Here is a 115,343-nt window from a genome sequence, read left to right as displayed (position 1 = left end):
GCGGGGCTCTGCGTTGCCTCGACTGCGACCCCTACCGTTCCGATGACTGCAACTTCGGCCTCTGAGCGTTCCCGCGACGGCGCCGCTACCCGGGCTGGTCGCAGGGAGTCCCACAGGCTGCTTCCGGTCCCTCATCGCGTGCGTGCTCGGTGGAGAGCAAGATGGAGGGCATGGCGAAGCCGACGATCCTGACCGTCGATGACGATCCGGGCGTGTCCCGAGCCATCGCCCGCGACCTGCGGCGCCGGTACGGCGACCGGTATCGGGTGCTCCGCGCACCCTCCGGTGCAGAGGCTCTGGAGGCGCTGCGGGAGGTCAAGCTGCGGGGCGATCCGCTTGCCGTGATGATCGCCGACTACCGCATGCCGACGATGAACGGAGTGCAGTTCCTCGAGGAGGCCATGGACCTCTTCCCGCTGGCCAGGCGTGTGCTCCTGACCGCCTACGCCGACACGGGCGCGGCCATCGACGCCATCAACCTCGTCGACCTCGATCACTATCTGCTCAAGCCCTGGAGTCCGCCCGAGGAGAACCTCTACCCGGTCCTGGACGGGCTGCTGGAGCTGTGGGCGGCAGCGCCCCATGAGGAAGCCGGCGAGACGCGGATCGTGGGCCACCGTTGGTCGGCACCGTCCTTCGCCGTAAGGGAGTTCCTCGCCCGCAACCTCGTCCCCTATCGCTGGCTCGCCGCGGACGAGCCCGAGGGCATGAGGCTGCTGGAAGCAGCCGGGCTCACCGCGGGCGACGTGCCTGTGGTGATCACTGCCGACGGCGAGACACTGCAGGCGCCGAGCGAACCCGAACTCGCCGCGCACGTGGGACTCACCACCACCCCCGCCGCCGCCTTCTACGACGTCGTCGTGATCGGTGCGGGCCCCGCCGGGCTCGGTGCCGCCGTCTACGCGGCTTCCGAGGGACTGCGCACTGTACTGGTGGAACGCAGCGCGACGGGTGGGCAGGCCGGCCAGAGCAGCCGGATCGAGAACTATCTCGGGTTTCCCGATGGAGTGTCGGGTGCGCAGCTGGCGGACCGCGCCCGCCGCCAGGCCATGCGTTTCGGCGCCGAGATCCTCACCGCACGTGAGGTGGTGTCCCTTGAGGCCGCGGGAGCCGGGCGCGTACTGCGGTTCAGCGACGGGACATCGATCGGGGCCCACACCGTCGTGCTGGCCACCGGCGTTTCCTACCGGCGGCTGGACGGTCCGGGACTGGAGGATTTCACCGGGGCGGGCGTCTACTACGGCGCCGCTTCCTTCGAGGCGGCCAGTTGCCAGGACCAGGACGTCTACATCGTGGGCGGAGCGAACTCCGCGGGCCAGGCAGCGGTGTACTTCTCCCGCTACGCGAAGCAGGTCCATCTCCTGATCCGGGGATCCGGCCTGACCCAGTCCATGTCCCACTACTTGGTGCAGCAGCTCGAGGCCCTCGCCAACATCGAGATCCACTCGCACACCGAAGTTGCGGGCAGTGAGGGCGAAAAGCACCTGCAACGCCTGATCCTGCGTGACAACAGGACGGACGCCCTCACCACGGTCCACGCGTCGTACCTTTTTGTCTTCATCGGAGCCGAACCGCCCACCCAATGGCTGGACGGCGTCATCTGCCGCGACGCGCGGGGATTTGTCCTGACCGGCCCCGACCTGATGTCCGACGGCGCCCGTCCCGCCGGGTGGCCGCTGTCCCGGGATCCGTACCACCTCGAAACCAGCGTGCCCGGCGTTTTCGCCGCCGGAGACGTACGCGCCGAGTCGGTCAAACGTGTGGCCTCCGCCGTGGGGGAGGGTGCCATGGCCGTCTCCTTGGTACACCGCTACCTGGAGGCGCAATGAACACTCAGAGCGAGCGCACCAAGCTCACCCCCGCCGAGCTGCGCGGGTTGTTCCTCTTCGAAACCCTCGACAGCACGCAGCTGGAATGGCTCGCCGAGCGTGGCCGGGTCGAGACCCGGCAGGGCGGAACTCCTGTGTACTCCGAAGGCGAGCCCGCGACCTGCTTTTTCGTACTGCTCGGCGGCACCGTGGCCGTCCTGCGCCGCCTTCACGGCGACGACATCGAAGTCAGCCGCACGGACCAGATCGGCGTCTACGCCGGCGCCACGCAGGCCTATCTCGGAGACCGGGTGGACCAGGCCTACCCCAACACACTGCGAGCCATCACCGATGTCGAGCTGTTCGTCCTGCCCGCGGACGAGTTCGCCCAGGCCATCCGCACGTGGTTCCCCATGGCCCTCCACCTGCTCGAAGGCCTCTTCTTCGGCACCCGCGCCACCAACACCATCCTCGCCGAACGCGAGCGACTGGTTGCGCTCGGCTCCCTGGCCGCGGGCCTCACCCACGAACTCAACAACCCAGCGGCAGCGGCCGTGCGCGCCACCGACTCCCTGCGCAGCCGGGTGACAGGAATGCGCCACAAGCTCGCCTTCCTCGCCGACGGCCGCCTCGACGGCAGCCGGCTGCATCAACTGGTCGCCATGCAGGACGCGGCCATCACCCGCGCCAAAGCCGACCGTACGCTCTCGGCCATCGAGGCGTCCGACGCCGAGGACGAACTCGCCGACTGGCTCGAGGACCACGGCATCCGCCAGGGCTGGGACATCGCGCCGACGCTCGTCGCCGGCGGCATCGACGCGACATGGCTGTCCGACGCCACTGCTGCGTTGGGGGAGGAGCATCAGGAAGCGGCGGTGCGCTGGCTCGCCTACACCATCGACACCGAGTTGCTGATGGGGGAGATCGAGGACGCGGTCACCCGAATCTCGGGCCTCGTCGAGGCGGCACGCCAGTACTCGCAGCTCGACCGCGCCGCCCAGCAGCCGGTCGACGTCCACGAACTCCTCGACGCCACGCTGGTGATGCTGCAGGCCAAGATCCCGTCCGGTGTGAACGTGGTGAAGCAGTACGACCGCGGCCTGCCGCCGATCCCGGCGTACGGCGCGGAGCTCAACCAGGTGTGGACGAACCTCATCGACAACGCGCTCGGAGCGATGGACGGAACCGGAACCCTCACCCTCGCGTCCCGGCGCGAGGCTGACCGCATCATCGTCGAGGTGCGCGACACCGGACACGGCATCCCGCCCGAAATCCGCCCGCGGATCTTCGAACCGTTCTTCACGACCAAACCGGTCGGCGAGGGAACAGGCCTGGGGCTCGACATCTCCTACCGGATCGTGGTCAACAAGCACCACGGTGACATCAGAGCGCACTCACAGCCCGGTGACACGACGTTCGAGGTCTGCCTGCCCATCACACCACCGCTCGACGACCAGGACGCGCCCGCCGGCTCCGCCCGAGACTCCGGCCAAGCAGGGAACTGACAGACAGAGCGCCGGGTGAGTCGTGTCTCACCCGGCTGCCACGGCTTGTCTATGCAACGAGTTGCATAGAAGGATCGGGGTATGGCGCTCGAACACGCGATCCTTGTCTCTCTGCTGGAGAAGCCGGGCTCCGGCTATGAGTTGGCCCGGCGGTTCGAGCGGTCCATCGGCCACTTCTGGACCGCCACCCATCAGCAGATCTACCGCGTCCTCAAGCGCATGGAGGGCGAAGGGTGGGTCGACGTCCGCGAGGTGCCGCAGCAGACCCGGCCGGACAAGAAGGAGTACTCCGTCGCCGCACTCGGCCGGGCCGCCCTCTCCAAATGGCTGCATGAGCCGATCGAACCCGAAAGCGTCCGGCACGACCTCGCCGTGAAGATCCGTGGCGCGGCCTTCGACGATCCTGCCGCGTTGATCCGCGAGGTCGAGCGGCACCGCCAGGCGCACAGCGACCGGCTCGCGCACTATCTCGCGGGGGAGCTGCGTGACTTCACGGGACCAGATGCCGCCCAGGCCTCCGCAACGCCCGACCCGGGGCGGGAACTCCAGCATGTCGTGCTGCGCGGAGGCATCGCGTACGAACGGATGACGCTCGCCTGGCTCGACGACGTCCTCGCCACCCTCCACCGGCTCGCTGCCGAGCGCTGAACCGCCCCCGCCATCTCCACCACGCTCACGCACGAACTCATCAACCCACCATCCCCCGATCCCAAGCCGGAAAGGCGAACACCCATGGCCGACCCGCTGCTGTTCAACCCGCGCACCTACGACCCGGCACACTTCGACCCCGAGACCCGCAGGCTGCTGCGTGCCACCGTCGACTGGTTCGAGGACCGTGGCAAGCGCAGGCTGATCGAGGACTACCGCTCCCGTGCGTGGCTGGCGGACTTCCTCGCGTTCTCGGCCAAGGAAGGGCTGTTCGCGACCTTCCTCACCCCGGCATCCGCCGCCGAGGGGCAGCAGGACAAGCGGTGGGACACCGCCCGGATCGCCGCCCTCAACGAGATTTTCGGCTTCTACGGGCTCGACTACTGGTACGCGTGGCAGGTCACCATCCTCGGCCTCGGCCCGGTCTGGCAGAGCGACAACGCCGCCGCTCGCACCCGCGCGGCGGAACTCCTCTCCCAGGGTGAGGTGTTCGCCTTCGGCCTGTCCGAGAAGGCCCACGGCGCCGACATCTACTCCACCGACATGCTGCTGGAGCCCGACGGTGAGGGTGGCTTCCGGGCCACCGGTTCCAAGTACTACATCGGCAACGGCAACGCCGCCGGCCTCGTCTCCGTCTTCGGCCGCCGCACCGATGTCGAGGGCCCGGACGGTTACGTCTTCTTCGCCGCCGACAGCCGCCACCCGGCGTACCACCTCGTGAAGAACGTCGTCGACTCCTCGAAGTACGTCAGCGAGTTCCGCCTCGCCGACTACCCGGTCGGCCCCGAGGACGTACTGCACACCGGCCGCGCTGCCTTCGACGCAGCCCTCAACACCGTCAATGTCGGAAAGTTCAATCTCTGCACCGCCTCGATCGGCATCTGCGAGCACGCGATGTACGAGGCCGTAACCCACGCGCACAACCGCATCCTCTACGGCCGCCCCGTCACGGCCTTCCCGCACGTGCGCCGCGAGCTGAGCGACGCGTACGTCCGTCTCGTCGGAATGAAGCTGTTCAGCGACCGCGCCGTCGACTACTTCCGCTCCGCCGGCCCCGACGACCGCCGCTACCTGCTGTTCAACCCGATGACGAAGATGAAGGTGACCACGGAGGGCGAGAAGGTCATCGACCTGATGTGGGACGTCATCGCCGCGAAGGGCTTCGAGAAGGACACCTACTTCGCCCAGGCCGCAGCCGAGATCCGTGGGTTGCCCAAGCTGGAGGGCACGGTCCACGTCAACCTCGCGCTGATCCTCAAGTTCATGCGCAACCATCTGCTGAACCCCGCCGAGTACGCCCCCGTCCCGACCCGGCTCGACGCGGCCGACGACGCCTTCCTCTTCCGGCAGGGACCGGCCCGCGGACTGGGCTCCGTACGCTTCCACGACTGGCGCACCGCCTACGAAGCGTATGCCCATGTGCCCAACGTCGGCCGCTTCCGGGAACAGGCCGACGCCCTGTGCGAGTTCGTCACCACCGCCGCCCCGGACGAGGAGCAGAGCCGTGACCTCGACCTTCTCCTCGCCGTCGGCCAGCTGTTCGCGCTCGTCGTCCACGGCCAGCTGATCCTGGAGCAGGCGCGCCTGACCGGCTTGGACGAGGACGTGCTCGACGAGCTGTTCGCCGTCCTGGTGCGCGACTTCTCCGCGCACTCCGTCGAGCTGCACGGCAAGGACTCCGCCACCGAGGAACAGCAGCAGTGGGCGCTGGCCGCGGTGCGACGGCCGGTCGTCGACGACGCCCGCTCGGCCCGCGTCTGGGAGCGCGTCGAGGCGCTGTCCGGGACGTACGAGATGGCGCCGTAGCAACGCGGCAACCCTGGGCGAAGGGGCGTCCGACGGGCTCAAGGCCGGATCGGACGCCCTTGGCGTTCCCAGCAGAGAAAAAGCGGGAGCTCCTGCTCGTCCTCGTGGACGTCCACGAAGAGGCACTGGTCGACATACCAGCAGCCACGCTGATCGGGACTCAGCTGGTCGAGCCCCTGCCTGCGCAGGCTCAGCCCCACGTGTGCTCTTGCACCACGTCTGACGGTCAGTCACCGTCAGAGGCTGGATGTGGGGTCACGAAATCCGAACCTGCGCCCGCCGAACTGCGAAAACGGGACCGCTGGGGGCGGCGGGCGGGGACTTGGTCCGGTAATGGCCCGGATCTTGTTTCCCAGACTGGTATTTGGGGCATGGCTGGCGGACTGAAGGCGGTTCTGGACGACCTCGGCGGTCGATCGGGCGTGCTCAGCACTTGCCAAGGCGCACGATTGGGGTCGACATCTCGATGTGTTCGGAGTTGCTTGCGGCACCGGGGCTACGGATACCCCGGGCCCGGCTTGCCGCCGCGGTCCGTCACGGCCGGGGGCCGAGCATCCCGATGCCAGCCGGATTCCCGGGATGGAATCCGCAGAAATCCGCACCACTACGGGATCCGTCCGCCGATACAGAGCTCTACTGATGCTCCACGGGGGAGCGGGGAGCTGCCCGCCGGGCGACTCCCCGTCACCGACAGACGCGTGTCAGCAAGGAGTACGAGGCGATGTCATCCATTCCGGTCACCGTCCTGGGGCCGCAGGGCTCCGGGAAAACGGTCTACCTGGCCAGCCTGTTCCGCCGCCTTGCCATTCAGCGGGACGACGTGGGCTTCTTCGTTCAACTCCCGCCGCACGAGTCGACGAAGCTGAACCAGATCTACTCCCAGATCGTCAGTCCGGACGGCTGGCCGGACCCGAACCTCCTCTCCCACACGTCGGAATGGAAGTTCACCTGCTCGATCCGCACCGAACAGGGCGAGGTGTACAGCCCGTTCACCCTGGACTACCTCGACTTCGCGGGCGATCACCTCACCAGTGCGACGGCGACCGCGACGGAATTCGGCGCCGCTGTCTGGCGGCGGGTGGAGGAGTCCGAGTTCCTGCTGGTGATGCTGGACGGCCTGAAGGTCATGCGGTGCCTGGACGGAGACGAACGGCTGATCGAGGAGCTGATCCCCGTGCTCAGCGCCGTTGGAGCGAGCCGGGCCGTGACCCACTTCCTCGTTACCAAGTGGGACCTGCTGGAGGCGGAGGGCCACACCGTGCGCGCCGTCCTCGACCGACTGCTGGAGAACCCCGACTTTCACGACTTCTATGTCAACCGGACGCGCCGCACGGACGGCGGCGCGCTGCGCTTCATCCCCGTCAGCTCCCTGGGCCGAGGCTTCGCCACCCTCGGTCCCGACGGGCGGACGATGGTGAAGCAGGGCCGCTTTCCGCTCCCCATGAACGTGGAAGTACCCCTCATGGCCGTCCTCGTGGATCTGTTCACCCGCGAACTCGACCGCGCACGAGAGCTGGAGACGACCGTTGAGGAGGGACCGCAGCAGACCGAACTGTGGCCCTGGTTGTTCCGGGTGGCAGCACAGAAACTCCCGGTGCTGCGCAGCGTCCTGACGGCCAACGTCACCAACTCGCCTGCCCTCTCGGCAGTCCAGGAGACGCTGGCCGACGCCTTCACCTCGTTCGTGACGGAACGCAACCGGAGGTACGAGCGGAAGGCGGCGGAGGACAGTCGGCAGCTGCGCGCACGACTGCTCAGGGCACGATCGCGACAGGAGGCGATGAACGCCATGATTACGTTGTTCGACTCGGTCCTCGCGGACTTCGAGGCGGCCCATCCGGGATCGCTCGTCCTGCGGGAGGTGTCGTGATGACCGGCTCCGCCGAGCCCCTGGGCCCGCCTACCACCCCTCGATCCGGAACACAGAAGGGCGGGGACCCGGGCGTCCGCCCGGTGTGGCCGTTCGCGATAACGCGGTCGGTCGACACCGGGTTCCACATCGTCGTGGCCCCTGACTTCCTCGTCGCCTGCGACCTGCATCACCTGCTGTCCGACGTGGTGGCGGGGGAGGCGGCCGAGGGCATTGCCTATCTGAGGCAGTACCGTGACCGGGGCACCAGGAGGCTGTGGGTGCTCTACCGGGTAGGCCATCTGCGGGGGGCGGACGTCGGATTGAACACCGAGTACGCACTGCACGGGACGCGTCGCACTCCGCTCGTGGAGGGCGTCGTCTGTGACGAAGAAGGGCGTCCGCCCCAGCCCACGGACGACTTCTTCGACTGGATCCACGGAGCCTGCGCCGAATCAGTACGAGCCTTCTTCACCGCGGATTCCGGCACTCATCCGGTGTGTGCCAGCGAAGGCGCCAAGCCACCGGACACCGGAACCGCCTTGCGTGTCGTCGAGGAGACCCCCTACCGCTCGGAGAGGAACCTCCAGGTGGCCCTCGCGGGCCACCACCCATCGCCTCCTCGGTTCGCATCCCCGGCTGCTCGGCCCGCACGCTCCAGCAGCCGCGAAGGCGTTGCGGCTGCTGGGCCGGGCACTGCTCGTGGTGAGCGAGTGGACGTTGACCGCGGCGGACACGCTGGATGCGTGCGACGTGTCCGGCTCGCCCGCCGCCTCGCCCTCGCGGCCGGGGTTGTCGCCCTCGGACTCGGCGCCACCCTGATCGTCGTCCTCCTGCGCTGAGTCCTGTCCAGACCCCGCCGGGCCCGTACGTGAGGCCCGGCGGATCCGCATATTGACGCCGGCCGGCCCGAGGTACAGCGGCCTGGAGCCGTAGCCGGGCTCAGACACCGGGGCCCAGTCGGATCCAGGCCACCGCTGAGAAGTCCTTGGCCGCGTTGTGCACGTCGACGCGGCGGAACCCGTCGGGCGACAGACCGGCGTATCCGTGGGCGACCAGGTCCTGGTAGAGGCTGTCGGAGAAGGCGACCGCGAGGACGTCCGAGGTGTTCGATGTCAGGGCCTGCCGCAGCGGACCGCAGTCCAGTACGCGGAACAGTGCGACGACGGCGGAGCCGGCCCAGCCGCTGTCCGCCTCGTGGACGATGCCTTGGTGCAGACTTGCCCGCATACGCAGCGGTCGAACGGAGTCGTCCTTCGCGCGCGCGGGGGCAAGCCCCGTAACGCCGTCAGAGGAGAGTGCCACGGCCGGGGCACTGTTGGCTGAGGCCAGGCCCCCGGCCAGTCCCGCCAGCAGGTCCGGGACCACCCGTGTCTCGTCGACGGCGGGATCGAGAATCAGCAAGTAGCCGTCACCCGACGCCTGGCGGCCGCACGCATCCCACCGCACCCCGGCGCGTGCGCACGCGGTGCGCAGGGTGCGCAGCAGGACTCGCTGCAGACGGACCATGTCCGCGTTGTCGCGGGCACTGTACTTCTCGATGTCCACTGCCAGGCACAGCCTGCGCAACCCCGGTGGTAGCTCCTCGTCCGCCCCGGCCGTCCAGCGAGCCTCCTCCGCATCGTCGGCTTCCCCGTACGGTGGGAGAGCCCAGGAACCCGGGAAGTTGCCCGGACCGGCGAAGTGCCGGCCAGTCTTCCAAGCGTCCTCGGTCGACAGCCGGAACAGCACCTCCTGCGGCATGTGTACCGGGGTGCCGGGCCACATGCCGAACAGCCTCGGGCGCTCGATCACGGCGCGCAGCCGAAGTTGTCCCGTTACCTCCGTTGTGCCGGGGGGCAGCCGTACGAGGGTCTGCGCCCACCGGCCGTCGGGGCGCAGTCCGCCGACGCCGCCGGGTGCCCGGAAGACCCAGCGGAGCCTGCTGCTGCCGAGCCCGAACGCCTTCACATCGACGTCGTACGGTTCCACTCGGGCGATGGGAGTGCCTGGGGCCGGGTGCAGGGACAGTGCCCGTAGACCGTCGTTGAGAAGGACCGTGAGCTCCGCCTCGCGGTAGCGGCGACCGTCGGACAGCTCCTCCAGGTCGAAGGGGAAGCACAGCAACAGCTCGCTGGGGCCGGAGTGGTCAGGGACGGTGGGGTCCGGGGGAAGCGCAAACGAGAGCGGGTGCCCCAGTCGGACCCCGCACGCACGTGTGGCATCGGGTGTGGTTTCCTCGCCGCGGGGCGCCGGGGCACCCTCGCCGACGAGATCGACGGCGGCGAGCACGTCGTCCGGCACATCCGTGGTCCAACCGTCCATCCGTACCTCCTCCTGGGATGCTCGGGAACCAGTTCACCTAGGTCTGTCGGGCGGTTCGGTGGCCGCGCGCAGCCCCTCCAGCGAGCGCACCGTCACCCGTCGGTAACCGACCTCGATCACCCCCTGTGCCGCCAGTTCGCCGAGCACCTCGTGGACGCTGCGCTCGCGCGCGCCCACGAGTCCTGCGAGCTCTGCCTGGGTGAGTTCGGGGGTGATCAGGACGCCGTCACTGCGAGGCCGTCCATAGTCCTCGGCGAGGTCGGCCAGAACCCGGGCGACGCGGGTGATGACCGGGCAGCTGCTGAAGTCACTACGCCGGCGAACTGACCAGCGGTTCTTGCGGACCAGGGTTCGGCCGACCGCGAGGGCGACCGCCGAATGGTCGTCCAGACACCGCAGGAAGGCCCGTTGGGAGATCCGCCGGGCTCCTACAGGGCTCGCAGCGGTCACCGTTGCGGCGCGCGGCTGGTTGTCCAATGCCGCGAACTCGCCGACCAAGTCGCCGCCGAGGCGCACCGCGAGCAGGGATGTCTCGCCACTCGGAGCCATGGCCGTCACCTTGGTGACACCCGTGAGGAGGAGCAGGATGAAGGTCCCGGTCCCGCCCTCGGCGAGCAGGATCTCATGGGGTGCGTAGGAGACGGGCGTACCCGCCGACTGCAGGGCCTCCATGGCGGATTCCGGGGCGGCTCCTGCGGCGAGATCCGAGAGGAAGGTGCCGTGCGACCACGGGCCGGACGGGAAGCGGTTCCGCGCGTTCTCGCTCGCCATCGCCCTACCTCCCGCCCCGCAGTTCGGCCAGCAGAATGGTACGCCCGCCATTTCATGAACACCCCTCACCCGCAGGGGAGGTGGGGTACGTCAGGGCGTGGGCAGTCAGCACGCGGTAGCGCAACTCACCATCACTCAACACCTCTTGGTCTCGACGGTACTCCCGGCCGCCTTCCCACAGCTCGTCGAGGAGGTGCCTCAGCGGGTGATGGGGATCCTGGCGAACCAGGTCTCGGGCCCCACGCGCGACGAGCGGGGTGAGGTCCACCGGCCGATTCCCGATGAGCAGGTGCACGGTCTCGGGGCGCGGGCCCCACTTCGGCACGTCGTGCGGCCAGAACACCCGTACCGGTCCCAGCCGTACGGTGCTGCCGTATTCCGCGCCTCGCGGGCGCAGCCGCACCCCGCTGGGCTGATCGTTGGTGATCAGCCCGGACCGGCCGCTCAGCCCGACGCCGATGATCCAGGAGTACAGGACCTGGTCGCTCAGGTTTGTCACGGTGAGCCTGTAGCGGTCGCCGGGATACAGTGACGCGTCCCGCGCGGGCAGCGGCTCCCAGCCGCCGCCGCCGGTGGAAGGAAGTCGCTCGACGCGGACCTCGACCGGAGCGTCGAGCCGCTCATCGTCCGGCGGATCGCCGAGCGCTCGGAGCCGCTCGCCGCGGGCCAGCGTCTCCAGGAGGTCGGCGGTGGACTGAGCGCCCTCCGCGGTGGTCGGTTGGGGGCCGCGTGCGGCAAGCCCGTCAGACGTGCACACCTCAGTTCCGCCTGCCTCGTGCGGGAGGACGACCGCGAACGCACGGCTCGCGCCGGCCTCGATGCCGAGGCGCGGCGAGGCCGTCACGCGGGCGCGCAGTGCCTCTGCGAACTCCTCGGGCAGCGCCGCGTCGAGGCGCACCAGTCGCCGGTCGTGCAGCAGCAACGGGACCGCGTACGGTCCGGGCGGCAGCTGCGCCGTGAGCAGGCCGGCCGGCTCGGGCGGTACGTCCAGCAGGGCGTCCGCGCCGTCCAGCGCGCTGACTTCACAGCGGACGGTCACGGTGAGGTCCTCCCGCGATTCCACCGGATCAGGGAGGACGGGACTGTCGTCGGGGAACACCAGGCGCAGGACGTCACCCGTACCCAGTCCCAGGAGCGCCCCGCCGGGGACGCGGAAGCGTCCGCCCACGCGCTCCAGCGGCAGCCGTTCCGGCTGGTCCGGTACCTCCAGCGAGAACGGTAGCCGCCCCGACTCTCCACCCGCGTCCGGCCATTGGTCCACAACCTGTTTCACTCGGTCCCGGATTCGCCGCATCAGTACGGCCCAGGGCAGCCCGCCCGTCCGAGGGTCCCGCAGCAGTGCCGTCAGGGCGTCCGTGAACAGCCCCTGCACACGGTCTCCGTCCAACGGCTTGCCCTCGAACGCAGAGCCATATTGCTGACTGGCCGTCAGCCGTACGAGATGCGCTACGGGTCCGTCTTCTGCGCCGCCGGCCCTGGCGACCTGCTCCCGCGCAGCGTCCAGTGGAATATCGGGCATCGCACGGGACTTGAGGCGGAGTTGGCCGCGGACCAAGGCGCCAGCGTGGCAGCTGTCCAGCACACAGGTGGTGTTGCGGGTAGTCGCCGTCAGGCGCCGGAACACCTCGGTGAGCTCCGTGCCCAGCAAGCCCCGGAAATCCTGCTGCGTGCTCTCTTCAATGTCGACGGGCACCAGGTACTGCACACCGTCGGTGAGTGAGCCGTGCCCGGAGTAGTACACGACGACCGTGTCCCCCTCCTGCGAGTCCCGGCACAGCCGCTCCAGGGCGCTGATCATGCCGTGGTAGGTGGCGTCCTTGCCCGTGCACGTGGTGATCCGGCCGAAGCCGCGCGCGGCGAGGGCGTCCTCCATCAGTTCGATGTCATTGTCCACGCCCTGCAAGCCGTAGGTCATGGCACCGATCAGCAGGGCTCGGCGGGTCATCTGGCCTCCTGGGTACGTGGTGGCGTATCGGGGTTGCCGGGCCTGTCATGGTCCGGCGGCTGGTCTAGGCTCCGACGTAGACGAACGGTGCCCAGTGGCGCGGATCCCGGTCGGCGGCGGCTGGGCAGGAGAGCGCTTCGCTGTCCCGGGTGCCGGCAGCCGACGGCGGAGCCCCGGCCGCCGCCGCCAACCTCCCGTACAAGTGGTCACGTTCGGCGCGGCTCATGCTCCGTACCTCCTGCTGGGCGTCGTGCAATGCCGTAGCCACGTCCGCCGCTGTCCCGTCGGCGAGCCGCTCGTACATCCCCGTCATCACCAGACAGCCCGTGTCGTCGCCCACCGGCCACAGCGACACGACGGCCCCCTGTGCCCCGGTGATCATCGCCGTCCGGGTCAGCCCCAGGACGTCACCGCCGGCCGTGGCGGTGCCCCGGCCGGAGTTGCAGGCCGACAGCACCAATAACCGGGGCGCTCGTGTGCACCCGATGAGGTCGGCCATGTCCAGTTCGTCCGTGCCGGCCAGCGCGAGCCTGCCACGGCTGGGAGAGAGGTCGTCGATCAGGCCGTGGGCGGCCAGATGGAGTACTTCATGCTCCGGTGCGGCGGCCATCACCCGTCCCCGGGTGGCCCGTGCGCCGGTCAGGAGTTCCGCGCGCGGCAACAGCCGGGCGATCGAGGCGACCTCGACGCCCGTGCCCGGCAGTGGTGTCAGACCGGTCTGCGGGTCCATTGCGGGGGCTCCCACGAGCAGTGCCCGCGCCTGCCGCCAAGGCGCTTGCGGCGGCCGGGGCCGGACCAGCAGCGAGGCGGCCGGGAGGTAGGAGACGACGTGCCGGGCGCCGAGGACGTCGCCGTCCCAGGGCAGCACGTGGAACGGCAGCAGCGACAGCCGTGGCGCGGGCACCACCACTACCCGCCGGTACCTGTCGAGTTCGGCGGCGAACGGTTCCAGTAGCCACTTGGTGAGAGTGTGCGCCGCTGCCGGGCCGTCGCTGTCGCCGACCGCGCACCCCGCGTGGAAGCGGCGCGCCAGCGCGGTCACTTCGCCCGCCCAGCGGCGACACCGCTCCGCTCGCACTGCGTTGCGGGTCACCGCCCAGCCCACCAGGTCCTCATCGAAGACGTGGTGCGTGATCAGCAGGGTGTCCGTCGGCAGCGCGGCGGCGATTCGCGCAGCCTCCGGCAGTTCACCGCCCCGCGCGGAGGTGAGGGCCGCCGGGGAGAGGCGCCGTACGGCCGCCTCGGCGGCGTCCAGATCCGCCTCGGCCGCCGCGAGCCGCGCCAGCCGGGACTTTGCCTGTGTGCCGGGGGCCGGGCCCGGCGCGTTCGCCGCCGGGCCGGGTGGTCGGGGGGCAGGACGCACCGGGCGATCCGCTGCGGATGACGCCTCACGGATCCCCGCCAGCTCCTCCTCGTATCGGGCCGACCAACGGGTCCCGGCTGACAGCCACGCGCGCACGGAGGCACGAGCCCCCGGGTAGCCCGTCGCGGAGTCGAGGGCGCGCACCGCGTCGAGGAAGCCCGAACGGCTGCGTTCCGCCCAGTCGAACGCGGCGGCGGCCGGTGCACCCACACAAGAGGTCCGGGGCAGTCGGGAAAGCAGGGCGCAGTGGTAAAGCCCGGGGATCACCGGGGAGTTGGCTGACGCGGAGCGCAAGGAGTCCCGGGCGAGCCGGGCCCGGTGTTCCTCGTAGGCGCGCACGCCCTGTTGGGCCTGATCGTGGGCAGTATCGAGGTCGCCGAGCTGGAGCCGTAACTCCGCCTGAATGGCGGGGAGGCCCCAGGGTTCGGCGGGTTCGGGGCCGCGGCGGCCGATATCCCGGGCGGCCCTGGCCGCTGCCACGGGCTCGTTGAGCCGCAGCCACAGCGATGCGGACTGGAGAGCGGTCATCCGCCCCTCCTCGTCGAGCCGCCGTGCCTGCGTGCGGGCCTCGTCGAGGCGGCGCAGCTCGACCAGGGCCGCGCAGGTGCCGTAGCCGTTGCCGGTCCGGGCCGCCGCGGCCAAAGCCAACGCGGCGTGCCCATCGGCCTCATCGGGCAGTCCGGCGGCGCGGTCGCGACGGGCCTGTTGGAGGGCCGTCCACAGGGGCAGTTCCGCGAGGTCGGCAGCCAGTGGCCCCAGTGCCGCTGCCAGCTGCCCGTCTCCGGCGGGCAGGGCACGCGCGGCGCTAAGGGCCCGGTCCAGACGGACGCCCGACGCCGTGAGCAGCCCCGGGTCGCCCAGGGTGAGGGCGTGGTGGTGGAAGAGCTGGGCGCAGAACACGAAGCCGAGCAGGTCTCCGAAGTGTTCCGTTGCGGGTCGCCCTCGCATGCGGGTGCCGAGGGCATCCATCCGGACGTCGGTGAGCAACAGCGCGGCCTGGTCGTGTCCAGCCAACCGGTACAACTTGGCCCAAGCGTCCGCCCGTTCCGGCACCTCGACCGCATCGGAGAGCCGATCCGCGAGCAGCAGGGCGCCACGGCCGCGTACCAGGTCCCCCGCTTCGAGCCACGAGGCGGAGTGCTCCAGGGCGATCCCGCGCAGACCTCGCGCCCACGAGCCGCTGCCGACCGAGGCTCCCCAGGTCCGGACGGCGTCCGCCTCAGGCAGGTCGGCCATCCCCCTACGTGCCAGGGCGTCGAGACCGCGCTGCACCCGTACGAGCGCGGCACAGGCACCGTCGCCGGCGTCCAGAGCCAGGTCCAGAGCGCGGTCGAGCGCCCTCCGGCACTCCCGGGACCGGCCGCGCAGCCGGGCCACGTGCGCGAGACGAAGCGCCGCCGCAGCCCGGCCGCGCCGCGAACAGGCCCGGTGATAGGAGTCCTCCGCACGCGCGAAGTGCGCAGCCGCCGCGTCAAGGTCAGCTGCCTGCGGGGCGGGTGCCCGCAGGGCGCGTTGTGCCGCGTCCGGCGGCCCCAGCAGCCAGTCCCCGGCCAGCAGTTCGGCGAAGCCCTCGCACGCCGGGCCACCAGTGACGGCCTCGGTACCGGCCCGATGCAGGGCCTCCGCGTGCAGTTCACGCGCCCCAGCCGGATCTGCGGCGCGCATGCGCAGGTCCGAGGCGAGCAGTGTCCGGTACACGGGTGGCACCGCGTGCCCGTTGCCGACGTCGAAGGAACGCAGCACCAGCGCGGCGTCCGGGCCCAGGTCCCGGTGCACCCACGGTTCGTCCGCCCCATGTGCCAGAGCGTTCCGTTGCGCGGCGCCGGTGCTGGCAAGGTGACCCAGCATCGTCCGCGCGCCGAGCAGGGAAGGCAGCGTCTGCCCGGCCAGCTCGGCGTACCGGCGCAGCCGGGGGTCAGCGACGGCGGCGATGGCTGCTTCCAGGTTCGGTGCGACGGAGGCCAACGCGGCAGTCGCCTCGGACGTCAGGAACGCAGCGCCCGCCACCGGCTGCCAGTTGTGCTCCAGTTGGAGCGCCGCCACGCGCAGTGCCCGGACCAGGGTGCGGTCATCGGGCAGAACCTCGCCGGAGTCGGGCCACTCGTCCAGCATCGCGAGAGCCCGTTTGCTCTCACCAGCCGCGAGTGCGGCCGCGACCTCGCACCACCGGTCAGCCGGGGGACCTTTGAGGGCGGCTTTCCCCATGGAGGGCACGGCCACCGGCTCTGGCACGTCGTCTGCTCCGGCGGTGCGCGGGTCCGCACCGCGGAGCTCGGTCATCAGCAGACCTGTGAGCCGTTCCATGCCCTTCGCCCCCTCGGGTCGCGCCCGGAGTTGCGCGTCCGCTTCCTGGATACACCGGCTCGGTGGAGCGGATTCCGCACAGGTGCGGGTTCTCGTGGCGTCCGATGCCACCTCGTGAGCGAGGCTTGGTCCTCGACGTGGCCGTGGTGGTCAAATCCGTCCACGCATCGCCGACCAATGACCAGCGCCGAGCTGTGTCCATGGCTCCACTGTCCCACCAGAGAGGGGCGCTTTGAGGGGGCGCATTGGCGCACGTGCTACATGAGGTGTCAAGCAGGTATAGCGCTCATGGTCATTGACCTGGCAGTGGGAATCGCGCAGTGGAATCGTTATTTCAGACTGCCTCATCACGATTAGCTGGGTAACGGTCTCCGACTTCTTGGTCCGTGACTGGTCCGGGAGCAGCATCTGAAATAGTCCGAAGACCATTGAAGGCTGCTATTTGAATTACCTTCTGTGTCTGGAGTGAACGTTGCCTACTGAGGGCAACGTTCACTCCAGACGGTGGACTTCACTTCTCTAGAAGAACCCAAGCTTCTTGGGGGAGTAGCTGACCAGCAGGTTCTTCGTCTGCTGGTAGTGCTCGAGCATCATCTTGTGGTTCTCCCGGCCGATCCCGGACTGCTTGTAGCCGCCGAACGCCGCATGCGCCGGATATGCGTGGTAACAGTTCGTCCAGACCCGGCCCGCCTGGATGGCGCGCCCCGCCCGGTAGGCCGTATTGATGTCACGCGTCCATACGCCCGCCCCGAGCCCGTACAGCGTGTCGTTCGCCGTCCTGATCGCGTCGTCGAAGTCCGAGAAGGATGTGACGGCGACGACCGGGCCGAAGATCTCCTCCTGGAAGACCCGCATCCTGTTGTCGCCCTCGAAGACCGTGGGCTGGACGTAGTAGCCGCCCGCCAGTTCGCCGTCGTACTCGATGCGCTGACCGCCCGTCAGGACCTTGGCGCCCTCCTGCTGGCCGATGTCCAGATACGAAAGGATCTTCTGCAGCTGGTCGTTGGAGGCCTGGGCGCCGATCATCGTGTCGGTGTCGAGGGGGTGGCCCGGGAGGATCTTCTCGGTGCGGGCGATGCCCGCCTCCAGGAATTCGCTGTAGTGCCCCCGCTGGATCAGCGCTCGCGACGGACAGGTGCACACCTCGCCCTGGTTGAGGGCGAACATGGTGAAGCCTTCGAGGGCCTTGTCGCGCAATTCGTCGTCGGAAGCCCAGACGTCGTCGAAGAAGATGTTCGGCGACTTGCCGCCGAGCTCCAGGGTGACGGGCTTGATGTTCTCGGAGGCGTACTGCATGATCAGCCGCCCCGTGGTGGTCTCACCCGTGAACGCGATCTTCGCGACGCGCGGGCTGGAGGCGAGCGGCTTGCCCGCCTCCACGCCGAAGCCGTTGACGATGTTGACGACTCCCGGCGGCAGCAGATCGGCGACCAGGCTCAGCCAGAAGTGGATCGAGGCCGGGGTCTGCTCGGCGGGCTTGAGCACCACCGCATTGCCCGCGGCCAGCGCGGGTGCCAGCTTCCATGTGGCCATCAGGATCGGGAAGTTCCACGGAATGATCTGGCCGACCACGCCCAGCGGCTCGTGGAAGTGGTACGCGATCGTGTCGTCGTCGACCTCGCTCAGCGAACCCTCCTGGGCTCGAAGGGCGCCGGCGAAGTAGCGGAAGTGGTCGATGGCGAGCGGGATGTCGGCGGCCAGCGTCTCGCGGACCGGCTTGCCGTTCTCCCAGCTCTCGGCCACCGCCAGCTCTTCCAGATGGGCTTCCATCCGGTCGGCGATCCGCAGCAGGATCGTGGCACGGTCGCCCGCCGAGGTACGGCCCCAGCCGGGCGCGGCCGCGTGCGCCGCGTCCAGGGCGCGCTCGACGTCCTCGGCGGTGCCGCGGGCGATCTCGGTGAAGGGGCGGCCGTTGACCGGGCTCGGGTTCTCGAAGTACTGGCCGCGGGCCGGCGGCAGATACTCGCCGCCGATCCAGTGGTCGTAGCGGGACTGGTACGAGACGATCGCGCCGTCGCTGCCCGGCGCTGCGTATCGGGTCATCTCCATGGCCTCCCGGAGAGGGTGCCGCCCGCCTTTGGACGGCGCTCGCAGCGAGGCTAGGAGCCAGGACGTTGCAAGGAGGTTGCGGTGAGCCCGGCGCTCAGATCCCCTTGATCATGTCGGCGCACTTCTCACCGATCATCATCGTGGTGATGCATGGATTGACCGTGGGCAGGGACGGCATGATCGAGGCGTCGGCCACCCGCAGCCCGCTGACTCCCTTGACCCTCAGCTGCGGATCGAGCGGCGAGTCCGCGTCGTCCACCGCACCCATCCGCACGGTGCCCGCCGGGTGGTAGACGGTGTTGTGGGTCTCGCGGATGTAGGAGAACAACTCGTCGTCGGACTTGAGCGAGGGGCCGGGAGCCAGCTCCTTGCCTGCCCAGTCGGCCATCGGCGCCTGCCCGACGATCTCGCGGGCGAGCCGCAGGCCGTGGGTCATCACCCTGATGTCGTGCTCGTGCGTGAAGTAGCGCGGGTCGACCTTCGGCTTGTCCCGGAAGTCGCGGGTGCGCAGGCGCACCGTGCCCATGGACCGGGCGCGGGTGACGTTCGGCGTGAGACAGAAGGCGTTGTCGGAGGTGGGGAATCCGCGCCGGTAGGTGTTCATGTCGAACGGCACCGAACCGTAGTGGAACATCAGGTCGGGCCGGTCCAGGCCCGGCTGCGTATCGGCGAAGATGCCGATCTCCCACCACTGGGTGGACGAGGCGACCATGGGCTGCTTCGCCTCCCACATGATCACGCCCTCCGGATGGTCCTGGAAATGCGAACCGACGCCGGGGGAGTCGACGCGCACCTCGACCCCGCTCTCCCGCAGATGCGCAGCGGGCCCGATGCCCGAGAGCATCAGCAGTTTGGGCGAGTCGATGGCGCCGCAGGAGACGATCACCTCGCGGCGCGCCGCGACCGACCCGCTGTGGATGGCGTCCGGCTCCAGGTACTCGACTCCCGTGCAGCGTCCCCCGTCGCCGAACAGCAGCCGCTTGGCCTGAAGCCCGGTGCGTACCTCCAGATTCGCCCGCTTGCCGAGAATCGGATGCAGATAGGACACGGAGGCGGACGAACGGGTGCCGTCCTCACGGGCGTTGATCTGGAACCGGTTTGCGCCGCGCACCACCGTGGTGCCGGCGTTGAACGGCGTGGTGGGGATGTCCGCCGCCGCGCAGGCCGCGAGCAGCGCGACCCCGCACGGGTCGTGCGGCGGCACGGTGCGGATGGTGACCGGGCCCGAACGGCCGTGGTGCTCGCCCGGCGCGTCATTGCTCTCCAGGCGCTTGTAGAGCGGGAAACAGTCCTTGGCGCTCCAGCCCGTACAGCCCATCGCGCCCCAGTCGTCGAGGTCCTCGGCAGGCGCCCAGAAGGCGATGCAGGAGTTGTGCGACGAGCAGCCGCCGAGCACCTTGCCACGGGCGTGCCGCATAAAGCTGTTGCCGTTCTCCTGCGGCTCCACCGGGTAGTCCCAGTCGTAACAGGACTCCAGCAGGGCCATCCACCGGTCGAGTCGGAGGACGTTGTCGTCGCCGACGTCGGACGGCCCCGCCTCCAGCACGCAGACGCTGATGTCCGGGTCCTCGGTCAGCCGGGCCGCGATGACGGCGCCGGCCGTACCGCCGCCGACCACCACATAGTCGAACTCGTGGACGGGGCTCTGTGCGGACATCGTGTCTCCAGGATCGAAAGGGGAGTCAGGAGGCGACCGGTGGCTGCTCGTCCGCGACGACGGCGCGGTGTTCGGCGAGCACTCCCGTACGGTGCCGCTGCACCAACCAGTAGTAGGCGAAGCCGCCGAGACCGACCACACCGATGAACAGGAACGCGCCCCAGCGCAGATACCAGTGCTGCGGACCGGTGGCGTTGTAGACCTCGGCGCGCGGCCAGGCGAGGTTGATGGACATGGCCACGCCCCACAGCACGGCCAGGATGTTGACGGGCAGTCCGAACTTGCCGAGCGAGAACTTGCCCTCGGCGGGCTGCCATCTCCCGCGCAGCCGCTGGATCAGCATGGGGAAGGTGACCATCAGATAGGCCACGTAGATCATGATGACCGCGATGCTGGTGATCACCGAGAAGATCTGCGGCTGGTTGATGTTGATGACCAGGATGACGTCGCCCACCACACCGATCACCACGGCGGGCACCACCGGCGTCTTGAAGCGCGGGCTGACGCGCGCCAGCAGCGAGCCGGCGGGCAGGTTGTTGTCCCGGGCCATCGCGAACATCAGCCGGATGCCCGCCGCCTGCACGGCCAGTACGCAGACGGTGATGGCGACGACGACGCACCACAGCACGATCTCCCCGATGGTCGAGCCAAGGGTTGCCAGCACCACGTACTGCAGACCTTCGGTGCCGAGCTGCTTCGCGAACAGGTTGGGTACGGCCATCAGCGCGAAGAGCAGGATCAGGCCGCCGATGATGAAGGACGCGACGAGGGCTCGCAGGATCGCGCGCGGCGCGTTGCGGCTCGGATCGTGCGACTCCTCGCCGAGCGACGACGCCGTGTCGAAGCCGTACATGACATACGCGGAGGCCAGCGAGGCGGCGAGGAACGCGCCGAAGTAGCCGAGACTTTCGCCGCTGCCGAGGCCATACGTCTGGGTCAGGACGCTGCTGGGGCCGCGGGTGATATGGGCGGCGAGGAGGACGACGAGGGTGACGGCGGCGATCAGTTCGATGAACACGCCCGTGGAGTTGATGGTGGCCATGAGTTTGACGCCGAAGGCGTTCACCAGGGTGGAGAACAGGATGAGGACCGTGCCCAGCAGAACGGCATTGGCAGCCGCATCGGTCTTGCCGGTGCCGTCGCCCACGAACTGGAACCAGTCGTCGATCTGCGGCAGCGTGATCTGATAGGCGAGGGCCACGGCGGAGAGCGTCACCATGGTGGCCGTCATCATCATCCAGCCGCCGAGCCAGCCGATGTGCGGACCGCCCATGGTCTTGGCCCAGTTGTAGACGGACCCGGCGACCGGGTAGCGGGCGGCGAGCTCGCAGAAGCACAGGGCCACCATCAGCTGGCCGACGAAGACCATCGGCCAGGACCACCAGTACGCGGGTCCGCCGAAGGCGACACCGAGGTAGAAGAGCTGGAAGGTGCCGGTCAGGATGGAGATGTAGCTGATCCCGGCGGCGAAGGTGTGGAAATTGCCGAGGGTGCGCTTGAGTTCGGGCTTGTAGCCGAGCACGCCGAGCGCGTCGTCGTCATGCTTGCCCTGTGCGATGAGCACGTCGGCGCGGCTGCCCTGCACCGCGGGCCCGTCGGCGTGCCCTGCCCGGTCCGGCGCTCTGCCGGTGCCCGCGGGACCTGTGCCGTCCGGGTCTCTGCCGGTGTCGCCGCTCATGCGAACCACCTCTGCGGGCGTGGGTCGAGGTTGCGCCACATGTGTTTGGCCTCCTGGTACTCCGCGAGTCCGGTGGGGCCCAGTTCACGGCCGAAGCCGGACTGCTTCATGCCGCCCCATTCCGCCTGCGGTACGTACGGATGGAAGTCGTTGATCCATACGGTCCCGGCCCGCAGCCGGGACGCCACCCGGTGCGACCGGCCGACATCCTGCGACCAGACCGCCCCGGCCAGCCCGTAGACGGTGTCATTGGCGAGCGCGACCGCTTCCTCCTCGTCGCGGAACGTCTCGACGGTGAGCACCGGGCCGAACGACTCGTCCCGTACCACGGACATGCCGGGAGCGCAGTCGTCCAGCACCGTCGGCAGGTAGTAGAAGCCGTCCCGCAGCGCCGGGTCGTCGGGCCGCTTGCCGCCGCAGCGCAGCACCGCACCCTCGGCGAGTCCCGTGGCCACATAGGCCTCGACCTTGGCGCGGTGCGCGGCGGAGATCAGCGGCCCGGCTCGGGCGTTCGGGTCGAAGGGGCCGCCGAGCCGGATCTGCTTCGCCTGCGCCACCACCGCGTCGACGAACCTGTCGTGCAGCTCGTCCTGGACCAGCAGCCGCGCACCGGCCGAGCAGACCTGTCCGGAGTGCAGGAACACCGCCAGCAGCGCATAGTCGACGGCGGTGTCGAAGTCGGCGTCCGCGAAGACGATGTTGGGATTCTTGCCGCCCAGTTCCAGGGCGACCTTCTTCACGGTGGGTGCCGCGGCCGCCATGATGCGGCGTCCGGTGACGAGCCCGCCGGTGAACGACACCAGATCGACCCGCGGGTCCGTGCTGAGCGGCGCACCGACGGCGGGACCCGCGCCGAGGATCAGATTGGCGACCCCGTCCGGCAGCCCCGCCTCGGCCAGCAGGCGCATCAGGATGATGGCCGTGTGCGGGGTCAGTTCGCTCGGCTTGAGGACGAAGGTATTGCCCGCGCCGAGCGCCGGCGCGACCTTCCAGGCGGTCTGCAGCAGGGGATAGTTCCACGGGGTGATCAGCGCGCACACGCCGACCGGCTCGTGTACCACCCGGCTGTCCGCTTCGGGGTTGCCCGTGTCGACGATCCGGTCCTGGCCGCCGGCGGCTGTCAGATTGCCGAAGTAGCGGAAGCAGTTCGCGATGTCGGCCATGTCGTACTCGCTCTCCGCCAGCCGCTTCCCGGTGTCCAGGGATTCGGCGCGGGCGAGTGTGTCCTTGTCGCGCTCCAGCAGCCCGGCGACGCGCAGCAGCAGCCGGCCGCGCTCGGCGGCCGGGGTGCCGGGCCAGGGTCCGCTGTCGAAGGCGTCACGGGCCGCGGCGATCGCCGCGGTGGCGTCCTTCGGCCCGGCCTCGTCGACGGTCGCGACGAGGGTGCCGTCGGCGGGACAGCGGATGTCGCGCACCTGCCCGTCGACCGCTGCGGTCCACTGACCGCCGATGAACAGCTCCGGCATGAGGGCTCCTCCGGGTTCGGATGGCCGGGCACGGGCACGGGGCCGGCCGGGTCATGCCCTGTGGTGCTCCACCCATTGACAGTAAGGAGATCGGGCCGTGTCCGCAGCGTGGGAGCTGGCCGGCCGGTGGGAAAAATCAACAGCATGGGTGTTCGAATTGCTGTTACGTCCGCTGCCAGCCGTCCAGTTCGCGTACGCGCGCGAGCGCGGGCGGGCGCTGCTGTACGGGGAGCGCGGCGGCGAGCGCCCGCCACACGGGAAGATCGTCCTCTCCCCAGGGGCTGTACGCCCAGTCGGCCAGCAGTCCCGGATCGCCGCGTGCGATCAGCGCCGCCCGCAGCTGATCCTCCAGACGGCGGCGCAGCCTCACCACTGCGGGCGCCTGCGACGTGGGCAGCAGCGGACCGGCGTAGGCGCTCAGCGCCCCGGTCGCCGCCCCCGAGGCCAGCCGTCGCGTCACCGTGTCGAAGTCCGCGTCGACGGGCACCGCGAGCCGGTACGGGCGCGAGCGCAGCAGCTCCGGCCCCAGCAGCCCGCGCAGCCGCGAAAGCTCGGCCCGCAGGGTGACCGGGGTGACCGACTCGTCCTCGTACAGCTCGACCAGCAGCTCGTCGCCGCCGACGCCCTCGGGGCGGTGGGCCAGCAGCACCAGGATTTCGCTGTGGCGGCGGCTCAGGCGCACCTTGCGCCCGCCGGTCACCAGCAGCGCCTCGTCCCTGCCCAGCGCCGACAGCCGCACACTGTCCGCGGCGGGCGGCGGGGCGAGGAGCGCCAGCTGCGACTCGGCCGCTCGCGCCACCGCTCCCACGAACGCGAGGCTGTGCGGATGCGCCAGCCGGTCCCCGCCGGTGATGTCCACCGCGCCGAGCAGCCGCCCCGTGGCCGGGTCGTGGACCGGGGCTGCGGCGCACGTCCAGGCGTGCACGGGCCGCCGGAAGTGCTCGGCGGCGAACACCTGCACCGGCCGGTCCACGGTGATCGCCGTGCCCGGGGCGTTCGTCCCGGCGACCGTCTCGGCCCAGCGGGCGCCCGGCACGAAGTTCATCCCGCCTGCCTTGCTGCGCGTGGCGGCGGGCCCTTCGACCCACAGCAGCCGCCCGTGCGCGTCGCAGACCGCAACCAGATGCTCGCCGTCGCTGGCGTAGGCCCCCATCAACTCCCTGACCAGCGGCATCACCCGCGCCAGCGGATGATTCTCGCGGTACGTCGCCAGCGCCTCGGCGTCCAGCTCGACACCCGCGGTGCCCTCCGGGCTGACCTGCGCACGGGCCGAGCGCCGCCAGGATTCGGCGACCACGGAACGTACCGGCCGCTCGACCCGTCCCGCCGTCAGATACGCCTCGTACGCCCAGCGCAGCTCGGCGATCCGCTCGGTCGGATCCGCGCCGGACTCAAGAGCCACCCATGTGTCGCTCAACTCGGCCTCCTGCGCCCATCGTGGCCCAGGCGGCGAAACCCGACAAGCGTGCCCGCGTCAGGCGAAGTTCACGAGGCGGATGTAGCGCACCCAGTCCCACAGGGGTCCCGGGTCGGTGTGGGTGGCACCCGGCACTTCGTTGTGGCCGATGATGTGCGCCCGGTCCTTGGGGATGCCGTAACGGTCGCAGACCGAGGCGGTGAGCGCCGCGGACTGTTCGTACAGCGCATGCGTGAAGTACGAGGGCCTGTCGATCCAGCCCTCGTGCTCGATGCCGACGCTGCGGGTGTTGTAGTCCCAATTGCCCGCGTGCCAGGCGATGTTGCGCTCCCGTACGCACTGCGCGACATAGCCGTCCGCAGAGCGCACCACATAGTGCGCGGACACCTGCTTGGCCGGGTTCTGGAAGATGCCGATCGTGCTGTCGAAGGTCTCCTGCGTGACATGGATGACCACATACTGGACGGGATACGCCGAAGGGCGGCTGGACGCCGTGTAGTTGGCGGTGGTGGCGGGTGTCCAGTGGGCGGATGGATGGTCGGTGTCCGCGAAGGCGGCGGCCTGTGCTCGGGCCGCGGGCAGCAGCACACCGGCGGTGGTTGCGGCGGCGGCGCCCTGGAGCAGTCGTCTACGGTCCATGGGAAGCCTCTCCTGGTGGGGGAGTCAGGGCGTGGCGGTACGGCGGAGACCTCACGCAGGTGACGGCGGAGGCCGCCAAAGTGAGCATCCCCTGCCGGAATCCATTCCCGGCGGATCTCGGCGACGCAGGTGCAGTTGGTGTCGCGGGCATGGGCTAGGGCCAATGCCGTTGCTTTACGGATCTGCTGGTTGGGGTCTGGTGATCAGGACGGCTCGTGTGCCGGTGCGGGTGGGCTGGGGCCAGTCATGGTGTTGAGGTCGTTTGAGCCGGTAGTTGGACATCTTGCGTTTCACGACGCGGGGCTGGCTGCGTAGCCTCTGTTGGGCAGGAGTCGTTCCAGGAGGTCCTGTTCGAGTATCACCAGGGCTCTGACCAGGAGGTCAGGGGGAAAGCTGCCGGGCGTGACGGTCACGCTGCGGCGGGCGGAGCGCAGGGTTTCGGTGAAGGAGACCCGGTCGGGGTCCAGGCCACGGGTGGCGGCCGTTCTCAGCATGAGCTCGCGCAGGGCGTGGTGGACCAGCAGGTGTGCCCAGATCTGCTGGCGGACGCCGTCGGGTGTTTTGCTGCTGAGGACAACGCGTGCGCCGCGCTGATGAGTCTTGATCTCGGCGAAAACGGACTCGATCTCCCAGCGTTCGCGGTAGAGCGCGGCCAGTTGCCGGGCCGGATACCGTCGGGCGTCCAGCAGGGTGGTGACCAGGCGGTATCCGCCGGCTGCATCCTCGCCGAGCTGGTCCTTGAGCCGGTAGGCCAGGACCCGGACCACGATGGGCTCGTTCCGGGCAGGGTCGCTGCTTGCGCGGATCTGTGACAGCCACGACCCGTCACAGAACTGCCTGGTGACGGGCAGGACGCGGTTGGCGGGCACCCGCCAGAGCAGGTCGGCGCCGGTGGCGGTGAATGCCTGCCACAACGGGACACCGAGGAACTCCCGGTCGGCCAGGACGAGTTGGCCCGGGCCGAGCGACCGCGGCAGACGGGCCACCAGGGTGACTTCCCCGGTGCGGCAGCCGGCCAGTTCCGCGTCCAGCACCGCATGGCTGCCCAGCTCCACCAGGGCAGCCATCCGCACCTGCGGAAACGCACTCCGGCCCGTCCCGCGGCCGCTGCCCGGACGATCGAAGGCAGCCTCGTTGGCCGCGGTGTCCGCGACGTCCCAGCAGGTCCCGTCCACCGCCAGCAGCCGCAGGCCCCGCCAGAACGCCCCGGGCGTCGCCTCGGTGGCCATCGGCTTGGCCGTCGTGGCGAACAGCACCCGCAAGGGCTCCGAGCCCAGCCGCTGCCGGGCCCGGAACAGCGAGGACTTCGCCGGCACATGCCAGGCACCGAGCAGTCCCTGGCTTCGCAGACCCTCCACCAGGTGCCGCATCACTTCCAGATACGGAGCCGGAGAGAACAACGCGAGCCCCAGCACGAAATACACCACCAGCCGGGCGGGAAGCAGTCGCTTGCGTTGTTCCGCGCAGCCGCAAGCGGCCACCACCCGATCCACCAACCCCGGCGGATACACCCAGGTCAACAACCCAAGACCCGATAACTCAGAGACACTCGCAGCCACCCGAACCACCCCCGGGACCCACTGCCAAGCAGCCTACGCCCGCAACCTAAAACAACGGCATTGGGGCTAGGGCCTGTCTTCGGGATCCTGCTGGCGGCGCCTCGCCCTCCCGGGTGACCAATTGGGCTGGAATGAGCCTCGCCGGCTCTACGGTACGAGCGGCGGCGGGAGCGCCGGAAGACGCAGATGCGCCTCAACATCCCTAGTGGAAGAGGAAGTTGTGCCCGGCGGGACCCCGCACGGATGCCCCGGGCCCCTATGTGCTGGGGCTTTCCCGAGGGCGCCTTGATTCTGCCCGCAATCCCTCGATGAACAGGCGCAGCCCGTACTCGAAGTGGGCTGCGAAGTCCGTGCTGGTGAGCACGTGAGCGGCCGCGGTCAGATGGGGGAAGTGGCCCTGTGCCAGTGCCTGCCGCAGGGACTGGACGTCTGCCGCCGCATCGTTCGCCCCGTGAGGCAGTGCGGCTTGTTCTTCGAGGGTGTGGCCGATCGTGAAGTGGACGATCGCGTAGGCCGCCCGAGCCGCATCGTCGGCAGTGAAGCCTGCCGTGCGCAGAGTGCCGACGAGGGTGTCGGCGAAGCCCAGGGTGTTCTCGCCGGTCGAGTGGGTTCCGGCGTAGACGCGCGCCCCGTCGCGGTGGCCGAGCAGCGCCGTGCGCATCCGGCGGGCCAGATCGGCCAGTCGCCCGGTCCAGTCCTCCTGTGCCGGCGGCGGGTCCGCACAGGCGGCGAGCATCCGCTCGGCCATTGCTGTCAGCAAGTCCTGCTTGGTCGCGAAATGCCGGTAGAGCGCGCCGGCCTGGACGCCCATGGCGTCGGCCAGCCGCCGCATCGTGAGCGCGTCGAGCCCGGCATCGTCCAGCAGTTCCAGGGCGGTCTCGACGGTGCGTGTCCGGTCCAGTCGCGCGGGGCGGCCTCGCGGCGCCCGGGCGGCGGATTCGGTGCGGCGGGGGGTTGACGGGGAGCTCATGGACCTCACTATAGTGAACAACGTTCACATGAATGCTGTTCACTATGGCGAGTGGCCCACCCGCACCGCCGATGCGCACGCACCCCACACCGAGCGAGTCCGTGCGCTGACCGCCGAGGCCGGCACACCCGAATGACGGCCGCCCGTGATGAGGCGAGCCACCGGATGCCCCCTCCGCTCGGTCAGCCGTGCAGCGGCCGCGGCAGGCGCACGTACGTCACCGTCGTCTCGATGCCGCTGTCCACCAGGCGGCCCTGCGCGTCGAAGGCATCGGGGCCGTCCGTCATGCCGAAGTCGTTGTCGTTGATGAGCGCGAGAGTGTCCCGGCCCACCAGCGCGACGCCTTCGATCTTGCCGGGCACGCCCGCGACCTTGCCGAAGTCGGCCACCAGGCTCTTGCGGAGCAACGGCACACCCCCCGCCGAGGGGTCATCGAGCTGCTCGTACGAGGGGGAGGTCGCCGGGTCGTCCCATGCGCCGCCCAGGATGCCCGCGCCGTGCGGCAACGTGACACGGTGCAGCCGGAAGGTCCGGTCGGTGCGCTCCTGGACCAGCAGGCCGTGGCGGCCGACGGCCACGAGCGAGGAGATCTTGAGTTCCGAGGTGTCGTCCTCGCCCGGGTCGACGACGTCCACCGCGTCGAAGCGATAGGCGTACTCGGCCGTCACGGCGCGCTTCTTCGGCGAGAAACGCAGCAGCCGCGCGTTGCGGGACTTCTCGCCCGCGGCCGTGTCCGGCACGGACAGCGGGCTCTGCACCGCGAGCACCAGGTCGCCGCCGGGGAGCTGGGCCAGTCCCTCGAAGCCCCGGTTGGTCTTGCGCCCGAGCAGAATGCCGGGCAGTGACTCCACCACCGGATAGTCGGCGCCCTGGAGCTTCAGGCCCTTCGGTACATGGCGTGCGAGCACCTTGCCGTGTGCGGAGACATGCACGAGGGACGGGCCGTACTCGTCGGCGAGCCAGAAGGTGCCGTCCGCGGCACGCACGATGCCCTCGGTGTCGAGGCCGTTCGGGTTGTACGTGAGCGGGGTCTTCGCGTCGTACGTGTACGGAGCCTCGTCCCGCGAGGCCTGGTTGGACAGACCGGTGACAGCCTTGCCGGACTGTGTGGTGATCGCGATCGCCTTGAGCACCTGCACCCGGTCGCCGACGACGCGGACCTTGACGATCGCGGGATCGAAGCCGGGGACGGGGAAGGCACGGCGCTTCTTGCCGTCCACCTTGATCTGGCCGTTGGGACCGCGATCGGTCACCGTCCAGAACTCGCCCTTGCGGCCGGCGGGGTAGATGTCGCTGCCGATGCCGCCGAGGTCGACCCCCCGGTCGTCGGCGACCGAACCGGGCAGCAGCGCATTGCTGAACCGGCCCAGCGGCACGTCCCCGAGCAGCGCGCTGCCCACCACGCGCGGAGCCCGCTCCTGTCCGCCGTCCTCGCTGCCCTCGTGACCCGGCACGCCCATGGCGGTCCCGGCCACGGCGATCGCCGCGAGCAGGGCGATCGGCAGCCCGACGGCGAAGGAACGGCGTACGGTGCGCTGCTTGTGCGCATGCGGGGACATGGGGCCTCCTGGCCGACGGATCATGTGACAGTGGCCAGGCTGAGCGCTCCTCCCGAACGCCGTGGGGCATCGGGATGAACACCGCCTGACGCACTGCCATCACGCATGCGTGGCCAGGCTGTTCAGCCTGTCTCGGCCAGGGCACCCGCCAGTGCCGCTGCCGGATCGTGGTCGGCGGGGCCGGCCGGTGCCCAGCGGCCCCGCTCCTTGCGGTAGGGCCACCAGCGGCCGTCCCGCCCGAGGCGAAGCTGCGCATCGGCGCCCACGACCGTCCAGCGGCCGGAGCCGAGTGGACGCAGCTGTGGCCGTTCGGTCTCCTCCCAAGCCTCGGCGAGGGCCGTCCTCGCCCGGGCGAGGAGCTCCGGCTCGGGCAGCCACTCCTCCTCGAGTGCCGCGAGCGCGGTGGCACCGCCGAAGTGCCAGGCGCGTACGGCCAGGTCGAGCTCGGCGCGCCCGCGGCCGGTGCCCGTCGCCAGACGTCCGGCGATCGTCGGCCCCGGCGCCGCGGCCGCAAGCCGCGCCGCATCCGCGGCCTCTGTCAACACCACCTCGGACGGCTGCTGTTGATGTGCGGGCGAGAGCGCGTCGGCGAGCATGAGATGCGCCCGCGCCGCCGCTTGCGCGGCAAGGAACTCCAGCGCGGCGGCGTCGAGTCCGGGCGCCGGAGGGGTCTCTGTGTCCAGAGCGGGCGGCAGCCCCGGTTCGTCCGGCAGCGGCGGGGGAGCGGGCAGCGTCGGCAGGGTGTCCCGCGCCGCGAACGCCTCATCGGCCCGCACGCCTTCTGGCGTCCGAGCAGGCTCGGACTTCGGTGCCGTCGCGGTCGCCCGCGCCACGCTCCGTATCTGCAGCTCACCGAGGAGACGGTGCTCCGAGCGCCCTCGCATCAGCAGCAGCACGAACGGATCCTGATCGAGGAGGCGCGCCACCTCGTAGCAGAGCGCCGCCGTGTGCAGGCATTGGTCCCATGCCCCGCAGGTGCACTCGGGCTCCAAGTCGCCGATCCCCGGCAGGAGTTCGACCCCGGCCGCCGCCGCGTCCTCCACCAGATGCGGCGGCATCTCCCGGTCCAGCAGGGCCGCGATGTGCCCCGCCCGGTCGACCGCCATGTCCAGGAAGCCGTCCCACTCGGCCTCGCTCAGCTCCTGCAGCAGCACATCGCTGCGCTGTGCGGTGCCGTCCCGGTCCCGTACGACGGCGGTGATCCGCCCGGGGCGCACCGAAACCGCCCCGACCGCGCCCTCGCGCGCCTGCCGTCGGCCCCGCTTCAGCTGCTCGCCGTCGAGCGCCGTGTCCTCGAGAGCCTTGAGCCAGGCCTGGCCCCACCAGGTCTGGGCGAAGCCGCGGCCGCGCGCGGGCGGCAGCGCGGCGAAGGTCCGCTCGTTGTCGTCCCGGCCGTGATCCCGCTCGTCTGCGCCGCTCATCGTCCGCTCCCTCGCAGCTCCACCAGATCCGCCAGTTCGGCGTCGGTCAGTTCGGTCAGTTCGCTCAGCGCGGCTTCGCCGGAGCCGAGGACCGCGTCCGCCAGCTCCCGTTTGCGCGCCAGCATGTCAGCGATCCGGTCCTCGATGGTTCCCTCGGCGATCAGCCGGTGGACCTGGACGGGGCGGTGCTGGCCGATGCGGTACGCACGGTCGGTGGCCTGCGCCTCGACGGCCGGGTTCCACCAGCGGTCGTAATGCACGACATGTTCGGCGCGGGTCAGATTCAGTCCGGTGCCCGCGGCCTTCAACGAGAGCAGGAAGACCGGCACTTCACCGTCCTGGAAGCGCTGCACCATCGCCTCTCGCTCGGCGATCGGCGTGCCGCCGTGCAGGAACTGCGTCCCCACCCCGCGCGCCGCCAGATGCTGTTCGAGCAGCCGCGCCATCTGTACGTACTGAGTGAAGATCAGCACGCTCGCGTCCTGGAGAAGGATCGTGTCGAGCAGCTCGTCGAGCAGCTCCAGCTTCCCGGAGCGGCCCGAAACCCGCGGCCGCTCCTCCTTGAGGTACTGCGCCGGGTGGTTGCAGATCTGCTTGAGGGCGGTCAGCAGCTTCACGACCAGACCGCGCCGTTCCATGCCGCCCGCCTCGGAGATCGCAGCGAGGGTTTCCCGTACCACTGCCTCGTACAGCCCGGTCTGTTCCGTGGTCAGCGAAACGGCCCGGTCGGTTTCGGTCTTGGGCGGCAGCTCGGGCGCGATGCCCGGGTCGCACTTGCGCCGGCGCAGCAGGAACGGCCGTACCAGCGCGGCGAGTCGCTGGGCTGCGGCGGGATCGTTGCCACCTTCCACCGCTTGCGCATAGCGGGTACGGAAGGTGCCGAGCCTGCCGAGCAGTCCGGGCGTGGTCCAGTCGAGGATCGCCCACAGCTCGGAGAGGTTGTTCTCCACCGGCGTGCCGCTGAGCGCGACGCGCGCCTTCGCGCCGATGGTGCGCAGCTGCCTGGCGGTGGTGGAGTACGGGTTCTTGACGTGCTGCGCCTCGTCGGCGACAACCATGCCCCACGCCACCTGGCCCAGTTTCTCGGCGTCGAGTCGCATCGTGCCGTACGTCGTGAGCACGAACTCCCCGTCGGCGAGGGAGCCGAGGCTGCGCGATGCGCCGTGGAAGCGGCGTACGGGTGTGCCGGGCGCGAACCGCTCGATCTCGCGCTGCCAGTTGCCCATCAGGGACGCCGGAGCGACGACGAGGGTGGGGCCCGCGGCCGATTCGTCCGTCTGGCGGTGCAGATGCAGCGAGATGAGCGTGATGGTCTTGCCCAGGCCCATGTCGTCGGCGAGCACGCCGCCGAGGCCGAGCGAGGTCATCCGGTTCAGCCAGTTGAGACCGCGCAGCTGGTAGTCGCGCAGGGTCGCGGCGAGCGCCGCCGGCTGGCCGATCTCCGGCCGGTCGCCCTCGGGATCGGCGAGTTGGTCGTGCAGACGCGCCAGCCAGCCGGACGCGTCGACGTCGACGCGGCGGCCGTCGACCTCGGTGGAGCCGGTGAGTACCACGCCGAGCGCGTCGACGGGGGTCAGTTTGCGGTCCTGGCTCTCGCGGGCGCGACGGGCCTCCTCGGGGTCGATGAGCACCCACTGGTCGCGCAGCCGCACGATGGGCCGACTGGCCTCGGCGAGGCGGTCCACCTCCTCGCGGGTCAGGCTCTGATCGCCCAGCGCGAACCACCAGTTGAAGGCGAGCAGGGCGTCGGCGGACAGGAAGGACGGCAGCCCCGAGTCGTCCACCTGCGGGCCGTCGGACTCCTGCGGGGGGCCGATCACGGCGCGCGCGGTGAGCTTGCGTGCCATCTCCGTCGGCCAGTGCACCTGCACACCGGTCGCCCCAAGTGCCCTGGCGGCCTCGCCAAGGAGCTCGGTCACCTCCTCGTCGGCGAGTTCGATCGCGTCCGGCACTGCGGCGTGGAGCAGTGGAGTGAGCGGCGTCCAGGCGCGGGCGGCGCGGCGCAGTGCGAGCAGGGCGTCCATCCGGGCACGCGGTCCGAAGGTCGCATCGGACCGCCCTGCCCACAGTTCGGCGGCGTCGGTGACGAGTGTCGGATCGCTGACGCTGTGCAGTTGCAGGACGGCGCGGAACGCCGGACCGTCGCCCTCGGCCTGTTCGAGCCCGGGCACTTCGATGCGCAGGGACAGACGTACGCCCGCGTCATGGCCGGCGGCGACGTCCGCGGCCCAGGCGCGCTGTTCGGGCAGCCGCTGCGGCTCGTGCCCGGCGAAGGCGGGGCCGCCCGCGGCGATCGGTGCGGCGGGTGTGCGCGGCAGACCGTCGGCGACAGTGTCGAGGAACGCCCGCAGCAGCCGCTCCGGTTCGGGCAGCAGAAGCGGCTCTGCCCTCGCGTCGAGCGGCACGCAGTGCGCGGTGGGCGGCATCGAGGCCGCGAGCGTACGCACCCGCTCCAGATCCCCCGGAGTCAGCGGCCCGACCCGCCAGGCGTCGTGATCGGTGGCGGTCAGCCCCGGCAACAGCAGCCCACGCGCGGCGAGTTGAAGGGCGAGGAGCGCCGCCGCGCCCCAGAAGGCGGCCGTGGGCGAGGCGTCGGCACCGGCCCGTGCCCTGGTGAGCACCGGCAGTGCGTCTCGTACGGGCAGCAGCAGAGCCCGTACGGCGTGGGTGCGGGCGTCGTCGCCGACCACGGTCAGCGGCTCGACGGCGCCGGGCGAGGTGGAGCCGGGCGCGGGGGAGAGTTCGCCGCCGTCGGTACGCCAGAAGGCGATGCGTCCCGTACGGGGCGGGTCTGAGGGCAGGAAGACGGCCGAGCAGCGAGCGAGTTCGGTGAGGGCTTCGGTGGTCGGGGAGGGCGTTGCCGCGGGGGTCTCTGCACAGCGATGACGCATTCCTCAAATTTGACTACTTGGGGTCGGAGTCGCCGAGGGTACTCCCCGCCGACTCCGGACGGAGGCGACGCGACCGTGACGTGGCCCACTCGGACCGGCCGGGGTGCAACAGGTCGGCGAATCGCTGCGGACCGGCGCATAGTGGAACCGTGGAACGTGCGCGCACGTTCTCACAGCAGGAGCGGCCCAGGCCGCGGAGGAGGCGTCGAAATGTCGACACGTACGAAACTCGTCATAGGGGGAGTGGCCGTAGGCCTGCTCCTGATGCCGTTGATCGGATTCTGGCTGTCGCTGCTGGTGGTCGTCGGAGTGCCGGCGGTGGCGTATTTCATGCTGGACCCCAGCCAGCGCCGCAGGCTGCGCCGTGTCTCCCGCAAGGAGATCGGCCGCTGACCTGCAGCTCGAGGGCCGTGCCGGGGTGGCGCCGAAGTCGATCACCGGCACGGTACGGCACGGCACTACAAGGCACGGCACTGAACGACACAGCGCCCGCGGACGATCCGCGGGCGGTAAATCTGTTGCACGCGTGATCCTTCTGCTGTGACCATGACGCGCATGATGACTGGAAGGGGGGCCTCGCGATCTCTCGGTGATCGCTGATGGCCGGACCCCGAACACACCAGACCCCGCCCCAGCCCGAGCCGCTCACTCCGGCGTGGCTGACGGCTCACTTCGACGCACTGCCCTTCCCCGCCCGCTCCAGCGCCCTTGCGCGCTACGCACGGGCTCTCGCCCCGGACGCCTATGCCGCACTCAAGCGCGCACTGGACGCAGGCGACCCGGACCAGCGTCACACGGCGCTCTTCCTCGCAGTCGCCCGCCGCGATCTCGAAGCGGTGGCCGCCGCCCTCGCCGATCCGCTGCTGCGCCGCCGTGCGCTCTCGGCGGCGATCCGGCTTCCGGTCCCTGAACAGGCCCTGGCCGAGCTCGCGTTGAGCGAGGTCAGAGCCGTACGCCAGGAGACGTACCGGGTCCTCAGGCTCAGCCGCCGCACCGACCTCGCCGACTCTCTCGTCGCGCGCGTGCACGAACGGCACGGCTGTCAGGAGGCGGCGTACCTGCTCACCGCATGCTCACCGCCGACGGTCGCACAGTGGCTCCCCGCCTGTGAGCCCCCGTCCGGAGTCCTCGGCACGCTCGCCCGCACCGCCCCGATGGCCGTGGCGGAACACCTCGCCCACGGGCACGCGAGCGGGCGGGGAGCCCAGCCCGGGAGCTCGCCGCGCGCCACCAGGCACCTCACGGAAGCCGTCGCCGAACGCGACCCGGCAGCCGGACTGCTGCTGCTCGAACGGGCCCCCGAACTGATCAGCCCCCGGGCCGCGGTCAGCCTGCTCCGCCGCCCCGCCGACGTACTCGACATCCTTCGACGGCGCACCGCCGCGGACGAATGCCTGAGGCTCGCGGCCGGTCCGCTGCCGCGCGCTGTCCTGCGTGCCGTCCGCACCCTGCCGCCGGACGATCTCGTCGAGCTCGCCACCCGCTGCTGCGCATACAGACCGCGCGCCCACCGCCTGGGACGACAGGGGCCGACCCGCGACCCGCTGCTCGTCCTGCTGCCGCGGGGCGAACGCCGCCGGATCGTCGAAGCCCGCATCAACGGGCGGACCGGCCTGCCCACCCTCCAGCCGTCGCTCGCCGCCCTCGCGACCGAGGACCGGATCGAACTCGTCGCCGCTCAGCTGCGGCGCGCCGGTGAGAGCCCGAGGAGCGTCACTCGCTACGCCGTCGCCCTGCCCCTCGACCATGCCGAACCCATCCTGCGCGAGCAGGCCGAACAGCACCGGGTGCACCACCGCATCCACGCCTGGCCCGCGCTGCTCGCCTGCGCCGAACTGCACGGAGACCCACAGGAGTACGCCCGGATCGTCGCCTCCTGCGAACGTGCCTGGCACGATCAGAACGATGTACGGCGCTTCGCGCTGGAGCAGCTGGCCGGGGCCCCGCCACGGTTGCTGACCGCGGTGGCGGAAGGCGTACTGCGCGACGCGACGCTCACCACCGTCCAGTCGCGCGACACCACCGAGCGGACGCTCGCAGCCCTGGAGTGCTGGCTGCGCCGCACCGCCGAGGCGGCTGCGGTGCGCGGCGAGAACGCCCGGGCCGCGTACACGGCCCGGCTGCTGTGCGACGTACTCAACGATCCCCGGCGCACGGGCGGACCCGTACCACTGCGCCTGAACACGGAAGCGGCCCGGGAGACCTGGTCCGCCGTGACGGACGAACAGCGTTCGCGCGCGGAGTACTTCATGCCGCTGGCGGAGCTGCTCGCCCCGCATCTCGCCGAACTGCCTGCATTCGACGCACTGGTGCGGTGCACGGCAGAGGAGCACGCCGATCCGGACATGGCCGCGAGGGCGGCGGCCGCATGGATCGCCCCGGCCGGCTCGCGCGAGAGCCGCTGTGCCGAACTGCTGCGCCTGGACCCGTCGTTCGCCGACGTCCCCGCCGTGCTGCACACCCTCGTGGAGCGTCGCACCGATCTGCTCGACGGCGCCCTCGCCGCCGCAGGTGAGGAGGGACTGCGGGGCAGGACCCGGCCACGGCCCACACCCTGGGCACCTCGGATCCGCCCCGGCACGACCGGCCGCTGGCTTCCTTCGCAGCGCCGTGCCTGGTACGCCAAGGCGGCAGGGATCGCGGCAGACACATGGGCGCCGGTGCGCACCCGGACGGATGCCGCCGCCGCGCTCCGCGACCCGGATCTGCTCCTCGCCCTCGCCGACGAGGCACCCCAGCCGGTGTCGGCGGCTGCCCTCGGGGCACTGGGCGAGACCGGGCGCACGGACCTGCTGCCGGTGCTGCTGCGGCACGCAGGCACAGGTGGCGCACGCGGCCGCGCCGCCATGGCTTCCGTACGCCGACTGCTCGACACACTGCCCGACGGGGAACCGGTCGCCCTGCTCGCTCCCCTCCTGCTGGAGCCGACCGCCCCGGTCGGCACTCGCAAGGAAGTGGCCAGGGCGCTGGGCGCGATCCGCGGCGGCCAAGCCTTCGCGGCGCTGCTGGCGGGCTGGGACCTGCCGCGACAGCACCGGGACGTACGGGCCGCGATGGCGGGGACGCTGCTACGGGCGATCGACGACGAGGACGTCGTGCAGCGGCTGTGGGACCACGTGCGGGAACCGGCCGTCAGGGATGTGGTGATCACGGCGAGGTCCGATGCCGTCCCGCGCGAGGCGCACGCCGCGTACACCCGGTTCCTCGCAAATCTCCTCGACGTCTGCGGGGAGGACGACGAGGAGCTCGCGCGCGCCGTGTGCTCGGCCCTGCACAGCTGGTCGGCCGCAGACCGGAAGACCGCGTACACGGCCCTGGCGGCGACCGTTCTGGCGCCCGTGCACAGCGACTGCGTGTGGACGTTGGGCGTCGCGCATCTGGCCAGGCAGGGCGGAGACGAGCGGGCGAGCGGGCCCCTTCTCGAGGTCCTCCGCACCCTGCTGGCGCGGACCCGTGACGAGAAGCCGCACACCAGAGCGTGGGCGCTACGGCGTCTTGACGGTTGTGCCGCCGCGCTCTGCCGGTTTCCGGCGGCCTCGGATCCACTGCCACTCGCCGATCCAGTGGCCGAGATCCTGGAGGAGGCAGGGTTGTTCGCCCGTTCCGCGCGCCTGCTCTGGGCAGCCGCACTCGCGTCCGTACGGAACGGAGATCCGGCGCCGGCGCTGCGGGAGCGGCTGCTGAGGCTGATCGAGGACCGGCCCGAGCGGCTGCCCCTGGACGACGATCACACCTTCGCACTCGACAACGACCCCGGGGCGCTGCTGGGCTTCGTCCGGTGGCTGCGGGAACGCGGCACACCGGCGGCGGGCCGCTGCGCCCTCCATCTCGTGAACCGTATCGGCCACACCACGTCGTGGCAGGAGCCATGGCTGGGGGAGGCCGAGGCGCTGCGCGCCCATCCGGATCCGGATACGGTGCTGGCAGCGCTGCTGACGGGACCGGCGCCGAAACCCTGAGGGGCCCCGGCCTAGGCGGCTCAGGCCGGGCGCACCGCCATCTTGTCGAGCGCATCGAGCAGCGCGGGCAGCTGCGGCCCGCGGCCCACCGGCAGCACCTCGCGCGGCTCCTCGTCCAGCAGCACAAAGGCGATGTCGTCGGTCCTGGCGACCATGGACCAGCCGGGACCGTCGGCGCGCAGGGTGCGGGCGCCGCCGGGCGCGAAGCTGGAACGGACCCGCCCAACCGGCGGGGGCGAATCCACATAGCCGCGCGCTTCCTTGAGCGCCCGCTGTACGCCTTCGTGCGCTGCCTTGCGCTCGCCCTCGGGGGTGTCCGGCGAGGCCGATGCCTCGTCGTCGCCGATCTGCTGGCGCCACTCCGCCCACAGGAGTGCGATCTCGTCCGCCCCGAGACGGCGCTGCGCGGGCCCCCACTCCTCGGTGCCGGGCGGCGCCAGCGGCGGCCGGTCGCCCTCCTCGGGCGCCGGATCGTGCGGCGCGGGCACACCGGGCGCGGAGACCGCGACGGGCAGCGGCCAGCCGGGGAGCGCGGCGACCACCGTGCGTTCGCTGGGGGACAGCTCGTACTCCATCCCGCAGTCCCAGGACGCGATGGCGACGGCAACGAGCGACACATCGTCGATCGCCACCGTCCAGCGCGCACCGTCGGAGTCCTGCCCGAGCACGAGGCCGTACCCCTGGGCGTACGGCTCCAGACCCAGCGCCGCGCAGGCGGCCGGGAAGTCGTCGCCGAGCACGCTCGGGAACTGCGCGGGCGTCAGCAGCACCGCGGTCAGCACATACAGCGCGTCATCGTCGACGGCGTCGTCCGTCCCGGCCACGTCACCCTCCCCATCCGATCGTTCGTCGGCGCACCATAACCAGTGGGTAACCCGGTCGTCGAGGGCTGGCGGTGGCGAAAATGATTCGGCCCTTGCCGCACCGGGGTCCTGGCATCTCGCGATACCCGCAGTCCGTCACCACTTCGTCTGCCCGGCCCTGCCGCGCAGCCGCTCGCCTACGCCGAGCGCACGGACTGAGCCCGGCCCAGGCGCTCGCCCGGGACGACCTGTCCCTGACCGATGTCAAGCGGCGGGCAGGCCGAGGAGACTACGCGCCACCGACTGCGGCGACTCGTCCCGCTCGCGGGCGAGGGCTATGACCGCGCGGCAGGCCAGTTCGCTGATCCCGAAGGACAGCGCCTCCGGGGACACCCAGGTCGCGGCCTCGTCGATCTGTTCCTGATCGTCCTCCGCGCACCCCGACACATAGACCGCCGCGGCCTCGAAGATGTTGTGCTGCCGCGCGGGTGGCCGGACGGGCGGCGCGTCCGCGGGGCGGTGTGCGAGGAACTTGCGGAGCCTGCGGAGTCTGCTGAACACCCGGACCACCTTTCCCCAGGCGGCGGTCGCCGCCGATCTTCCAAGTCTTGCATCCTCGAACGGAGTTGGACCTACGGCGACGGAAGGGGAAACGGCTCGCTGCGTCAGCGGTCGCCGCCGAGCGAGCGGATCGTGGCGCGCAGCCAGGTCAGCTCCGCCTCGCTGGTGGCGCGGGCGATGGTGAGGATGCCGCGACGGAAGGGGTCGTCAAGATCCTCGGCCCGCAGCGGCCGTTCGCCGTCGTAGAAGAAGCTGGCGGGCTCCTCCAGGAAGGCCAGCCGTCGCCGCAGTACGCAGGCCTGGGCCTCGCCGTCCTGCAGGTGGCGCAGGAACGCGAGCAGTGTGAACCACCGGTTCTCGTCGGTGATCTCACCCTGTGCAGGCTCGGCGAGCCGGCGCAACAGCTCCGTCCGTCCCTCGTCGGTGAGGCTGAGGACATGACGGGGCGCGGCGACCGCCCCGGGCATGGTCTCGCGCGCCAGCAGGCCCGCCTTCTCCAGTCGCTTGATCGCGGGGTACAGCGTGCTCTCGGCGACCGGCCGTACGTGCCCGGTCAGGGCGGTGATGCGTTTGCGCAGTTCGTAGCCGTGCAGCGGGGTGTCGTACAGGAAACCGAGGATCGCGAGCTCGAGCATGTCTGCATTCTGCCGCATCAACGGTGTACATCGTGTCCGTAATACCTCGGTGGCGATGTATGCTGCGACAGGCAGGGATCGAACCGAAGAGAGCATCGACAAGCAGGGGGAGCGACAGTGCGACACGCACGATTCGACGCGCAGGGCAGCCTCATTCGCTGGACGGAGGCAGCGGGTGACGGCCCGCCGAGGGTGTACGTACACGGGCTCGGCGCGGCCTCAGCGGCGTACCACGCGCATATCGCCGCACGCCCCGAACTGGCCGGCCGCCGCACGCTCTTTGTCGATCTGCCCGGGCACGGCCTCAGCGACCGTCCGGCGGACTTCGGCTACTCGCTGGAGGACCACGCGTCCGCGCTTGCCGCCGCACTCGACGAAGCAGGGGTCCGCGGTGGCGAGATCGTCGGGCACAGCATGGGCGGCGCGGTCGCCATCGTGCTGGCCCACCGCCGCCCGGATCTGGTGTCCCGGCTGGTCGTCACGGAGGCCAACCTCGATCCGAACCCGCCGGTGAAGGCGGGCAGCAGCGGGATCGCCTCGTACAGCGAGAAGGAGTTCGTCGACGGCGGCGGCTTCGCGCGTGTGCTGGAGCGGGTCGGGCCCGGCTGGTCGGCGACCATGCGGCTGGCGGACCCGCTCGCTCTCCATCGCAGCGCCATGGGTCTTTTCCTCGGTACGCGGCCCACGATGCGGCGGATGCTGATGGAGCTGCCCGTCCAGCGCACCTATCTCCAGGGCGCACTCAGCGGTGAACTTCCGGGCCACGACGAGCTGGTGGCCTCCGGCGTGCGGGTGGTGACGGTCCCGGACGCCGGTCACAACGTCATGTTCGACAACCCCGCCGACTTCGTACGGGCCGTGGCCGGCCGGCCCTGAGGGGGCTCAGTCCCGGCGGACGGCCAGTGCGAGGAAGCGGGCGTCCTCGTCCACGTACGAGACCATCCGCCAGCCCGAACCGGCCAGCAGGGAGCGGAGGTTGGGCTCGGCGCGCAGATCGTCCTCGGTGATCCGACGGCCCTGGCGGGCGGCGAGGGCCGCCCTGCCGATGGGATGGAACAGCGCCAGCTGTCCGCCCGGCCGGACCACCCGCGCCAACTCCCGTAGATTCTCTCCCGGTTCGGGCAGATGGGCGATCAGACCTGCGGCGAACACGGCGTCCAGTGACTCGGCCCGCAGCGGCAGCCGGGCCACATCCGCGAGCACCAGCTGCCCGCTCTCCCCACGCCCCGCACACAGCGCCTCGGTCAGCATCTCGGGAGTGAGATCCACCCCGATGACGGTCCCCCGCGGTCCCACGGCGGAGCGCAGGGGCGGCAGGGCGCGGCCGGTGCCGCAGCCCGCGTCGAGCACGGAGTCACCGGGGCGCAGCTTCAGCTCGGCGACGGCCGCGGCGTAGGCCGGACCGTCGTCGGGGAAGCGCCTGTCCCAGTCGGCCGCCCGGGCGCCGAAGAATTCCTGCACATGCGTGTGGTCGTCGGTGGTGTGGTCGCCGGTGGTGTGGTTGTCGGGCATGGGGACATGATCCCCCAGCACCTCGGCCGACCGCACGGTGCACACGTTCGAGCGCGGCACGATCGTTCAGAAACATCTCTCTGTCATATTCCATCACCTTTCGAAATGCGCCCCGATCGTGCGCCCCCCACGGGTCTACCGTCCCGGAGCCATGGGACATCTGGACCACGCCGCCTTCGGTTTGCTGACACCTGTGCTGTCGTACGCGATGGCCGTCATCGGCGCCGCCCTCGGACTGCGCTGTACCGTGCGCGCGCTGGGCGCGAGCGGCCGATCCCGCCGCAACTGGCTGATCACCGCCGCATCGGCGATCGGCACCGGCATCTGGACGATGCACTTCGTCGCGATGCTCGGCTTCGCCGTGCGCGGCACCGACATCCGCTACGACGTGCCGCTGACCATCCTCAGCCTGCTCGTCGCCATGCTGGTCGTCGGCGCGGGAGTGTTCTGCGTCGGCTTCGGCCGTGACCGCGTCAGATCACTCCTGGTCGGCGGGCTCACCACCGGGCTCGGCGTCGCCAGCATGCACTATCTCGGCATGGCCGCCCTGCGGCTGCACGGCTCGGTGCGCTACGACCCGCTGCTCGTCGTGCTCTCCGTGGTCATCGCCGTGGTCGCGGCAACCGCGGCTCTGTGGGCGGCGCTCAACATCAAGTCGCCGATCGCGGTAGCCGTCGCCTCGCTCGTCATGGGCGCCGCGGTCAGCAGCATGCACTACACCGGAATGCTCGCGGTCAGCGTGCGGGTCGACCCCGCCGGAGGCGAGCTGCCCGGGGCCACGGCGATGCAGTTCATCTTCCCCCTCGCCGTCGGCCTCGGGTCGTACCTCTTCGTCACCTCCGCGTTCGTCGCGCTCTCCCCGACGGCGCACGAGCGCGCCGCGTACACCTCGGCCGAGCGGCCGTCCGATGCCGTCCCGGCCCAGCCCCCTGCGACCGGACCCGCGAAGCCCGCCACCACTGCCACCGCCTAGCCGGACCGGCTGCCGCAGGCCAGCCCAGAAACCGGAACGAGGAGGCCATGCGCACACCCCGCAGGACCCCGGGCGCCGACCCCGCACCGCCGTCCCCGCCGCCGCCCGCCCCGCCGCCCGCTCCCGCGCCGACAGCCCGCGGACGACGCGCGCACGCCGGACCGCCCGCACTCGAACACACGGGACAGCAGCCGCCGGAGTACGAGATGCCGCACCCCGCCGTCGTACGCGGACGATGGCTGCCGCGCCCCAGAACCGTACGAGCGAAGATCATCTCGCTGCTGATGGTACCCGTTGTCTCGCTGCTCGCGCTGTGGGGATACGCCACGGTCAGCACCGCCCAGGAAGTGTCAAGGCTGCGCCAGCTGCAGCGCGTCGAAACGCAGATCCGCGAACCCGTCGCCGCCGCAGTCACGGCCCTGCAGGCCGAACGGCGCGCGGCCGTACGCCAGGTGGCGGCCCCCTCCGACGAACGCGCTTCCGCACTCCAGCAGGAGGCCCGAAGAACACAAGAGGCCATCAAAAAGCTCCGCATCGACGACAGGACAACCGTCGCCGCGGACGACGGCATCCCGGCGGGCGTGGCGGGGCGTCTCGACCAGTTCGTCACCCGCGCGGAGCAACTGCGCACCCTGCGCACCGCCGTGCTCGGCCACAACGCCGCCTGGGACACGACGTACGAGCAGTACAACGCCGTTGTCCACGCGGCCTTCGGCGTCATCGGGGCGCTGACCGGCATCCAGGACGCCGGACCCGGCTCCGACGCCCGCGTCCTGCTGGAGTTCGCCCGGGCCGGCGAAATGCTCGCCCGTGAGGACGCCCTGCTCGGCTCGGCGCAGCTCAGCAACTCCCTTGCCGCCGAGCGTCTGCGGCTGTTCACCGGAGCCGTTTCGACCCGCAGGAGCCTCACCGAATCGACCGTCGCCGATCTGCGCGGCCCCGAGCGCACGGCCTGGCGCGAACTCGCCACGCAGCGCGCCTACCGGCAACTGCGAACGGCCGAGGACAAGGTGCTCACCGCCCCCGCCGGCCGCAAGGCCGCCCAGATCGTCCCGGCCGCCGTCTGGGACAAGGCACACACGGCCGTCGACGACGGGATGCGTGCCATCGAGACGGACGCTCGCCGCAGCGCCGCCGACCGAGCCGACCCCGTCGCGGACGGCCTCCTCACCCCGGCCGGCGCTGCCGTACTGCTCGGACTCGCCGCGGTCGCCGCCTCGTTGGTGATCTCCGTACGCATCGGCCGCGGCCTCGTCGTCGAACTGATCAGCCTGCGCAACAGCGCACTCAGGATCGCCCGGCAGCAACTGCCGCAGGCCATGCGCAGGCTGCGCACCGGGGAGGAGATCGACATCCAGGCCGAGGCTCCGCCCGGACCTCCCGCGGAGGACGAGATCGGCCAGGTCGGCGAGGCCCTCGGAACAGTCCACCGGGCAGCGCTGAGCGCCGCGGTCGAACGGGCCGAACTCGCCGGCAGCATCTCGGGCGTCTTCGTCAACCTCGCCCGCCGCAGCCAGATCCTGGTCCACCGCCAGCTCACCCTGCTCGACACCATGGAGCGCCGAGCCGACGACCCGAACGAGCTCGGCGACCTCTTCCGGCTCGACCACCTCACCACCCGTATGCGGCGGCACGCCGAGAGCCTGATCATCCTGTCGGGCGCCGCGCCCGGGCGCGCATGGCGCATGCCCGTGCCACTGACCAGCGTGGTACGAGCCGCCGTCTCGGAAATCGAGGACTACGCGCGCGTGGAGGTGCGGCAACTGCCCGAGGCGGCCGTTGTGGGCGCCGCGGTCGCCGACGTCACCCATCTGCTGGCCGAACTGGTCGAGAACGCCGCCCAGTTCTCCCCGCCGCACACCAAGGTGCGCGTCAGCGGCGAGCCCGTCGGGAACGGCTACGCCCTGGAGATCGAGGACCGCGGACTCGGCATGGGCAGGGACGCCCTCGACGAGGCCAACCGCAAGCTGGCGGAGTCCGAGGCCCTGGATCTCTTTGACAGCGACCGGCTCGGCCTCTTCGTCGTCAGCCGACTCGCCTTCCGCCGCGAGATCAAGGTCAATCTGCGTACGTCACCGTACGGCGGCACGACCGCGGTGGTGCTGCTGCCGACCGCACTGCTGCAGGGCGCCCTCACGGCCCCGGCGGGCTCCGCCGCAGGTCACGCCCCGGGCGCCCATGACCCGGGCGCTCACCACCCGGGGGACGAGGCGTCGACCGCGCCGCCCCGGTCGGCTCCACGCACCCACGGCACATCCGTCCCGGCACCGGCCCGCCGCCCGGTGCTCGCAGCGCAGCCTCAGCTCCCCACCACACCGCCGGGGGTCACCGCCCTGCGCCTGCGCGGCGCCCCGCCACAGACCGAGAACGGCGAACTCCCGCGCAGGGTCAGGCAGACACACCTCGTCCCGCAGCTGCGCGCGGAGCCCTTGGCCGAGGAGCCGGAAGACCACGGGGCAGCCGCCGAGGACACCCCGGAACGCACCCCGGAACAGGTGCGGGACCGCATGACGGCGTACCGCAAGGGCTGGACCAGGGGCGGCGGCGCCGCGCCGGGCAAGGCCATCCCCGGCAGTGAAGGAGACAGAGCATGACCGAGTACGAGTCAGCCGCAGCCCGCCATACCTTCGGCGACCTCGACTGGCTGCTGGACGACCTCGTCCTGCGCGTCGGCGAGGTACGGCACGTGGTCGTGCTGTCCGGCGACGGCCTGCCGGTGGGCGCGTCGAAGGCGCTGACCCGCGAGGACGCCGAGCATCTGGCGGCCGTCGCCTCGGGGTTCCACAGCCTTGCCAAGGGGGCCGGCCGTCACTTCCACGCCGGTGGGGTGCGCCAGACCATGGTCGAGATGGACGACGGCTTCCTCTTCGTGGCGGCCGCGGGCGACGGCTCCTGCCTTGCCGTACTCACGTCCGTCATCGCCGACATAGGCCTGATCGCCTATGAGATGGCCCGCCTCGTCAAGCGTGTCGGCGAGCATCTGCGGACCCCGGCGCGCCTCACCGCGACGTGACGACATGACCGACGGTTCAGACAGAGCCGACGCACGGGACACGGCCGACGGGACAGACGGCATGGGCAGCGGCGACAGCCCGGGCGGCCGGGGCAGCCCGGGCAGTCAGTGGTACGACGCCGAAGCCGGACCCCTCGTGCGCCCGTACGCGATGACCGGCGGGCGGACCAAGCCGGGACCCGGCAACGTACGGTTCGATCTCATTGCGCTCGTCGACATCGCCGCCGACGCACCCGGCGTCGCCGAGGAGTCCCTGCTGGGCCCCGAACACCGCGCACTGCTCAGCCTGTGCCGCTGCGAGACCCAGTCCGTCGCCGAACTCGCGGCCGACGCCGATCTGCCGGTCGGTGTCGTACGGGTGCTGCTCGGCGATCTGCTGGAAGCGGGCCATGTCACGGTCAGACGTCCCGTGCCGCCCGCCCAGTTGCCCGACGAGAGGATCCTCAGGGAGGTGATCGATGGGCTGAGGGCGTTGTAGCGACCGGCGGCGCGTCGTGTTGTCGGCGACGTCCGCGCGGCGAGGTCTCAGCCGGTCTGCCGGTGCGTCCGCGTCACCTGCTTCGTCTGTTTCGCCTCCCAGGCGGACCTGGTGAGGGAGTACTCGACATCGCCGAGCTCGGAGCCTTCGATCGTCTCCGGCCACTCGTCGAAGAAGGTCCGCACGTAGCGCAGTCCCACCTTTTCCATCACGCGCCGCGAACGGGCGTTGACGGTCATGGTGTTCGCGGTGACGCGCTGCACGCCGAGTTCCGTGAACCCCTTGCGGAGCAGGGCGTGTGCTCCCTCCGTCGCATAGCCGCGGCCCCAGGCGGCCCGGCCGAGCCGGTAGCCCAGTTCGACCAGAGCCGCACTGTGGTCCTCGAGCGGCCGGAAGACGAACCAACCCAGGAAACTGCCGGTCGTCCGCTCCTCGGCGGCCCAGAAGCCGCGGTTGTCGAGGCACGGATAGTGATGGAGGAACCGTGGCAGGGAGTCGGCGCGGATCGCCTCAGGTGTGGTGGGCCGGCCTCCGTTGATGAAGCGCATGACCTTGGGGTCGTTGTCGAGGGCGAGCAGCTGGTCCGTGTCCGCCTCGGCGACGGGCCGCAGCGCCAGCCGGTCGGTCTCCAGGAAGTAGGGCATGACCCGATCCTCGGACACCGTCGGCTGCGCCCGCCAGCCAATATGCGCCCGGCCGGCGAGGTGCGGCGAGGTGGCCATCCCGGTCGGCGAGATGGCTGCCGGCGCCGGCGAGGTGGATCGATTTGGCTACAGAAATGGTCTTCGAATGGGCAACGGAACAGTCAGAAGGATCTAAATACGATCCCTTCCCGCGGGGAAGGGCCGCCCTTGCCATGCTGACTTGCGTACTGGCATGGACCAACACTGAGAATTTGCTGACCTCGAGACCTCAAAGATGGTTCTGACCTGCGGTTTCAATAGCGGATGGATATCTTGAGGCTCACTCCCGAGAGAAGTGACCGATGGCTTCCGAGAGCTCTCAAAGCACTGGTGGGGAGACCACCGACCTCGCGCTGAAAATACTCGTCGCCGGCGGCTTCGGCGTCGGCAAGACCACCCTGGTCGGTGCGGTCAGTGAAATACGGCCGCTGCGTACGGAGGAACAGCTCAGCCAGGTGGGCCGTGCGGTCGACGACACCGGGGGAGTCGACGAGAGGACCACGACGACCGTCGCCATGGACTTCGGCCGCATCACCATCCGCTCGGGGCTCTCCCTCTATCTCTTCGGCACTCCTGGACAGGACCGCTTCTGGTTTCTGTGGGACGAGCTTTCACAGGGGGCTCTCGGGGCCGTCGTCCTCGCCGACACCCGGCGCCTCGTGGACTGTTTTCCCGCTGTCGACTATTTCGAGCACCGCCGGATCCCGTTCGTCGTCGCGGTCAACTGCTTCTCCGGCGCGCGCACTTACGGCGCGCACGAAGTATCACGTGCCCTCGATCTGGAACGTGGGACACCTGTTGTGCTGTGCGACGCACGGGACCGCGACTCGGGAAAAGAGGTGCTCGTACGTCTGGTCGAATATGCCGGACGGATGCACACGGCTCGGCTGCTGGATTCGGTGGGCTAGCGGCACCTTGCCCTGTCGTCCCGCGTACGAAAGGCTTACGGAAAACGGGGCCACGGGGAACGTACGAGCGGGGAGGACCGACCATGCCGTTGGACAAGGGACTTGACTGGCTGCTGGACGACCTGACGAAGCGGATCGAGTACATACGGCATGCCTTGGTGCTGTCCAACGACGGGCTGGTGACGGGGGCGAGCACGGGGCTGGCGCGGGAGGACGCGGAACATCTCGCCGCGGTTTCCTCCGGGCTGCACTCCCTCGCCCGTGGGTCCGGCCGGCATTTCCGTGCGGGCAAGGCGCGCCAGACCATGGTCGAGTTCGACGATGCGCTGCTCTTTGTCACGGCGGCCGGCGAGGGAAGCTGCCTGTGTGTACTGAGCGCGGCCGAGGCCGATGTGGGCCAGGTCGCGTACGAGATGACGCTGATGGTCAACCGGGTCGGCGAGCATCTGGGCGTTGCGGCCAGGCAGCCGGGCGGAACTGACAGCTGAGCTGCGGGATTTCGGCAGGGCGGCGTCCGGTCCTGAGCCCGGTCCGGGGGTTATCCACAGGCCGGGCGAGAAGTCACCGGGTCGGGCTACCGTCGTCACCGAGAGTATTCACAACTCACGGGGGACCTGACCGACATGAAGGTGACGGAAGCAATGACGCCCGGCCTGGTGCTCAGCCCGGCAACGACGGGCGAGTCGGCGCACAGTCCGGAAGTCCGCAGTCTCGCGCTGGGCCGGGCGGCTCAGGCGCTGGAGCTCAAGCGGGGCGAGCTGGATCTCGCTGTCCAGTTGGGGCATGTCCGGACCACGCCCGGCGCGAGCGGTGGCCCGCCGCGAGTCGACCAACGAGAGGTCGACCGGCTGCGCGGGGCGGAAGGATTTCCCGACGCTCTGAGGGAGCGAGTGCGCACCGTGGGCACGGTGGAGGGCGCTCGGCTGATCTCGATCACTTCGGCGCGCTTCACCCGGCTCGCCCGCACCGGCCATTTCACGCCGATCCGGTTCTATCTGAACCGCTACCGCGCGGTCGTCTGGCTCTATCTGGCAGAAGAGCTCAGCGATTTCGCGCTCGCTCATCCTGCCCTCCTCGCCGGCCGGACCCCACCCGCACTGCGGACGATGCTGGATGCAGGTGAGGACAGGCGGGCACGCAACTGGCGGGGCAGACGGCTGGGACTGCTGCTGCGCGCCACCCAGGACCCTTGGGAGCGGGCCGCGGTGATCGCGTCCGTCCTCGACCCGGTCACGGTGGCCGAGGTGACGGCCGATCCCTACGAGCGCTCGTACCTGCGAGTGCTCAGGCCCGAACTGGCCCCCGGCCGCCCTCAGACGCCCGCCGCCGGAGAGGTGGTGGGTCGGCTGCTCCTGGCGGACCATCCGGACGAGATCCTCTGGCACCGGGTCAACCTGGCGGACGCGCTGCGCCGGGCGCGCGCGCTGCGACCCGCACCACGTCCGGGCGCAAAGGCGCCGGGGCTCAGATCCGAAGTCGTACCTGAGCCGGTGGCGCCGCCTCCCCCTCTGCGCAGGCTAGGCCTGCTCAGGCGGCTGCGCGCATCGGCGGAGCGTTGTCAGACCCGGCGGCTGCGGTTCCGGTCTGACGGGAAGTCAACGGAGTTCACCTCTTCACTGCGGGGCTTGTGAGGCTGATGGTCCGACAGAAGCGGTTACCGAGCGCCCGGTTCAGTTCCCGGACAACAGGGGCGCATTCGCGCCTGGTGCTCGAGGCGCCCCGAGGCTTCATACTGCCCCTACGACCCGAAGCCCCGCGGGAGCCGGAGACACGGACGGGGCCGCCTTTGCCGCATCGTGCGGCGTTCGCTGATGTGGCCGACTGTCGAGGGAGGCACAAATGGGGGTTGTGCCTTGAAGATCCTGGTGGTGGACGACCGCGAGGACAATCTCTTCGCGATCGAGAGTCTGTTACGGCCCGTGGGGCACCCGGTGGTACGGGCGCACAGCGGGGACGAGGCGCTGAAGACCGTCCTGCGCGGCGGTATCGCGGTGGTGATCCTCGATGTCGTGATGCCGCAGATGGACGGCCTGGAGGTGCTCGCCTATCTCAAGCGCCTTGACCACACCCGGAATCTGCCGGTCGTGCTGATGACCGGCCTCGGCAGGGACGACGACCTGGCCGCCCGTGCGTACGGACTGGGGGTCTCCGACTTTCTGGTCAAGCCGGTCGACCCATGGGTCGTGCGTACGAAAGTCAGGGCGCTCGCCGAGCTGTACATCGAGAACCAGGGCCTGCGTGCACAGCTCAGCGCCCTGACCGACCGCAGAGCCGACGCATCCGCGACCGACCTGCCGAATCTCGTCGACGCACGGGTACCGCGTCAGCCGGGAGGCAAGGGAGGCCGTGCCCGGAGCATCCGGCGCATCGACTGACGGCAGCGGCACGGGCCTGGCGCCTGGACCGAGTGGTCGACCACATCCGGCACATCACCGAGGTCGCGGGGGCCGGTCATGTGGGCCTCGGGCCCGATCTCATCCAGGAGGTCAATGCCGACATCACCCCGACCTGCTGCGAGGACGGTCACGACTTCGACTGGGTGCTGCCCGGACTCGCCAGCCATGGATGGCGCGATGCGGCATCCAAGGCTGCGAGGGGCCCGCCGGATCAGGCGCAATCCGCCGTGCGGTGTGCCGGGGTCAGCACTCGGCAGAGGCCGGCAGGCCGCCGCGCTCGTCGCCCTTGAGGTAGACGGCGCTGACATAGCCTTCGGCCAGCCGCACCCAGATGTCGTTGGAGTAACCGTTGTCCTTGATCAGCTGGCCGTGCTTCCAGCACGAGGCCCCACGGGGATCGCCGGCCTTCACATGGCCCACGATGGCGCTCGCGGTCGTCGCTTCGGCACGGACGTTGACGTTCTCGTACGGAGTGACGCCATAGGGCAGCCCCAGGGCGGACGCCTGGGCAGTGGCCGCACCGGTCATCAGCAGTCCGACACAGAGCGGGCCGACAGCGATCGAAGCCATCGCCTTGGTCCTCTTCACCATGGTGTTCCTGTCCTTCCGTCGGTGAACGAGTTCGAGCATCGCGAAGCGGCAGATCACCTCGCAATCATTTCGATGAGCGTTGAAGGGTGAGCGGAGCTCCGCGCAGCGCGAGCGGCGGCCACCCCGTTCGCCGTACAACGTGTTGGTGCTTCCGGGTGTCACTCCCTCCCGAAAATCCCGGTCGGCGCGCCTGCCCTGCCCGGCCCGCATGAAGCTGGGCTGTTGGCCTGCTTAAGAAATCCTCGATGGACTCTGCAGTCACGGCTGGGCAGATTGGTCCAGGTCCGATGACCGGAGCTGTCGAGCCGCCTGGCCTCGGCCCCCACCACGACGCCTGGAGCCGCCCCGATGAAGGCACTTGTCAAGCAGCATGCCGAGCCCGGGCTGTGGCTCATGGATGTGCCCGAGCCGCAGACCGGCCCCGGCGATGTGCTGATCAAGGTGCTGCGCACCGGGATCTGCGGCACGGATCTGCACATCAGATCCTGGGACGGCTGGGCCCAGCAGGCCGTCAGCACGCCCCGCGTGCTCGGCCACGAGTTCGTCGGAGAGGTCGCCGCCGTCGGCGCTGACGTCCAGGACATCCAGGTCGGCGATGTAGTGAGCGGCGAGGGCCATCTGGTCTGCGGCAAGTGCCGCAACTGTCTGGCCGGCCGCCGTCATCTCTGCCGCAGCACCATCGGCCTCGGCGTAGGCCGGGACGGAGCGTTCGCCGAGTATGTGGCGCTGCCCGCGTCCAATGTGTGGGTGCACCGAACGCAGGTGGACCTCGACATCGCCGCGATCTTCGACCCGTTCGGCAACGCGGTGCACACCGCGCTCTCCTTCCCGCTGGTCGGCGAGGACGTACTGATCACCGGCGCGGGCCCGATCGGCATCATGGCCGCGGCCGTCGCCCGGCACGCGGGGGCGCGCAATGTCGTGATCACCGATGTCAGCGAGTCCCGCCTGGAGATCGCCCGCAAGGCCGGCGCCACGCTCGCGCTGAACGTCGCCGAGAGCGACATCGCCGAGGCGCAGCGGCAGCTCGGCCTCAAGGAGGGCTTCGACATCGGCCTGGAGATGTCCGGCCGCCCCGAGGCCATGCGCGACATGGTCGACAACATGACGCATGGCGGCCGCATCGCCATGCTGGGCCTGCCCGCCGAGGAGTTCGCCGTCGACTGGTCGAAGATCGTCACATCGATGATCACGGTCAAGGGCATCTACGGCCGCGAGATGTTCGAGACCTGGTACGCGATGACCGTCCTGCTCGAAGGCGGCCTCGACCTCAGCCCGGTGATCACCGGCAGCTATGGCTACCAGGACTTCGACGCCGCCTTCGACGAGGCCGCCACCGCGCGCAGCGGCAAGATCATCCTCGACTGGACCGTCTGAGCCTCTCGTCCGAGCCTCTCGTCCGAGCTTTTCGTAAGGAGCCCCACCATGTACGCGTCCGTCCGCGACGACCTGCGCAACACCCTCGACGAGATCCGTGCCGCCGGTCTCTACAAGCCCGAGCGGGTCATCGGCACCCCGCAGAGCGCTTCCGTCTCCGTCGCCACGGGCGATGTGCTCAACTTCTGCGCGAACAACTACCTCGGTCTCGCCGACCACCCCGAGGTTGTCGCCGCTGCCAAGGAAGCACTGGACCGCTGGGGCTACGGCATGGCCTCGGTCCGCTTCATCTGCGGCACCCAGGACGTCCACAAGGAGCTCGAGGCGCGCCTGTCCGCCTTCCTCGGCCAGGAGGACACGATCCTCTACTCCTCCTGCTTCGACGCCAACGGCGGCGTCTTCGAGACCATCCTCGGCCCCGAAGACGCGGTCATCTCGGACGCGCTCAACCACGCCAGCATCATCGACGGCATCCGGCTGTCCAAGGCCCGCCGCCACCGCTACGCCAACCGCGACCTCGCCGACCTGGAGCAGCAGCTCAAGGAGACCCAGGACGCCCGCCGCCGCCTCATCGTCACCGACGGCGTCTTCTCCATGGACGGCTACGTCGCTCCCCTCGCCGAGATCTGCGACCTCGCCGACCGCTACGACGCGATGGTCATGGTCGACGACTCGCACGCCGTCGGCTTCGTCGGCCCCGGCGGCCGCGGCACCCCCGAGCTGCACGGCGTCATGGACCGTGTCGACATCATCACCGGCACCCTCGGCAAGGCGCTCGGCGGCGCCTCCGGCGGCTATGTCGCGGCCCGCGCCGAGATCGTCGCCCTGCTGCGCCAGCGCTCTCGCCCGTACCTCTTCTCCAACTCCCTCGCCCCGGTGATCGCCGCCGCCTCCCTCAAGGTTCTCGACCTGCTGGAGTCGGCCGGAGACCTGCGCGAGCGACTGAACGCGAACACTGCTCTGTTCCGTACGAAGATGACCGAGGCAGGCTTCGAGATCCTGCCCGGCAACCACCCCATCGCTCCCGTCATGATCGGCGACGCGGCCGAGGCCGGGCGGATGGCCGAGCTCCTGCTGGAGCGCGGTGTGTACGTGATCGGCTTCTCGTACCCCGTCGTCCCGATGGGCCAGGCCCGGATCCGGGTCCAGCTCTCCGCCGCGCACTCCACCGAGGACGTGGAGCGGGCCGTGGCGGCGTTTGTCGACGCACGAGCGACAATGGCGGGGTGATCGACCCCCGGCGGCTGCGTATTCTGCGGGCCGTGGCGGACCACCGTACGGTGACCGCCGCGGCTTCCGCGCTGTATCTCACCCCCTCGGCGGTCTCCCAGCAGCTCAACGCGCTCGAGCAGGAGACCGGCCACGCCCTGCTGATCCGCAGCGGCAAGGGGGTGCGGCTGACGGCTGCGGGGGAGATCCTGCTGGCCCACACCCATGCCGTGCTCGCCCAGCTGGAGCGGGCGGAGGCAGAGCTCGCGGCCTATGCGGGCGGCGCGGCCGGCGAGGTCACGGTCGCGGCTTTCGCCACCGGCATCGCGGAGGTCGTCGCCCCCGCCATCGGGGTTCTCGCGGTCAAACACCCGGACATCCGGGTACGCGTACGGGACGCCGAGGGCGACGAGAGCCTGCCGCTGGTGCTCGACGGCGAGGCGGATCTGGCCGTCGCGGTCGAGTACCGGGGCGCGCCCCGCGAGGACGACCGGCGCCTCGCCCGCGTGCCGCTGTACGCGGAGCCCTTCGACGCCGTGTTGCACGCCGACCACCCCCTCGGCCTGGCCGAACGCGTCGAGCTGGCCGAGCTCGCGGACAGCGACTGGATCGGTCCGTATCCCGGCAACCCGTGCCACGACATGGTCCTTCTCGCCTGTGAACTCGCGGGTTTCCAGCCCCGCTTGATGCACTTGTCCGACGACTTCCGCGCCGTGGTCGCCCTGGCCGGGGCCGGCGCGGGGGTCGCGCTGGTGCCGCGCTCGGCGCTGCGCGGGATGGAGCTGAAGGACACCGTCGTACGGCCGGTGGCGGGCCCGGCCGCGACCCGCCGAGTTTTCGCCGCCGTACGCAGCGGAGCCCAGGCGCACCCGCTGATCCGGCCGGTGCTCGACGCACTGGCGGACTCCGCCGCCGGACTCTCCACCGACTGATCACGACACCGGAGCCCCTCTCAGGAGGTGGGGGGCGTCGTCTCCATCGCCTTCTTGAGGTTGCTCAGAGTGGTGCGTATGTTCGCGCGCTGGAAGTCGGCGAACACCTGCCCGCGGGTGGCGAGCCTGTCGAACGCGTTGGCCAGGGCATCCGGCCAGGCGCGCCGGTCGTCCGTCCAGATCTCCGTGACCCGCGTTCCGCCCTCGACCGGCTCGAAGCGGTACTCCCAGGTGGCGATGCGACCGGGCAGTACAGGCTTGCGCCTGCCTATCCCTCGCACCCGGAAGGCGAACCGCTCACCGGGATCCGCCACGGTCACCGTGCAGCGTGTGGTCCAACCCATCGGCCCCCGCTTGTTGTGGCCGTCGAAGACCATGCCCACGTACGCCTCCTGTGCGCCGTCGGGCACCGTCGCGCCAAGGTTCTCAGGGCTCCAGCGGCCCATCAGAGCCGGATTGCTGACCTTCGCGTAGATCGCCGAAGGGTCGGCGTCGATGACGACGCTGTCCGACACCGAGTACGTGCGTGCCATGGAACGACTCCGATCGTGGGCATGGGCGGACAGCGTCGTCGGCGATCATCCTTGCGGTCGTCCCGCGTCGGCCAGGATCGAGGCGTCGACGTCGTACTCGTCGTCCCGTCGGCGAAGAGCCGCTGACGTGTCCCGGGTGAGGACAGTGCCGAGCCAGCCGGCGAGGAATCCGACGGGGACGGAGACCAGGCCCGTAGTGGTGTACGGGAACCAGGTGAAGTCGTCGTCGGGGAAGATCGCTTGAGGGGAACCCGAGACGAGCGTGGTGCCGGTGATGAGGATCAGCACGCTCGCCGTGCCGCCGATGAGCGTGCTCAGCAGCCCGCTGCGGTTGTACTGGCGCCAGAAGAGGCTGTAGATCAGCGTGGGCGCGATGGCGGAGGCGCCCAGGCAGAACGAGAGGGTGACCATGGCCTGCAGGTTCACATGCCGGGAGGCAGCCGCGAGGAAGATCGCGGCGAGGCCGATCGCGGCTGCCGTCCCACGGGCCAGCATCATCTCGATCCTGTCGTGCGAAGTCCGCCTGCGGCGCAGACCGTGCGTGATGAGGTCGTGCGCAAGGGTGTTGGCGCAGGCGAGCGTGATGCCGGCGACGGAGGCGAGCAGCGTCAGGAAGATCGCCGTGGTCATGGCCGTGAACAGCAGTGTCTCGAAGGCCGACACATCGGCGCCCATCACCGCCCGGCTGACCATGAGGATCGAGGTCTTGCCCTGCGGGTCGCCGAGCATGATCTGCTGACGGCCGACGATCGCGGCGGCGCCGAAGCCGATCACGGCACTGAGCACACACATCACGACGACGGTCGAGACGGCCCAGGACATGGAGCGCCGCACGGCTTGTGTGCTGCGGGAGCTGAACATACGCATCGTGATGTGTGGGAGGCACGCCGCGCCGAGGACGACGGTCAGCTGGGCGCTGATCATGTCGAGCCCGTCGCCGCCGAACTGTAGCCCGGGGGCGAGATACGCGTCGCCCGCACCGCTCCCGCGGGCTGCCGCGTCCAGCAGCGAGGGGATGCTGAAGTCGAAGCGGTTCAGCACGAGCGCGGCGATGGCGACGGCCGCGGCGAGCAGCACGACGGTCTTCACGATCTGGATGAAGGCGGTGCCCTTCATGCCGCCGATGGCCGCGTAGATGATCATCAGCAGGCCGAGCAGCACAATGGACCCGGTCTTGAAGCCTGCGGCGTTGATCCCGAGAACGAAGGCCAGCAGATCGCCCGCGCCCGCCAGCTGGAAGATCAGCAGAGGGAAGAGGGCGAGGAGGGTGACGACGCACGCGGTGATGCGCACGGCGGAGCTCGGGGCGCGACGCGTGAGTACGTCGCCCATGGTGAACCGGCCGGCGTTGCGCAGCGGTTCGGCCAGCAGGAACATCAGCAGCACGAGGGAGAGCGCGGTGCTGAGAGCGAGGACGAGCCCGTCCTGGCCGAGCAGCGATATGACGCCGATGGTGCCCAGCACACTCGCGGCGGAGATGTAGTCGCCGGCGATGGCCAGGCCGCTCTGCATGGGGGACAGGGAGCGGGAGCCGGTGTAGAACTCCTCCAGGTCGTCGCGGTCGGGTCCGGTCATCACGCACAGCAGCAAGGTCACCGTGGTCACCGCGATGAAGGCGACGAAGGACATGGTCTGGGTCTCGGAGCCGAATCCGTTCATCGGCGTGCTCCCTGGGTGGTCGGGGCGGCCTGGAGACGTACGGCTTCGGTGAGCGGGTCCACCCGCCGGCGCGCGGTCCGCTCGTACGCGGCGACGGCTACGAGCGTCACCGGGAGCTGGATCAGACCGAGCAGGAGGGCGATGTTGAGGCCGCCGGTGATCTTGCTCGTCATCAGCCCGGGCGCCCAGGCGGAGAGGAAGAGGAACAGCACGAAGTACCCGAGGGCCGTCAGGGTGGCGACCCGGCGCAGCCGCTTGTACGCGGCGCTCAGGGCGCGGATGTCGCGGTGGGGGTCGACCGGCGGCTGCGGGGGCGGGGCCGCGGGCTCCTGCCAGGAGTGGAAGGCGTGACCTTGTGGCTCGGGGAACTCGGGATATGAGGGTGGTGTGGAGTAGTACGACATCGCGTTGGTTCCTCGTGCCTGTGCGGTGCGGCAGGGGCAGGGGCAGGGGCAGGGGCAGGGGCAGGGGCAGGGCATGCTGGCGGAGCGCTTCGTTACCCGTGGGTAGCGACGGCCGCATTGTTGCATGAACTGTTCGGTCGGTCAGCGGGTGAATCAACTGGCGGACCGGGGCCCTGCCGGCCCTCGGACATTCGGCGCTACGGGCCGCTGCCGAGTGCTCCGCGGCCACTCGTCAGCGCACCGCGGTCCGCGAGCCGACGGCCTGCCCGGCTGTCACAAGCGGCGATGCAGAATTTGTCCGCTTCTGCCACCGAGCCGGACCGGCGCCGGCGAGCACGACGACCATCCCCGCGACGGTCCGGAATGCGAGCGCTTTGTCGAGCACGAGTGCCCCGAGTGCGATGGAGACCACAGGCAGCAGACAGCCGACGGTGGCGGCATTTGTGGCGCCTTCATCGGCAATCAGCCGGTAATTGAGAGCGAAGGTGAAGCCGGTCCCGAAGATCCCCAGGATGACCACGGCGATCACACCGACCGCGGTGATGTGACCGGACTCCACCCCACCGGCCGGCAGGGCCGTCGTGCTCAGTGCCGTCGCGGCGTCAGCCTGATGCCGCGCATCTCACTGGGCAACCGCCGTCCCGGAGTCGTCGCACGCAAGGTCCGGGGACCCGAACCGGTCCGCACAATCCACGCGGCGGTGCGGAAGACCTCGCTGCCACAGCCCGCATTGCGCGGACTGCTCGACGCTTTGAGGGAGGCGGCCGCCCAGTAGGAAACGAGCCTTGACTGCCGGAGTCAGGGATAGCTGACGAGGTTGGCCACATTCGTCGAAGAGCTGGACGGTCCGCCCCGGTCATTGATGACATGACGGATCGTCCCGGTGCCGCCGAGCGATACGGTCACCATGCTCCGGAAGCGCACATTCGGATTGTTCGGAGCTTCGAAGGCATGCTCGGCCGTCACGCTCGGATTCGCATTGAAGAAGCAGTAGCTGCCGAGCCCGAATGCCTCATGACTGGTTACCTGACTGCCGACCTTGTACGCGGCATAGCCCTGGGTCGAACCGTTCATCCACGCGGCCTGGTTGGGCGGGTCGTACGGCATCTCGTTCTGGTAGAAGTAGGTGCGCCCGCCGTTGCCGTTCCAGAGCGTCTGATGTTTCTGGTAGTGCTCCACGAACAGGCCGTACATGGTGACGTTGTCGCCGTTGACGACAAGTCCGGTGTCCGCCGTGTTGCTGTTCCAGCCGATGCCCGTGCCGTGGTCGCCGCGCCAGATCCACATATGGTCGCCGATGACGTTGTCACTGTTGACCACCAGGCTCGTCGTCGCCTTGCCCACCGCGGCGCCGCCGACGCGGAAGAAGACATCGTGCAGGGACGTCGGGTTGGCCGCGTGTCCCGCGGAGGAGCCGGACGGGCCGACCTCCATCAGCGTCTGCGAGTTGGTCGTACCGGCGTCGAAGAGGATGCCCGCGACCTTGACGCCGTCGACGTCCGCGACCGTCATCGCGGTGACGCCGTTGTCCGGGACGAACGTGGCGAGGCCGAGCCCGAGGACCACCGTGTCGGGACGGGTCACCCGCAGGGTCTGGTTCAGATGGTAGACACCGGGGGTGACGAGCAGGTTCTTGCCCTCCGCCAACGCGGCGTTGATCTGCGCGGCACTCGCGCCGGGCTTCACGACGAAGAACTGGTCCATGCCGAGGGAGGTGCCTGCGGCGTTGCCCCCTGCCCAGGTGGTGGCTGAGGAGTTGGCCCGCAGAGCCGGTACGAACACCTTGTAGGCGCCGGCACCGTCCACATACAGGAAGGGCTTCTCACGGACTGTGGGTGACTGGTTCACGGTGGTGTAGGGAGGGCTGGGGAAGCTGGTGGCCGGAACGCCCTGGCTGCCGACGAAGACCATGTTCCAGTTGGCGCCGGTCCAGCTGCCGAGCTGGGAGTTACGGGTCAGCCACTGCTGTTGGGTACCGGACCGCACCTGGCCGTCGACCTTGGTGTCGGCCATGAAGCCGCCGCTGGCCCAACCGCCGTCGTCGAGCGCCAGATTGCCCCGGACGTGCATGCGCCGGTACGGAGCGGCTTGGGACACCGCCCATCGGTCCGTGCCGCCGGACGGGTTCACCGAGAGGTTCTCGGCGCCGCGCCAGAAGTTCTGGGTGGCGTTCTGCGGCGGGAACCAGTCGGCCTCGACGTGCACCGCGCCGTTGATCGTCACCGAGTCGGGTGACTGGCCGAGGCCGAGGACCTGGGTGTAGAAGCCGACGTTGACGTCGTTGTTGTAGGTGCCCGGCTTGAACATGACCGCGTAGCGCTGGGAGCCGAACTGGTTGGTCTCCTGCTGCTGGAAGATCGAGTCGAGCCGGTTCTGGATGGTCGACGACGGCATCGACGGGTCGAAGACGACCACGTTCGGACCGAGGTCGACATCGGCGGGAGCGGTGCTCACCGGTGCAACCTGGAACCGCTGGGCCGCTGTGCCGTTGCAGGTGTACTGCACGAGCTGGACGCTGTCCGCCGTCGAGGCGGAGGGGACATCCAGGCACTTCCCGCTGTTGCGGTTGACGAAGTGGTACGCGCCGCCGCCCTCGTCCACCGCCTGCCACTGCTGGTTGCTGCCGCCGCCGTACGTCCACAGGTGCACGGCCGCGTTGTCGGCGGTGGACACGTCGCTCACGTCCACCACCTGAGCCGGGTCATTGTGGTTGTTGATCCGGACGAAGCCGTCGCTGGTGGCGGTGAAACTCCACTGCTGGGCTGTGGTGTTGTTGCAGGCGTACTGCTGTACGGCGGTGCCGTTCGCGGTCGCGGCCGAGCGGGCGTCCAGGCACTTGCCACTGCCTCTGTTCACCACGGTTGCCCAACCGGTCGGCAACGCGGCTGCCCGGGCTGCGTTGTGAGGCGTCGCGGCCTCGCTGGACGGCACTGCGACCAGGACCGAGAAGGCCGAGGCCGCCAAGGCGAAGGCGGCCAAGAGGGGCCGGGTCCTGCGGCCGGCCTTGAAGGTGTGACGGCCCGCTCTGGGCCTGCGCTGCGATCGAAGCACGATTTCTCCTGTGCTGGTGGGGTCAGCGGTTGTACGGCGGTCAGGACGCGGGTGAAGTCCAGGGGCTGCGTCGAGAAGCCCATGGGCTCATCGGCCTGCCACCGTCCACTTCTGGTTGGCGGCTCCGGTGCAGGTCCAGATCTGCAGGCGGGTGCCGTTGGCCGAGCTGTTGCCGGTTGCGTCCAGGCATTTGTCGGCCTGGGGGTTGACGATGTCGTGGGCGGCTGTGACGTTCCAGCGTTGGGCGGCTGTGCCGTTGCAGTCCCAGAGTTGGGTCGGGGTGCCGTCGGCCCTTCCGCCGGAGGTGACGTCCAGGCATTTGCCGAGGGCCTGGAGGGTGCCGTCGCTGCCGACGTTCCATCGCTGGGCCGCCGTGCCGTTGCAGTCGTAGAGCTGTACGGGTGTGCCATTGGCGCTGTTGGCCCCGGCGATGTCGACGCACTTGCCGCCGAGGCCCGTGATGGCGGCGGCCGTGCCCGGCCCGCTGTCGCTGGTGGTGACCCGTACATGGTCGACGACAAGCTGCTGGGGGAAGACGGTGCTGCCATCCGGGTCGCCGGGCCAGTAGCCGCCGACCGCGAGGTTCAGGATCAGGAAGAACGGCTTGTTGAACACCCAGGTACGGCCGCCGAGATCGGCGGGCGTACGCCGCTGGTAGACCGTGCCGTCCACGGACCACGTGACCGAGTCCGGGGCCCAGTCGACGGCGAACGTGTGGAACGCGTCGGCGAAGGCCTGTCCACCGGGCAGCGAGTACGCGGCGCCGATGCCGCCGGAGCCGGAGTATCCCGGGCCGTGGAGTGTGCCATGGACGGTGGAGGGCTCGAAGCCGACGTTCTCCATGACGTCGATCTCGCCCGAATTGGGCCAGCCGACCTGGCCGATGTCATTGCCCAGCATCCAGAAGGCGGGCCACATGCCCTGGCCGCGCGGCACCTTCAGACGGGCCTCGACATGTCCGTACGTCTGCGTGAATCTGCCTGCCGTGTTCAGCCGGGCGGAGGTGTACTCGCATCTGCCGTACCAGCACTGGTAGTTGGCCGGGTTCTCGCGGCGGGCGGTGATGACCAGATGACCCTGGCCGTCGAGAGCGGCGTTGCGGTTGCCCGCCGTGTAGTACTGCCGCTCGTGGTTGTCGACGTTGTCGCCTGTCTCGATCTGCCACTTGCCGCCGTCGACGGCGGAGCCTGCGGGACCGTCGAATTCGTCGGCGAACGTCACGGCGGCCGGCGCGGCCGCGGCTGTCGGCGGGGCGGGGGCGCCCTGGGTGAGGCCGGTGGTGACGGTCGCCAGGGCGAGGACCGAGAGAACAGAGAGGAGCAGGCGTCGCGGTGAGCGCGGGGAGTCCATGACTCTCCCTTCCAGGTCTGGCATGTATATGACAGACCAGATGGGCTGAACGGCGTGGGGGGCAACGCGGGGCGGGGTGGAGGCACTTAGCTCACTCCGTGATTTAAGAAGTGAACTAAGTGACTGTCAAGGTCTTGGTATGGACCACGCCGGGAAGTCTGCTCAGGCCGCCACGACACGCTCACTGCCGCGATCACCATCTTCCTCATCGGCGCGCTGGGCTTCGCGACCGTGCCGCCGCTCCAGAAGCGGGTGTTGGACCAGGAAGCGGGCGCGCCCACGCTGGCCTCCGCCGTCAACATCGGCGCCTTCAACCTCGGCAATGCGCTCTCCGCCTGGCTCGGCGCCGTCCTTGCCGCATCCGCGCTCGCCCTCGCCGTCCTCTCGCGGCTGCTCGAACGCCGCGAAGTGACCACCCACAGCCGGGTGGTCAGCGCCTCCGCCCTTGAAACGGCAGCTGTCCCGGCAGCCCGTCGCTGATTCACCCGTCGCTGATTCGCGCGGGACGTTTTAAGCGTCATCGAAGTGCGTGACGACGTCATGTGGCCGCTGCCAGCATGAAATGCGGCTCCTGCCCATTCCGGGCCAGGAGTGAGAGCACCCTTTCCGCAATTTATGCAAAGGAGCGCCACTGTGCGCAAACAAGTCGTGGGCATTCTCGCAACTGCCGCCGCATTCACCGGAGTCATGGCCGCCGCACCGTCCGCTTCGGCCGAGCCCAACCCGCCCGGCTGTCCCAAGGGTTACTTCTGCGCCTACAGCGGCGAGAACCAAACCGGCTCACTCGTGGTGAAGGCGGCGGGCAACTGGAGCGGCAATGTCGCCTTCCGCTCCGCATTCAACAACGGCGTACGCTACCCCGGCGCTGATCACGTCAACATGACGTACGCCGTGGAGGGCGGCACCGAGACCGTGTGCCTGCATTACAACCCGGGCCCCGGCACGTACAAGGGGAACGCCGCCCCCGGGACCCGCATCGTGAAGGTCGTCTGGCGCGGCGAGTGCTAGTCGCGCCGTCGTGGACGGCCGGTTGACCGCTGGGGGCTTGCCGACTTTCGCGTCGACAGGCCTCTCTCGGCATCGCGAAGGCTTCCGCTGCGGGCGGTGCTGCCCGGGCCCGGAGCCCGGCCAGGTCCATTTCCGCCCCCACGAGCGGGCCGAGCCGTAACATCGCTACGGACGTGGGTAGCGTTGCTAACGAAATGGTGTTAGCGTTGATTCTGTCGGGGTGGAGAACGCCATCCCACCAGGACAGGGAGCGATGCCATGAGCGAGCAGTCCACCACCTCACGCCGGGTCGCGATCGTCACCGGCGGATCCCGCGGCATCGGCCGGGAGAGCGCCGAGCGACTGGCGTCGGACGGCTTCGCGGTCGTCATCAACTACGCGGGCAACCAGGCCGAGGCCGAAGCGGCCGTGGCGGCCATCGGCGCCGCCGGGGGACAGGCAATCGCGTTTCGCGCCGACGTGGCTGACGAAGCGGGGGTATCGGCTCTCTTCGACCTCGCCGAGGACACGTACGGCGGCGTCGACGTGGTCGTGCACGCGGCCGGTGTCATGACGCTGGCCCCGCTGGTCGACACCGACCTCGACGCCCTGGACCGCATGCACCGGACCAATATCCGCGGGACGTTCGTCGTCGACCAGCAGGCCGCGCGCCGACTGCGGGCCGGCGGGGCGATCATCAACTTCTCCAGCTCCGTACTGGGCTTGGCGCTGCCCGGATACAGCGCGTACGCCGCCACCAAGGGCGCGGTCGAGGCCATGACCCTGATCCTGGCCCGGGAGATGCGCGGGCGGGACATCACGGTCAACGCCGTGGCTCCCGGACCGACTGCCACCGCTCTCTTCCTGGACGGCAAGGACGAGCAGACCATCGCCAAGCTGGCCGGGCAGGCGCCGCTCGAGCGTCTGGGCACCCCGCAGGACATCGCCGAGGTCGTCGCGTTCCTCGCCGGTCCCGGTCGCTGGGTCAACGGCCAGGTCCTGCGCGCCAACGGCGGCATCGTCTGATCCGCGCCCGCCCGCCCCACCCTTTCCCCCAGGGACCTTCCCCTTTCAGACCTTCCGCTCAGACCTTCCGCTCAATAGACCGAGGAGTTGCGTCATGGGCAAGACGATCGTCATCACGGGTGCCGGTTCCGGGTTCGGAGCCCTGGCCGCACGGGCGCTGGCCCGGGCCGGACACACTGTCTACGCAGGGATGCGCAACACCGAAGGGCGCAACGCCGACCGCGTCGCCGATGCCCGGGCCTACGCCGCCGAGCACCATGTGGACCTGCGCACCGTCGAACTGGATGTGCTCTCCCAGGAGTCGGCCGACGCCGCGATGGACACCATTCTCGCCGAGGCCGGTTCGCTGGACGTGGTGGTCCACAACGCCGGACACATGGTCACGGGTCCCACCGAGGCCTTCACACCCGCCGAACTCGCCGCGGTCTACGACACCAACGTGCTCGGGACACAACGCGTCAACCGCGCCGCCCTGCCTCATTTGCGCGCCCAGGAGCACGGTCTGGTCCTCTGGGTCGGATCGACCTCCACCCGCGGCGGCACCCCGCCCTACCTCGCCCCCTACTTCGCCGCCAAGGCCGCGATGGATTCACTCGCCGTTTCCTACGCGGCGGAGCTCGCCCGGTTCAACATCGAGACGTCCATCGTCGTGCCGGGCGCGTTCACCTCGGGCACCAACCACTTCGCCACCGGCGGGCACCCTGCCGAGCAGACCGTGATCCCCGACTACGAGTCCCGCTATGCCGGCCTCATGGAGCAGGTCTCCGAGCGCCTGGCAGCCCTGGCCCCCGCCGATGCCGACGTGTCCCTGGTCGCCGACGCCATCGTGAAGGTCGTCGACACCCCGCACGGCAGCCGCCCCTTCCGCGTCCACATAGACCCCGCGGGCGACGGGGCCGAAGAGGTCAGTGACATTGCCGACCAAATCCGCGCCCAGTTCCTCACCCGGATCGGACTCGAGGACCTGCTCGGCCCGACGCGCCCGACGCGCCCGGCGAGCACCCGTCCGTAGCAGCGCTACGCCGGCTTGATAGCGTCCAGCCGATGAGTACCCGAACACGCATCCTGGAAGTGGCGGCCGACCTGGTCGCCCAGTCGGAGAACGGAGACGTGTCCACCCGGGCCGTATGTGAGGCCGCCCAGGTGGGGGCGCCGGCGCTCTACCGGCACTTCGGGGACAAAGAGGGTTTGCTGTCTGCCGTCGTCGACTACGGCTTCGACAAGTACCTGGCCACGAAGCGCAGGCGCAGCCCCGGTACGGACCCCGTCGAGGACCTGCGCAAGGGCTGGGACACCCATGTGGAGTTCGCCCTGCAGAACCCGAATCTGTACCGGCTGATGAACTCTCCCGCGGTGCGCACACCGCCGGCCGCGGCGCTGGAGTCCCATCAGATCCTCACCCGCGACCTGGAACGGGTCGCCGCCCAGGGAAAGCTGCGACTCACCCCGGAACTCGCCGCCCAGATCGTCATGTCGGCCAACGTCGGCGTGGCCCTGATGCTTGTCGCCCGTCCCTCGACCTTCACGGACCCGAGCCTGTCGCGGCGGGTACGGGACTCGGTGCACGCCGCCATCTTCACACCGGATGCGCTGGGCACCGGCACCGCGGCCGAAGCACCCGGCACCGGCGCGGAACAGGCTCAAGTGCCGTCCGCGGCAGCCCGGTTGAGCACCCTGCTGCGCCAGGCGCACGGCGAGGCGCTCAGCACCGCCGAAACGGCCCTCATGACCGAATGGCTGGACCGGCTCTCGAACACCCCCTTGGCCCCGGTGCCGGAGGACTCGGCCGTCCAGGAGCCGAGCCCGCGGGCGTGAGACGAGTCAGCGCTGCTTCGCTCCGTACAGGGCCTGCTTGGTGTAGGTGCCCCAGATCAGTGCGGGGTACCCCTCGCCGATGTTCTTGAGGGTCACCTGTTTCTGAGTCTTCGCGTCCTCGCCGAAGCGGCCGATCGCCGTGACGAGGTCGTCGGCGGAGCCGACGAACCACTCGGCCTTCCGGTCGTCCGTACGGCCCGAGGTCGTCGTCCTGGCATCCTCTCCAGCGGCCGCGAACGTGGGATCGCGGTCGTCGCGTCGGCCGAGGGTCCCACTCAGGTACGAGGTGACAAACCCGGCGGTCTGGGAGGTGATCGCCTGCTCGCCTATCGCACTGCGCAGCTGGGTACGTTCGCCGTCCCGCTCCGCGGACTTCACGATCGACGGGGTGATCTTCTTGCCGTCGTGGCGGAAGGAGGCGTAGGCGCCGGCCAGTTCCATCGGGCTGGCTCCCATCAGCCCCAGCGACAACGCCTCCGGCGATGCGAAGTCGTCCTTACTCACGTCCATGCCGAGCGCCTTGGCGGTCTGCTGGACGTTGTCCTCGGTTGCTGACAGGTCTGACGGGTCCTCGTCGGTGTTGGTCTTGGCCTCCATGGAGGCGGCCATGGCGATGGGTTCGAAGGTGGGGCCGGCCTGGTAGTCGGAGCGGGTCGCGTTGCTGACGTAGTGGCGCAGGTAGTCACGGCCGCCGTAGAGAGCGACGATACGGCCGGACTTCGGGTCCACCGATACGGCTCCGGCCTGCTGGTTGGCGTCGGCGGCCGCCGCCCCGGCCACCTTGCCCGACTCCGACTCCGACTCCGACCCCGACCCCGATTCCGGTTCAGGCCCCGCCACACCGCTGAGCCCCGAGGCGACCGCCTGCTCCAGCGCTCGCTGCTTGTCCGGATCGATGTTGAGAGTGATGCGCCAGCCACCGCCGGCCAGCTCCTGTTCGCTGACGCCGGAGGCCATGAGCTCTCGCGTGGCGGCATCCACCAGATAGCCGGTCCGACCGGAGAGCCCGGACGCCGGTGCCGGCGCCGCCGGGACGGGGAACTTCATCGCCTGCCGCTTCCCCCTGTCCAGCCAGCCCTCCTCCACCATGTTGTCGAGTACGTAGTTCCAGCGCGCCGTGACCAGCTGCTTGCCTTCGGGACTCGCGATGGCCCAGTCGTACTGGCTCGGAGCCTGCAGCAACGCGGCCAGATACGCGCCCTGTTCGACGCTCAGCTCCTCGACCTCCCGGTGGTAGTAGGCACGCGATGCGGCCTGCACGCCGTAGGCGAGCCGTCCGTAGTAGCTGCTGTTGAGGTACCCGGCGAGGATGTCGTCCTTGGAGTACTGCCGGTCGACCTTGAGGGAGATGACGAGCTCCTTCACCTTGCGGCTGACGGTCTGCTCCTGGCTCAGGTAGTAGTTCTTGACGTACTGCTGCGTGATGGTCGAACCGCCCTGCTTGCCCTTGCCGGTGACCGTGCTGACGATGCCGCGGGCGGTTCCGGACAGCGAGACGCCGGAGTCGCTGTAGAAGTCCTTGTTCTCCGCCGCGACGAAGGCGCGCCGAACCTCCTCGGGCACCCTGCTGAGCGGGACCGTCTCCCGGTTGATCTCCCCCGTGCGGGCGAGGCGGCTGCCGTCGCTGAACAGAAAGACGTTGCTCTGCGCCTTGGCCAGTGCATTGGCCTGGGGTATGTCGATGGCGACGTAGAGGACGGTGAACCCTCCGATCAGCAGGGCGATGACGCAGATCAGGGCGGCAAGTGCCTTCCGCCAGCTGAGGAAACGGCGGATTCCGGTCCGCTTCGGGGCGGGAGTCTTCCGCCGGCCCCGACGCCCGGACCGGCCCCGGCGGGCCGTCCCTCTCGCCTCTGCGGGCGACCACGCCTCGCTGATCTCGCTGCTGATCTCGCTCGCCTTCTGCCGATCCACCGTCCGTTTCGGACTCCAACTGGTGCGCATGGCGCCATCCTCAGCGCCGAAGATCTTCGTAAACGCAAAGGGAGACATCGGCTGGGCCTCGGAGATGTATCAGCCGTGTATCGGAGGCTCGGGTTCCGGGAGATGGAGGGTGGCGTGTGCACCGCCGCCGGGTGCGTTGGCGAACTCCAGTGCCGCGCCGATGACTGCGGCTTGACCGAGGGCGATGGTCAGCCCCAGGCCATGGCCTGTGCCGCGTTCGCGGGCGCCCGTACGGAAACGCTGCGGCCCGTCCTGCAACACCGAGTCCGGATAGCCGGCACCGTGGTCACGTACCGATACGGTCCTGCCGTCCGCTGTCACCGTGACGGTGACCGGAGCGAGACCGTGCCGGTGTGCGTTGACGATCAGATTGGTGAGAATGCGCTCCAGCCGGCGTGGATCGGTCCACACCGTCGTTGTTCCGTCCGCTCCGTCCGTTCCGTCTGCGCAAACGAGTTGTACGGACAGGCCGGTGCGGGCGGTGATGTCCTTCACCAGCAGGCCGAGAGGGCAGGGGGAGAGGTCGGCCTCCTCCGCCCCGGTGTCGAGCCGGGAGATCTCCAACAGGTCCTCGACGAGCGCGGCAAGGACACGCACCCGGTTGCGGACGTACCCGGCCGCTTCGTCCCCCTCGGGGAGCAGTTCGGCGGCGGTGACCAGGCCCATCAGGGGCGTACGCAGTTCGTGGGCCACATCGGCGGTGAACCGCTGCTCGCTGCGCAGGCGTTGCTGCAGGGCAGCGGCCATGGTGTCCACGGCCGTGGAGATTTCGCCGATCTCGTCGCTGGGGCGCGCCGGGGCATCGATACGGGCGTCGAGGTCTCCGTCGGCAATGCGCCGCGCCGTCCCCGCGGCCGTACGGAGCCGTCGGCTCATCCGCCCCGCGCTGACCACACCGAGCGGCAGCACAGCCGCGGTGGTCAGGGCCCCGGCCCAGGCGATGGTCGCGTCGAGTGCGCTGATGTCGCGCAGGGTGGTGGTCATGTCGATGCGAACGGACAGCACTTGCCCGCCCGCGGGGCGCGCGGCCCACATGGCCGGACCGGCGGGACCCGTCGCGTACTGCGTCCCCTGCCGGCCGCGGGCCGCGAGGTTTCGCAGCCCGGCGGGCAGACCTGGCGCGTCGAGGGCGGCACCGGTGCCCTGCACCGTCCCGCTGCGGGTATAGGTGATGGCGGCCCGGTCGAGGGTGGTGCGGGCCGCCTCGCGGGCCTGGGACATCTCCCGGTCGCGGGAGGCGTGGTGGACAAGAACGCCGACGGCGACAGCGACCGCGCAGATGGCGGCGGCGACAAGGGCGGCGATACGCCATCTCAACGGCATGGTCAGCGCCGCAGCTTGTAGCCGAAGCCGCGGACCGTTTCGATCCGTTCGGCGCCGATCTTCGCCCGCAGCCGCTGCACATGCAGATCGACGACACGAGTGTCGCCGTGCCAGGCGTGGTCCCACACGCGGCTGAGCAGCGTCCTGCGCTCCAGTACGACACCGGGCGAAGCGGCGAACTCGAGAAGCATCCGCAGCTCTGTAGGGGTGAGGGCGAGCGGCTGTCCCGCCCGATGGACTTCCATGCCGCGGGTGTCGATCGTCAGATCCCCGAACGTCATGGTCGAGTTGTCGGCGCCGCCCGTGTCCGCTGGGGAGGGGGTGAAGGAGGCGCGACGCAGCAGTGAGCGGATACGGGCGACGAGCACCGCGCTCTCGCACGGCTTGACCACATAGTCGTCGGCACCCGCCTCAAGGCCGGACACGACGTCGAGGGCGTCGCCGCGCGCGGACATCATGAGGATGGGCGCAAGGCTCAGTTCGCGGATACGGCGGCACAGTCCGATGCCGTCGAGCTCCGGGAGCATGACGTCGAGCAGCAGGAGATCCGGGCGGCGTTCGCGGAAGATCTCAAGCCCGGACAGTCCGTCGGCAGCGGTGGAGACGGTGAAGCCGTAGCGCTCGAGAAGCATCCGGACGGTGTTGCGGATGACCTCGTCGTCCTCGACGAGCAGCAGATGGGCCTCAGCGGCGCTGCCGGGCAGGGTGGGGGGAGAGGTCATCGGTCCGTCCTGGTCGTGGGGAGCGGTGACGGACTCGCCACGGTGCGGGGCTGGTCCTGTTGTACGGCTGCGGTGAGCACATTTCCGTCCCACCGGTAGCGGGTGGTGAAGCGGCCGTCGTTGCCTGTCGAGGTCAGAACCAGATCGCGCCCGAAGGTCTCGCCGGTGAGCCCGAGCGGCCCCCAACTGATCAGCACCGGCCGCACCGCGGTGCCGAAGGCCCCGTAGACCTGGATCAGCGTGAGCCCGGCCTCCGGCGCATCGAGTGCCACCACCAGCTCGTCCTGCCCGTCTCCGGTCAGATCCCGGTAGACGGGCCGGCGCAGCCCGCAGTCGGGACCGGGGCAGTCCTGCATCGCGGCGTGCACCAGCGGGGGCACATTGGGGTCCTTCTCCAACAGCTCCTTCACGGCTATGTGTTTCAGCCCGGCCGCGGGCACCTCGACACCCTTGATGCTCAGATACGGACGGTCGGGGCCGGTGGGCGTGGGTGTGAGCGGCTGGGCGTACTCCGGCCACAGCGGTGACGCGCTGGTGGGCGGCGACAATGTGGGCGCCGGGCCCCCGTCCCGTGCCCCGGTCTCGGCGGCGCATCCGCCCAGGCCCACGACGGCCGCGCAGGCGACCAGAGCGGTGATGAGGGTCTGCCTGCGGTGGTGAGAAGCGGTGCGGGGGGTGTGGGGCATAGGCATATCAGCGTACCGGCGGGGGCGGGAGGGGCTGAGGGGGACGTCCGCAGGCTCGCGGTGCAGCTGAAGTGGCCCACTCGATGGGGTCTCAAATGGCCTTCATTATGGGAGCCTTCATTATGGGCCATTTGGCTGGCGTACGCCGGTTGAGGCGGCGGTCAGACGCAGCGGTAGGTGAACTGCGCGGCGGCCGTGTGCGCGGAGGGCGAGACAATGCGCAGTTCCGCCGCCGCCCGGTACTCGCCGCGGCCGTGGAACGTCCACAGCAGGTGCAGGCGTGCCTGCTTCTGGCCGCGGGTCAGCTTCTCGCGCAGCAGGCCCGAGGTGGTCCCGTCGCTGCGGATCCACCGGTACGTCACCGTGCCCGGCCTTCCGTTGGTTTTCACCACGCCCACCACATCTGCCGTCCCGTCGCAGCCCGGCCCCTCCGCGGAGGTCTGCACGGCCACGTCCTGTACGGCCAGCGCGGGTCCGTAACGCTGCCAGGCGAGGAAGATGAGCACGGCCAGCAGTACGGTGCCGGCCAGGGCGTACCGGCGCAGTCCGCCGCGGCGGCGTTCGCGGGGCTGCTCCGGACCGTCGGACTGGCCGGCCAGTGTGCCGTGCCAGACGGCGGCGGTGGAGTTGTGGGGGACGCGGCCCGCGACGACCGCGGTCACTCCCGGGCCGAAGCGGAGGACATCGCCCTCCACGCGGTCGGGTGCGACGTCGGCCGGCTGTCCGCCCTGGACCAGTGTGGCCTTCTCCGTCGCCGACTCCGGCTGCCGCAGCGTCTCCGGCTCCGGCCGCTCGAACCAGTGGCTGCCCAGCGCGGTCGCGCTGTACCCGTCGCTTTCGGCCTCGGCGTGAGCACGGTCGGCGGACAGGCGCGCGGTGATCTGGTCCGGCACGTGCTCGTGCTCGGGTGTGCTGTCGCTGTCGCTGTCGCTGTCGCTGTCGCTGTCGCTGTCGCGGGGGATTCGTGGATCTCTCATGAGATGGTGCACCGCCGGGTGAGAATCTGCTGCGAGGAACTGCCGCTCGCGGCGGCAGGGTTCGTCGTCGCCCGTACGCCCCAGTAGCAGCCCTGCCCCTGGAAGGTGTGCTTGAGGCTGATCGTGTACTGCGTCGCCCCGCTGCGCTGGAAGGTCTCCGAGCCGTCCGGCGCGCCCAGTTCACCCTTGGCCTGGCCGGTGTACCAGGTGACGACGACCGTCACGGGACCGGTCCCGTCCGTGGCGACGTCGATGGTCGCGGCCCCGTCCGCGGTGCCCGTCTGCCGAAAGCTCGTGACGGACACGGACTTCACACCCACCGCAGGCGTGCTGGGCGGCGTGGAAGGGGTGGGGTCGGTCGGCGGAGCGGAGGACGACGGCACCGGCGGGGACGGGGGCGTCGAGGACACCGTCGGTGTCGTCGTGACGCTCGCGCTCGCGGAGGGAGAGGGGGAGCCGCTGGCCGAGGCGCTCGCCGACGCTGACGGGCTTGCGGAGGCGGACGGACCGGTGGGCGCATCGGTGGCCGTGCCCGGTACGGCGCTGGTGGTGGCGAGGCTCTGAGCCGTCGCCTGCTTCGGGCCGTCGCCGGTGGCGTTCGCGGCGACAGCGACGATCACAGCCACCACTACCGCGGCGACGCCCGTCAGTATCCCGCGCAGCCCCGGCTTCCAGCTGCCGCCCCAGCCGCCCGCGCCGCCGAGCGTGGTCGTCGCCAGCTCGGTGGTCCCGGCGGCCTGGCCCCCGGCGGAGGGGAAGAGCAGCGGCAGCAGGGCGGCGAGCGCGGCCAGTTTCCGCTGGCCCCGTTCCTCCCAGTCCGGGCCGTACGCTGCCTGCGCGATGTCTTCCAGTTCGGCCACGAACGCCGCCGCGTTGTCGGGCCGCTCCTGCGGCTCCTTGGCAAGACCGCGCCGGATCAGCGGTCGCACCGGCTCCGGAGCGTCCTGATCGGGAACGGGTGCGCTGATGTGCTGCAGCGCCAGCTCGGCGAAGTTCTCACCGGTGTACGGTTTGCGGCCCGTCAGGCACTCGTAGAACGTCGCGGTCGCGGCATAGACGTCGGCCGCCGGCGAAGCGGGCTCACCGTTCCACTGCTCGGGTGCCATGTACGCCGGAGTGCCCGCCACGCCGGGCGTCGTGCCACGGTCCGCGGCGATGCCGAAGTCGACCAGCTTCGACGAGCCGTCCGCCGCGACCAGGACGTTCTCCGGTTTGTAGTCACGGTGCACCACACCCGCCCGGTGCGCGGCGGCCAGTCCCAGCAGCGACCCCTTGAGCACGACCAGCGCCGCCTCCGGACCGGTGGCACCCTCCTGACGCAGCAGCGCGCGCAGGGCGATGCCATCGACCAGCTCCATCACGATGGCGGCGCCCTGCGGCGCTTCGACGTACTCGTACAACCCCACCACATGCGGCGAGTCCAGCCCGCCGAGGAGCCGGGCCTCCGCCCGGAAGTCCTGGACGAAGGCGGAGTCCGTCCGCAGCCGCTCGCTGAGGTATTTGATGGCCACCGGCGTCCCGGTCGCGTCATGGACGGCCAGGACGACATGCCCACTGCCGCCCGAGCCCAACTCCCGGGTCTCGGTGTACCCGGGCACTGCCCATGCGTTCATCACGACCCCCTCGGCACTGCGGCTTCCGGCGGGGGACTGCCCACAGCCGTCCATCTATGACCGCCGCACGGTAGCCCACGTCTTGTCCTCATGAGGGACACATTTCCGTTACGACTGGTTCCCGCGCCCGGTGGGGGCGCTGCGGTCAGTGGGTCGTATGGACGAGCTGTGAGTGAAGCTCGTACCTGGCCCCGATGATGGCGAGGTCCTTGGAGGCCACCTTGTCCGCGAGGTCTGGCTCGGCGGCGAGCCGCGCACGCACCAGGCCGACATTGCGCGTGATGGTGGAGTCGATACGGGCGTCGCCGTGCTGGCCGTGGTCGATGGCCGGGCGTATCCGATCTGCCAGATACTGGATGTGCGCGGGGAGCTGTTCTCCGGTCTCGTCCGCACGGACGGCGGCGGAGACCGCACCGCACGACTGGTGACCGAGGACCACTATCAGGGGTATCGCGAGTTCCAGCACGCCGTACGCGATGCTCCCGAGGACGGCCTCGTCCAGGACCTCACCGGCCGACCGCACGGTCAGCAGATCGCCGAGCCCCTGATCGAAGACCAGCTCCGGCGGTACGCGGGAGTCGATGCACCCCAGGATGACGGCGAAGGGGTGCTGCCCCGAGACCAGCGCTCGGCGCACGGCCGGGGACTCGTGGGGATGCCGCTGCTGAAATCTGCGCCACCGCCGATTGCCGGCGGCCAAGACGCGCAGCGCCTCGTCAGGGGTGGCCGGGCGGGTGGCTGTGTCCGGTGTCTGCGGTGCGGCCGTGGCGGGCGCGGCGCCTAGAGTGAGACCGGCACCGGCTGCTGCGGTCCCTGCGACAGCGGCACGGAGCAGGGCACGGCGTCCTGGGTCGGCAAGGGCGTGATCACCTCGGTTCAAGATCATGCGGGGAAGGTAGCGACCGGTGTCCCGGCCGCGCGTTCAGTTGGGGAACCTTTGATCTGACCGTGGCCGGTTTCGACCGTCCGGCGGCTCAGCCCGCGTACGGGACGGGGTTCTTGCCCTGTCTGGCCAGGAACTCGAAGTCACAGCCCGTGTCGGCCTGGGTGATCTGCTCGGTGTAGAGCGCTCCGTATCCGCGTTCGTACCGCTGGGGCGGCGGCGTCCAGGACGCCCTCCGGTCTACCAACTCCCCAGCGGACACACCCAGTTGGAGGGTGCGTGCCTCGACGTCGAGGGTGATCTGGTCTCCGGTCCGCACCAGGGCGAGCGGTCCGCCGACGTACGACTCGGGGGCGATGTGCAGCACGCAGGTGCCGTAACTGGTGCCGCTCATCCGGGCGTCGGAGATCCGCACCATGTCCCGGACACCCTGTTTGAGCAGGTGGTCGGGGATCGGCAGCATGCCGTACTCGGGCATGCCGGGGCCGCCCTTGGGGCCGGCGCCCTGGAGGACCAGCACATGGTCCGGGGTGATGCCGAGCTCCGGGTCGTTGATGGTGCGCTGCATCGTCCGGTAGTCGGGGAAGACCACCGCGGGTCCGGTGTGCTTGAGAAGACGGGGCTCGGCGGCGATGTGCTTGATGACCGCACCGTCGGGGCAGAGGTTGCCGCGCAGGACCGCCACTCCGCCCTCGTCGGCGAGGGCGTTGTCACGGCTGCGGATCACGTCGTCGTTGTGTACGAGTGCCCCCGCGAGCTGTTCGCGCAGCGTGCCGTGCGCGACGGTGGGCCGGTCCAGATGCAGCAGATCGGTGATCCGGGAGAGGAATCCCGGCAGCCCGCCCGCGAAGTGGAAGTCCTCCATCAGATAGCGGCCGCCGGGGCGGAGGTTGGCAAGCACCGGGACGGTACGGGCGATCCGGTCGAAGTCGTCGAGCGCGAGCCGTACACCCGAGCGTCCTGCCATCGCGATCAGATGGATCACGGCATTGGTGGACCCGCCCAGGCCGAGCACGGTCGTCACGGCGTCCTCGTACGCGTCCCGAGTGAGAATCCGGGACAGCCTCAGGTCCTGGCGTACGAGTTCCACGATCCGCATCCCGGAGGCCGCGGCCATCCGGTCATGACCGGAGTCGACGGCCGGGACGGAGGAAGCGCCGGGCAGGGTCACGCCCAGCGTCTCGGCCGCGGCGGTCAGCGTGGCGGCGGTGCCCATCGTCATGCAGTGGCCGGGGGAGCGCGCCAGGCCGCTCTCCAGCTCCGCCATCTCGCAGTCGCCGATCAGCCCGGCCCGCCTGTCGTCCCAGTACTTCCACATGTCCGTGCCCGAGCCGAGGACTTCGTCGCGCCAGTGGCCCGGCAGCATCGGTCCCGCCGGCACGAAGACGGTGGGCAGGTCGACGGAGGCGGCGCCCATCAGCAGCGCGGGCGTGGACTTGTCGCAGCCGCCCATCAGCACCGCTCCGTCGACGGGGTAGGAGCGCAGCAGCTCTTCCGTCTCCATCGCCAGCATGTTGCGGTAGAGCATCGGGGTCGGCTTCTGAAAGGTCTCGGAGAGCGTGGAGACCGGGAATTCGAGCGGGAACCCCCCGGCCTGCCACACACCCCGCTTCACGGCCTGGGCCCGCTCTCGCAGATGGACATGGCAGGGGTTGATGTCCGACCAGGTGTTGAGGATCGCGATGACCGGTTTGCCCAGGTGCTCCTCGGGGAGATAGCCGAGCTGGCGGGTGCGCGCCCGGTGACTGAAGGAGCGCAGCCCATCGGTGCCGTACCACTGGTGGCTGCGCAACTGCTCGGGCCGCAGCGTCATACACCCCACCCGGCCACCAGTCCGGCGACCGCCGCGCGATTGACTTCGGGCAGCACGCGGCTCGGCGGACGGATGTCGCGCCGGCACAGGCCGAGCGAGGCGAGTGCCTCCTTGACCACCGTCACATTGTCGGCGGACTGCTGGGCGGCGCGCAGTTCCTCGAACGGACGGATCCGTTCCCAGATCTCCATGGCCGCCGGGTAGTCCTCCCTCTGCAGCGCGGCCAGCAGCTTCAGCGAGACGGCAGGGGAGACGTTGACGAGACCCGAGGTGAAACCGGTGGCTCCGCTCGCAAAGTAGGACGGGGCATACAGCTCGGCGAGTCCCGCGACCCACACGAACCGGTCCAGACCGGCGTCCCGCGCGAAGGCGGCGAACCGCGCGGCATCCGGCACGGCGTACTTCACCCCGATGACATTGGGGCACAACTCCCCGAGCTCGGCGAGGCGGTCACCGTCGAGCTGCGGATTGCGGATGTACGGGACGACGCCGAGCTCCGGCACGGCATCGGCGATCGTGCGGTGATAGTCCGTCCAGCCGTCCTGCGAGACGTACGGATGAACGGGCTGATGCACCATCACCATCGAGGCCCCGGCGGCGCGGGCATGCTCGGCGGCTGCGACGGCGGTCGGCAGATCGAGGCCGATACCGACCAGAACCGCGGCCCTCCCACCCACCTCGTCGATGGTCAACTCCGTGACTGCGCACCGCTCTTCGGGGCTCAGGGCGTAGTACTCCCCGGTGTTGCCGTTCGGAGTGACCGTGCGCACGCCGCCGTCGACAAGGCGCCGCAGCAGCGAGCGGTGAGTGCCGGTGTCCAGGGTGTCGTCGGCCGTGAAGGGCGTGACCGGGATGGCCACGACATCGGCGAGCGCGTCCCGCTGCGACGTGAAATCGGGGGTGCTCATAGTTCTGCTCCTTCAGGAAACGCCCGTTGTACGAAGGCGGCGATGTGCTCGTGCAGAGCGCGGGCCGCCCCGGCGGCGTCCCCGGCCAGCGCGAGCCGCAGAATCTCCCGGTGCTGGGCGGCCTCTTGCTCCCAGGACGGCTCGGCGGCCCAGGCCACGGCGGAGACGAGGGCCGCCTGGTCACGCACCTCGTCGAGCATCCGGGCGAGCAGAGGATTGCCGCACGGCAGATACAGGGCCCGGTGGAACTCGCGGTTGGCCAGCGAGCGTTGGGCCGCGTCGGCCGCCTCGTCCGCGCCGATGAGGGCCGACTGCGCAGGCTCCAGCGAGGCCCGGCGGGTGACGGTGCGCCGCAGCGCCTCCGGCTCCAGCAGCAGCCGTACGTCAAACACCTCGCGGGCCATGTCGGCGTCGACCATCCGCACGGTGGCGCCCTTGTACTGGCTCATGACGACCAGGCCGGTGCCCGCCAATGTCTTGAGCGCTTCCCGTACCGGTGTCTTCGACACCCCGAACTGCGCGGCGAGTTCGGTCTCGACGAGAGCCTGGCCCGGGCTGAGCCTGCCGGTGAGTATGCCGTGTTTGATCGCCTCCAGTACGAACTGTGTGCGGGAGGGGATCGGAGTCGGGGCGAAGGCCATGGCACGCTCTCAGATCTCGCGTATCGCGTCTCGTATATGACGTACGAAGTGCAACGCGATGAAGCTAGAGCCGTGCCGATGGTTCGTCAATGCTTCGCGCAGCAACCGCCTGACGTCCCATTCGTCGCTGTCGGGGCTGCTACTTGCGGCGGCGGTGCCACCAAAGGCGCGTCCGGTGTTGGTATTGGCGGCCCACGCTGGACGGTGGCGAGCCGGTCGTCGATCTGTAACACCTGATTGCCGATATGGAGCCTTACGTCAGTGGCGCGGCAGGGTGGAGGAATTGCGATGCCCCCCAGTCGGCGGGACGCTGGACGTATCAGCCCCGCGGCGTCCGACTGCGCCTGCGGCCCGTGGAAGGTACCCGGACCGAGCTCCCGCCGGCGGGGAAGAACCGCTGCGGCGGGGCACCTGATGCTGCGGCCGGAACGGCCATCAGGCCGCGCGGGTTGCGCTTCCCGCCTCGCCTGGGAGAACGCGATGGACGGCACCATTCTTCAAGAGATGCGGACAGCGCTGCGCGGCCCGGTCATCGGCCCGCAGGACCCGGAATACAACCAGGCTCGCAAGATCTACAACGCAATGATCGACCGGCGCCCGGCCGCCATGGTGCGGTGCTCGGACGCGGCCGACGTCATGAACGCGGTCGACTTCATCCGCGACCACGGTCTGGAACTCGCCGTACGGGGCGGCGGGCACAGCGGCGCCGGCCTCTGCCTGGTGGACGACGGCGTCACCATCGACCTGTCGCCCATGCGGTGGGTGCGCGTCGATCCCGTATCGAAGGTCGCCTGGGCCGGCGGCGGCAGCCAGCTCGGCGATCTCGACCACGCCGCCCACGCCTTCGGTCTCGCCACTCCGGCCGGCATCATGTCGACGACGGGCGTCGGCGGCCTCACCCTCGGCGGCGCTCACGGCCACCTCACCCGCAAGTACGGACTGACGGTGGACAACCTGCTGGCCGCGGACGTCGTGCTCGCCGACGGCAGCTTTGTCACCGCCAGCGAGAGCGATCATCCCGACCTGTTCTGGGCACTGCGCGGCGGCGGCGGAAACTTCGGCATCGTCACCTCCTTCAGCTTCCGTATGCACCCTGTGCACACCGTTGGCGTCGGCGTCACCGTGTGGCCGGTCGACCAGACCCGCGAGGTGCTCCGGTGGTACCGCGACTTCCTGCCACAGGCGCCCGACGACCTGAACGGCTTCTTCGCGCTGCTCGTCGTGCCACCGGGCCCGCCGTTCCCGGAAGAGATCCACGGGCAGAAGATGTGCGGCGTCGTGTGGTGCTGGACAGGAGACCTGGCCCGTCTCGACGATGCCCTCACGGTCGTGAGCGAGCCGGGCCGGCCGGCCTTCCACTTCACGACACCGATGCCCTACCCCGCGCTGCAGACCATGTTCGACGAGCTGATCCCGACCGGACTGCAGTGGTACTGGCGCGGCGACCTCTTCGACCGGATCACCGACGAAGCCATCGATGTGCACCTCAAGTACGGCGAGAACCTCCCCACCGACCTGTCGACCATGCACCTCTATCCCGTCGACGGGGCAGCCGGCCGGGTCCCCAAGGGCGACACCGCGTGGGCATACCGGGACGCGGTCTGGTCCGGCGTCATCGGCGGTATTGACCCCGATCCGGACAATGCGGAGATCATCCGGCAGTGGGCTGTCGACTACTGGGAGGAGCTGCACCCGTACTCGCTGGGCGGTTCGTACGTGAACTTCCTCGGCGCTGGCGAGGGCCAGGACCGGGTCAGGGCGACCTACCGCGATCACTACGACAGGCTCGCGGAGATCAAGCGGATCTACGACCCGAACAATCTCTTCCACGCCAACCAGAACATCGAGCCTGCCGCGCAGAGCTGACCGTCAGCGTCATTCGGCCGTCCTTCGGAGCCGACGCGCCTGCTGGCCTGTCTTCTTCGGTGCCGAGGACCGCGGGCAACCATGCGAGGGCGCCTGCTCGTCCCCACCTATGGCCGCGCTTAACGGGGGGCGGCCGTGGTCCCGTACAGGGCCGGCGAGTGAAAGAGGCTGCATGCTCCGCATTCACTTCACCTCTCATGACCTCCAGAACATCCGAATCGCCTCGCAGCCCGATCCACTGTGGGAACTCGTCTGCAGTGTCTGCCGATTACAGACCGGACAGGGACGGCTCGACTTCGGCGACTGGCGTGGCTCCGCCCATCACAGGCTCCGCAGCGATCCGGTCGTGCACCGGTCCCTGCAACTGCTGCGGACCTTGATCCCCGCTGCCGGCTACATCCCGGACTTCCTCACACCGCCCAACACCGGCGCCGAACTGGCCGAGGGCCTGGAGCAGGTGCGCGGCACCCCACGCGGGCAGCTGAACGACGAGATGATGCGGCTGGCCGAATCCCGCCCGATCCCGAACTGGACCCGTTCCCTGGGCCTGGGGCGCGTCGGGCTCCACTCCCTGACAGGCGCCCTGGCGACCTATCACGGGGCACTGCTGCGACCCTACTGGCCCACCATCCGCACCGCAGTGGGCAACGATGTCAGCCAGCGCGCACACGCACTGCTGGAAGGGGGTACCCAGACACTCCTGCAGGGGTTGCACCCGCTGGCGCGGTGGAACTCCCCGGTGCTGGAGGTGGATTACCCCGTCGACCGCGACCTGCATCTTCAGGGGCGCGGTCTGCTTCTCGTCCCCTCGTACTTCTGCTGGCGCCGGCCGACCGCCCTCGCGGACCCCGAGCTGCCCCCGGTGCTCGTCTATCCGGTGCCGAAAGTACCGATCGACGTCGCGCGGGCGACGGAAAACGGCGTGGTTCGGCTGCTCGGCCGCACCCGGGCGGCGGTCCTCACCGAGGTGGCCAACAGGCGCGCCCGGACCACGTCCGAGGTGGCCGAGGCCGTCAGAATTTCGCTGCCGAGCGTGAGTTACCAGATCAGCGTTCTGCGCGACGGCGGCCTTGTGACCAGCCGCCGCGAGGGAAAGTACGTCCTGCATGCGGTGACCCCGTTGGGTCTTCGGCTGCTCGGCGCCGGCATACCGGTTGCGGCGGAGCCGCTCGGCGGCGGGAGAGCGGCCCAGCCGGCTACCTAGTGGGTGTCAATGCTGCCCGGCGGGGACCGGGGTGAGCCCGGCGTCGACCCGGGCGACCTCGCGGTCGATCAGCTTCTCCATCGGGCCGACCGCGAGCGCTCCGGAAATCACGAACGCCGCGGCGATGGCGACGAGCAGGATCACCGTGCCGAGTCCGACCATCGTGTCGACCGGCACTGTGTACGCGCCCACGATGCGCACCACGCACTCGCCCAGCAGCGCCGTGCCCCAGACCACGGAGAACAGTGCCTCGCCGCGGCGGAAGCGGGGATCCATGGCCATCAGGCGGTCCCATGCGGCGGTCTTCTCCCCGCTGTTCCTGGTCAGCCACGGCTTGAGCGCGGTCGTCGTCAGCGGGCGGCCGGTGGCGGCGGAGAGGAGGATTGAGAGGCCGATCACACTGCTGACGCCGCTGTCCTTGGCGAGTATCAAGCGCGGGTCGCCGCTTACCGTGGACAGCGCGAGGCTGATCAGATTGACGAACAGGATCAGCGCGGCGAACCGGTTGAGGCGCCGTTCCCGTATGACACCCCACACGGTCCGCACCGCCGGCAGGACACTGCTGATCGCCAGCGCGGCGAAGGTGGACAGCCCGCCCGCCTTGAGGGCGTAGTAGGCGGCCATCGGCACGCCCGCCTCGACGAGCAGCGGCGTCAGGCTCTGCACGAGGGGGCTGCGGTTGCTGCTGTCCATGATGCGGGTTCCTCCGTTGTCGCTGTGTTCCGGATGACGGGAACAGCTTCGCGGGAAGGACCCTGCACCCTGCAGAGCCTTGCGTCCTGAGTGCGGCATGACATTTGTCAGCCGGTTCGGGTGTACGCCGGACTTCAGCCTCGATCATCCGACGGAGCCGCTCGTCAGTCCGCCGCCGGGCCGTCCGTCGTGTCCGCCGGCGGCCGATGGGCGGGCCACGCGTTGAGGGCGCTTGCCAGCTGGGCGCGCGAACGGACGTCCAGTTTCTGGTAGATGCGGGTGAGCCGTGCCTCGACCGTCTTCACACTGAGGTACAGCTTCGCCGCCGCCTCCTGATTGCTGGCCCCCTGGCCGACCAGCTGCGCGAGCCGCAACTCCGCCTCCGTGAGCGAGGACACGGCGCCGCCGCGGGCCGGGTCGGGTTCGGTCGTACGGGACGGTGTCTCCGTCACCAGTGCCAGCCAGGGCGACGCCCCCGCCCGTTCGAAGACCGCGGCCGCAGCGTGCAGCGCGTTCTGTGCGGCCGACCGTCTGCGGCGGCGGCGTTCGACCCGGGCGAGCGCGATCAGCGCCCGGCCGCGTGCCAACGGCAGCCCCGCCGCCGCGAAGCGATCGGCGGTCTCGGTCAGCAGCCCCGCCGCCTCATCGGGCTTTCCGACCGCCGCCAGATACAGGGCGTACACCCGGTCGCAGCCGAGCAGCACCGTTGCGCGGCCCAGGCGTTCGGCGACGGGCCGTACATCGGCGAGCAGAGCCGCGGCCTCCTCGGGGGCGTCGCTCGCGATCAGCGCCTCGGCCAGCTCCTCGTGCCAGCGCAGCATGGAGGGGTCGACGGTCGACTGGGCGCGCTCGCCGGACTGCACCCGGCGCAGGGTCTCCAGGGCATTGGCCACATCCCCGGCCACGAGCTGGACCCGGCCGAGTGCGTACAGACTGCGGGAGAGGAAGACATGGTCGCCCTCCTCCTCGGATGCCTGGACACTGCGCCGGGCGTAGCTCGCGGCGCGCGCAAAACTGCCGCCGGCGCTCTCCGCGAGAGCCAGTGTGTACCAGGCGGGCCCCGGCGAGAGGCCGGCCTCCAGGGTCAGGGCGAGTGACCGTCCGGCGTGCGCGAGCGACGCCGCGCACTGCCCCTGCCGGGCGTCGATCTCCGCGAGCGTATGGAACAGCTCGATGGCGTCCTCCACCGGGCCACGGCGCTCGACCAGCGGCAGCAGGGCGTTGAGCTGGTCGCGGGCGTCGGTGAGCCGGTCGTCGAACAGCGCATGGCGGATCGTCAGGATCTGTGCGGAGTTCCGGATACCCAGCGGCCGCACGACCATCTCGAGGGCTCGTGCCTCGGCCAGAACCTCCTCCGCGTCCGGCGAGCCGAGGACGCGGTCCATGCGCGCCTGGACGGTCAGCGCCGTGGCCGCCGTCGTACGGTCGCCGACCGAAGAGGCCAGTACCGCGGACTCGACGGCGGCGGCCCGGGAGCGTACGGGATCACCGTCGGCCAGCACATGCTTTACCGCCAGCCGCAGCTGGACGGCCGCTCGCAGCGCCGTGTCGCCCTCGGAGTCCTCCATGGCGTGGACGTAGATCTCGTCGAGGTCGGTCAGTCCCTGCCCGGCCGTGTCCAGCACCGCGAGCCGCGCGCGAACGCGGAGGGCGGGTGCGGCGTCGCGGGCGAGGAGATCGGTCGCGGCGCGCATCGCAAGGTCCGCGCGGGCGGCGCGGGCGGCTTCCTCGGCGGCGTCGACGAGCCGGGCGAGCCGCTGCGCGCTGTGCGAGCCGGGCGTGGACTCGGCGGCGAGCAGGGCGAGTTCGGCAGCCAGTGCGCTGTTCCCGCGGCGTCGCGCGGTGTCGGCCGCGACCGCGACTTCCGCTGCCAGTTGCTCGTCGGGGATGTCGGTGGCCAGCGCCCGGTGCCGTACGGCCTCGACCGGGTCGTCAACGACCCGCGCGAGAGCCGCATGACCGTCGCTGCGCTCGGTCCAGCCGGCGTCGTGCACCAGCGTGGAGGGCAGCAGCCCGGCCGTGAAGGCGACCGTCCCGTCCTCCGTGAGTGAGATGAGATTCGCCCGCTCGGCGGCGGCGAGGTCGGCCTCGGCCGTGGGGCGGCCCGTGCGGCGGATCAGCGAAGCCGTCGGGCGCAGCGCCAGTGCGGCCAGCAGGAGCGTGTCACGCACGCCGGGGGAGGCGGCGCCGAGCAGTTGACGTGCGAGATCGCGTGCGCGCCCGGACAGGGACAGTGCCTCGGCGTGGTGCACCGGCGTCCTGGCGTCGGCGAGGGACCGGCCGACAGCGAGCGCGAGACGCGGATTGCCGCCGCTGGCCTTGTGGATACGGCCGGCCATCCGGGACGGCAGCCGGTGGTGGATGAGGAGTTCGGCGATCTCGTCGGCGTGCAGCGGCGCTACGTTGAGGATGTCGGCCTCGGACGGCACCCACAGGGGCTCCGGGCAGGCAGCGTCCTGCGGCGGGGTACTCGTGGTGGATGGATCGGGTCCGTACGCCGCCGGGGTCTCGACGGCGACGACCCGTAGCGCTGATGGAGCCAGATGGAGGGCGAACCGCAACAGGTCGGCGCTGTTGTCGTCGATGCGCTGGACGCCGTCGACGACGAGCAGGACGGGGCCGTGTGCGGCGAGCGTCCGCAGAATCTGCGCGAGGGCGAGTCGCAGGGCGATGGGGTCCCAGCCGTCGACGGGCACGGGCGCCTCGCGGCACAGCATGGCGATGGCGGTCCGCTGCGGTCCGGGCAGTCCCCCGAGGACGTCGAAGCTGCCGGGGCCGACGTGGGGCCGGGCCGCGGGCCAGGACGCGCAGGCCGAAATGGTCGCGACCAGGGCGGCGGCGGCCGCGCCGGGTATGTCCCGGTCGGAGGGGAGTGTGGCGAGCCACAGTACGGTCTCGCCGCGGGACTCGGCGCGCGCGGCGGCGGCCAGGGCGACCTCGGTCTTGCCCACCCCGGCAGGGCCGGTGAGCAGGGCGCGCCCGCGGGTGTGCAGGACCCGTTCGAGGCGTGTGAGTAGCTCTCCCCGCCCGACCGGTGCAGGGCGGTGCGCCGCCGTTGTCACCCCCACCACCCCCCTTGTGGCCTGCACGGGACTCTGCCCGTTGAGAGCAGAGCATACGAATCAGGCCACCGCAGTCCAGGCTGTGTGTCCGGCATGCGGACACGCGCGCCCGGAAAGGCGGCGGGGCGCGCCCGCGGCGAGATGCCGCGAACGCGCCCTGACCAGCTGTGATGCGGTTGTTCGGGTGGTTCAGAAGGTGAGACTCCAGGAGTCGATGTAGCCGGTGTCACCCGATGCCACATCGCGGACCTGCAGCTTCCAGGTGCCGCCTGCCACCTCGCTGGACGCGTCGACCGTGTACGTCGCGAGCACGTTGTCGGCGCTGTCGGACGACGACGATGCCTTGAGGTTGCGCACCGTGCCGTCCGGCGCGATCAGGTCGATGACCAGGTCGCCGCGCCAGGTGTGCTTGATGTCCACGTTGACCTTGAGCGCAGCCGGGGCGTTGCCGGTGAGGCCGGTGACGGCGATCGACGAGCTGACGGTCGAGAGGTCCGCGATCGTCACGTCCGCCGTGTTGCTGAACGTCGTGCCGCCGGTGGTGCCGGTGACGGCGTTCACGGTCTTCGCCGCGTCGGCGATGCCGGTGCCGCAGCCGCCGGTGCAGGTGCCCGGCAGTGGCCTGGCGTTGCTCTTGATCGCGGCCTCGATCTCGGCCGGGGTCAGAGTGCTCTTGGCCGACTTGAGCAGCGCGGCGAGCCCGGCGATGTGCGGGGCAGCCATCGAAGTGCCCTGGTAGGGCTTGTAGTTCTCGGTCGACTGGGTGGTGGCCCCGGAGTTCAGCGTGGAGAGGATGCCGTTTTCGGGGGTGGTGACGGTGCCCGGGGTGTCGGTGGCGCGGCGGGTCTCGCCGCCGGGAGCCGAGACATCGACGATGGAGCCGAAGTTCGAGTAGAACGAACGGTTGCCCTCGCGAGAGGTGGACGCCACGTTGATGACGCCCGAGCAGTTGGCCGGGGTGAAGCCGGAGGCGTTGGCGTTGCTGTTGCCCGCCGCCACGACGACCGTGGTGCCGCGCGACACCGCGCCGTTGATCGCGTTCTGGTAGACGCTGGGGCAGGTGGCGCTGGCGCCGCCGAGGCTCATGTTGATGACCTTGGCCGGGTTCGGGTTCGCCGGGACGCCCGGGACGGTGCCGCCGGACGCCCAGGTGATCGCGTCGGCGATGTCCGCGGAGGAGCCGCCGCACTTGCCGAGCACGCGGACCGGCTGGATCTTCGCGTTGTACGCGATACCCGCAACGCCCTTGCTGTTGCCCGTCGTTGCCGCGATCGTGCCCGCGACATGGGTGCCGTGCCAAGAGGAGTTGCTGGCCTTGGAACCGGTGCCGCACTCGCCGTCGGTCGCGCTCCAGTCGCCCTCGTCCTTGGCGTCGCTGTCCCGGCCGTTGCCGTCCCGGGCGTCCGCTGCGGTCGAGATGAAGTCGTAGCCGGACACGACATTGGCGGCCAGGTCCGTGTGGGCGGCGTAGCCGGTGTCGATGACGGCGACGGTGACGCCGCTGCCGGTGGTCTTGTCCCAGGCGCCGGGGACGTTCATGCCGCCGGTGGCCTCGAACAGATCCCACTGCTTGGTGTACTCGGTGTCGTTCGGGGTGACCGCCATTGCGTAGGCGCGGATGTCGGGCTCCGCGGACGCGACCGACGGGTCGGCGCGGAAGGCGTCCAGGACCTCGGTGAGGTCCTTCTTGGACGCCTTGCCACCCAGGTCGACCAGAGCCGCGCCGCCGGCCAGCCGGCGCTCGAACGACAGGCTCTCGCCGGTCTCCGCGGCCTTGGCCGTCGCGTCGCTTCTGGCCGCCGTGTTGGACGTGGCCTCGGACGTCCTGGACTTGTAGGTGACGATGACCCTCTCGACCGCTGCGGTCGGCAGCCCGGTCATGGACTGCGAAGCCGGAGCGGGCTTCGGCGAGGGGGCCGGCGGGGTGGCGGCGAGTGCCACGGACGACGTGGCGGCGACGGCGGCGATCGTCGCGCTCGCGGCCACGACGGATATGAGTCTCCGTCTGGAACCGTTCAAGGTGTTCCCTTTCAACTGACGGTGCGGAGGCGGCAGGCGGCGTGGGAACCGCGGTTCGCTGTGGGGGTGCGATCCGCGGTTCCCTGGGCCGGGTCGCCCTGACGCCGCCGTCGGCGCGACGGCCCCTGGTCAAGGGCCGTCGCCGGCGGAACCCACGATTTACATGCACCTGACATCCAACGGTCAGGGGCTGGAATTCGCCGGTGCGGCAGACAGTAGGGAACGCGGAGATGAACCCGATACGGGGAAAACCCTTGTCACCCCGTGGCGGGATCCCTCAGCAGTGACCGGGGTGCGGCAGGGGCACGGCGTGTCGCGACGCACGCAACGGCGGATGTCAGTGCGGACTGGCACGCTGAAGGCGACTGACCACAAACCGTCATCCCCGCTCGCGTGCGGGAGGAGAACCGCGATGCTGACCACCACATACGTCCCGGGCGCGCCGAACTGGCTCGATCTGGGAAGCCCCGACGTCGAAGCGGCCGCCGCCTTCTACGGAGCCCTGTTCGGCTGGGAGTTGCTGACCATGGGACCGGAAGCCGGAGAGTACGGCTTCCTGCGGCTGCACGGGAAGACGGTCGCCGCGATCGGCCCGCTCACCGAGGAGGGCGCGGCCTCCGCCTGGACGCCGTATTTCCACACCGCCGACGCCGACGCCACCACCAGGGCCGTCGAGCAGGCCGGCGGCACCGTCCGCGTCCCGCCCATGGACGTCTTCTCGGAAGGCCGGATGGCGGCGTACACCGACCCGACCGGCGCCCAATTCGCCGCCTGGCAGCCCGGCGACACGAAGGGCCTGGAAGCGGTCACCGATGTGAACACGCTGTCCTGGACCGAGCTGTACACCACGGACGCTGCCGCCGCGAAGGACTTCTATCGCTCCGTGTTCTCGTGGGACTTCGAGGACATGCCGCTCGCCGGTATCACGTACACCGTCGTCTCTCCCCAGGGCGGCGGCGAGAGGGCCACGCAGGGCGGCATCATGCAGCTGCCGAAGGAGAACCTGGCGGCGGGCTCCCGTTCAGAGTGGCATCCGTACTTCGAAGTGACCGACGTCGACGCCACCTTTGCCGAAGCCACCCGGCAGGCTGCCACCCCGCTCATCTCGCCGATCGACGCGGAGGGTGTGGGCCGCCTGGCCATGTTCACCGATCCCTTCGGCGCTCCCTTGGCCATCATCCGCGGCGCTGACCGCTGAGTCCGCAGCCCGGACAGTCAGACGAAGTTGACCTCGGCGCGGCGCAGCAGAGGATCGTCCACCATCCGCCACAGAGGTACGGCGTAGTTGCCAAGACCGTAACGGCCGCCGAAGTGGAGGCCGAGGACGCGGTGGTCGGTGAGGTCGAAGACCGGGGAGCCGCTGTTTCCGCCCAGGGTGGAGCAGTCGTGCTTCACGACGTTCTGCTGGGACGCGAGCTCCGTGGTGGTGCCGGGCTGGAGGCGCTTGACGTTGTAGATGTCCATGAAGATCCTGCTCATCGACTCCGGTTCGTTGCGCCGGCCGTCGTACGCCGGATAGCCGACGCAGTACACCGGATGTCCGGGCAGGTCGGCCGGGGCGTCCGCGGCCACCGGGAGCGGAGTCGGCAGTGCCGGGACGTCCGCGGCGGGGGAGACCCGCAGCAGGGCCATGTCGACGTCCTGGTGGATGCCCAGTACCTGATCGACGTGGTACGCCGGTCCGCCGTCCCCCAGGGGCGCGCCGTACTCCTCGGTCAGGTCGATCCGCGCGTTCATGCCCGGCTGGAAGGTCCACCCGGCGCCGTCGGCGCGGGCGAATTCCACTGCCACATGACGGTTCGTCATGACGACGTCCGGGCTGACGAGAAAGGCGGTGCCGAGCCAGTCCAGGCTGGCGTGTCCCGAGACCTCGACCCTTCCCACGCGCGCGATCGACTCGCGGATCGCCGCCCGGTGGCCGTCGAGGACCGCCCAGTCGCCCTCCTGCGGCGCGAAGTCATGGTTCTGGATGAGGATGGCGGGTCTGCCTTCGAGCAGGACGATGGCCTCCATCCCGAAGGCTTCGTCGTCGCTGATCTCGTCCGCGCGCCCCTCGGCGAGCTTGTCCAGGCCGTCCGCGCCCGCCGACAGCACACGGTCCCGTTCCTGCTGGGCGAACTGGGATATCTGCCCGCCCGGCTGTTCCTCCGCGGGGAGTTCCGCCGATGATTCGGGGACTTCCTGCCACAGTCCCTCCCGTACCCGCTGCGCGACCTCCCGGAGGTCGGTGAAGACCTGCTGGGGGTCGGTGGCCACCGGTGACCTGCTGCGATTGCCCATGTCGCCCTCCTCAGTCGTGCTGTGCCGTCTCGATCTCGGCATGGATGTCGGGGTTGTTGGCCTTGAGATGGCCCATGACACTGTTCATCTGCGTACCGACGTTGACGAAGGCCGTCGCCCTGCCCTGGAACATCACGTCCTCCACGCGCCGCGTCCCCCGGTGGAGTGCGACCACCCTCCAGTCGTCCGTGAGGACGGGCGATCCGGAGGATCCGCCGCGGGTGTCGGTGAAGTAGCGCACATCGTGCTCGTCGGCTTCGTAGACGAGGTTGTTGCGCAGGGCGACACGTTTCGGCCGGCCGCCGGGGTGCTGGATGATGTTGACCGCCACGAAATCACCCTGGGTTACGGCCAGCGGTTGCCTCGCCAGCTTCAGCACCGGCCGGGAGGGCTCGGTGGTCAGCCGGAGGATCGCGTAGTCCAGTTCCCTGTCCGCGGCGACGAGTTCACTGACGGTGGCCTCCTCGGTCTCCACGTCGTCCGTGTCGTAGTCGAACCGCGCGTGCGCATGCCGCGCCTGGAGTTGCAGGTCTTCGGCGTCGGCCCCGGGGCGGTCCTTGCCCGAGCCGGTCCGTGCGTTGACCACGTGGTGGTTGGTGATGAGCAGGGCAGGGGCGATGAGCCAGCCGGTGCCGGCGTGCGGGAAGCCGTTCGGCTGGAGCGGGGAGCCGCCCTGGTAGGGGGGAACCTTGATGCGGGCGACCGCCAATCCGGCCAGGTCGCCGCCCCGGAGGAAGTCGAAGGGGACCGTGTCGTCGCGGTGGACTATTTCTTCCTTGATTTCCGGGGCGGGCAGCTCCGCGACGATGTCCGGCTCGCCTCCGGCGCTGCGTGCGACATCGTCCAGGGCGCGCTGCAGGACGGCGAGATGTTCGGCCTCGGTGGTCTGGGCGACGGCGTTGCGCAGCCAGATCTCCAGTGGCACGGAGCCGTCCACCAGCCGCTCGACCCGATTCATTTCGTTGAGGTCCGAGTGCACCTGCCGTCCGGGTGCGGGAAGCAGCGGCAGCGTGCCGCGGTACTTGGGCATGATGCCGTCGAACAGCAGCGGCCGGACCATCGGGTCGGCGAGCCCGGTCTCGAGGGCGGCGTCCCGCACCTGGAGGATTTCTTCCGGCGTGAGGTACGCGTTCATGCCTGATCAGGCCGTGGTGGGCCGTTCCCTTCGCGTGCGCTGTTCTTCATCGCGACGCGGCGCGCGCGTGTCTGCGTCGTACGACCGGCGGCTCCCGCGCCCATGGCGGCGGCCACTCCGGCCGCGATCCCACCGCCCTCGTCATGGACGGCAAGGAGCCGCCGGGCGAGGACGTCGAGGGTGCCGCGGTCGCGAGCCAGCCGCAGGATGTCGGTGGTGTTGGACGGGCCGGCTCTTTCCGGTGACCGGGCCGGTCCAGCGGCGTCGCGGAGGATGTCCATCAGCGTTCCGAGCAGTGCTGGTTGGCGGGAGGCCGCATGCCGTATCGCCGCGCCGAGGGTTTCCAGCGCCGCGTCGTCCGTCGGCAGACCCACGACCTCCACCGCGTGCTCGAGCGCCCCGGGATCCTGCGTGTAGACCTGCGACGCGACGGCGCGTACGAGTACGGGCTGGTCGGCGAGAACGGCGTCGGGCAGCCGCCGCAGCTTCTTGGCGAGCTGGTTGTCGGCTTCGAGATCCGGGGCCTCGGCGTCAGCCGCGAGGCAGGAGCGGGCGAGCAGCGCTCCCATTGCTTCGAGGTCCTGCCCGAGGCCGACCGCGATGTCCTCCGCCGTGCGCAGATCGCGGTCGGCGCAATCAAGGTCGCCCGCGTCCTGCGAGAGACGGGCGGAGAGCAACAGCAGCTCCAGCAGCCGCTCCGTGCATCCCGCGCTCTGCGCGGAGTCGATGGCGTCCGCCGTCGCCCTGCGGGCCTCCTCCCGCTTGCCGAGCCGGTTCAGGGTCTCGGCCAGCAGGGAGTGCAGCGGGCTGCACGGTGTCCAGGGCCGGCGTTCCGCGAGCCGCACGAACGCCTCGTCGGCGAAGCCCTGCGCCAGCAGATCCTCCACCTCGCGGGCGGCGATCCGCTCCCAGTCCTCCTGGTCGGCGCCCGCCATGACGTGGTCGGATGCCCCGCCGCCGAGCTTGGCGGTGAGCAGGCCGGCTGCTCTGGGGGCCATCTCCTGCTGTGCGCCGACGAGGAACCGCTCGACTCCTGGCAGCCACCGCTCCTCCACCGACCGCGGGTTCTCGTTGAGCCGCAGCCGGTGGTAGATCTCCTCGGCGCGTGCCTCAAGACCGTCCCGCGCGGCGTAGTACGCGACTGCGCGCCGTTCGACGGTGCGCATCACGTCGGTGCGGTCGCTGCCCGGCAGCCGCAGCATGATGGCGCGTACGTCACCGCGGTGCGCCACGGCCTCGGGTCCGGCCGGTTCGACCAGGTCGAGACGGGAGAGCTCGTCGAAGAGGAGACGGGCGTCGTCCAGGGTGTCCACCCGCAGGCCGCACGGCTCGGCGAGGACGTCCTTGATGATGTCGGGGGTGATGACCCGCAGCACCATGCCCGGATGGGCGAGACGGCGCACGTCCTGGTTCGCGATGTGGTTGAGGATGCGGTCGTAGAGAATGCCCTGGACGAGCATCTGGTCGACGCGGCGGAAGACGTGCCGGCGCCGGGCGGGCAGGCTGCGGATCAGTTCGCCCATCCGGTCGGCTTCGCTTCCGGCGAGTGTGGCTGCCCGGGCGGCCAGTTTCAGACTCAGCGGATGGCCGCCGACCCGGTCGGCCAACGCCCGTGCCACATCGGGGTCCTTGACGCCGCAGGACATCAGAAGACCGACGGCTGCCGGCGGATCGAGCTCGTGCAGTTCGATGTCCAGCGGTGTCATGGCGCCTGCCGGATGGCCGACGGGAGCCCGCCCGGAGACGACGACGCGCAGTCGCGGGTAGACGTACTGGAGCGCGACGCAGATCGCCCACATCCTCCCCACCACTGGGGAACCGCGGTACTGGGCCTCCTCGAACGAGTCGACGACCAGCACGAACGGGGGGATCTTCTGGTGCGCTGCCGCCACGGAGCGGACCAGGACGTCGGCGACCCGCCGGATGAGGTCGGTCTCGCGCTCGGTGGCGAGCAGCTGGAACTCCTGCGAGGAGCTGCGCCCCAGCACGGACCGGGTGGTGGCGAGCTCGTGCAGCTGGGTCACACGGTCCTGGCCCTCCCGTTGACTGCGCGCCGCCTGCTGGCACTCGTCCGCCAGGGCGTCCAGCTCGGCACGGTGAGTGGGGTACTGGATGCCGAGCTGCCGCGCGGCCTCGGCGATGAGGGTGACCGGCTCGTGGATCGAGAGTGTGGGCCGCTCGAAGTCGATGTAGGCGAAGGGGAAGCCGGCGGTGTGGCCGTGGACGCTGTCGAGGAGGAACTCGGCGAGAAGGGTGCTCTTGCCCATGCCGCCGGGCCCGTGGATGACCAGTGGGGGCACGGGTGCGCTGTCGACGCCGACCGAGGGGTTACGCCCGGCCCGTTCCGTTCGGGCGGCATCGGCCTCGGCCTCGGTGGGCAGGTCGATGTAGTTGCGCAGTTCCTCGAGTTCGCGGGTGCGCCCCTGGAACGTTCCCCCTGCGAGCCGTTCGAGGGGCTGCAGGAGTCTGGCCCGCTCCAGGGAGTGCTGGAGTTCACCGGCGTCCGGCAGCCCGCTGATGCCCGGTATGCGCGACAGCCACAGCACCGCCTGGAGGGTGTCGGCCAGTTCGTCGGCGCTCTGGTCCGTCGCCGACGGCCTCTCGCCGGACAGATGGGCCAGAGCGCTGCGCTCCGGCCCGGACTCCTCCTCCTGGAACTGGTCGATGTTGCACTCCAGCGCAATCCGGGCTGCTTCCGGGCCGGCGAGAGATCGCAGCACGCGGTCCCGGACATCGGCCTTGAGGCTCCACAGGGCCCTGTCCTTCCTGCCCATGGTCGTGCAGTCGTCGAGGAGCTCAAGGAGCGCGCCGCCGTGGGCGCGCTCCTCGCCGGGCAGCCTGAGCAGCATGGGATCGAAGTGGGCGAGCAGGCAGGCGGCTTGCCGGTAGGCGCCGCGGGTGTCGGAGACGACGTGGGTGCGGTCGTCTGCGCCGCGCAGTTCCCGGCGCAGTCGTTCGGTGAAGATCCTGCGCGCCTCAGAGGGTTCGGTAGACACGAATCGCCCCCTCCGCTGCCGTGCAGATCTTCCGCATGTAGCTCTCGCCGCCGGCGGCCGCTTCCGCCGCCTCGAGTACTTCCTGGACGGCCACGTCGACGAATTCGCTGATCGTCGACTCCGCGGGTGCTCCGGCCTTGAGGAATGCGGGAGGGGATTCGTGGAAGTACTGGTCGAAGAAGCTGCGCAGATCGGCGGGTTCGGCGACCCGGGCCGTGTCCCAGCAGAGGCTTCCCCGCAGGTCGTACGGCAGTTGACGCATCGCGGGCCCGTAGCCGAGGAGCACCAGGCGGGGAGCCTGGTCGCCGCGTACCGCCGCGTGCTCGTAGATGGCGAGAGCCAGTTGTCCGATGAAGTCCCACACGTCGGAGCTGGGGGCGAGTTTGTCGCACTCGTCGAGGACCAGCCAGAAACGGTCGTCGACGGCTGTCGCCCTGCCGACCACCCAGTGCACCGCGTCGTCGATCGAGGGCAGCAGGTCGTTCAGTTCGGTGGGGTTCAACGGTGACAGTCCCGCGCCGGGGTCGGCGACGAACTCCGCCATCCGGCGGATGACCTTGTCCGCGGAGGAGGTCTGCGACAGGGTGACTCGTGCCGGACGGAATCCGCGGTGCTGCCCGATGTGGCGGATGAGGTTGTAGGTGTACGACCTGCCGCTGTCCGGCTCCCCGTCGACCAGCAGCACGGACTTCTCGGGGTCGTCGACGAACCGGCGCAGCGTTTCCCGCAGGCTCTGACGGTCGATGAAGACCTCTGTCCCGTTCTTGAGGACACAGGTACGGAAGTTGTCCTCCGAGGCATGGGCGCGGCAGTCCTCGCGCAGGCGGTCGCGGAACTCAAGGGCCTTGGAGATTTCCGGCAGCACGGACAACCGGTCGACCGAGGCGAGGGCCTCGACAAGTGCGAGCTGCCGCTGGATGTCTTTGCGTGAAGCTTGAACGAGTGCGCGGGCGTTCTCCGCACTGACCGCCGTCAGAGCGAGGGCGGAGATGAAATCCGCGGAGAATCCGTACTGGGCGAGCTGAGCGTGCGGATCGGTGGTGTCGAGCAGGTACTCCCGTACCCAGAGGGTGACGAGGTCCCATTCCGTTTCGGCCAACGGCATAGCGCACCTACCCAGCCGCCCCTGGGGAGCAAGGGCCGGACCAACTGCTACTTGTCATGTTTGCACCCGGTATGCCCTCATGCAACGTCGCTGAAAATCCGCTGGAAAGGCTCTCTGACCTTCGGGTTTCCCAGATACTCGGCAATGCCGTGATGGTTGTGGCTGTCGTTGGTCACCAGCAGGTCGGTGACCCGTTCCGGCGGCGCGTACTCGGGCCGCAGCGTGTGGTCGAGGGCCACCAGATCCCGCAGGTCCGAGGCATTGCGCCAGGCCCGTACACCGGCCGGGACCGCGGGCGGCTTCGCCAGGTGGTCCTGCACCTCGGTGATCGCCAGCGGCGATCCGACCGTGGCGAACAGCTCGACCTCCCGGCCCTGCTCCGCCAGTACTTCGTAGGCGACGATGGACCCGAGGCTGTGGCCGACCACCGCAAGTGGGGCGCCGTCCAGGCCCTCCAGCGCCTCTTGCACCACGCCGCGAATCGTCTTCCCCGCGCCGCCGAAGAAATAGGCGTGCACGTCCTTGAAGGTGTGCTTGACGAGCAACCGGAACACGGCCTTGCGCGGTGTCGCGGGCAGCGGCAGCGCCTCGAGGGGGATGTCTGACGGCCCGGCATCCTCCATCTCGGCGAGTGTGTCCGCGAGAGAGGTCATTTCGGTCAGCCAGTCGACGAGCGGGTCCTTCGGCTCACCGGCGCCGGGCGTGGACTCGGGCCCGACGCCACCGGCCTCGAACCGTGCTTCGTCAAGAGTTCTCGCCACGAATTCCTGGGGCGGTTCGAACTCCATGGATGCGACTGTCTCCTCGATTTCCGACGGCCCCTGATCCAGGGGGTCGAGCCGGAAATCGGGCAAGGGCCTGTCGTACCGGGCTGGAGCCCAGTAGGCCATGCGCGAGAGATCGGCCATGTCGCTGCCGAAAAGCGCCCTGTCCCACTGGGACTTGAGTAGTTCCGAGCGGACTTTGTTCCCGTTTCCATGGACGTAAACGACTCTGGGTTGCATGACTGCCTCCCGCCTCCGCACGGACGCCGGTCACTGTCAGTATTGGGTCAGGGGGATTCGATCGCCATTCGGCCCCCCGCCGCTCGTCCGGCTGCGCCCGACAGGCCCGTTCAGGCGGTAGCGGCCGCTGCCGGGTTCGGAAGCCGGCAGCGCACGGAACGGATCCCGGTGATGCCCGTCGCCCCAGGTGCAAGGAGAAACCCCCATGGCCACCGGCCTCTCCCTCCACGTCGGACTCAACAAGGTCGACCCAGCCAAATACGGCGGCTGGGACGGCGAACTCGTCGCCTGCGAGAACGACGCCCGCGACATGGCCGGCCTGGCCCGCGAGGCCGGGTTCGACGAGACGACCGTCCTCACCACCGAGGGCACCGTCGAGAATGTCACCGCCGAGCTGAGGAAGGCGGCCAAGAGGCTGAAGAGCGGGGACATCCTGCTGTTCACCTACTCCGGCCACGGCGGCCAGGTGCCGAACGCCGTCGGCTCCGACGACGAACCGGACGAGTTCGACGAAACCCTCGTCCTGTACGACCGCGAGTTTCTCGACGACGAGCTGTACCGAGAGTTCGCCCGCTTCGAGGAGGGCGTCCGGATCGTTGCGCTCCTCGACTCCTGCCACAGCGGCAGCGGCATCGAGGTACGCGAGGTCCTCAGTCCCGAGGCCATGCAGAAGCAGTTCCAGACGCTCGACCCGGACCAGATCGAGAACACCTCACGGCTCATGCCGGTCGCCAAGCAGTACGAGATCTACCAACGGGACAAGGAATTCTTCGAGGAGATCCAGCGCGGCCTCGGCCCGAAGAAGACCCGTGAGTCGGAAGTGAGCGCCCTGCTCATCTCCGGCTGCCAGGACAACCAGCTCTCCTCCGACGGTCCGGTCAACGGCAAGTTCACCGGCACCCTGCTCGAGGTCTGGGACGGCGGGACGTTCCGCGGCGGGTACCGGGCCTTCCACCGCGACATTCTGCGCAGCATGCCGGCCACCCAGAGCCCGAACTTCTATGTGACCGGCCAACCCGGTGACCGGTTCCTGGAGCAGCGGCCCTTCACCGTGTGAGTGGAGCAAACAAGGTGAGCGGCCTCGTCACGGCCAGGCGCCGGCGAAGTCGATCTGCTCGGCCCACTCCGGGTGATCGATCAACGGATTGCGATTGCCCTGTATCTCGGCTATTGCCGCATTGCGGTGCCGCTCGTACTCGCTCACCTCGTTGGCACTGTGCCAGGCCAGCAGAAGGCCCAGGCGCTCCCGCTGGAGCTCGCGTGCCTCATCGCCGATGAACCCGGGGTAGCGCAGCAGGAAATACAGCGTCGCCCTGGCGACCGGACCCTTGCCGGCCGACGGCTCGAACTTCTCCGGCTCACGCCGCCCGCAGGCCTCCCGGACGACTTCCTCGCTGTCCGCGAAGTCGAAGTACGGGATGTTTCCGCGGAAGCTGTTGCACCCCGACTCGCAGGCGAAGAGGTGATGCAGATCCCCGCGCATGGGCTCCTTCTTGGCGAACCAGGACTGGGGCACGACATGCTCGCAGTTGAACGGCAGCGCCGCCTCCAGGGCGTCGAACTGGGCCTCGAGCGCGGCGGGACCTGGCGCACTCTCGTGCAGCAGGAACTCCTGCCAGCGTCCGATCCGGGCGGCCTCCACCGCGGCATCGGCCTGGATGAGCTCTTCGGGCGTGAAGTCCTTGCCCGAGTAGATGCTGCGCAACTGCTCGTCCGGATGCAGGTCGACCCACGGGTAGACCATACGCATCGGCTTGTACGCCGGCCGCTGCGCATGGGTGGCTTCGAGCAGTTCGGTGAGCGCGTGGCGCAGCCCGCTGGGGCGGTCGGCGCGGATGTTCGCGTAGTAGGCCTCGCGTGCGGTTTCGTCCGCACGCGCGTCGTAGTACGGGCGGCTACGTGCGGCCGCCAGGTTGACCAGCGCGGCGGCCAGGTCGTTCTCGGCAGGTGACTGACCGTCGATGCGGCCGACCCCGGAATCCGGCACGAGCGGGGGGCCGACTGTCGGCACGGGCGGTGACTGGGGAACCTGCGCCTGTGCTGGGGCCGGCGCTTGGGCCTGCGCTTGGGCCTGGGCCTGAGGTGCGGCCGGATCGAGGCTGACGCTGATGTGCAGCGGAACGCTCCAGTGCACGGTCCCGCCTGGTGCCGACTGCTGTGCTGCCTGCTGTGCTGCCCCGTCAAGTGCGAGGCTCTGCGGTCCGACGCCGTTTGACCCGCTCACCGGCGGCGGCGACGTCTCCACCGGGTGGAGGGCCCCTGCGGCCGCAAAGAGCTCTTCGCGCAGTGCGGCGCCGGCGCCGGTCAGGGGGGCCTGCCGGAGCGCGCCGAGGACGCGACTGATCCGCACCCCCTCGTTGGCCTTCCAGGCCAGTCGGTGCTCACCCATGGCCGGTTCCCAGCGGGACCCGTCGACGGCAAGGGGCTGACCGTGCTCGTCGGTGCGCGGAACACCGGCGTGATGCAGCGCCACGACCTCCCACTGGTCGTTGAAGACCGGCGACCCCGATGAGCCGGGTGCCGTGTCGGTCTCGTAGTGCAGGAACAGCTCCAGCAGGTCCACGACCCTGTTCTCACGCAGCGCTAGCTGCTTGGGCTCGCCGTTGGGGTGCTGGACGATGTTGACGATCTCTCCGAGGATGACCTTTCCCTCGGCCTCCTTGAGCGGCAGTCGGCCGAAAGACGACACCGGTTGGCCGTCCTGGGAGCGTTGGGCCACGGCGGCCACGCTGAAGTCGAGGTCACGGTCAGTGACAAAAAAGGTCCCCGGCTCCAGAGAGAACACCACGGGCGCGAGCAGCTGTCCGTCCAGGCCCTCCTGGAAGTTGAATTCGACAACACCGCGGGCCGCCTCGTCCGCCGTGTGCAGCACATGGTTGTTCGTCATCAGCAGCGAGGGGGACACCAGAAATCCGGTGCCGTGGAAAGTCCCGCCTCCGCCACGGACGGTCACCCGCCCGATAGAGCGGGATGCCACAAATCCCGCCTCGAGGAAGCCGACCCCAATAAGGTCATTGCGCCCCATCAGGCGCTCCAGCCCCAGCAGATCGGCTCCGGTCGTGTCAGGGTCCAGGTCCAGACTGCTGCCGGGGGTGGCTTCCGCGGGCGTTTGTTCAATCTGCTTGGCCATCGCCAGGTCGGCGCCCAGACGCGCCAGCCTCTTACTGATCCGTTCCGGCGAATCGGCGTACAGGATGCCGCTCTCGTCGAGCACCCGAAGGTTTCCTGCTCGCTCCGCGGTGCGCGTCGCGTAGCGCTCGCCGGCTCGCTTCACTTGCGTGAGGTATTCCGCCTCCGCCCGGGACAACTGTTCCACTGTCATGGCGGCCCGACCTCCTCGTGGCCCTCGTTCGTATGTGGGTTCGGCAGCTTTTTCGCCCCTCTTTCATTAGGACACGGAATGTGCAGCACTGCTCACTCGAATGGGGTAATGCTTCGCCCTTCAACACTCGACACTGAAACAGTTCCAATTTCTCCGTCCCCGGCGGGCCGACGTCCATCTCATCTGGCGGGTTCACGTACGGGTGCGTTGTGCCGCGCGTGCGAGAGGAAGGCGCGGGCGGGGCGGCTGAGCGGGCGGCGTCGGTGGACGATGCCGACGGCGCGCAGCAGCGGCGGGGTGAAGGAACGGACCTCGACGCGGTGGCCGAAGGCCCGCAACACCATGTCCCGGTACCAGATCAGTGAACCGAGCCCGTCCGTGACGCTGGTGACCCAGGCCAGCCGCTCGTCCGCCTCCACCACCGGCACGGGGCGCACGCCGAGCCGGCCGAACATCGCCTCGAGCTCGGTGCGCCGACCGGTTCCGGGGGTGGGCAGCACCATCCGCAGGCCGCTCAGCATCCGGTACGGCACGGGGTCGGGGAGCCCGGAGCCGCGCGGCGAGATCAGTACGACCTCGCGGTCCCGCAGATGATGCGTCGACAGCTCCTTGTCGACGGGCAGATCGACCAGGCCCAGCTCCGCCGCGCCGTCGGTCAGGGCTCCTACAAGTGCCTCGCGGCTGTCGTGCTGGAGCAGCCGTACCTCGATGCCGGGGTGGCGTTCGGTGAAGGAAGGCACGAGGTCGGCGGCGAGGTCGAGGGAGAGTGTCGGGGTGACGGTGACGGTCAGCGTGGTGGCGTTCGAACTGCGGCCGCGTGGGGGGCGGATGTCCTCGATGGCCTCCACGGCGTCGAGGACGGTGCGAGCCAGTCGTACGACCCGGGCGCCCACGGGGGTCAGGGTCGCTCCCCGGCTCCTGCGGTCCAGGAGTTCCACGCCGAGGTCGCGTTCCAGGGACTGGATGGAACGGGAGAGGGCGGGCTGGGCGATGTAGACCGAGTACGCCGCGGCGGTGATCGAGTGGCAGTCAGCGACGGCGACGAGATAGCGCAGCTGCTGGAGTGTGGGGGTCATGGACGGACGGTAGCCGCAGTGCCCTGCGGGTGTAAGAGCCGCGACTTATGAACAAATCCCGGTATACACAAGGAAGTTGATACACCGTCAGCAGAGCTCCCATACCTCTGAGGCATGGGTGGCGGATGTGCTTGACAGCGCCAGCCGACCGCCGCAACGATTCTTCGCGGCAAGCAATGTTACTGCCGATTAGCCTCACTGGTGCCCGTACACCTCTCAGCCCGCCGTGGTCCGACCCGCCCCGGCTGTGGCGCAGCGCCGGCCCTCCGTGCCGTGAACCACCGCTCGACGCTCCCTCGCCCGGCCCTGCTCGGAAACCAAGGAGAGCCCGTGACCTCGCAGCCGACCCGGTACTCAGGCCGGGACCTCGTCGTCGTGCTCAGCCCGTTCGAGGAGCCCAACGCCCCGATGGTCGCGGCCGCGGAACGGGCCGGCGCGCTGGGCCTGCTGGATCTCGGCAGGGACCGCGAACGGGCACGCGCCGCGATGGACGGGCTGCGAGGGCGTTATGGAGTACGCGTACCGGCCGGATGCCGGGTCACCCCGGCCGAACTGCCCGCCGCGGTGGACACCGTTCTGCTCGCCGAAGAGAACTGGCGCACAGGGACGGGCGAGTGGGCCGCGGGGCGCGGGCGCCGGGTATGGGCCGAGGTCGTCAGCCCCGCCGAGGCCACGGCCGCCGTCGCCGCCGGGGCAGTCGGGATCGTGGCCAAGGGGCACGAGGCAGGCGGCCGGGTCGGCGAGCTGACCACGTTCGTACTGCTCCAACGACTGCTGGCCGACCCCGAGATGACCGTCCCGGTCCTGGCGGCGGGAGGCATCGGCCCGCACACCGCGGCCGCGGCCGTCGCGGGCGGCGCCGCCGGAGTCGTACTCGACACGCAGCTCGCGCTCACCAGCGAGGGCACCGAGCCTCTGCCCGCCGCGGTCGCGGCCGCGATCCGGGCCATGGACGGCAGCGAAACCACCCTTGTCGCGGGCCACCGCGTCTATGCCCGTCCCGATCTGGCCCCACCGAAGGGGAACCTCGCCGAACTCCTCGGCGCGCGCGGCCTGCACACCCAGCCGCTGCCCATCGGACAGGACGGTGCGACGGCCGCCCGGCTTTCCTTACGCCACCGCACCACCGGCTCCGTCGTACAGGCCGTGCGGGCCGCCGTCACCGGCCATCTCGAAGCTGCGGTACGGGCCCGGCCCCTTCAGCCGCGCCCGGACGCAGGCCATCTGCCCGTTGCCCAAGGGCCCATGACCCGCGTCAGCGACCGGCCCGCCTTCGCCCGGGCGGTGGCCGACGCGGGCGGGCTGCCCTTTCTCGCCCTCGCCGTGATGGACGGCCATGATGTACGCGAACTGCTCACCGAGACCGCCGAGCGCCTGGCCGGCCGGGACTGGGGCGTCGGACTGCTCGGCTTCGCCCCCGACGAGCTGCGCCGCGAACAGCTCGCCGCCGTCGCCGACGTACGGCCGCCGTACGCGATCATCGCGGGCGGCCGGCCCGCGCAGGCCGCCCCTCTCGAAGCCGCCGGGACCCGGACCTATCTGCATGTGCCCTCGCCCGGACTGCTGGAGCAGTTTCTCGCCGAGGGGGCGCGGCGGTTCGTCTTCGAAGGGCTCGAGTGCGGCGGGCACATCGGGCCGCGCGCCGCCTTCCCGCTCTGGGAGGAGCAGATCGAGCGGCTGCTGGCCTGCCCGAACGCAGCCGAGCTCGACCTGCTGTTCGCCGGGGGCATCCACGACGAACGGTCGGCCGCGATGGCGGTGGCCGCCGCCGGTCCGCTGGCCGAGCGCGGCGCCCGGATCGGCGTCCTCATGGGCACCGCCTATCTGTTCACCGAGGAGGCCGTGTCCGCCGGAGCCGTACTGCCCGGCTTCCAGCGCACAGCCATCGACTGCCGGGCCACGGCACTGCTGCACACCGCCCCCGGCCATGCCACACGCTGCGCCGTCACTGCGTACGCCGATGTCTTCACCGCCACCGCCGAACGGCTGAGGCAGGACGGCGCGAGCCCCAGCGAGGTGTGGGAGAAGCTGGAGAAGCTCAACCTCGGGCGGCTGCGGATCGCCAGCAAGGGCCTGCGTCACACCGCGGCGGGGCCCGCCCCGGTGGACGAGGAGGAACAGCGCGGCGAAGGCCTCTACATGCTCGGCCAGATCGCCACCGCGCGCACCGCCACCACCACGGTCGCCGCCCTGCACACCCAGGTCACCGAGGGCGCGACGCAGCTGCTCGCGAAGCGTCTGGAGGAATTGCGGGCCGAGGCACCCGAACCCCTGGCGGAGGAGGCTCCGCTCGACATCGCGGTCGTCGGCATGGCCTGCCGCTATCCCGGAGCCGACGACCTCGCCGGCTACTGGTCGAACATCGTCGCCGGTACCGACTCCGTCACCGAAGTGCCCGCCGACCGCTGGGACACTGCCGCCTACCACGACCCCGATCCGGCACGGGCGGGGGAGCGGACTCCGTCCCGTTGGGGCGGCTTCCTGCCGCCCGCCCCGTTCGACGCGCTCGCCCACGGCATCGCCCCGGCCTCCCTCGGCAGCATCGAACCGGTGCAGTTGCTCGCACTCGACATCGCCGCCCGCGCCCTCGCCGACGCCGGATACGCGGGGGAGCGGCACTTCGACCGCTCCCGCACCTCGGTCGTCTTCGGCGCCGAGGCCGGTACGGATCTCGCCGGGGCCTACGGCTTTCGCGCCCTGCACCCCGGCTATCTCGGCGAGCTGCCGCCCGAACTGGACGCCCAACTGCCGCGGCTGACCGAGGACTCCTTCCCCGGCGTCCTCGCGAACGTCATCGCCGGACGTGTCGCCAACCGACTCGATCTCGGGGGCGCCAACTGCACCATCGATGCCGCCTGTGCCTCCTCGCTCGCCGCCCTCGACCTGGCCTGCAAGCAACTGCGCGACCGGGACAGCGACATGGTGCTGTGCGGCGGCGCCGACGTGCACAACGGCATCAACGACTACCTGATGTTCGCCTCCGTACGAGCCCTGTCGCCCACCGGCCGGTGCCGCCCCTTCGACGCCTGTGCCGACGGCATCGCACTCGGCGAAGGCGTCGCCTGCCTGGTACTCAAGCGTCTGGCGGACGCCGAACGTGACGGCGACCGCATCTACGCCGTCGTGAAGGCCGTCGGCGCTTCCAGCGACGGCCGTTCCCTCGGCCTCACCGCACCCCGGCCCGAAGGGCAGCGCCGCGCACTGGAACGCGCCTACCGGCGCTCCGGGATCACGCCCGCCGAGATCGGTCTGGTGGAGGCGCACGGCACAGGCACCGTCGTGGGGGACAGCACCGAACTGGCCGTCCTCACCGAGGCCTTCGGGGGCTCGGACGCCGGTGGATGCTCGCTCGGCTCCGTCAAGTCGCAGCTCGGTCATACGAAATGCGCGGCAGGGCTGGCCGGGCTGATCAAGGCGGCACGGGCCGTGCACTGCGGCGTCCGGCCGCCGACTCTACATCTGACCAGCCCCAACCCCGACTGGCAGCCGGACACCAGCCCCTTCTGCTTCGACACGGAGGCCAGGCCGTGGGCCGAGCCCGTCGGCCGACGGCTCGCCGCCGTCAGCGCCTTCGGGTTCGGAGGCACCAACTACCACGCCGTCCTCGCCGGGTACGGGGATGCGGACGAGCCCGCGCACGGGCTGGACAACTGGCCCGCCGAGCTCTTCTGCTTCCGGGGCACGGACCGTCCCGCCGCTCTGCGGGCGATCGACCGCCTCGCCGCCCGGCTGGAACAGAACGACGCGGCGGGACGGCCCTGGCCGCTGCGCGACCTCGCAGGCGAGACGTCGGCCGGGGAGGGCGAGATCCAGGTCGCGGTCGTCGCGACAAGCCTTGACGACCTGGCGTCCAAGCTGGACCGGGCCCGGGAGTTCGCCACCGATGACGGCATCCATGTGCGCACCGACGCAGAGGAGTTGGGCCGGATCGCTTTCCTCTTCCCGGGGCAGGGCAGCCAGCGTCCCGGCATGCTCGGGGACCTGTTCATCGCCTTCCCGCGGCTGCGGACGATGCTGTACGCAGCGGACCCTCGCCGCGTGACGAGGATGTTCCCGCCCGCCGCCTTCACACCGGAGGAGCGGGCCGCCCAGCGCGCCGCCGTCACCGACACCCGGACCGCCCAGCCTGCCCTCGGCATCACCGGAGCGGCCGCCCACCTCCTGCTCACGTCGCTCGGCATACGTCCCGACTGCACGGCCGGGCACTCCTACGGCGAGCTGGTCGCCCTCTGGGCCGCCGGCGCCTACGACACCGACACCCTCCTGCGGCTGAGCGACCGCCGGGCGGAGGCGATACTCACCGCCGCCGGAGACGACCCCGGAGCGATGGCCGCGGTGCCCGCGCCCCCCGAGGCCCTGCCCGAACTGCCACCCGGCTGCGTTGTCGCCAACCACAACTCACCGTCCCAGTGCGTCATCTCAGGGCCCACGCATGCGGTCGATGCCGCGATCGGCGCGCTGCGTGACGCGGGGATCGCGGCCGAGCGCATCCCGGTCGCCTGTGCCTTTCACAGCGAAGTCGTCGCGGGCGCCGCCGACGCGCTGGCGGCGGAACTCGCCGCCTCGGCCGTGGCCCGGCCCGCGCTTCCGGTCTGGTCGAACACCACGGCGCGTCCCTATCCCGCCGAGCCGGTGGGCGTACGGGAGTTGCTGGCCCGACAGCTCGCCGAACCGGTGCGCTTCGCCGAGCAGATCGAGGCGATGTACGCCTCCGGGGTGCGGACCTTTGTGGAGGCGGGCCCGGGCCGGGTGCTGACCGGACTGGTCGGCCGGATCCTGGGCGACCGGCCGCACACCGCCGTCCCGCTCGACGTCCCGGCCGAACACGGCGTGACCCGCCTGGTGACCGCGCTGGCCGAACTCGCCGCGGCGGGCGTCTCCTTCGACCCGGAGCCGCTGTTCAAGGGGCGTGCCGCGGCGCTGCCCGCCGAGCCGCCCCGGCGTGCCGGATGGCTGGTGGACGGCCATCTCGTACGGACGGCTGACGGACAGCCCGTGGCGGGCGGACTGCGCCCGGCCCGGCGGGTGGCGGTCGCTCGTCCCGCGGTGGCCGCTGACCGGCGGGAGGACGCCGTACTGGAGTACTTGCGTGGTGCGCGGGAACTGGTTGCCGCGCAACGGGACGTGCTGCTGGGCTACTTGGGGGCCGACGGTGCGTCACCACGCACACCGTTGGTCGCGCCCGAGCCCGAAGCCCGAGAGGTCTTCGCGCCCCGGCCGGTCGCCGAGGGGACCGAGAGCCGCCCCCTCACGCGCGACGAGCTCCTGGATGCCGTGCTGGAGATCGTCCATCTGCGCACCGGCTACCCGAGGGAGATGCTCGACCCGGCCCTCGACCTGGAGGCCGATCTGTCGGTGGACTCCATCAAGCGGGTGGAGATCATCGGGGCGCTGGCGGACCGCATCGGGCTGCCGCGCGGTGCGGACGGTCCGGCGGAGTCGGCCGTCGAGGAACTCTCCCGGCTGAAGACCATCAGCGGCATCGTCGAGTGGATTGTGGCGCGCGACGCGACGGCGGAGCAGGAACCGGGCGCCGGGCCGGCCGCCGATCCCACGACCGAGCCGCCCACCCGCGAGGACGGGCTTCGTCCCGCGCTCCCCGCCCGGGAGGATCGGCCGCGCCCAACGCTCCCCGCCCGTCTCCTGGTCGAGGTCGCCCCCGTGGGGCCGCCCACCACCCGCGACCCGGCCGATGTGCTGCCCGGCCTGCGGTTCGCCGTCGTCGACGACGGTCTTGGGGTCGCCGTCGCCCTCGCCGCCGCACTGGAGTCCCACGGAGCCGAGGTGCGCACCCTCCACCCGGCCCGCCTGGCGGACGCCGCCGGGGCCGACGGCGTGGTGGACCTGAGCGCACTGCGCCCCGGCCCGGCGCCCGTGCTGCCGGAGAACTTCGGCGCGCTGCGCGCGATCCTGACGGCGGGCACCGGCCGGCTGCTGCTCGTCACCGGCCGCGGCGGAGCGTTCGGCCGTACCGCGTCGTCAGAGGCATCGCCGGGTACGGCCGACCCGATCCCCGGGGCAGGTCTCACCGGCTTCGCCCGTGCCGCGGCGATCGAACACCCCGCCACAGCGGTGCGTGCCGTGGACGTCGACCCCAAGGACCGCCCCGAGCGGATCGCCGCCCATCTGGTCGCCGAACTGTGCGCCGCTGACGAGCCCGTGGCCATTGGGTACACCAACGGCACGCGCAACAGCCTGCGCACCGTCGCCGCGCCCCTCGCCCTCGGTGAAGCGCCACCCCCGCTCCCGATCGGGCGCGACGCGGTGGTGCTGCTGACCGGCGGCGCCCGCGGCATCACCGCCCGTACGGCCATCGCCCTCGCCGAAGCCACCGGCTGCCACATCGAACTCATCGGCCGCACGCCACCGCCCGACGACGCCGAGGACCCGGCCGTCGCCCATGCCCATGACCGGGTCGCCCTGCGCGCGGCCCTCGTCCGGCAAGGTCTGCGCACCCCGGCGGAGATCGAGACGGCCGCGACCCGCATCCTCGCCGCCCGCGAGATCCGCAGCACGCTGGCCGCCCTCACTGGCACGGCCGCTTCCGTGCGCTATCACGCGGCGGACGTCACCGACCTCGATGCCGTACGCGCTGTCGTCCATGACGTACGCATGCGTCACGGCCGACTCGACGGCATCGTGCACGGCGCCGGAACCATCGAGGACAAGCTGCTGCGGGAGAAGGACCCGGCGTCCTTCGCCCGGGTCTTCACCACCAAGGTCGACGGCGCACGCCATCTCGCGGAGGCCGCCGCCGACCACGGTGACGGTCCCGCCCCCGGCTTCCTCTGCCTCTTCGGCAGCGTCGCCGGTGTCTTCGGCAACCGCGGACAGGCCGACTACGCGGCCGCCAACGAGGCCCTGGACACTCTCGCCACGACGCCCGCCTGGTCGCGACGCTTCCCGGGCCGGGTCCTCGCCGTCGACTGGGGCCCATGGGCGGCCGAGGCAGGTGGCATGGTCACGCCCGAGCTGGAGCGGATGTACGCGAGCCGCGGCATCCCGCTCCTCGAACCGGCCGCGGGCACCTCCGCGTTCCTCGCCGAACTGGCGCACGGCACCACCGGCCAGGTCGTCCTCCTCGCCGAAGAGAGCCGGGCCTCGGCCCAGGCCCACCATGGCTGACCCCGGCCCCCGTCCGACCGACGCCGCCATCATCGGCATGGGCGCCGTCTTCCCCGGGGCCGCCGATCTGACCGCGTACCGTCGCAACCTCGTCGCGGGCACGGACGCCATCGGCGATGTGCCGCCCGGCCGCTGGGACCCCCAGGTCTACTACGACGCGAACGGCACCGAAGGACCTGCCCGCAGCGACCACTTCTACTGCCGGCGCGGCGGCTTCATCGACGACCTCGCCGCCTTCGACCCGACCTGCTTCGGCATCATGCCCGCCGCCGTGGCCGGTGCCGAGCCCGACCAACTGCTCGCCCTGCGCGTCATCGCCGAGGCCGTGGCCGATGCCGGGGGCGAGGAGCGGCTGCCCGCCGACCGCTCCCGGATCGGCGTCATCCTCGGCCGCGGCGGGTTCATGGGCGTCGCCACCGCCCGCCTCGACCAGCGCGTGCGCACCGCCCACCAGTTGTCCGCGACCTTGCGCGAACTCGCCCCCGAACTGGGCGAGGAGCGCATCAGCCAGGTGCGTGAAGCCTTCCAGGCAGGGCTGGGCCCCGAACGGCCGGAGGCGTCCATCGGCCTCGTACCCAGTTTCACCGCGGCGCGGGCCGCCAACCGCCTCGACTTCCAGGGCCCCGCCTACACCCTCGACGCCGCCTGTGCCTCCTCGCTGCTCGCCGTCGAGCAGGCGGCCGGCCTGCTGGCCTCCGGCAGCTGCGACCTGATGGTCGCCGGAGCCGTGCACCACTGCCATATCGCCACGCTGTGGAGCGTCTTCACCCAGCTGCGGGCGTTGAGCCCGAGCCAGCAGATCCGCCCTTTCGACCGCCGCGCCGACGGCACGCTGCTGTCCGAGGGCACGGGCGTCGTCCTGCTCAAGCGCCTGGCGGACGCCGAGCGTGACGGCGATCGCGTCTATGCCGTCGTACGCGGCGTGGGCGTGGCGGGCGACGGCCGCGCCGCGAGCCTGATGAGCCCCCTGGTCGACGGCCAGGTTCGTGCCCTGCACCGGGCCTGGACGCAGGCCGGGCTCGATCCGGCCGCTCCCGGCGCGCTCGGCCTGCTGGAGGCGCACGGCACCGGTACGCCGGTCGGCGACGAGGCCGAACTTGCCACCCTGGCCCGCGTATTCGGTCCGCGCACGGCAGGCGCGGAACCCGTCGCGATGGGGTCCGTGAAGTCGATGCTCGGCCACACCATGCAGGCTTCCGGGATGGCCGGGCTGATCAAGGCCGTACTCGCAGTGCACGACGGAACGCTGCCCCCGACCCTCCATCTCGAAGCACCGCACGAGGGCTTCGCCGCGACGCGGATGCGACCGGTGACTCAGTCGGAACCCTGGGAGCGCGGGGGCGCGCCGCGTCGGGCCGGCGTGAACGCCTTCGGCTTCGGCGGGATCAACGCGCATGTGGTGGTGGAGGAGGCGCCGGGTGCTGGCACGTTCGTCCCGCCGGGCAGGCGCGGGTCGGGCCGACCCGCTGCGATCGACGAACCTCCTGTGACCCTGCTTGCCGCTGCCACATCGGGCGAACTCGGCCGCCGCCTGGTCGAGGAGTTGGCGGACTCGGGAGAGTCCACGCCACCACTGCCGTCAGAGGGGCCCTGCCGCCTCGCCGTTCTCGGTCTCACCCCGAAGCGGCGGGCTCTGGCCATGGCGGTCGTCGCCCGGGGAAGGCCGTGGCGCGGTCGTGGCGGTGTGTGGTTCACGCCGAGCCCGCTGCTCGCGGACGATGCACGACTGGCGTTCGTCTTTCCGGGCCTGGAGCCGGACTTCACGCCGTACGTCGATGATGTCGCCGACCGCTTCGGTCTGCCCCGGCCCGTGCCGGCCGGCGGCGCCACCCTCGTGGAGCGGGCGGTGGACGCCATCGCCGTCGGCCGCTTCTTCGCCCGCGTACTGCCCGAACTGGGCATACACGCCGATGTGCTGGCCGGACACAGCCTGGGGGAGTGGACCGCGATGGTGGTCGCCGGGATGTATCCCCAGCAGGCCGTCGACACTTTCCTCGACTCGCTGCGGCCGGGCGATCTCGACGTTCCCGATCTCGTGTACGCGGCACTCGGCTGCGGGGCGCAGCAGGCCCGGGCCGCCCTGCACGGGCTGGACCGCGTCGCCGTCAGCCACGACAACTGCCCCCATCAGTCGGTGCTGTGCGGGGAACCGCGTCCCGTGACCGAGGCGCTGGCCCGCCTTGCCGAACAGGGCGTACTCACCCAGGAGCTGCCTTTCCGGTCCGGCTTCCACACGCCCATGTGGGCGCCCTACCTCGATCAGGTCCGCGCCGCGTTCGCCAGACTCCCGCTCCGGCCGCCGACCGTGCCGGTCTGGTCGGCGACCACGGTCGCCGCGTACCCCGGCGGCGAGCAGGACGTCCGAGAGGTGGTGCTGCGCCATCTGCTGGAACCGGTGCGCTTCCGGGAGTTGACGGCACGGCTGTACGCGGAGGGGGTACGGGCCTTCATACAGATGGGCCCGGGCAGCCTGCCCGGTTTTGTGTCGGACACCCTGCACGGCCGGGACCACCTGGCCGTCTCCGCGGGCGCGGGGCGGGGCGGCAGCGGTCTTGACCAGCTGCGCCGGCTGGCCGCGGCCCTGTGGACCGAAGGGCTGAACCCGCGCTGGGACCGGCTGGCGGAGGACGAGTACGCGGCGGTCACCTCGCCTGCGCCTGTCGCGGCCCCCGCGCCCGCGGCCCTCGAACGCACGGCCCCCGAGCCCGCCCTCGTACGGCTCGACCTCGGCTCTCCGCTCATCAGCCTGGGAGCCGCCGCGCCCCCGCTCCGTCTCGCCCACCCGCCCCACTCGCCCCGGGCGTCCACCCCTGGTCAAGCGGGACTCCTGTCGGCCCTCGACGCCGTACTCGACGAAACGCACGACGCCGCACGCGCCGTCGCCGATGCCTGGCGCGCGAATCCCGCACCGCAGCCGCCTGCGTCAGCTGCCCGCCGCACCCGGCGACGGCTCTCCCTTCAGACCATGCCCTACGTCCGTGACCACTGCGTCTATCTCCAGCCCGACAGCTGGCCCGAAGCCTCGGACCGCTTCCCCGTCGTCCCCATGACCACCCTTCTCGAACTCGCCGCGGACGCCGCACGCCAGGCCGCTCCCGGGCGGGTCGTGACCGGCTTCGACGACGTGCGGGCCCTGCGCTGGCTGCCCGTCGCGCCTCCCGTCGACGCGGAGTTCCATGTGACTTGCGACCCCGCGGGCGACCGGGTACGCGTGGAGATCGGCGACTGCGCGATGGTCACCGTCACTCTCGCGGACCGTCATGCGGCCCCTCCCGCCTCCGACCGTTCGGCGCTGACCCGTGAAGGGCCGCCTCCCGTCAGCGCCGAGGCCCTCTACCGCGACCGGTGGATGTTCCACGGCCCCGCGTTCGCCGGAGTCCACGCGGTGACCGCCGTCGCCGACGACGGCGTGCGCGGGGTGCTGCGTGCCCTGCCCGCGCCGGGCGCGCTGCTGGACGCCGCCGGTCAACTCCTCGGCCACTGGATGCAGTTGCGGCTACCCGCCGACCGACTTGTCTTCCCCGCCTCGTTGGAACGGGTCAGCCTGTACGGGCCCGCCCCGCGCGAGGGAGCCCTGCTCCGGGCCACCGCCCGCATCCGCGCCGTACGCCCCGGCTCCGTGGTGGGCGATGTGGAACTCGCCGCCGACGACGGCACGGTGTGGGCCCGCCTGGAGGGCTGGACGTACCGGCGTTTCGCCGCCGACGAGCGGGTGTGGCCGATGAAGTTCACCCCGGAGATCTGCGGTATCGGCGAGCCGCAGCCCGGCGGCTGGTGCCTCGCCAGGCGCCGCTGGACCGACCCCGCATCGCAGGAGCTGGTGATGCGGCGCTATCTGGGTGCCGCCGAGCGCGCGGTGTACGAGAAGCGACCGCCGCGGGCTCGCACGGCCTGGCTGCTGGGGCGGATCGCCGCCAAGGACGCCGTACGCCACCTCTTGTGGGACGGCGGTGCGGGACCCCTGTTCCCCGCGGAGGTCCCGGTCGGCAACGACGATGCGGGCCGCCCCCGCGCCGAGGGCCCGCGCGCCGCCGGGCTGCGGCTCTCCCTCGCACACAAGGACCGGCTGGCCGTGGCGTACGCACACCCACGTCACGCCGTCGGCATCGACATCGAGACCGTCACCGAGGACCCGGAGGCGCTGAGCCGCATCGCCCTGACCGCCGACGAGCGCCGGCTCGCCGAACAACTCGCCGCGCGCGAAGAGTTCGACCTCGCGCAGGCGCTCACCGCCCTCTGGTCCGCCAAGGAAGCCGCCGCCAAGGCCGAGGGCACCGGCCTGGGGGGACGACTGCGGCAGTGGACCGTCAGCGACACCGGACCCACAGGGCTGCGGGTGATCTCTCCCCAGGGCCGCAGCCACACCGTACGGATCAGCACGGTCGACGATCCGCCCGGCCCGGACAACCGTCCCACCACCCATGTTGTCGCCTGGACCGAACCCCCCATCCCCACCCCCACGGAGGCCAGCCATGGCATCTGATGCCACCGCCGAACAGATACTCGCCGAGATCACCGGCATGCTCGTCGAGACCGTCGGCGACGAGTTCCTCCTCGCGGACGAGGTCACCCTGGCGACCACCTTCAACGAGGACCTGGCGCTGGAGAGCATCGAGTTCGTCGCGCTCGCCGAGCTGCTCCAGAAGCGCTACGGGTCAGCGGTGGACCTGATCGCCCTCCTGGCCGAGAAGGACATGGAGGAGATCCTCGCCATGACGGTCGGCGACCTCGTGGCGCATATCGCCGCCGCACCCGCTTCGGCCCCGGCCGTCTGAGCCCGCCATGGCCGAGATCATTGCCAACTCCCTCCGCTTCCATGTCCAGCGGCTGCCTGCCGCCGATGCGGGATCGGGCGCGACGGCCGTCTTCCTCCACGGTCTGGTCGTCGACAACCTCTCCAGCTTCTACGCCACGCTCGCCGTCCCCGCCGCCCGGGCCGGACACGACATCGTCCTGTACGACCTGCGCGGCCACGGTCGCAGCGAGCGCCCGCCCACCGGCTACGACACCCGCACCTCGGTGGCGGACCTGACGGCCCTGCTCACCGCAATGGACCTCGACGAACGCCCCGTACACCTCATCGGCAACAGTTACGGCGGCACACTCGCCCTGCACACCGCGCTCGCTCGCCCCGACCTCGTCGCCGGGCTCGTCCTGATCGAACCCCCGCTGAACGGGCCCTGGATCGAGAACATGCTCGACACGCTCTCCGTCGCCGCCCTCGGTCTCGAAGGCAGCCAGGTGCCGAGAGAACTCGCCTCGCTCGGCGCGCGCAAGGCCGCACGGCTGACCGCCACGGCCGACGAACTCCTCAACCGAACCAGCCTGATCGACGACATCGCGGCGGCACGGACGTTCACGGCCGAGGACTTCGCCCGGGTGAGCTGTCCGGTGCTGGCAGTCTGCGGGGAGCACTCCGAACTCGTCCCCGGCGTCCGGGAACTGGCCCGCCACGCGCCCCGGTGCACCGTCCGCATCCTGCCGGGTCTCGGCCACGACGTCCTGCAGGGCGGCACCGGCGAGCTCCGCCGGGCGGTCCTCGACCGGCTGGCCGAGGCCGCGCTGCGGCAGCCCGAGGCGGTGACGGTATGAGGGTGCTGTTCGTCGTCCCGCCGCTCGCCGGGCACGTCAACCCCACGGTCGCCGTCGCCGCCGAACTCACCGCGCGTGGACACCAGGTCGCCTGGACCGGCCCCGCCGAGGTCCTGCCTTCTCTGCTGCCCGCACGCGCCACCCTCCTCCCGGCCGGCGACCGCACCGGACCCGGGGGCTACGGCACACTGCACGGCCGCTGGCGAGATCTGCGTGGCGTCGCCGCCCTGCGCTTTCTGTGGGAGGAGGCGCTCATCCCGCTCGCCCACGCAATGCTGCCCGGAGTCGCGGCGGCGGTCGATGCGTACGCACCCGATGTGCTCGTCGCCGACCAACAGGCCCTCGCCGGGGCCGTGATCGCCCGGCGGCGCGGACTGCCGTGGGTGACCTCCGCGACGACCACGGCCGAATTCACCCGGCCCTTCGCCGGTTTCCCCAAGGTGGGGGAGTGGGTGACGGACCGGATCGCCGGATTCCTGACCGAGGCCGGCGCGCCCGCGGACTGGGACCCGCGCTTCTCGGACCGCCTGGTCGTGGTGTTCTCCACCCCCGAACTCCTCGGCGCGGACGAGGCCGGTCCCGATCACCACGCCTTCGTCGGACCCGCGCTGGGCTCCCGCCCGGCAGACGCCTCGTCCTTCCCCTGGCGGCGGCTGGATCCCGTACGACGCCGGGTGCTGGTCTCGCTCGGCACCCTCAACCGCGAGGCGGGCGGCCGTTTCTACACCGCCGTCCTGCGGGCCGCGGAGCGCCTGGCCGACCAGGTCCAGCTGATCGTGGCCGCACCCGCGGACGTGGTCGGCGAGGTGCGCGCGGACCATGTCCTGCTTCAGGAGTACGTCCCCCAACTCCCGCTGCTGGCACACCTCGACGCCGTGGTCTGCCACGGCGGGCACAACACCGTCTGCGAGGCACTCGCGCACGGTCTGCCCCTGGTCGTCGCGCCGGTCCGCGACGACCAGCCGATCGTCGCGCAGCAAGTGGAGGCGGCCGGGGCAGGCATCCGAGTGCGCTTCGGCCGCCCCCGCGCGGACGACATCCACGCCGCTCTGAGCGGCGTTCTCGACGGCCCGGACCACCGCCGGGCCGCTCGCCGTATCCAGGCATCCTTCGCGGCGGCCGGCGGTGCCGCGGCCGCGGCCGACAGGTTGGAGAAGCTGCTATGACACAGTCCCGTAAGCGCCGCGTACCGTGGGCCGCGCTCGCCGCCCTGGCGGGCCTCACCGCGGGCACGGTGCGCGCCCGCCGCCGACTGGCCGCCGTACCCGTGCTGGATCCGGCAGCCCCCGCGGACGGGGTGTCCCTGGACGGCTGGCAGCTGATCACCGGACAGGGCGTCGAGGTCGACAAGGCCACCCTGACCGCCGCCGTCGCCCACGCGGAACGCACCGGCCTGCAACTCCTCGACCTGCTCCCGGGCCGCATCGATACGGAACGCGCGCTGGGCCTGCTGCGTGATCTCGAACTCAAGGACTCCCGCTTTGCCCGCACGGGCAAGGTGCGCGGCGCAGGACTCGCCGTACTCGTCGCGGACGGCGTCCGGGACAGGTCGGGAACCGAGGCAGGGACCGGCCTCGACACCGCGGAACTGCACACCCTGCTCTGCCGTTTGAAGGAGTACGCCACCGCCGCGACCGGCACCGCCATCGCCCCCGGACTGACCGCCCATGCCCCCGACCTCGCCGGTCGCGTCGCGGAGCTGCGCGCCCAGGGACTGCCCCCGCGTCTGGTGGCCGCCGCTCAACTGGCCGGCCTGGTCCTGCTCGTCCGTGCGGCCGTCAAGCACCGCCGCTGGGGCGCCGCCGCGCTCGCCCTCTACTGGCTGCAGCCCACCCTGGTCCTCGGCGGCCCGCGCAGCCCGCTGCGCCCGGCGGACCTGCCGCGCGCCACCGCCGCGCGCCCACTGCGCTCCTTCGGCGCCGCCCTGGGCACCGCGGCGAGCCACGATCCGAGCTCGGCAGAAACGCTGTCCGCGCTGGCAGCGCTGCGGCCCGCCTACACCGCCGACCTCAAGGAGGGCACCGAGCGCTTCCTCGAACCGCGCCGCCCCGACTGCCCCTGGTGCGGCTCGGCCGAACTCACCGTACGCGTACACATGCCTGATCTGTTCCAGGGCAAGCCCGGCCACTTCACTCTCGAACAGTGCGGTGGCTGCGGGCATGTCTTCCAGAACCCCCGCCTCTCCCTCGACGGCCTCGACTTCTACTACCGCGACTTCTACGACGGGCTCGGTGTCGGCGGCGCCGCCCATGTGTTCGGCACGATGGGCGCCTCGTACCGTGGCCGCGCGGCCATGCTGAAACCGTTCGGCACACCTGCCGCCTGGCTCGATGTGGGAACCGGCCACGGCCACTTCTGCGACAGCGCGCGCGACATCTGGCCCGGGACCCGCTTCGACGGACTGGACATGTCGGACGCCGTGCACGAGGCCGAGGCCCGCGGCTGGATCGGCACCGCTCACCGCGGCCAGTTCCCCGAGCTCGCCCCCGGACTCGTCAGCCGCTACGACACCGTCAGCATGTACCACTACCTGGAACACACCCGGGACCCGCTCGCCGAACTCGATGCGGCCGCCCAGGTGCTGCCGCCCGGCGGGCATCTGCTCATCGAGCTGCCCGACCCCGAGTCACGGCTCTCCCGGCTCCTCGGCCCGTACTGGCTGCCCTGGTTCCAGCCCCAGCACCAGCACCTCATCCCGATCGCCAACCTCCGGCAGGCGCTCGCCGACCGCGGGTTCACGGTCCTGGCCGAGGAGCACGGCCCGGCCCATCAGGCGTGCGACTTCGTCGGCGCCGTGCTGCTCACCGCGAACCGGCTCGCCCCCAACCCGTACGCCCCCTGGGGAGCGGGCAATGCCACCGTGCCGCGGCGGGCCTTCCGCGCAGCCGTGCAGAGCGTGGCGCTGCCCTGCTACGCCGTCGCCGCGGCCCTGGACAGGATGCGCGCGGCAGTGGCCCATGCCACCGACGGGGGCAACGCCTACCGACTGATCGCCCGCAGGACGCAGGCGGCCCCCGGGCCGCGGTGACGGGCATGCTGGACATCGCCCGCCGCCACACGGCCGACCCGCTCTTCCGGCTGGTCGCCTACGCCCTCGAATCGGCACACGATCGGCCGCCGGCCACGGTGTGGAGCGCTCCGCACGCCTTCCACCTCGGCTCGCCGCATCTCGTCGCCGCCGCAGGCTGGCCCGTGGCCGCCGCCGCGGCACCGCGGGAAGACGGCATCGTACGGCTGAGTTCGCTCGCCCACCCGGCACACAGCTGCGAACTCCCGCTCGGCGGCCCGCCGTCGCCCCACCCCGACTGGGCAGCCCGCACCTACGCCCTCCTGCGGACCATGGCCCGCCACGGATACGGCCGCGGCGGTATCGACCTGCACATCCACTCCACGCTGAGCGCCGCGACCGGGCTGTCGAGCGCCGAACCGCTGGAGTGCGCGGTGGCGCTCGCGGTCGCCGACCTGCACGCCGGACGCAGCCGACCGCGCCCGCCGCGCGGCAGGCTCGCCGCCCTCGCGCGGGCCGCCGCGCCCGGCGGCAATGAGGCGCTGCGCGAGGCCGTGCTGTTCGCCCGCCCCGACCGGGCACTGCTGCTCGGCGAGCACGGCCGGCGCCGCGTCCGCTTCGACCCGGCCGAGTACGGGGCCCGGCTGATGCTGCTGGTGACCCGCGGGGAAAGCCCGGACCCGGGCGACATCCGGCGCGCTGTGGCGAGCGCCCGGCGGGCGGGCGCGACGGCCGCCTGGTGGCCCGGGCTACGGCCGGAGCGCAGCGCCCTGGTGCTGCTCCCGCAGGACCGGGTGAGTGACATCCGTACCAGCGTTGCCGAGGAGTTCCGCACCGGCGGCCACCGCGTGCCGCGCTTCGTGAACATCAGCGTGGCGGGCGCGGCCCGCCGCGAGGAGTGAGAATGAAGAAGGAGGGAGACACCGAGTGAATCGGACACAGATCCGAAATCCCGACACCGGCGGCGGCAGGAGCCTTCGGAAGTGGCGTGTGACGGCCGCAGGGATCTTCGGCATCCTCTGTCTCGTCGCCACCTACGGTGCCGCCGACTCCCGCGCCGCAGAGCCGCGGGCGAGTGCCGCCGCACTGCCCAGCTACGACCACGTGGTCGTCGTCGTCTTCGAGAACAAGCAGTACGGCGAGATCATCGGCAGCGCCAATGCGCCCTACATCAACCAGCTCGCCAACGCCGGAGCAAGTCTCACCGGCATGAAGGCGCTGACGCACCCCAGCCAGCCGAACTACTTCAACCTCTTCTCCGGTACCACTCAGGGGATCACCTCAGACGGCTGCTACACCCCCCAGTCGATGAGCGCCCCCAACCTCGGTCAGGAACTGATCGCAGCGGGCAAGACCTTCGCCACCTACAACGAAGACCTTCCGAGCGAAGGATCCACCGCCTGCACCAACGGCCAGTACGCGCAGAAGCACAACCCCTGGTTCGCCTTCAAGAACGTGCCCCTCAACACCGGCAAGACCTGGGCGCAGTTCCCGAAGAGCGATTTCACCCAGCTGCCCAATCTGTCGTTCGTCGTTCCGAACCAGTGCAACGACATGCATTCGTGTGCGGTCGGCACCGGCGACTCCTGGCTCAAGAACAATCTCGGCGCTTACGCCGATTGGGCAAAGGCCAACAACAGCCTGCTGGTGCTCACATGGGACGAGGACAACTACCTCGGCTCCAACCAGATCGCCACGGTCTTCTCCGGGGCCAAGGTCAAGCAGGGCAAGTACGGCGGCGCGTACAACCACTACAACCTGCTGCGCACCTTCGAGGACCTCTTCGGCACGGCCCACGCAGGCAACGCGGCAAGCGCCACACCCGTCACCGAGGTGTTCGGTGACGGGACTCCGCCGGGCGGTGCCCTGAGTGTGGCCAACCC

General features: G+C 70.5%; 85 protein-coding genes and 2 pseudogenes (1 of these 87 only partly in view). 40 read left to right on the top strand and 47 right to left on the bottom strand.

Annotation, left to right across the window (positions count from 1 at the left end; genetic code table 11):
- Nucleotides 1-170 precede the first annotated feature (170 nt).
- The 6 genes from OG729_RS03855 to OG729_RS03830 all read left to right on the top strand — a co-directional run bounded on the left by OG729_RS03855 (nt 171) and on the right by OG729_RS03830 (nt 8,458).
- Entirely contained in the window at nt 171-1,829 is a 1,659-nt protein-coding gene (locus tag OG729_RS03855) for an FAD-dependent oxidoreductase (RefSeq protein ID WP_405804294.1), read from the top strand.
- The gene (locus OG729_RS03850) at nt 1,826-3,313 is read left to right on the top strand and encodes an ATP-binding protein (RefSeq protein ID WP_405804292.1); all 1,488 of its coding nucleotides are present in this window, start codon (nt 1,826-1,828) and stop codon (nt 3,311-3,313) included. The genes OG729_RS03855 and OG729_RS03850 overlap by 4 nt, the downstream gene beginning before the upstream one ends.
- A gap of 81 nt (nt 3,314-3,394) precedes the next feature.
- Nucleotides 3,395-3,961: a PadR family transcriptional regulator gene (locus OG729_RS03845; RefSeq protein WP_360865262.1), complete on the top strand. Its 567-nt coding sequence runs from the start codon at nt 3,395-3,397 to the stop codon at nt 3,959-3,961.
- A gap of 84 nt (nt 3,962-4,045) precedes the next feature.
- On the top strand, nt 4,046-5,767 hold the full coding sequence (locus OG729_RS03840) for an acyl-CoA dehydrogenase family protein (RefSeq protein ID WP_405804289.1): 1,722 nt from the start codon (nt 4,046-4,048) through the stop codon (nt 5,765-5,767).
- Nucleotides 5,768-6,488: 721 nt separating this feature from the next.
- Complete coding sequence (locus tag OG729_RS03835; RefSeq protein ID WP_405804287.1) at nt 6,489-7,637, top strand: hypothetical protein; 1,149 nt, start codon at nt 6,489-6,491, stop codon at nt 7,635-7,637.
- Nucleotides 7,637-8,458, top strand: a complete 822-nt coding sequence (locus OG729_RS03830; protein ID WP_405804285.1) for a hypothetical protein — start codon at nt 7,637-7,639, stop codon at nt 8,456-8,458. The genes OG729_RS03835 and OG729_RS03830 overlap by 1 nt, the downstream gene beginning before the upstream one ends.
- A 100-nt stretch (nt 8,459-8,558) precedes the next feature.
- On the opposite strand, the gene OG729_RS03825 is transcribed toward OG729_RS03830, so the two are convergent.
- From OG729_RS03825 to OG729_RS03755, 15 genes are all read right to left on the bottom strand, one after another.
- Nucleotides 8,559-9,920: a hypothetical protein gene (locus tag OG729_RS03825; protein WP_405804283.1), complete on the bottom strand. Its 1,362-nt coding sequence runs from the start codon at nt 9,918-9,920 to the stop codon at nt 8,559-8,561.
- Between the two features lie 33 nt (nt 9,921-9,953).
- A complete protein-coding gene (locus OG729_RS03820) occupies nt 9,954-10,691 on the bottom strand; it encodes a Crp/Fnr family transcriptional regulator (RefSeq protein ID WP_360865248.1) in 738 nt (245 codons plus the stop codon).
- A gap of 52 nt (nt 10,692-10,743) precedes the next feature.
- Entirely contained in the window at nt 10,744-12,636 is a 1,893-nt protein-coding gene (locus tag OG729_RS03815; protein ID WP_405804281.1) for a caspase domain-containing protein, read from the bottom strand.
- Nucleotides 12,637-12,700: 64 nt separating this feature from the next.
- Entirely contained in the window at nt 12,701-16,303 is a 3,603-nt protein-coding gene (locus tag OG729_RS03810; protein WP_405804279.1) for a CHAT domain-containing protein, read from the bottom strand.
- A gap of 519 nt (nt 16,304-16,822) precedes the next feature.
- Entirely contained in the window at nt 16,823-18,346 is a 1,524-nt protein-coding gene (locus tag OG729_RS03805; RefSeq protein ID WP_360865241.1) for an aldehyde dehydrogenase family protein, read from the bottom strand.
- Between the two features lie 100 nt (nt 18,347-18,446).
- Complete coding sequence (locus OG729_RS03800) at nt 18,447-20,009, bottom strand: GMC family oxidoreductase (protein ID WP_405804278.1); 1,563 nt, start codon at nt 20,007-20,009, stop codon at nt 18,447-18,449.
- A 25-nt stretch (nt 20,010-20,034) separates the two neighbouring features.
- On the bottom strand, nt 20,035-21,687 hold the full coding sequence (locus OG729_RS03795; RefSeq protein WP_405804277.1) for an APC family permease: 1,653 nt from the start codon (nt 21,685-21,687) through the stop codon (nt 20,035-20,037).
- Entirely contained in the window at nt 21,684-23,153 is a 1,470-nt protein-coding gene (locus tag OG729_RS03790; protein ID WP_405804275.1) for an aldehyde dehydrogenase family protein, read from the bottom strand. The genes OG729_RS03795 and OG729_RS03790 overlap by 4 nt, the downstream gene beginning before the upstream one ends.
- A 163-nt stretch (nt 23,154-23,316) precedes the next feature.
- Entirely contained in the window at nt 23,317-24,570 is a 1,254-nt protein-coding gene (locus OG729_RS03785) for a GAF domain-containing protein (protein ID WP_405804273.1), read from the bottom strand.
- Nucleotides 24,571-24,627: 57 nt separating this feature from the next.
- Nucleotides 24,628-25,209, bottom strand: coding sequence for an N-acetylmuramoyl-L-alanine amidase (locus tag OG729_RS03780; protein ID WP_405804272.1), 582 nt, complete (start codon nt 25,207-25,209; stop codon nt 24,628-24,630).
- Between the two features lie 290 nt (nt 25,210-25,499).
- Nucleotides 25,500-26,768, bottom strand: coding sequence for an IS4 family transposase (locus OG729_RS03775; RefSeq protein WP_405804270.1), 1,269 nt, complete (start codon nt 26,766-26,768; stop codon nt 25,500-25,502).
- A gap of 256 nt (nt 26,769-27,024) precedes the next feature.
- Nucleotides 27,025-27,738 (bottom strand): TetR/AcrR family transcriptional regulator C-terminal domain-containing protein, encoded by a 714-nt coding sequence (locus tag OG729_RS03770; protein ID WP_405804269.1) that lies wholly within the window; start codon nt 27,736-27,738, stop codon nt 27,025-27,027.
- Nucleotides 27,739-27,920: 182 nt separating this feature from the next.
- Nucleotides 27,921-29,297 (bottom strand): esterase-like activity of phytase family protein, encoded by a 1,377-nt coding sequence (locus OG729_RS03765; RefSeq protein WP_405804267.1) that lies wholly within the window; start codon nt 29,295-29,297, stop codon nt 27,921-27,923.
- A gap of 122 nt (nt 29,298-29,419) precedes the next feature.
- Entirely contained in the window at nt 29,420-30,718 is a 1,299-nt protein-coding gene (locus tag OG729_RS03760) for an SWF or SNF family helicase (protein ID WP_405804266.1), read from the bottom strand.
- Nucleotides 30,715-33,609, bottom strand: a complete 2,895-nt coding sequence (locus OG729_RS03755) for a DEAD/DEAH box helicase (protein ID WP_405804265.1) — start codon at nt 33,607-33,609, stop codon at nt 30,715-30,717. Before OG729_RS03755 ends, OG729_RS03760 begins: the two co-directional genes overlap by 4 nt.
- 210 nt (nt 33,610-33,819) lie before the next feature.
- Here OG729_RS03755 and OG729_RS03750 point away from each other — a divergent pair, with 210 nt between their 5' ends.
- Both OG729_RS03750 and OG729_RS03745 read left to right on the top strand, forming a co-directional pair.
- A complete protein-coding gene (locus OG729_RS03750) occupies nt 33,820-34,002 on the top strand; it encodes a hypothetical protein (RefSeq protein WP_360865215.1) in 183 nt (60 codons plus the stop codon).
- A 206-nt stretch (nt 34,003-34,208) separates the two neighbouring features.
- Complete coding sequence (locus OG729_RS03745) at nt 34,209-37,568, top strand: hypothetical protein (protein WP_405804263.1); 3,360 nt, start codon at nt 34,209-34,211, stop codon at nt 37,566-37,568.
- Nucleotides 37,569-37,588: 20 nt separating this feature from the next.
- Here the strand turns inward: OG729_RS03745 and OG729_RS03740 are convergent, their stop codons facing one another.
- The 3 genes from OG729_RS03740 to OG729_RS03730 form a co-directional block, all read right to left on the bottom strand.
- Complete coding sequence (locus OG729_RS03740) at nt 37,589-38,392, bottom strand: hypothetical protein (protein ID WP_405804262.1); 804 nt, start codon at nt 38,390-38,392, stop codon at nt 37,589-37,591.
- 243 nt (nt 38,393-38,635) lie between these two features.
- Complete coding sequence (locus tag OG729_RS03735) at nt 38,636-38,932, bottom strand: hypothetical protein (RefSeq protein ID WP_405804261.1); 297 nt, start codon at nt 38,930-38,932, stop codon at nt 38,636-38,638.
- A gap of 104 nt (nt 38,933-39,036) precedes the next feature.
- On the bottom strand, nt 39,037-39,567 hold the full coding sequence (locus OG729_RS03730; protein WP_405804260.1) for a PadR family transcriptional regulator: 531 nt from the start codon (nt 39,565-39,567) through the stop codon (nt 39,037-39,039).
- A 117-nt stretch (nt 39,568-39,684) separates the two neighbouring features.
- On the opposite strand from OG729_RS03730, the gene OG729_RS03725 reads away from it, so the two are divergent.
- Nucleotides 39,685-40,443: an alpha/beta fold hydrolase gene (locus tag OG729_RS03725; protein ID WP_405804258.1), complete on the top strand. Its 759-nt coding sequence runs from the start codon at nt 39,685-39,687 to the stop codon at nt 40,441-40,443.
- A gap of 6 nt (nt 40,444-40,449) precedes the next feature.
- Here OG729_RS03725 and OG729_RS03720 read toward each other — a convergent pair whose 3' ends face one another.
- Nucleotides 40,450-41,079: a class I SAM-dependent methyltransferase gene (locus OG729_RS03720; RefSeq protein WP_405804257.1), complete on the bottom strand. Its 630-nt coding sequence runs from the start codon at nt 41,077-41,079 to the stop codon at nt 40,450-40,452.
- A gap of 151 nt (nt 41,080-41,230) precedes the next feature.
- Between OG729_RS03720 and OG729_RS03715 the strand changes: the two genes are divergently transcribed.
- The 4 genes from OG729_RS03715 (at nt 41,231) to OG729_RS03700 (ending at nt 45,543) form a co-directional block, all read left to right on the top strand.
- Nucleotides 41,231-42,052 (top strand): MHYT domain-containing protein, encoded by an 822-nt coding sequence (locus tag OG729_RS03715; protein ID WP_405804255.1) that lies wholly within the window; start codon nt 41,231-41,233, stop codon nt 42,050-42,052.
- A 47-nt stretch (nt 42,053-42,099) separates the two neighbouring features.
- Nucleotides 42,100-44,646 carry a nitrate- and nitrite sensing domain-containing protein gene (locus OG729_RS03710; RefSeq protein WP_405804254.1) on the top strand — a complete coding sequence of 849 codons (2,547 nt, stop codon included), beginning with the start codon at nt 42,100-42,102 and terminating at the stop codon, nt 44,644-44,646.
- Complete coding sequence (locus tag OG729_RS03705) at nt 44,643-45,065, top strand: roadblock/LC7 domain-containing protein (protein WP_360865198.1); 423 nt, start codon at nt 44,643-44,645, stop codon at nt 45,063-45,065. The genes OG729_RS03710 and OG729_RS03705 overlap by 4 nt, the downstream gene beginning before the upstream one ends.
- A gap of 61 nt (nt 45,066-45,126) precedes the next feature.
- A complete protein-coding gene (locus tag OG729_RS03700) occupies nt 45,127-45,543 on the top strand; it encodes a DUF742 domain-containing protein (RefSeq protein WP_405811037.1) in 417 nt (138 codons plus the stop codon).
- A 47-nt stretch (nt 45,544-45,590) separates the two neighbouring features.
- On the opposite strand, the gene OG729_RS03695 is transcribed toward OG729_RS03700, so the two are convergent.
- Nucleotides 45,591-46,187: a GNAT family N-acetyltransferase gene (locus OG729_RS03695; protein WP_405804252.1), complete on the bottom strand. Its 597-nt coding sequence runs from the start codon at nt 46,185-46,187 to the stop codon at nt 45,591-45,593.
- A 341-nt stretch (nt 46,188-46,528) separates the two neighbouring features.
- On the opposite strand from OG729_RS03695, the gene OG729_RS03690 reads away from it, so the two are divergent.
- From OG729_RS03690 to OG729_RS03670, 5 genes are all read left to right on the top strand, one after another.
- A complete protein-coding gene (locus OG729_RS03690; protein ID WP_405804251.1) occupies nt 46,529-47,134 on the top strand; it encodes a GTP-binding protein in 606 nt (201 codons plus the stop codon).
- Between the two features lie 83 nt (nt 47,135-47,217).
- Nucleotides 47,218-47,622 carry a roadblock/LC7 domain-containing protein gene (locus OG729_RS03685; protein ID WP_360865190.1) on the top strand — a complete coding sequence of 135 codons (405 nt, stop codon included), beginning with the start codon at nt 47,218-47,220 and terminating at the stop codon, nt 47,620-47,622.
- Nucleotides 47,623-47,757: 135 nt separating this feature from the next.
- Nucleotides 47,758-48,765 (top strand): DUF6397 family protein, encoded by a 1,008-nt coding sequence (locus OG729_RS03680; RefSeq protein WP_405804249.1) that lies wholly within the window; start codon nt 47,758-47,760, stop codon nt 48,763-48,765.
- Nucleotides 48,766-48,987: 222 nt separating this feature from the next.
- Entirely contained in the window at nt 48,988-49,509 is a 522-nt protein-coding gene (locus OG729_RS03675) for a two-component system response regulator (protein ID WP_405804248.1), read from the top strand.
- On the top strand, nt 49,413-49,820 hold the full coding sequence (locus tag OG729_RS03670) for a membrane dipeptidase (RefSeq protein WP_405811035.1): 408 nt from the start codon (nt 49,413-49,415) through the stop codon (nt 49,818-49,820). The genes OG729_RS03675 and OG729_RS03670 overlap by 97 nt, the downstream gene beginning before the upstream one ends.
- Here OG729_RS03670 and OG729_RS03665 read toward each other — a convergent pair.
- Nucleotides 49,774-50,121: an SH3 domain-containing protein gene (locus tag OG729_RS03665; RefSeq protein WP_405804246.1), complete on the bottom strand. Its 348-nt coding sequence runs from the start codon at nt 50,119-50,121 to the stop codon at nt 49,774-49,776. The two genes, OG729_RS03670 and OG729_RS03665, sit on opposite strands and share 47 nt — an antisense overlap.
- A 348-nt stretch (nt 50,122-50,469) precedes the next feature.
- Here OG729_RS03665 and tdh point away from each other — a divergent pair, with 348 nt between their 5' ends.
- The 3 genes from tdh to OG729_RS03650 are packed head-to-tail and all read left to right on the top strand — an operon-like array spanning nt 50,470 to nt 53,639.
- Nucleotides 50,470-51,498 carry an L-threonine 3-dehydrogenase gene (gene tdh, locus OG729_RS03660; RefSeq protein ID WP_360865176.1) on the top strand — a complete coding sequence of 343 codons (1,029 nt, stop codon included), beginning with the start codon at nt 50,470-50,472 and terminating at the stop codon, nt 51,496-51,498.
- 48 nt (nt 51,499-51,546) lie between these two features.
- The gene (locus OG729_RS03655; protein WP_360865173.1) at nt 51,547-52,728 is read left to right on the top strand and encodes a glycine C-acetyltransferase; all 1,182 of its coding nucleotides are present in this window, start codon (nt 51,547-51,549) and stop codon (nt 52,726-52,728) included.
- Nucleotides 52,725-53,639 (top strand): LysR family transcriptional regulator, encoded by a 915-nt coding sequence (locus OG729_RS03650; protein WP_360865170.1) that lies wholly within the window; start codon nt 52,725-52,727, stop codon nt 53,637-53,639. Before OG729_RS03655 ends, OG729_RS03650 begins: the two co-directional genes overlap by 4 nt.
- A gap of 20 nt (nt 53,640-53,659) precedes the next feature.
- Here the strand turns inward: OG729_RS03650 and OG729_RS03645 are convergent, their stop codons facing one another.
- The 4 genes from OG729_RS03645 to OG729_RS03630 all read right to left on the bottom strand — a co-directional run bounded on the left by OG729_RS03645 (nt 53,660) and on the right by OG729_RS03630 (nt 56,824).
- Nucleotides 53,660-54,172: an SRPBCC family protein gene (locus OG729_RS03645; RefSeq protein WP_405804243.1), complete on the bottom strand. Its 513-nt coding sequence runs from the start codon at nt 54,170-54,172 to the stop codon at nt 53,660-53,662.
- A 45-nt stretch (nt 54,173-54,217) separates the two neighbouring features.
- Nucleotides 54,218-55,831 (bottom strand): cation acetate symporter, encoded by a 1,614-nt coding sequence (locus OG729_RS03640; protein WP_360865166.1) that lies wholly within the window; start codon nt 55,829-55,831, stop codon nt 54,218-54,220.
- Nucleotides 55,828-56,235, bottom strand: a complete 408-nt coding sequence (locus OG729_RS03635) for a DUF485 domain-containing protein (RefSeq protein ID WP_405804241.1) — start codon at nt 56,233-56,235, stop codon at nt 55,828-55,830. The genes OG729_RS03640 and OG729_RS03635 overlap by 4 nt, the downstream gene beginning before the upstream one ends.
- Before the next feature lie 232 nt (nt 56,236-56,467).
- On the bottom strand, nt 56,468-56,824 hold the full coding sequence (locus OG729_RS03630) for an EamA family transporter (protein WP_405811034.1): 357 nt from the start codon (nt 56,822-56,824) through the stop codon (nt 56,468-56,470).
- Nucleotides 56,825-56,845: 21 nt separating this feature from the next.
- Here OG729_RS03630 and OG729_RS03625 point away from each other — a divergent pair, with 21 nt between their 5' ends.
- A complete protein-coding gene (locus OG729_RS03625) occupies nt 56,846-57,010 on the top strand; it encodes a hypothetical protein (RefSeq protein WP_405804239.1) in 165 nt (54 codons plus the stop codon).
- Nucleotides 57,011-57,033: 23 nt separating this feature from the next.
- Here the strand turns inward: OG729_RS03625 and OG729_RS03620 are convergent, their stop codons facing one another.
- Together OG729_RS03620 and OG729_RS03615 are read right to left on the bottom strand one after the other, a co-directional pair.
- Nucleotides 57,034-59,214: an RICIN domain-containing protein gene (locus tag OG729_RS03620; RefSeq protein ID WP_405811033.1), complete on the bottom strand. Its 2,181-nt coding sequence runs from the start codon at nt 59,212-59,214 to the stop codon at nt 57,034-57,036.
- Between the two features lie 159 nt (nt 59,215-59,373).
- Nucleotides 59,374-60,636, bottom strand: a complete 1,263-nt coding sequence (locus OG729_RS03615) for a ricin-type beta-trefoil lectin domain protein (protein ID WP_405804237.1) — start codon at nt 60,634-60,636, stop codon at nt 59,374-59,376.
- A gap of 171 nt (nt 60,637-60,807) precedes the next feature.
- Between OG729_RS03615 and OG729_RS03610 the strand changes: the two are divergent.
- The 5 genes and pseudogenes from OG729_RS03610 to OG729_RS03590 form a co-directional block, all read left to right on the top strand.
- Nucleotides 60,808-61,116: pseudogene (locus tag OG729_RS03610) on the top strand (MFS transporter); the annotation flags it as partial.
- Nucleotides 61,117-61,269: 153 nt separating this feature from the next.
- Nucleotides 61,270-61,644, top strand: coding sequence for a peptidase inhibitor family I36 protein (locus OG729_RS03605; RefSeq protein ID WP_360865150.1), 375 nt, complete (start codon nt 61,270-61,272; stop codon nt 61,642-61,644).
- Nucleotides 61,645-61,902: 258 nt separating this feature from the next.
- Nucleotides 61,903-62,649 (top strand): SDR family oxidoreductase, encoded by a 747-nt coding sequence (locus tag OG729_RS03600; protein WP_405804236.1) that lies wholly within the window; start codon nt 61,903-61,905, stop codon nt 62,647-62,649.
- 94 nt (nt 62,650-62,743) lie between these two features.
- Nucleotides 62,744-63,661, top strand: a complete 918-nt coding sequence (locus tag OG729_RS03595; protein ID WP_405804234.1) for an SDR family oxidoreductase — start codon at nt 62,744-62,746, stop codon at nt 63,659-63,661.
- A gap of 32 nt (nt 63,662-63,693) precedes the next feature.
- Complete coding sequence (locus tag OG729_RS03590) at nt 63,694-64,464, top strand: TetR/AcrR family transcriptional regulator (RefSeq protein ID WP_405804232.1); 771 nt, start codon at nt 63,694-63,696, stop codon at nt 64,462-64,464.
- A 6-nt stretch (nt 64,465-64,470) separates the two neighbouring features.
- On the opposite strand, the gene OG729_RS03585 is transcribed toward OG729_RS03590, so the two are convergent.
- From OG729_RS03585 to OG729_RS03540, 10 genes are all read right to left on the bottom strand, one after another.
- Complete coding sequence (locus tag OG729_RS03585) at nt 64,471-66,408, bottom strand: transglycosylase domain-containing protein (protein ID WP_405804230.1); 1,938 nt, start codon at nt 66,406-66,408, stop codon at nt 64,471-64,473.
- A 69-nt stretch (nt 66,409-66,477) separates the two neighbouring features.
- Entirely contained in the window at nt 66,478-67,731 is a 1,254-nt protein-coding gene (locus OG729_RS03580; RefSeq protein ID WP_405804228.1) for a sensor histidine kinase, read from the bottom strand.
- 2 nt (nt 67,732-67,733) lie between these two features.
- Nucleotides 67,734-68,453, bottom strand: a complete 720-nt coding sequence (cseB, locus tag OG729_RS03575; RefSeq protein WP_405804226.1) for a two-component system response regulator CseB — start codon at nt 68,451-68,453, stop codon at nt 67,734-67,736.
- On the bottom strand, nt 68,450-69,139 hold the full coding sequence (locus tag OG729_RS03570; protein WP_405804225.1) for a hypothetical protein: 690 nt from the start codon (nt 69,137-69,139) through the stop codon (nt 68,450-68,452). The genes cseB and OG729_RS03570 overlap by 4 nt, the downstream gene beginning before the upstream one ends.
- Before the next feature lie 161 nt (nt 69,140-69,300).
- The gene (locus OG729_RS03565; RefSeq protein WP_405804224.1) at nt 69,301-70,116 is read right to left on the bottom strand and encodes a hypothetical protein; all 816 of its coding nucleotides are present in this window, start codon (nt 70,114-70,116) and stop codon (nt 69,301-69,303) included.
- On the bottom strand, nt 70,113-71,729 hold the full coding sequence (locus tag OG729_RS03560) for a serine/threonine-protein kinase (protein ID WP_405804222.1): 1,617 nt from the start codon (nt 71,727-71,729) through the stop codon (nt 70,113-70,115). Before OG729_RS03560 ends, OG729_RS03565 begins: the two co-directional genes overlap by 4 nt.
- A 145-nt stretch (nt 71,730-71,874) precedes the next feature.
- Nucleotides 71,875-72,615: a carbonic anhydrase gene (locus OG729_RS03555; RefSeq protein ID WP_360865122.1), complete on the bottom strand. Its 741-nt coding sequence runs from the start codon at nt 72,613-72,615 to the stop codon at nt 71,875-71,877.
- Between the two features lie 88 nt (nt 72,616-72,703).
- A complete protein-coding gene (araD, locus tag OG729_RS03550; RefSeq protein ID WP_405804220.1) occupies nt 72,704-74,425 on the bottom strand; it encodes an L-arabinonate dehydratase in 1,722 nt (573 codons plus the stop codon).
- Entirely contained in the window at nt 74,422-75,333 is a 912-nt protein-coding gene (locus OG729_RS03545) for a dihydrodipicolinate synthase family protein (RefSeq protein ID WP_405804218.1), read from the bottom strand. Before OG729_RS03545 ends, araD begins: the two co-directional genes overlap by 4 nt.
- Nucleotides 75,330-75,974, bottom strand: a complete 645-nt coding sequence (locus tag OG729_RS03540) for a GntR family transcriptional regulator (protein WP_405804216.1) — start codon at nt 75,972-75,974, stop codon at nt 75,330-75,332. Before OG729_RS03540 ends, OG729_RS03545 begins: the two co-directional genes overlap by 4 nt.
- 480 nt (nt 75,975-76,454) lie before the next feature.
- Here OG729_RS03540 and OG729_RS03535 point away from each other — a divergent pair, with 480 nt between their 5' ends.
- Complete coding sequence (locus OG729_RS03535) at nt 76,455-77,840, top strand: FAD-binding oxidoreductase (protein WP_405804215.1); 1,386 nt, start codon at nt 76,455-76,457, stop codon at nt 77,838-77,840.
- Nucleotides 77,841-78,012: 172 nt separating this feature from the next.
- Entirely contained in the window at nt 78,013-79,044 is a 1,032-nt protein-coding gene (locus OG729_RS03530) for an ArsR/SmtB family transcription factor (protein ID WP_405804213.1), read from the top strand.
- Between the two features lie 6 nt (nt 79,045-79,050).
- Here OG729_RS03530 and OG729_RS03525 read toward each other — a convergent pair whose 3' ends face one another.
- The 3 genes from OG729_RS03525 to OG729_RS03515 all read right to left on the bottom strand — a co-directional run bounded on the left by OG729_RS03525 (nt 79,051) and on the right by OG729_RS03515 (nt 84,785).
- Nucleotides 79,051-79,737, bottom strand: a complete 687-nt coding sequence (locus tag OG729_RS03525) for a VC0807 family protein (protein ID WP_405804211.1) — start codon at nt 79,735-79,737, stop codon at nt 79,051-79,053.
- A gap of 164 nt (nt 79,738-79,901) precedes the next feature.
- A complete protein-coding gene (locus OG729_RS03520) occupies nt 79,902-82,799 on the bottom strand; it encodes an AAA family ATPase (RefSeq protein ID WP_405811031.1) in 2,898 nt (965 codons plus the stop codon).
- 189 nt (nt 82,800-82,988) lie between these two features.
- Nucleotides 82,989-84,785 carry a S8 family serine peptidase gene (locus tag OG729_RS03515; RefSeq protein WP_405804210.1) on the bottom strand — a complete coding sequence of 599 codons (1,797 nt, stop codon included), beginning with the start codon at nt 84,783-84,785 and terminating at the stop codon, nt 82,989-82,991.
- 445 nt (nt 84,786-85,230) lie between these two features.
- Between OG729_RS03515 and OG729_RS03510 the strand changes: the two genes are divergently transcribed.
- Nucleotides 85,231-86,016, top strand: a complete 786-nt coding sequence (locus tag OG729_RS03510) for a VOC family protein (RefSeq protein ID WP_360865100.1) — start codon at nt 85,231-85,233, stop codon at nt 86,014-86,016.
- A gap of 17 nt (nt 86,017-86,033) precedes the next feature.
- Here the strand turns inward: OG729_RS03510 and OG729_RS03505 are convergent, their stop codons facing one another.
- The 5 genes from OG729_RS03505 to OG729_RS03485 form a co-directional block, all read right to left on the bottom strand.
- A complete protein-coding gene (locus OG729_RS03505; RefSeq protein WP_405804208.1) occupies nt 86,034-87,098 on the bottom strand; it encodes a trypsin-like serine peptidase in 1,065 nt (354 codons plus the stop codon).
- Between the two features lie 10 nt (nt 87,099-87,108).
- Entirely contained in the window at nt 87,109-88,233 is a 1,125-nt protein-coding gene (locus OG729_RS03500; protein WP_405804207.1) for a trypsin-like peptidase domain-containing protein, read from the bottom strand.
- Complete coding sequence (locus tag OG729_RS03495) at nt 88,230-91,229, bottom strand: AAA family ATPase (RefSeq protein WP_405804205.1); 3,000 nt, start codon at nt 91,227-91,229, stop codon at nt 88,230-88,232. Before OG729_RS03495 ends, OG729_RS03500 begins: the two co-directional genes overlap by 4 nt.
- Nucleotides 91,210-92,328 (bottom strand): hypothetical protein, encoded by a 1,119-nt coding sequence (locus OG729_RS03490; RefSeq protein WP_360865088.1) that lies wholly within the window; start codon nt 92,326-92,328, stop codon nt 91,210-91,212. The genes OG729_RS03495 and OG729_RS03490 overlap by 20 nt, the downstream gene beginning before the upstream one ends.
- An 83-nt stretch (nt 92,329-92,411) precedes the next feature.
- Complete coding sequence (locus tag OG729_RS03485) at nt 92,412-93,122, bottom strand: hypothetical protein (protein WP_405804203.1); 711 nt, start codon at nt 93,120-93,122, stop codon at nt 92,412-92,414.
- A gap of 421 nt (nt 93,123-93,543) precedes the next feature.
- Between OG729_RS03485 and OG729_RS03480 the strand changes: the two genes are divergently transcribed.
- On the top strand, nt 93,544-94,395 hold the full coding sequence (locus OG729_RS03480) for a caspase family protein (RefSeq protein ID WP_405804202.1): 852 nt from the start codon (nt 93,544-93,546) through the stop codon (nt 94,393-94,395).
- 27 nt (nt 94,396-94,422) lie between these two features.
- Here OG729_RS03480 and OG729_RS03475 read toward each other — a convergent pair whose 3' ends face one another.
- Nucleotides 94,423-96,660: an endonuclease gene (locus OG729_RS03475; RefSeq protein ID WP_405804200.1), complete on the bottom strand. Its 2,238-nt coding sequence runs from the start codon at nt 96,658-96,660 to the stop codon at nt 94,423-94,425.
- Nucleotides 96,661-96,839: 179 nt separating this feature from the next.
- Complete coding sequence (locus OG729_RS03470) at nt 96,840-97,736, bottom strand: LysR family transcriptional regulator (protein WP_405804199.1); 897 nt, start codon at nt 97,734-97,736, stop codon at nt 96,840-96,842.
- A 330-nt stretch (nt 97,737-98,066) separates the two neighbouring features.
- Here OG729_RS03470 and OG729_RS03465 point away from each other — a divergent pair, with 330 nt between their 5' ends.
- The 9 genes and pseudogenes from OG729_RS03465 to OG729_RS03425 all read left to right on the top strand — a co-directional run.
- Nucleotides 98,067-104,861 (top strand): SDR family NAD(P)-dependent oxidoreductase, encoded by a 6,795-nt coding sequence (locus tag OG729_RS03465; RefSeq protein WP_405804197.1) that lies wholly within the window; start codon nt 98,067-98,069, stop codon nt 104,859-104,861.
- A complete protein-coding gene (locus tag OG729_RS03460) occupies nt 104,854-109,344 on the top strand; it encodes a beta-ketoacyl synthase N-terminal-like domain-containing protein (protein WP_405804195.1) in 4,491 nt (1,496 codons plus the stop codon). The genes OG729_RS03465 and OG729_RS03460 overlap by 8 nt, the downstream gene beginning before the upstream one ends.
- A complete protein-coding gene (locus tag OG729_RS03455) occupies nt 109,334-109,636 on the top strand; it encodes an acyl carrier protein (protein ID WP_405804193.1) in 303 nt (100 codons plus the stop codon). The genes OG729_RS03460 and OG729_RS03455 overlap by 11 nt, the downstream gene beginning before the upstream one ends.
- 7 nt (nt 109,637-109,643) lie before the next feature.
- A complete protein-coding gene (locus OG729_RS03450) occupies nt 109,644-110,453 on the top strand; it encodes an alpha/beta fold hydrolase (protein WP_405804191.1) in 810 nt (269 codons plus the stop codon).
- Nucleotides 110,450-111,619, top strand: coding sequence for a glycosyltransferase (locus tag OG729_RS03445; protein ID WP_405804190.1), 1,170 nt, complete (start codon nt 110,450-110,452; stop codon nt 111,617-111,619). Before OG729_RS03450 ends, OG729_RS03445 begins: the two co-directional genes overlap by 4 nt.
- Nucleotides 111,616-113,481 carry a class I SAM-dependent methyltransferase gene (locus OG729_RS03440; protein ID WP_405804188.1) on the top strand — a complete coding sequence of 622 codons (1,866 nt, stop codon included), beginning with the start codon at nt 111,616-111,618 and terminating at the stop codon, nt 113,479-113,481. The genes OG729_RS03445 and OG729_RS03440 overlap by 4 nt, the downstream gene beginning before the upstream one ends.
- A gap of 5 nt (nt 113,482-113,486) precedes the next feature.
- The gene (locus OG729_RS03435) at nt 113,487-114,362 is read left to right on the top strand and encodes a galactokinase (protein WP_405804187.1); all 876 of its coding nucleotides are present in this window, start codon (nt 113,487-113,489) and stop codon (nt 114,360-114,362) included.
- Nucleotides 114,363-114,474: 112 nt separating this feature from the next.
- Nucleotides 114,475-115,299, top strand: a pseudogene (locus tag OG729_RS03430) (alkaline phosphatase family protein); the annotation flags it as partial.
- Nucleotides 115,294-115,343 carry the start of an Ig domain-containing protein gene (locus OG729_RS03425; protein WP_405811030.1) on the top strand. It continues 241 nt past the right edge of the window, so 50 of the gene's 291 nt are visible here — the first part of the coding sequence; it begins with the start codon at nt 115,294-115,296; its stop codon lies off the right edge, out of view. The pseudogene OG729_RS03430 and the gene OG729_RS03425, both read left to right, overlap by 6 nt.

This window comes from Streptomyces sp. NBC_00210 (genome assembly GCF_045160975.1).
Taxonomy (GTDB): Bacteria; Actinomycetota; Actinomycetes; order Streptomycetales; family Streptomycetaceae; genus Streptomyces.
Note: the sequence above shows the minus strand (reverse complement) of the source record. Positions and strands in the feature narration are given on the sequence as shown.

Coding starts and splice junctions, on each gene's coding strand:
- OG729_RS03855 (WP_405804294.1), top strand. CDS start 171: ATGGCGAAGCCGACGATCCTGACCGTCGATGACGATCCGGGCGTGTCC.
- OG729_RS03850 (WP_405804292.1), top strand. CDS start 1,826: ATGAACACTCAGAGCGAGCGCACCAAGCTCACCCCCGCCGAGCTGCGC.
- OG729_RS03845 (WP_360865262.1), top strand. CDS start 3,395: ATGGCGCTCGAACACGCGATCCTTGTCTCTCTGCTGGAGAAGCCGGGC.
- OG729_RS03840 (WP_405804289.1), top strand. CDS start 4,046: ATGGCCGACCCGCTGCTGTTCAACCCGCGCACCTACGACCCGGCACAC.
- OG729_RS03835 (WP_405804287.1), top strand. CDS start 6,489: ATGTCATCCATTCCGGTCACCGTCCTGGGGCCGCAGGGCTCCGGGAAA.
- OG729_RS03830 (WP_405804285.1), top strand. CDS start 7,637: ATGACCGGCTCCGCCGAGCCCCTGGGCCCGCCTACCACCCCTCGATCC.
- OG729_RS03825 (WP_405804283.1), bottom strand. CDS start 9,920: ATGGACGGTTGGACCACGGATGTGCCGGACGACGTGCTCGCCGCCGTC.
- OG729_RS03820 (WP_360865248.1), bottom strand. CDS start 10,691: ATGGCGAGCGAGAACGCGCGGAACCGCTTCCCGTCCGGCCCGTGGTCG.
- OG729_RS03815 (WP_405804281.1), bottom strand. CDS start 12,636: ATGACCCGCCGAGCCCTGCTGATCGGTGCCATGACCTACGGCTTGCAG.
- OG729_RS03810 (WP_405804279.1), bottom strand. CDS start 16,303: ATGGAACGGCTCACAGGTCTGCTGATGACCGAGCTCCGCGGTGCGGAC.
- OG729_RS03805 (WP_360865241.1), bottom strand. CDS start 18,346: ATGACCCGATACGCAGCGCCGGGCAGCGACGGCGCGATCGTCTCGTAC.
- OG729_RS03800 (WP_405804278.1), bottom strand. CDS start 20,009: ATGTCCGCACAGAGCCCCGTCCACGAGTTCGACTATGTGGTGGTCGGC.
- OG729_RS03795 (WP_405804277.1), bottom strand. CDS start 21,687: ATGAGCGGCGACACCGGCAGAGACCCGGACGGCACAGGTCCCGCGGGC.
- OG729_RS03790 (WP_405804275.1), bottom strand. CDS start 23,153: ATGCCGGAGCTGTTCATCGGCGGTCAGTGGACCGCAGCGGTCGACGGG.
- OG729_RS03780 (WP_405804272.1), bottom strand. CDS start 25,209: ATGGACCGTAGACGACTGCTCCAGGGCGCCGCCGCCGCAACCACCGCC.
- OG729_RS03770 (WP_405804269.1), bottom strand. CDS start 27,738: ATGAGCTCCCCGTCAACCCCCCGCCGCACCGAATCCGCCGCCCGGGCG.
- OG729_RS03765 (WP_405804267.1), bottom strand. CDS start 29,297: ATGTCCCCGCATGCGCACAAGCAGCGCACCGTACGCCGTTCCTTCGCC.
- OG729_RS03760 (WP_405804266.1), bottom strand. CDS start 30,718: ATGAGCGGCGCAGACGAGCGGGATCACGGCCGGGACGACAACGAGCGG.
- OG729_RS03755 (WP_405804265.1), bottom strand. CDS start 33,609: ATGCGTCATCGCTGTGCAGAGACCCCCGCGGCAACGCCCTCCCCGACC.
- OG729_RS03750 (WP_360865215.1), top strand. CDS start 33,820: ATGTCGACACGTACGAAACTCGTCATAGGGGGAGTGGCCGTAGGCCTG.
- OG729_RS03745 (WP_405804263.1), top strand. CDS start 34,209: ATGGCCGGACCCCGAACACACCAGACCCCGCCCCAGCCCGAGCCGCTC.
- OG729_RS03730 (WP_405804260.1), bottom strand. CDS start 39,567: ATGCTCGAGCTCGCGATCCTCGGTTTCCTGTACGACACCCCGCTGCAC.
- OG729_RS03720 (WP_405804257.1), bottom strand. CDS start 41,079: ATGCCCGACAACCACACCACCGGCGACCACACCACCGACGACCACACG.
- OG729_RS03715 (WP_405804255.1), top strand. CDS start 41,231: ATGGGACATCTGGACCACGCCGCCTTCGGTTTGCTGACACCTGTGCTG.
- OG729_RS03710 (WP_405804254.1), top strand. CDS start 42,100: ATGCGCACACCCCGCAGGACCCCGGGCGCCGACCCCGCACCGCCGTCC.
- OG729_RS03705 (WP_360865198.1), top strand. CDS start 44,643: ATGACCGAGTACGAGTCAGCCGCAGCCCGCCATACCTTCGGCGACCTC.
- OG729_RS03700 (WP_405811037.1), top strand. CDS start 45,127: ATGGGCAGCGGCGACAGCCCGGGCGGCCGGGGCAGCCCGGGCAGTCAG.
- OG729_RS03695 (WP_405804252.1), bottom strand. CDS start 46,187: ATGCCCTACTTCCTGGAGACCGACCGGCTGGCGCTGCGGCCCGTCGCC.
- OG729_RS03690 (WP_405804251.1), top strand. CDS start 46,529: ATGGCTTCCGAGAGCTCTCAAAGCACTGGTGGGGAGACCACCGACCTC.
- OG729_RS03685 (WP_360865190.1), top strand. CDS start 47,218: ATGCCGTTGGACAAGGGACTTGACTGGCTGCTGGACGACCTGACGAAG.
- OG729_RS03680 (WP_405804249.1), top strand. CDS start 47,758: ATGAAGGTGACGGAAGCAATGACGCCCGGCCTGGTGCTCAGCCCGGCA.
- OG729_RS03665 (WP_405804246.1), bottom strand. CDS start 50,121: ATGGTGAAGAGGACCAAGGCGATGGCTTCGATCGCTGTCGGCCCGCTC.
- tdh (WP_360865176.1), top strand. CDS start 50,470: ATGAAGGCACTTGTCAAGCAGCATGCCGAGCCCGGGCTGTGGCTCATG.
- OG729_RS03655 (WP_360865173.1), top strand. CDS start 51,547: ATGTACGCGTCCGTCCGCGACGACCTGCGCAACACCCTCGACGAGATC.
- OG729_RS03645 (WP_405804243.1), bottom strand. CDS start 54,172: ATGGCACGCACGTACTCGGTGTCGGACAGCGTCGTCATCGACGCCGAC.
- OG729_RS03640 (WP_360865166.1), bottom strand. CDS start 55,831: ATGAACGGATTCGGCTCCGAGACCCAGACCATGTCCTTCGTCGCCTTC.
- OG729_RS03635 (WP_405804241.1), bottom strand. CDS start 56,235: ATGTCGTACTACTCCACACCACCCTCATATCCCGAGTTCCCCGAGCCA.
- OG729_RS03625 (WP_405804239.1), top strand. CDS start 56,846: ATGCCGCGCATCTCACTGGGCAACCGCCGTCCCGGAGTCGTCGCACGC.
- OG729_RS03615 (WP_405804237.1), bottom strand. CDS start 60,636: ATGGACTCCCCGCGCTCACCGCGACGCCTGCTCCTCTCTGTTCTCTCG.
- OG729_RS03600 (WP_405804236.1), top strand. CDS start 61,903: ATGAGCGAGCAGTCCACCACCTCACGCCGGGTCGCGATCGTCACCGGC.
- OG729_RS03595 (WP_405804234.1), top strand. CDS start 62,744: ATGGGCAAGACGATCGTCATCACGGGTGCCGGTTCCGGGTTCGGAGCC.
- OG729_RS03590 (WP_405804232.1), top strand. CDS start 63,694: ATGAGTACCCGAACACGCATCCTGGAAGTGGCGGCCGACCTGGTCGCC.
- OG729_RS03585 (WP_405804230.1), bottom strand. CDS start 66,408: ATGCGCACCAGTTGGAGTCCGAAACGGACGGTGGATCGGCAGAAGGCG.
- OG729_RS03580 (WP_405804228.1), bottom strand. CDS start 67,731: ATGCCGTTGAGATGGCGTATCGCCGCCCTTGTCGCCGCCGCCATCTGC.
- cseB (WP_405804226.1), bottom strand. CDS start 68,453: ATGACCTCTCCCCCCACCCTGCCCGGCAGCGCCGCTGAGGCCCATCTG.
- OG729_RS03570 (WP_405804225.1), bottom strand. CDS start 69,139: ATGCCCCACACCCCCCGCACCGCTTCTCACCACCGCAGGCAGACCCTC.
- OG729_RS03565 (WP_405804224.1), bottom strand. CDS start 70,116: ATGAGAGATCCACGAATCCCCCGCGACAGCGACAGCGACAGCGACAGC.
- OG729_RS03560 (WP_405804222.1), bottom strand. CDS start 71,729: ATGAACGCATGGGCAGTGCCCGGGTACACCGAGACCCGGGAGTTGGGC.
- OG729_RS03555 (WP_360865122.1), bottom strand. CDS start 72,615: ATGATCTTGAACCGAGGTGATCACGCCCTTGCCGACCCAGGACGCCGT.
- araD (WP_405804220.1), bottom strand. CDS start 74,425: ATGACGCTGCGGCCCGAGCAGTTGCGCAGCCACCAGTGGTACGGCACC.
- OG729_RS03545 (WP_405804218.1), bottom strand. CDS start 75,333: ATGAGCACCCCCGATTTCACGTCGCAGCGGGACGCGCTCGCCGATGTC.
- OG729_RS03540 (WP_405804216.1), bottom strand. CDS start 75,974: ATGGCCTTCGCCCCGACTCCGATCCCCTCCCGCACACAGTTCGTACTG.
- OG729_RS03535 (WP_405804215.1), top strand. CDS start 76,455: ATGGACGGCACCATTCTTCAAGAGATGCGGACAGCGCTGCGCGGCCCG.
- OG729_RS03530 (WP_405804213.1), top strand. CDS start 78,013: ATGCTCCGCATTCACTTCACCTCTCATGACCTCCAGAACATCCGAATC.
- OG729_RS03525 (WP_405804211.1), bottom strand. CDS start 79,737: ATGGACAGCAGCAACCGCAGCCCCCTCGTGCAGAGCCTGACGCCGCTG.
- OG729_RS03510 (WP_360865100.1), top strand. CDS start 85,231: ATGCTGACCACCACATACGTCCCGGGCGCGCCGAACTGGCTCGATCTG.
- OG729_RS03505 (WP_405804208.1), bottom strand. CDS start 87,098: ATGGGCAATCGCAGCAGGTCACCGGTGGCCACCGACCCCCAGCAGGTC.
- OG729_RS03500 (WP_405804207.1), bottom strand. CDS start 88,233: ATGAACGCGTACCTCACGCCGGAAGAAATCCTCCAGGTGCGGGACGCC.
- OG729_RS03485 (WP_405804203.1), bottom strand. CDS start 93,122: ATGGAGTTCGAACCGCCCCAGGAATTCGTGGCGAGAACTCTTGACGAA.
- OG729_RS03480 (WP_405804202.1), top strand. CDS start 93,544: ATGGCCACCGGCCTCTCCCTCCACGTCGGACTCAACAAGGTCGACCCA.
- OG729_RS03475 (WP_405804200.1), bottom strand. CDS start 96,660: ATGACAGTGGAACAGTTGTCCCGGGCGGAGGCGGAATACCTCACGCAA.
- OG729_RS03470 (WP_405804199.1), bottom strand. CDS start 97,736: ATGACCCCCACACTCCAGCAGCTGCGCTATCTCGTCGCCGTCGCTGAC.
- OG729_RS03460 (WP_405804195.1), top strand. CDS start 104,854: ATGGCTGACCCCGGCCCCCGTCCGACCGACGCCGCCATCATCGGCATG.
- OG729_RS03455 (WP_405804193.1), top strand. CDS start 109,334: ATGGCATCTGATGCCACCGCCGAACAGATACTCGCCGAGATCACCGGC.
- OG729_RS03450 (WP_405804191.1), top strand. CDS start 109,644: ATGGCCGAGATCATTGCCAACTCCCTCCGCTTCCATGTCCAGCGGCTG.
- OG729_RS03445 (WP_405804190.1), top strand. CDS start 110,450: ATGAGGGTGCTGTTCGTCGTCCCGCCGCTCGCCGGGCACGTCAACCCC.
- OG729_RS03440 (WP_405804188.1), top strand. CDS start 111,616: ATGACACAGTCCCGTAAGCGCCGCGTACCGTGGGCCGCGCTCGCCGCC.
- OG729_RS03435 (WP_405804187.1), top strand. CDS start 113,487: ATGCTGGACATCGCCCGCCGCCACACGGCCGACCCGCTCTTCCGGCTG.